This window comes from Mitsuokella apri, assembly GCF_047974105.1.
Classification (GTDB): Bacteria; Bacillota; Negativicutes; order Selenomonadales; family Selenomonadaceae; genus Mitsuokella.
Window position 1 is genome coordinate 135,471 of sequence record NZ_JBHYRS010000001.1, and the last position, 113,682, is coordinate 249,152.

At 55.1% G+C, this 113,682-nt stretch carries 124 protein-coding genes, 3 tRNA genes and 1 pseudogene (2 of these 128 running past the window's edge); 13 read left to right on the forward strand and 115 right to left on the reverse strand.

Annotation, left to right across the window (positions count from 1 at the left end; translation table 11 throughout):
* From ACE419_RS00615 to ACE419_RS00650, 8 genes are all read right to left on the reverse strand, one after another.
* Positions 1–682, reverse strand: partial view of a beta-1,6-N-acetylglucosaminyltransferase gene (locus ACE419_RS00615; protein WP_435720682.1) — the 5' portion only. It extends 227 nt beyond the left edge of the window; 682 of the gene's 909 nt are visible here — the first part of the coding sequence; the start codon lies at positions 680–682; the stop codon falls past the left edge of the window.
* Between the two features lie 24 nt (positions 683–706).
* Positions 707–1,477, reverse strand: a complete 771-nt coding sequence (locus tag ACE419_RS00620) for a glycosyltransferase family 2 protein (protein ID WP_435720683.1) — start codon at positions 1,475–1,477, stop codon at positions 707–709.
* Between the two features lie 50 nt (positions 1,478–1,527).
* Complete coding sequence (locus ACE419_RS00625) at positions 1,528–2,376, reverse strand: glycosyltransferase (RefSeq protein ID WP_435720684.1); 849 nt, start codon at positions 2,374–2,376, stop codon at positions 1,528–1,530.
* Positions 2,373–3,779: a sugar transferase gene (locus ACE419_RS00630; protein ID WP_435720685.1), complete on the reverse strand. Its 1,407-nt coding sequence runs from the start codon at positions 3,777–3,779 to the stop codon at positions 2,373–2,375. The genes ACE419_RS00625 and ACE419_RS00630 overlap by 4 nt, the downstream gene beginning before the upstream one ends.
* A gap of 15 nt (positions 3,780–3,794) precedes the next feature.
* Entirely contained in the window at positions 3,795–4,493 is a 699-nt protein-coding gene (locus ACE419_RS00635; RefSeq protein WP_435720686.1) for a CpsD/CapB family tyrosine-protein kinase, read from the reverse strand.
* Positions 4,493–5,947 (reverse strand): GumC family protein, encoded by a 1,455-nt coding sequence (locus ACE419_RS00640; protein WP_435720687.1) that lies wholly within the window; start codon positions 5,945–5,947, stop codon positions 4,493–4,495. The genes ACE419_RS00635 and ACE419_RS00640 overlap by 1 nt, the downstream gene beginning before the upstream one ends.
* 54 nt (positions 5,948–6,001) lie before the next feature.
* Complete coding sequence (locus ACE419_RS00645) at positions 6,002–6,892, reverse strand: polysaccharide biosynthesis/export family protein (protein WP_435720688.1); 891 nt, start codon at positions 6,890–6,892, stop codon at positions 6,002–6,004.
* A gap of 68 nt (positions 6,893–6,960) precedes the next feature.
* Positions 6,961–7,752, reverse strand: a complete 792-nt coding sequence (locus tag ACE419_RS00650; protein ID WP_435720689.1) for a tyrosine-protein phosphatase — start codon at positions 7,750–7,752, stop codon at positions 6,961–6,963.
* A gap of 338 nt (positions 7,753–8,090) precedes the next feature.
* Between ACE419_RS00650 and ACE419_RS00655 the strand changes: the two genes are divergently transcribed.
* Both ACE419_RS00655 and ACE419_RS00660 read left to right on the forward strand, forming a co-directional pair.
* Positions 8,091–10,052: a peptidase U32 family protein gene (locus ACE419_RS00655; RefSeq protein ID WP_432647273.1), complete on the forward strand. Its 1,962-nt coding sequence runs from the start codon at positions 8,091–8,093 to the stop codon at positions 10,050–10,052.
* A gap of 146 nt (positions 10,053–10,198) precedes the next feature.
* On the forward strand, positions 10,199–11,437 hold the full coding sequence (locus ACE419_RS00660) for an aspartate aminotransferase family protein (RefSeq protein ID WP_435720964.1): 1,239 nt from the start codon (positions 10,199–10,201) through the stop codon (positions 11,435–11,437).
* Between the two features lie 584 nt (positions 11,438–12,021).
* Here ACE419_RS00660 and ACE419_RS00665 read toward each other — a convergent pair.
* Positions 12,022–12,294: a hypothetical protein gene (locus tag ACE419_RS00665; protein WP_435720690.1), complete on the reverse strand. Its 273-nt coding sequence runs from the start codon at positions 12,292–12,294 to the stop codon at positions 12,022–12,024.
* 109 nt (positions 12,295–12,403) lie between these two features.
* On the opposite strand from ACE419_RS00665, the gene ACE419_RS00670 reads away from it, so the two are divergent.
* A complete protein-coding gene (locus ACE419_RS00670; RefSeq protein ID WP_435720691.1) occupies positions 12,404–12,955 on the forward strand; it encodes a phosphoribosyltransferase family protein in 552 nt (183 codons plus the stop codon).
* Between the two features lie 92 nt (positions 12,956–13,047).
* On the opposite strand, the gene ACE419_RS00675 is transcribed toward ACE419_RS00670, so the two are convergent.
* From ACE419_RS00675 to fucO, 3 genes are all read right to left on the reverse strand, one after another.
* On the reverse strand, positions 13,048–13,548 hold the full coding sequence (locus tag ACE419_RS00675; protein WP_432647270.1) for a hypothetical protein: 501 nt from the start codon (positions 13,546–13,548) through the stop codon (positions 13,048–13,050).
* Positions 13,549–13,847: 299 nt separating this feature from the next.
* Positions 13,848–14,483 carry a Flp family type IVb pilin gene (locus ACE419_RS00680; protein ID WP_435720692.1) on the reverse strand — a complete coding sequence of 212 codons (636 nt, stop codon included), beginning with the start codon at positions 14,481–14,483 and terminating at the stop codon, positions 13,848–13,850.
* 180 nt (positions 14,484–14,663) lie between these two features.
* Positions 14,664–15,812 carry a lactaldehyde reductase gene (fucO, locus tag ACE419_RS00685; RefSeq protein ID WP_432647266.1) on the reverse strand — a complete coding sequence of 383 codons (1,149 nt, stop codon included), beginning with the start codon at positions 15,810–15,812 and terminating at the stop codon, positions 14,664–14,666.
* 239 nt (positions 15,813–16,051) lie between these two features.
* Here fucO and ACE419_RS00690 point away from each other — a divergent pair, with 239 nt between their 5' ends.
* Positions 16,052–17,104 (forward strand): AI-2E family transporter, encoded by a 1,053-nt coding sequence (locus ACE419_RS00690; protein WP_435720693.1) that lies wholly within the window; start codon positions 16,052–16,054, stop codon positions 17,102–17,104.
* Between the two features lie 45 nt (positions 17,105–17,149).
* Here the strand turns inward: ACE419_RS00690 and ACE419_RS00695 are convergent, their stop codons facing one another.
* Together ACE419_RS00695 and ACE419_RS00700 are read right to left on the reverse strand one after the other, a co-directional pair.
* Positions 17,150–17,500, reverse strand: a complete 351-nt coding sequence (locus ACE419_RS00695) for a DUF2292 domain-containing protein (protein WP_435720694.1) — start codon at positions 17,498–17,500, stop codon at positions 17,150–17,152.
* Between the two features lie 201 nt (positions 17,501–17,701).
* Positions 17,702–18,082 (reverse strand): universal stress protein, encoded by a 381-nt coding sequence (locus ACE419_RS00700; RefSeq protein WP_432647263.1) that lies wholly within the window; start codon positions 18,080–18,082, stop codon positions 17,702–17,704.
* A gap of 180 nt (positions 18,083–18,262) precedes the next feature.
* Here ACE419_RS00700 and ACE419_RS00705 point away from each other — a divergent pair.
* Together ACE419_RS00705 and ACE419_RS00710 are read left to right on the forward strand one after the other, a co-directional pair.
* A tRNA-Pro gene (locus ACE419_RS00705) sits at positions 18,263–18,339 on the forward strand.
* A 102-nt stretch (positions 18,340–18,441) separates the two neighbouring features.
* Positions 18,442–18,518: transfer RNA gene (locus ACE419_RS00710), tRNA-Pro, on the forward strand.
* 359 nt (positions 18,519–18,877) lie between these two features.
* On the opposite strand, the gene purD is transcribed toward ACE419_RS00710, so the two are convergent.
* The 54 genes from purD to ACE419_RS00980 form a co-directional block, all read right to left on the reverse strand.
* The gene (purD, locus tag ACE419_RS00715; RefSeq protein ID WP_435720695.1) at positions 18,878–20,158 is read right to left on the reverse strand and encodes a phosphoribosylamine--glycine ligase; all 1,281 of its coding nucleotides are present in this window, start codon (positions 20,156–20,158) and stop codon (positions 18,878–18,880) included.
* 83 nt (positions 20,159–20,241) lie between these two features.
* Positions 20,242–20,835: an IMP cyclohydrolase gene (locus ACE419_RS00720; RefSeq protein ID WP_435720696.1), complete on the reverse strand. Its 594-nt coding sequence runs from the start codon at positions 20,833–20,835 to the stop codon at positions 20,242–20,244.
* A 41-nt stretch (positions 20,836–20,876) separates the two neighbouring features.
* Positions 20,877–21,488 (reverse strand): phosphoribosylglycinamide formyltransferase, encoded by a 612-nt coding sequence (gene purN, locus ACE419_RS00725; protein WP_435720697.1) that lies wholly within the window; start codon positions 21,486–21,488, stop codon positions 20,877–20,879.
* Positions 21,481–22,533 carry a phosphoribosylformylglycinamidine cyclo-ligase gene (gene purM / locus ACE419_RS00730; RefSeq protein WP_435720698.1) on the reverse strand — a complete coding sequence of 351 codons (1,053 nt, stop codon included), beginning with the start codon at positions 22,531–22,533 and terminating at the stop codon, positions 21,481–21,483. The genes purN and purM overlap by 8 nt, the downstream gene beginning before the upstream one ends.
* Positions 22,534–22,581: 48 nt before the next feature.
* Positions 22,582–24,024 (reverse strand): amidophosphoribosyltransferase, encoded by a 1,443-nt coding sequence (gene purF, locus ACE419_RS00735; protein ID WP_435720700.1) that lies wholly within the window; start codon positions 24,022–24,024, stop codon positions 22,582–22,584.
* Positions 24,025–24,099: 75 nt separating this feature from the next.
* A complete protein-coding gene (gene purE, locus ACE419_RS00740) occupies positions 24,100–24,585 on the reverse strand; it encodes a 5-(carboxyamino)imidazole ribonucleotide mutase (RefSeq protein ID WP_432647171.1) in 486 nt (161 codons plus the stop codon).
* A gap of 50 nt (positions 24,586–24,635) precedes the next feature.
* Positions 24,636–25,508 (reverse strand): phosphoribosylaminoimidazolesuccinocarboxamide synthase, encoded by an 873-nt coding sequence (locus tag ACE419_RS00745; protein WP_435720701.1) that lies wholly within the window; start codon positions 25,506–25,508, stop codon positions 24,636–24,638.
* Positions 25,509–25,731: 223 nt separating this feature from the next.
* Positions 25,732–25,860: a hypothetical protein gene (locus ACE419_RS00750; protein WP_435720702.1), complete on the reverse strand. Its 129-nt coding sequence runs from the start codon at positions 25,858–25,860 to the stop codon at positions 25,732–25,734.
* Between the two features lie 393 nt (positions 25,861–26,253).
* Positions 26,254–30,513, reverse strand: a complete 4,260-nt coding sequence (locus ACE419_RS00755; protein ID WP_435720703.1) for an acyl-CoA dehydratase activase-related protein — start codon at positions 30,511–30,513, stop codon at positions 26,254–26,256.
* A 245-nt stretch (positions 30,514–30,758) separates the two neighbouring features.
* Entirely contained in the window at positions 30,759–31,553 is a 795-nt protein-coding gene (truA, locus tag ACE419_RS00760; RefSeq protein WP_435720704.1) for a tRNA pseudouridine(38-40) synthase TruA, read from the reverse strand.
* Between the two features lie 33 nt (positions 31,554–31,586).
* Positions 31,587–32,378 carry an energy-coupling factor transporter transmembrane component T family protein gene (locus ACE419_RS00765; protein ID WP_435720705.1) on the reverse strand — a complete coding sequence of 264 codons (792 nt, stop codon included), beginning with the start codon at positions 32,376–32,378 and terminating at the stop codon, positions 31,587–31,589.
* 1 nt (position 32,379) lies between these two features.
* Positions 32,380–33,330 carry an energy-coupling factor transporter ATPase gene (locus ACE419_RS00770; protein WP_435720706.1) on the reverse strand — a complete coding sequence of 317 codons (951 nt, stop codon included), beginning with the start codon at positions 33,328–33,330 and terminating at the stop codon, positions 32,380–32,382.
* A 2-nt stretch (positions 33,331–33,332) separates the two neighbouring features.
* Entirely contained in the window at positions 33,333–34,265 is a 933-nt protein-coding gene (locus ACE419_RS00775) for an energy-coupling factor transporter ATPase (protein ID WP_435720707.1), read from the reverse strand.
* A gap of 184 nt (positions 34,266–34,449) precedes the next feature.
* Positions 34,450–34,788 carry a 50S ribosomal protein L17 gene (gene rplQ, locus ACE419_RS00780; RefSeq protein WP_432647164.1) on the reverse strand — a complete coding sequence of 113 codons (339 nt, stop codon included), beginning with the start codon at positions 34,786–34,788 and terminating at the stop codon, positions 34,450–34,452.
* Positions 34,789–34,806: 18 nt separating this feature from the next.
* Entirely contained in the window at positions 34,807–35,766 is a 960-nt protein-coding gene (locus tag ACE419_RS00785) for a DNA-directed RNA polymerase subunit alpha (RefSeq protein ID WP_435720708.1), read from the reverse strand.
* Positions 35,767–35,815: 49 nt separating this feature from the next.
* Positions 35,816–36,409 carry a 30S ribosomal protein S4 gene (gene rpsD, locus ACE419_RS00790; RefSeq protein ID WP_295632142.1) on the reverse strand — a complete coding sequence of 198 codons (594 nt, stop codon included), beginning with the start codon at positions 36,407–36,409 and terminating at the stop codon, positions 35,816–35,818.
* Positions 36,410–36,428: 19 nt separating this feature from the next.
* Positions 36,429–36,821, reverse strand: a complete 393-nt coding sequence (gene rpsK, locus ACE419_RS00795; RefSeq protein ID WP_005842142.1) for a 30S ribosomal protein S11 — start codon at positions 36,819–36,821, stop codon at positions 36,429–36,431.
* Positions 36,822–36,838: 17 nt separating this feature from the next.
* On the reverse strand, positions 36,839–37,210 hold the full coding sequence (rpsM, locus tag ACE419_RS00800) for a 30S ribosomal protein S13 (RefSeq protein ID WP_432648508.1): 372 nt from the start codon (positions 37,208–37,210) through the stop codon (positions 36,839–36,841).
* A 26-nt stretch (positions 37,211–37,236) separates the two neighbouring features.
* Complete coding sequence (gene rpmJ / locus ACE419_RS00805) at positions 37,237–37,350, reverse strand: 50S ribosomal protein L36 (protein WP_005842139.1); 114 nt, start codon at positions 37,348–37,350, stop codon at positions 37,237–37,239.
* Between the two features lie 133 nt (positions 37,351–37,483).
* On the reverse strand, positions 37,484–37,702 hold the full coding sequence (gene infA, locus ACE419_RS00810; RefSeq protein ID WP_009645081.1) for a translation initiation factor IF-1: 219 nt from the start codon (positions 37,700–37,702) through the stop codon (positions 37,484–37,486).
* Positions 37,703–37,879: 177 nt separating this feature from the next.
* Positions 37,880–38,527 carry an adenylate kinase gene (locus ACE419_RS00815; protein ID WP_432648232.1) on the reverse strand — a complete coding sequence of 216 codons (648 nt, stop codon included), beginning with the start codon at positions 38,525–38,527 and terminating at the stop codon, positions 37,880–37,882.
* A 16-nt stretch (positions 38,528–38,543) separates the two neighbouring features.
* Positions 38,544–39,800 (reverse strand): preprotein translocase subunit SecY, encoded by a 1,257-nt coding sequence (gene secY, locus ACE419_RS00820; RefSeq protein ID WP_432648231.1) that lies wholly within the window; start codon positions 39,798–39,800, stop codon positions 38,544–38,546.
* A gap of 1 nt (position 39,801) precedes the next feature.
* Positions 39,802–40,242 (reverse strand): 50S ribosomal protein L15, encoded by a 441-nt coding sequence (rplO, locus tag ACE419_RS00825; RefSeq protein WP_295632128.1) that lies wholly within the window; start codon positions 40,240–40,242, stop codon positions 39,802–39,804.
* Positions 40,243–40,264: 22 nt separating this feature from the next.
* Entirely contained in the window at positions 40,265–40,450 is a 186-nt protein-coding gene (gene rpmD / locus ACE419_RS00830; protein ID WP_005842127.1) for a 50S ribosomal protein L30, read from the reverse strand.
* Between the two features lie 15 nt (positions 40,451–40,465).
* The gene (gene rpsE, locus ACE419_RS00835; RefSeq protein ID WP_036377748.1) at positions 40,466–40,972 is read right to left on the reverse strand and encodes a 30S ribosomal protein S5; all 507 of its coding nucleotides are present in this window, start codon (positions 40,970–40,972) and stop codon (positions 40,466–40,468) included.
* Positions 40,973–40,997: 25 nt separating this feature from the next.
* Positions 40,998–41,357: a 50S ribosomal protein L18 gene (rplR, locus tag ACE419_RS00840; RefSeq protein WP_005842124.1), complete on the reverse strand. Its 360-nt coding sequence runs from the start codon at positions 41,355–41,357 to the stop codon at positions 40,998–41,000.
* Between the two features lie 30 nt (positions 41,358–41,387).
* Positions 41,388–41,939: a 50S ribosomal protein L6 gene (rplF, locus tag ACE419_RS00845; RefSeq protein ID WP_435720709.1), complete on the reverse strand. Its 552-nt coding sequence runs from the start codon at positions 41,937–41,939 to the stop codon at positions 41,388–41,390.
* Positions 41,940–41,961: 22 nt separating this feature from the next.
* Entirely contained in the window at positions 41,962–42,360 is a 399-nt protein-coding gene (gene rpsH / locus ACE419_RS00850) for a 30S ribosomal protein S8 (RefSeq protein ID WP_036377737.1), read from the reverse strand.
* Positions 42,361–42,393: 33 nt separating this feature from the next.
* The gene (locus tag ACE419_RS00855) at positions 42,394–42,579 is read right to left on the reverse strand and encodes a type Z 30S ribosomal protein S14 (protein ID WP_147369891.1); all 186 of its coding nucleotides are present in this window, start codon (positions 42,577–42,579) and stop codon (positions 42,394–42,396) included.
* A 14-nt stretch (positions 42,580–42,593) separates the two neighbouring features.
* A complete protein-coding gene (rplE, locus tag ACE419_RS00860; RefSeq protein ID WP_005842117.1) occupies positions 42,594–43,133 on the reverse strand; it encodes a 50S ribosomal protein L5 in 540 nt (179 codons plus the stop codon).
* Positions 43,134–43,154: 21 nt separating this feature from the next.
* Positions 43,155–43,487 (reverse strand): 50S ribosomal protein L24, encoded by a 333-nt coding sequence (gene rplX / locus ACE419_RS00865; RefSeq protein WP_432647893.1) that lies wholly within the window; start codon positions 43,485–43,487, stop codon positions 43,155–43,157.
* Positions 43,488–43,505: 18 nt separating this feature from the next.
* Complete coding sequence (rplN, locus tag ACE419_RS00870) at positions 43,506–43,874, reverse strand: 50S ribosomal protein L14 (protein WP_295632106.1); 369 nt, start codon at positions 43,872–43,874, stop codon at positions 43,506–43,508.
* Positions 43,875–43,904: 30 nt separating this feature from the next.
* The gene (gene rpsQ, locus ACE419_RS00875; protein ID WP_432647892.1) at positions 43,905–44,162 is read right to left on the reverse strand and encodes a 30S ribosomal protein S17; all 258 of its coding nucleotides are present in this window, start codon (positions 44,160–44,162) and stop codon (positions 43,905–43,907) included.
* A 38-nt stretch (positions 44,163–44,200) separates the two neighbouring features.
* Entirely contained in the window at positions 44,201–44,395 is a 195-nt protein-coding gene (gene rpmC, locus ACE419_RS00880) for a 50S ribosomal protein L29 (protein ID WP_005842110.1), read from the reverse strand.
* A complete protein-coding gene (rplP, locus tag ACE419_RS00885) occupies positions 44,385–44,828 on the reverse strand; it encodes a 50S ribosomal protein L16 (RefSeq protein WP_432647890.1) in 444 nt (147 codons plus the stop codon). The genes rpmC and rplP overlap by 11 nt, the downstream gene beginning before the upstream one ends.
* Complete coding sequence (gene rpsC, locus ACE419_RS00890) at positions 44,828–45,496, reverse strand: 30S ribosomal protein S3 (protein ID WP_432647889.1); 669 nt, start codon at positions 45,494–45,496, stop codon at positions 44,828–44,830. Before rpsC ends, rplP begins: the two co-directional genes overlap by 1 nt.
* A 17-nt stretch (positions 45,497–45,513) precedes the next feature.
* Positions 45,514–45,849: a 50S ribosomal protein L22 gene (gene rplV, locus ACE419_RS00895; protein ID WP_040636162.1), complete on the reverse strand. Its 336-nt coding sequence runs from the start codon at positions 45,847–45,849 to the stop codon at positions 45,514–45,516.
* Between the two features lie 21 nt (positions 45,850–45,870).
* Positions 45,871–46,152, reverse strand: a complete 282-nt coding sequence (rpsS, locus tag ACE419_RS00900; protein ID WP_040636161.1) for a 30S ribosomal protein S19 — start codon at positions 46,150–46,152, stop codon at positions 45,871–45,873.
* Between the two features lie 49 nt (positions 46,153–46,201).
* Positions 46,202–47,029 carry a 50S ribosomal protein L2 gene (gene rplB, locus ACE419_RS00905; protein WP_071599949.1) on the reverse strand — a complete coding sequence of 276 codons (828 nt, stop codon included), beginning with the start codon at positions 47,027–47,029 and terminating at the stop codon, positions 46,202–46,204.
* A gap of 23 nt (positions 47,030–47,052) precedes the next feature.
* Positions 47,053–47,334: a 50S ribosomal protein L23 gene (gene rplW / locus ACE419_RS00910; RefSeq protein WP_432647888.1), complete on the reverse strand. Its 282-nt coding sequence runs from the start codon at positions 47,332–47,334 to the stop codon at positions 47,053–47,055.
* On the reverse strand, positions 47,334–47,957 hold the full coding sequence (gene rplD, locus ACE419_RS00915) for a 50S ribosomal protein L4 (protein ID WP_432648469.1): 624 nt from the start codon (positions 47,955–47,957) through the stop codon (positions 47,334–47,336). The genes rplW and rplD overlap by 1 nt, the downstream gene beginning before the upstream one ends.
* A 23-nt stretch (positions 47,958–47,980) precedes the next feature.
* The gene (gene rplC, locus ACE419_RS00920; RefSeq protein WP_435720710.1) at positions 47,981–48,625 is read right to left on the reverse strand and encodes a 50S ribosomal protein L3; all 645 of its coding nucleotides are present in this window, start codon (positions 48,623–48,625) and stop codon (positions 47,981–47,983) included.
* 18 nt (positions 48,626–48,643) lie between these two features.
* Entirely contained in the window at positions 48,644–48,955 is a 312-nt protein-coding gene (gene rpsJ / locus ACE419_RS00925; protein WP_014423834.1) for a 30S ribosomal protein S10, read from the reverse strand.
* A gap of 174 nt (positions 48,956–49,129) precedes the next feature.
* Complete coding sequence (gene tuf / locus ACE419_RS00930) at positions 49,130–50,323, reverse strand: elongation factor Tu (protein WP_435720711.1); 1,194 nt, start codon at positions 50,321–50,323, stop codon at positions 49,130–49,132.
* A gap of 17 nt (positions 50,324–50,340) precedes the next feature.
* Positions 50,341–52,419 (reverse strand): elongation factor G, encoded by a 2,079-nt coding sequence (gene fusA, locus ACE419_RS00935; RefSeq protein ID WP_435720712.1) that lies wholly within the window; start codon positions 52,417–52,419, stop codon positions 50,341–50,343.
* A 57-nt stretch (positions 52,420–52,476) separates the two neighbouring features.
* Positions 52,477–52,947, reverse strand: a complete 471-nt coding sequence (gene rpsG / locus ACE419_RS00940; RefSeq protein WP_005842089.1) for a 30S ribosomal protein S7 — start codon at positions 52,945–52,947, stop codon at positions 52,477–52,479.
* Positions 52,948–53,001: 54 nt separating this feature from the next.
* Positions 53,002–53,385, reverse strand: a complete 384-nt coding sequence (gene rpsL / locus ACE419_RS00945) for a 30S ribosomal protein S12 (protein WP_005842087.1) — start codon at positions 53,383–53,385, stop codon at positions 53,002–53,004.
* A gap of 70 nt (positions 53,386–53,455) precedes the next feature.
* Positions 53,456–53,713, reverse strand: coding sequence for a ribosomal L7Ae/L30e/S12e/Gadd45 family protein (locus tag ACE419_RS00950; RefSeq protein ID WP_435720713.1), 258 nt, complete (start codon positions 53,711–53,713; stop codon positions 53,456–53,458).
* A 260-nt stretch (positions 53,714–53,973) separates the two neighbouring features.
* Entirely contained in the window at positions 53,974–55,980 is a 2,007-nt protein-coding gene (gene tkt / locus ACE419_RS00955; protein WP_435720714.1) for a transketolase, read from the reverse strand.
* A 134-nt stretch (positions 55,981–56,114) separates the two neighbouring features.
* Positions 56,115–56,471, reverse strand: coding sequence for a chorismate mutase (aroH, locus tag ACE419_RS00960; protein WP_435720965.1), 357 nt, complete (start codon positions 56,469–56,471; stop codon positions 56,115–56,117).
* A 183-nt stretch (positions 56,472–56,654) separates the two neighbouring features.
* Positions 56,655–58,256: an ABC1 kinase family protein gene (locus ACE419_RS00965; protein ID WP_435720715.1), complete on the reverse strand. Its 1,602-nt coding sequence runs from the start codon at positions 58,254–58,256 to the stop codon at positions 56,655–56,657.
* Between the two features lie 12 nt (positions 58,257–58,268).
* Positions 58,269–59,888 (reverse strand): ABC-F family ATP-binding cassette domain-containing protein, encoded by a 1,620-nt coding sequence (locus ACE419_RS00970; RefSeq protein ID WP_435720716.1) that lies wholly within the window; start codon positions 59,886–59,888, stop codon positions 58,269–58,271.
* A gap of 102 nt (positions 59,889–59,990) precedes the next feature.
* Positions 59,991–60,869, reverse strand: coding sequence for a glucosaminidase domain-containing protein (locus ACE419_RS00975; protein WP_439784182.1), 879 nt, complete (start codon positions 60,867–60,869; stop codon positions 59,991–59,993).
* A 74-nt stretch (positions 60,870–60,943) separates the two neighbouring features.
* Complete coding sequence (locus ACE419_RS00980) at positions 60,944–62,221, reverse strand: hypothetical protein (protein ID WP_435720717.1); 1,278 nt, start codon at positions 62,219–62,221, stop codon at positions 60,944–60,946.
* Between the two features lie 247 nt (positions 62,222–62,468).
* Between ACE419_RS00980 and ACE419_RS00985 the strand changes: the two genes are divergently transcribed.
* Positions 62,469–63,149 (forward strand): TVP38/TMEM64 family protein, encoded by a 681-nt coding sequence (locus ACE419_RS00985; protein ID WP_432647038.1) that lies wholly within the window; start codon positions 62,469–62,471, stop codon positions 63,147–63,149.
* 10 nt (positions 63,150–63,159) lie between these two features.
* Here ACE419_RS00985 and amrS read toward each other — a convergent pair whose 3' ends face one another.
* Together amrS and amrA are read right to left on the reverse strand one after the other, a co-directional pair.
* Complete coding sequence (gene amrS / locus ACE419_RS00990; protein ID WP_435720718.1) at positions 63,160–64,032, reverse strand: AmmeMemoRadiSam system radical SAM enzyme; 873 nt, start codon at positions 64,030–64,032, stop codon at positions 63,160–63,162.
* Positions 64,025–65,413 carry an AmmeMemoRadiSam system protein A gene (gene amrA / locus ACE419_RS00995; RefSeq protein WP_435720719.1) on the reverse strand — a complete coding sequence of 463 codons (1,389 nt, stop codon included), beginning with the start codon at positions 65,411–65,413 and terminating at the stop codon, positions 64,025–64,027. The genes amrS and amrA overlap by 8 nt, the downstream gene beginning before the upstream one ends.
* A 172-nt stretch (positions 65,414–65,585) precedes the next feature.
* On the opposite strand from amrA, the gene ACE419_RS01000 reads away from it, so the two are divergent.
* A complete protein-coding gene (locus tag ACE419_RS01000) occupies positions 65,586–66,836 on the forward strand; it encodes a purple acid phosphatase family protein (RefSeq protein WP_435720720.1) in 1,251 nt (416 codons plus the stop codon).
* Positions 66,837–66,928: 92 nt separating this feature from the next.
* On the opposite strand, the gene ACE419_RS01005 is transcribed toward ACE419_RS01000, so the two are convergent.
* Complete coding sequence (locus ACE419_RS01005; protein WP_435720721.1) at positions 66,929–67,156, reverse strand: hypothetical protein; 228 nt, start codon at positions 67,154–67,156, stop codon at positions 66,929–66,931.
* A 9-nt stretch (positions 67,157–67,165) separates the two neighbouring features.
* Complete coding sequence (locus tag ACE419_RS01010; RefSeq protein ID WP_295631452.1) at positions 67,166–68,119, reverse strand: magnesium transporter CorA family protein; 954 nt, start codon at positions 68,117–68,119, stop codon at positions 67,166–67,168.
* A 311-nt stretch (positions 68,120–68,430) separates the two neighbouring features.
* Here ACE419_RS01010 and ACE419_RS01015 point away from each other — a divergent pair, with 311 nt between their 5' ends.
* Positions 68,431–68,853: a PPC domain-containing DNA-binding protein gene (locus tag ACE419_RS01015; protein ID WP_435720722.1), complete on the forward strand. Its 423-nt coding sequence runs from the start codon at positions 68,431–68,433 to the stop codon at positions 68,851–68,853.
* 17 nt (positions 68,854–68,870) lie between these two features.
* Positions 68,871–69,797, forward strand: a complete 927-nt coding sequence (locus ACE419_RS01020) for a ketopantoate reductase family protein (RefSeq protein WP_435720723.1) — start codon at positions 68,871–68,873, stop codon at positions 69,795–69,797.
* A gap of 86 nt (positions 69,798–69,883) precedes the next feature.
* Here the strand turns inward: ACE419_RS01020 and ACE419_RS01025 are convergent, their stop codons facing one another.
* The 8 genes from ACE419_RS01025 to ACE419_RS01060 form a co-directional block, all read right to left on the reverse strand.
* Complete coding sequence (locus ACE419_RS01025) at positions 69,884–70,546, reverse strand: DUF4405 domain-containing protein (protein ID WP_435720724.1); 663 nt, start codon at positions 70,544–70,546, stop codon at positions 69,884–69,886.
* Entirely contained in the window at positions 70,543–70,770 is a 228-nt protein-coding gene (locus tag ACE419_RS01030) for a hypothetical protein (protein WP_435720725.1), read from the reverse strand. Before ACE419_RS01030 ends, ACE419_RS01025 begins: the two co-directional genes overlap by 4 nt.
* Positions 70,771–70,982: 212 nt before the next feature.
* Positions 70,983–71,636: a flavodoxin gene (locus ACE419_RS01035; RefSeq protein WP_435720726.1), complete on the reverse strand. Its 654-nt coding sequence runs from the start codon at positions 71,634–71,636 to the stop codon at positions 70,983–70,985.
* A 17-nt stretch (positions 71,637–71,653) separates the two neighbouring features.
* Complete coding sequence (locus ACE419_RS01040; protein WP_435720727.1) at positions 71,654–72,124, reverse strand: flavodoxin; 471 nt, start codon at positions 72,122–72,124, stop codon at positions 71,654–71,656.
* A 30-nt stretch (positions 72,125–72,154) separates the two neighbouring features.
* Entirely contained in the window at positions 72,155–72,841 is a 687-nt protein-coding gene (locus ACE419_RS01045) for an NAD(P)H-dependent oxidoreductase (protein ID WP_435720728.1), read from the reverse strand.
* Positions 72,842–72,880: 39 nt separating this feature from the next.
* Positions 72,881–73,342, reverse strand: coding sequence for a carboxymuconolactone decarboxylase family protein (locus ACE419_RS01050; protein ID WP_435720729.1), 462 nt, complete (start codon positions 73,340–73,342; stop codon positions 72,881–72,883).
* A 34-nt stretch (positions 73,343–73,376) separates the two neighbouring features.
* On the reverse strand, positions 73,377–73,796 hold the full coding sequence (locus ACE419_RS01055; protein ID WP_435720730.1) for a cupin domain-containing protein: 420 nt from the start codon (positions 73,794–73,796) through the stop codon (positions 73,377–73,379).
* The gene (locus tag ACE419_RS01060) at positions 73,793–74,002 is read right to left on the reverse strand and encodes a hypothetical protein (RefSeq protein ID WP_435720731.1); all 210 of its coding nucleotides are present in this window, start codon (positions 74,000–74,002) and stop codon (positions 73,793–73,795) included. The genes ACE419_RS01055 and ACE419_RS01060 overlap by 4 nt, the downstream gene beginning before the upstream one ends.
* A 195-nt stretch (positions 74,003–74,197) precedes the next feature.
* Here ACE419_RS01060 and ACE419_RS01065 point away from each other — a divergent pair, with 195 nt between their 5' ends.
* Positions 74,198–75,091, forward strand: coding sequence for a LysR family transcriptional regulator (locus tag ACE419_RS01065; protein ID WP_435720732.1), 894 nt, complete (start codon positions 74,198–74,200; stop codon positions 75,089–75,091).
* A 31-nt stretch (positions 75,092–75,122) separates the two neighbouring features.
* On the opposite strand, the gene ACE419_RS01070 is transcribed toward ACE419_RS01065, so the two are convergent.
* Together ACE419_RS01070 and ACE419_RS01075 are read right to left on the reverse strand one after the other, a co-directional pair.
* A complete protein-coding gene (locus tag ACE419_RS01070; RefSeq protein WP_435720733.1) occupies positions 75,123–76,247 on the reverse strand; it encodes an MBL fold metallo-hydrolase in 1,125 nt (374 codons plus the stop codon).
* A gap of 141 nt (positions 76,248–76,388) precedes the next feature.
* Complete coding sequence (locus ACE419_RS01075; protein WP_435720734.1) at positions 76,389–77,558, reverse strand: iron-containing alcohol dehydrogenase; 1,170 nt, start codon at positions 77,556–77,558, stop codon at positions 76,389–76,391.
* Positions 77,559–77,783: 225 nt separating this feature from the next.
* On the opposite strand from ACE419_RS01075, the gene ACE419_RS01080 reads away from it, so the two are divergent.
* Complete coding sequence (locus tag ACE419_RS01080) at positions 77,784–78,671, forward strand: phosphatase domain-containing putative toxin (RefSeq protein ID WP_435720735.1); 888 nt, start codon at positions 77,784–77,786, stop codon at positions 78,669–78,671.
* Between the two features lie 17 nt (positions 78,672–78,688).
* Here the strand turns inward: ACE419_RS01080 and ACE419_RS01085 are convergent, their stop codons facing one another.
* From ACE419_RS01085 to uvrC, 10 genes and pseudogenes are all read right to left on the reverse strand, one after another.
* Positions 78,689–79,807, reverse strand: a complete 1,119-nt coding sequence (locus ACE419_RS01085; RefSeq protein ID WP_435720736.1) for an alpha/beta hydrolase — start codon at positions 79,805–79,807, stop codon at positions 78,689–78,691.
* Positions 79,808–79,967: 160 nt separating this feature from the next.
* The gene (locus ACE419_RS01090) at positions 79,968–80,204 is read right to left on the reverse strand and encodes a hypothetical protein (RefSeq protein WP_435720737.1); all 237 of its coding nucleotides are present in this window, start codon (positions 80,202–80,204) and stop codon (positions 79,968–79,970) included.
* Between the two features lies 1 nt (position 80,205).
* Complete coding sequence (locus ACE419_RS01095) at positions 80,206–81,408, reverse strand: RNA-guided endonuclease InsQ/TnpB family protein (protein ID WP_435720738.1); 1,203 nt, start codon at positions 81,406–81,408, stop codon at positions 80,206–80,208.
* A gap of 22 nt (positions 81,409–81,430) precedes the next feature.
* Positions 81,431–81,553, reverse strand: a pseudogene (locus ACE419_RS01100) (IS607 family transposase); the annotation flags it as partial.
* 83 nt (positions 81,554–81,636) lie between these two features.
* The gene (locus ACE419_RS01105) at positions 81,637–83,001 is read right to left on the reverse strand and encodes an MATE family efflux transporter (RefSeq protein WP_435720739.1); all 1,365 of its coding nucleotides are present in this window, start codon (positions 82,999–83,001) and stop codon (positions 81,637–81,639) included.
* Entirely contained in the window at positions 82,970–83,500 is a 531-nt protein-coding gene (gene tadA / locus ACE419_RS01110) for a tRNA adenosine(34) deaminase TadA (RefSeq protein ID WP_295630710.1), read from the reverse strand. Before tadA ends, ACE419_RS01105 begins: the two co-directional genes overlap by 32 nt.
* A 123-nt stretch (positions 83,501–83,623) precedes the next feature.
* Positions 83,624–84,592: a malate dehydrogenase gene (locus ACE419_RS01115; protein WP_295630712.1), complete on the reverse strand. Its 969-nt coding sequence runs from the start codon at positions 84,590–84,592 to the stop codon at positions 83,624–83,626.
* Between the two features lie 303 nt (positions 84,593–84,895).
* Positions 84,896–85,060: a rubredoxin gene (locus tag ACE419_RS01120; RefSeq protein ID WP_288807824.1), complete on the reverse strand. Its 165-nt coding sequence runs from the start codon at positions 85,058–85,060 to the stop codon at positions 84,896–84,898.
* A 127-nt stretch (positions 85,061–85,187) separates the two neighbouring features.
* A complete protein-coding gene (locus tag ACE419_RS01125) occupies positions 85,188–86,057 on the reverse strand; it encodes a PHP domain-containing protein (RefSeq protein WP_435720740.1) in 870 nt (289 codons plus the stop codon).
* 1 nt (position 86,058) lies between these two features.
* A complete protein-coding gene (gene uvrC / locus ACE419_RS01130; RefSeq protein WP_295712370.1) occupies positions 86,059–87,900 on the reverse strand; it encodes an excinuclease ABC subunit UvrC in 1,842 nt (613 codons plus the stop codon).
* Between the two features lie 246 nt (positions 87,901–88,146).
* Between uvrC and ACE419_RS01135 the strand changes: the two genes are divergently transcribed.
* Positions 88,147–89,511 (forward strand): acetyl-CoA carboxylase biotin carboxylase subunit, encoded by a 1,365-nt coding sequence (locus ACE419_RS01135; RefSeq protein ID WP_435720741.1) that lies wholly within the window; start codon positions 88,147–88,149, stop codon positions 89,509–89,511.
* Between the two features lie 97 nt (positions 89,512–89,608).
* Here ACE419_RS01135 and ACE419_RS01140 read toward each other — a convergent pair whose 3' ends face one another.
* From ACE419_RS01140 to ACE419_RS01250, 23 genes are all read right to left on the reverse strand, one after another.
* Positions 89,609–90,820, reverse strand: a complete 1,212-nt coding sequence (locus ACE419_RS01140) for an alanyl-tRNA editing protein (RefSeq protein WP_435720742.1) — start codon at positions 90,818–90,820, stop codon at positions 89,609–89,611.
* A 41-nt stretch (positions 90,821–90,861) separates the two neighbouring features.
* Positions 90,862–91,509, reverse strand: coding sequence for a potassium channel family protein (locus ACE419_RS01145; RefSeq protein ID WP_435720743.1), 648 nt, complete (start codon positions 91,507–91,509; stop codon positions 90,862–90,864).
* Between the two features lie 21 nt (positions 91,510–91,530).
* Positions 91,531–92,862, reverse strand: coding sequence for a TrkH family potassium uptake protein (locus ACE419_RS01150; RefSeq protein WP_435720744.1), 1,332 nt, complete (start codon positions 92,860–92,862; stop codon positions 91,531–91,533).
* Between the two features lie 56 nt (positions 92,863–92,918).
* Positions 92,919–93,003, reverse strand: a tRNA-Leu gene (locus tag ACE419_RS01155).
* Positions 93,004–93,061: 58 nt separating this feature from the next.
* Entirely contained in the window at positions 93,062–94,252 is a 1,191-nt protein-coding gene (locus ACE419_RS01160; RefSeq protein ID WP_435720745.1) for a D-alanyl-D-alanine carboxypeptidase family protein, read from the reverse strand.
* A 101-nt stretch (positions 94,253–94,353) separates the two neighbouring features.
* Positions 94,354–95,736, reverse strand: coding sequence for a DNA repair protein RadA (gene radA, locus ACE419_RS01165; protein ID WP_435720746.1), 1,383 nt, complete (start codon positions 95,734–95,736; stop codon positions 94,354–94,356).
* A gap of 166 nt (positions 95,737–95,902) precedes the next feature.
* Positions 95,903–98,431 (reverse strand): ATP-dependent Clp protease ATP-binding subunit, encoded by a 2,529-nt coding sequence (locus ACE419_RS01170; protein ID WP_435720747.1) that lies wholly within the window; start codon positions 98,429–98,431, stop codon positions 95,903–95,905.
* Complete coding sequence (locus ACE419_RS01175; RefSeq protein ID WP_435720748.1) at positions 98,428–99,516, reverse strand: protein arginine kinase; 1,089 nt, start codon at positions 99,514–99,516, stop codon at positions 98,428–98,430. Before ACE419_RS01175 ends, ACE419_RS01170 begins: the two co-directional genes overlap by 4 nt.
* Positions 99,503–100,057, reverse strand: coding sequence for a UvrB/UvrC motif-containing protein (locus ACE419_RS01180; RefSeq protein ID WP_435720749.1), 555 nt, complete (start codon positions 100,055–100,057; stop codon positions 99,503–99,505). The genes ACE419_RS01175 and ACE419_RS01180 overlap by 14 nt, the downstream gene beginning before the upstream one ends.
* Before the next feature lie 72 nt (positions 100,058–100,129).
* Positions 100,130–100,582: a CtsR family transcriptional regulator gene (locus tag ACE419_RS01185; RefSeq protein ID WP_432646023.1), complete on the reverse strand. Its 453-nt coding sequence runs from the start codon at positions 100,580–100,582 to the stop codon at positions 100,130–100,132.
* Positions 100,583–100,735: 153 nt separating this feature from the next.
* Positions 100,736–102,028: a hypothetical protein gene (locus tag ACE419_RS01190; protein ID WP_435720750.1), complete on the reverse strand. Its 1,293-nt coding sequence runs from the start codon at positions 102,026–102,028 to the stop codon at positions 100,736–100,738.
* 25 nt (positions 102,029–102,053) lie between these two features.
* On the reverse strand, positions 102,054–102,725 hold the full coding sequence (locus ACE419_RS01195) for a hypothetical protein (RefSeq protein ID WP_435720751.1): 672 nt from the start codon (positions 102,723–102,725) through the stop codon (positions 102,054–102,056).
* A complete protein-coding gene (locus tag ACE419_RS01200) occupies positions 102,700–103,575 on the reverse strand; it encodes a hypothetical protein (protein WP_435720752.1) in 876 nt (291 codons plus the stop codon). The genes ACE419_RS01195 and ACE419_RS01200 overlap by 26 nt, the downstream gene beginning before the upstream one ends.
* A 17-nt stretch (positions 103,576–103,592) precedes the next feature.
* Positions 103,593–104,267 (reverse strand): CsgG/HfaB family protein, encoded by a 675-nt coding sequence (locus ACE419_RS01205; RefSeq protein ID WP_435720753.1) that lies wholly within the window; start codon positions 104,265–104,267, stop codon positions 103,593–103,595.
* Between the two features lie 69 nt (positions 104,268–104,336).
* Entirely contained in the window at positions 104,337–105,197 is an 861-nt protein-coding gene (locus tag ACE419_RS01210; protein WP_435720754.1) for a hypothetical protein, read from the reverse strand.
* Positions 105,198–105,378: 181 nt separating this feature from the next.
* The gene (locus ACE419_RS01215; RefSeq protein WP_435720967.1) at positions 105,379–106,251 is read right to left on the reverse strand and encodes a metal ABC transporter substrate-binding protein; all 873 of its coding nucleotides are present in this window, start codon (positions 106,249–106,251) and stop codon (positions 105,379–105,381) included.
* Positions 106,252–106,404: 153 nt separating this feature from the next.
* The gene (locus tag ACE419_RS01220; protein ID WP_435720755.1) at positions 106,405–106,809 is read right to left on the reverse strand and encodes a biotin/lipoyl-containing protein; all 405 of its coding nucleotides are present in this window, start codon (positions 106,807–106,809) and stop codon (positions 106,405–106,407) included.
* Between the two features lie 84 nt (positions 106,810–106,893).
* Positions 106,894–107,046 (reverse strand): methylmalonyl-CoA carboxyltransferase, encoded by a 153-nt coding sequence (locus tag ACE419_RS01225; protein WP_432646030.1) that lies wholly within the window; start codon positions 107,044–107,046, stop codon positions 106,894–106,896.
* Between the two features lie 21 nt (positions 107,047–107,067).
* Positions 107,068–108,597, reverse strand: coding sequence for a methylmalonyl-CoA decarboxylase subunit alpha (mmdA, locus tag ACE419_RS01230; protein WP_432646031.1), 1,530 nt, complete (start codon positions 108,595–108,597; stop codon positions 107,068–107,070).
* A 139-nt stretch (positions 108,598–108,736) separates the two neighbouring features.
* Positions 108,737–110,239 carry a succinyl-CoA:acetate CoA-transferase ScpC gene (scpC, locus tag ACE419_RS01235; protein WP_432646032.1) on the reverse strand — a complete coding sequence of 501 codons (1,503 nt, stop codon included), beginning with the start codon at positions 110,237–110,239 and terminating at the stop codon, positions 108,737–108,739.
* Between the two features lie 559 nt (positions 110,240–110,798).
* Positions 110,799–111,428 carry a redox-sensing transcriptional repressor Rex gene (locus ACE419_RS01240; RefSeq protein WP_432646033.1) on the reverse strand — a complete coding sequence of 210 codons (630 nt, stop codon included), beginning with the start codon at positions 111,426–111,428 and terminating at the stop codon, positions 110,799–110,801.
* Positions 111,391–113,478 (reverse strand): O-antigen ligase family protein, encoded by a 2,088-nt coding sequence (locus tag ACE419_RS01245; RefSeq protein WP_435720756.1) that lies wholly within the window; start codon positions 113,476–113,478, stop codon positions 111,391–111,393. Before ACE419_RS01245 ends, ACE419_RS01240 begins: the two co-directional genes overlap by 38 nt.
* Before the next feature lie 4 nt (positions 113,479–113,482).
* A protein-coding gene (locus ACE419_RS01250; protein WP_435720757.1) for a bifunctional folylpolyglutamate synthase/dihydrofolate synthase crosses the window boundary here: on the reverse strand, positions 113,483–113,682 show its final stretch. Its footprint extends 1,105 nt past the window's final position; the window shows 200 of its 1,305 coding nt (coding positions 1,106–1,305); its start codon lies off the right edge, out of view; its stop codon occupies positions 113,483–113,485.

Here is a 113,682-nt window from a genome sequence, read left to right on the forward strand (position 1 = left end):
GAAAGAAAGATTCATCTGGCGTTAGGCTGTGCCGATATCCCTCTGCATACCAGGGGTTTCTCTTCAAATAATCAAGCAGCCAACTCACAAAATTGTTTGTAATAGCAATCCACTGTGGGCCAAAATAAAAAGGAACTGTGGAAAATTTGTCTTTTCGCCGGAACACATTGTAGGTATGTGTCCACCCCCCCGACACTTCAATATAAGCACGTTTGATCACACGCTTTAATATGCTTCTTCCCATCATAAAATGAGGAAATTTCAATATATTGCGCTTATCTTTATGAGTCTCTTTTCTCTCTGTTCCGTATTGATAAGATGGCCAGTAGCTAATAAAGTTATTTCCTTTATTTTTTTGGAAATAGTCTAAGATATATTCTGCTGATTTTATCGGAAAATCTTGCCCGCTGCAAAGCCAGTAATAATCAAATCTTTTTTCTTTATACGCTAATCGAATAAGATTGAGAGTGGCTTCAATCATAGAAAAGCCACTCCACTTAACATCAACACGAAGATGATCTGGTAAAATATGAATATCCTGTCTCATTTCTATCTGATTAACGATATCAGCCTTTTTATCCATATGGATAAAAAATTCGATATCCGGATGTTCCATTATATCCAGAAACATATTGATCTGCTCTGCATTTTTATGACAGAGTAGCAATATTGCTAATTTCATTACCAGATTTCCCTTCCATCAAATTTATTTGTAATGCTTTTTAATGCCATTTATCAGGTAAAAGGTAAAATAGTACGCAGCTTGTAAAAGAGATAATTTCTGACTCTCTCGATAAACCTTCCAAGTCCACACCAGACTTTTCTTCTTATCTCCTGAAAGCGACTCGTCAGACAGGCGATACCTCGCAAGATCTTCAGGCAAGGAATATGCCCTCTGCCCGTATTCACACAGGATATTGAGCCATGTAATATAGTCTTCATGCTTATCCGGTGGCATCTCAATATGCGGAATCTGAACACGGTCAATCATGACAGTCAGGCAGCCAATATCATTGCCCTTTAACAGCTTCCTATAGTCGACAAACTCCTTTGTACGAACCAGTCGGACCGGCTGTTCCGGCGACTTTTTAAACTGACTGTACCAAGTATAGGTAAAGGCATATTGATGTTCCTGCATAAACACCAGTTGCTTTGTCAGTTTTTCCGGCAGCCAAAGGTCATCACTATCTAGGAAAGCAATGTACCGGCCTTTCGCAAGGGCAATACCTGTGTTGCGGGCCTTAGCTACACCGCTGTTTTCCAACAGGCGCACGTAGCGGATTCTCGCATCATGAAAGGATTCCACAATGTCTGCTAAGGGTTCGCTGGAACAATCGTCAATGACCAGTAATTCCCAATCAGCAAAAGTCTGCGCTGTGACCGATTTGATACTCTCAGCCAGTGTTGCCCTGCAGTTATAAGCAGGCATAATCACGCTGACCGTAACGGCAAATTCAGGTGAGTTCTCTTTATGCATAGGCAACACCGCACGGTCTCCCTATGCGAGGAATAGCTAATCGATTATGATTAGTTATTGCCCCCCCCCGAATTCTTGCTCATGGTTCTCAATGCCTTACTGAACAGAAGGCTTCGTAAGCTGTCTGGTGCCATGGATGCTCCTAATCTGACGAATACGCCAAGTAGATATTGTCTCCCTGAGATGAAGCCGGTTCGATGCATGTACTGCAGAAGATGGCGCTGGGACAGGAAGTATTTCCATCCCCCGCGTCTCTTGTACATGTCACTTCCCGCCCGCATCCAGAGCAGCGGTTCCTGGATATTGCAGCCCTGCAGGCCCTGCTGGAGCATGCGGATCCAGAGGTAGTAGTCTTCGAGCAGGAAAAAGTCCTGGTAGCCGCCCGCTGCTTCGACGTGGCTTTTTTTGTACATGATGCAGGGATGGTTGAAGGGATTCCGCTTTTTCGCAAAGGCGAGGATTTCTCTTTGGTGCTCCGGCACGATGCGTCTGGCGTAGACGTGCTCTTTGGTACCGGTGAATTCCTCGACGATGCCGCTTATGAGGCTGTACTCGGGGTGGCTTTCAAAGAGCTGCAGCTGGCGCTCGCAGCGGTCGCTGCGGCTGATGTCGTCGGAGTCCATGCGCGCGATGAGTTCATGTCTGCACATTTTCATGCCGAAGTTCAGCGCACGGCCAAGGCCCTGATTTTCAAGAAGCCGGCAGACGCGCAGCCTTTTGCCGAATTTGGCCTGCATCTCCGCGATGACTGTATCGAGCTCTTTTGTCAGCGGGCCGTCGCAGACGAGCACAAAATCGTCCGTTGGCACGGTCTGGCCGTAGATGCTCTGCATGCTTTCGCGCAGGTACTCCGGCTTTTCCTTATGGTAGACGGACATCAAAACAGAATACGGACTCATACTTCTTTCCCCTGTTTCTCCCGCTTTTTCTCTGCCGTGTAGTCCTGAAGGTTCAGGTCGAGTTTGTCGAGGTCGACGGCGCCTTCGGTGGCACTTTTGGTGACGAGGATTTTGATGGTCTGGATCATGATGACGAAGTCTTCGACGATGCTGTAGTTTTCGATGTACATGAGGTCGTAGACGAGTTTGTCGTAGGGCGTGGTGTTGTATTTGGCGAAGACCTGTGCGAGGCCTGTGATGCCGGGCTTGACGTTGTGGCGATAGGCGTACTCGGGATTTTTCGCGGTGAACTGCTCGACGAAGTACGGACGCTCGGGGCGCGGGCCGACGAGGCTCATGTCGCCGTTGAGGACGTTCCAGATCTGCGGCAGCTCGTCAAGGCGCGTCGCGCGGATGAAGGCACCGACTTTCGTGATGCGCGGGTCGTGGTCCGTCGCGAGCTGCGGGCCCGAGTATTTCTCGGCGTCGACGCGCATCGAGCGGAACTTGTAGACCTTGTAGGGTTTGCCGAAGCGGCCCGTGCGGACCTGGCTGTAGAGCGCAGGGCCGTGGTCCTCGAGCTTGATGGCGATGGCCGTGGCGAGCATGAACGGCAGCGCGATGACAAAGGCAATGCCCGCGAGCACGATGTCGACCGTGCGCTTGACGGCGCGGTCCTCGACGCTCAGGCGCAGGCTGCGCGGCCGGAAGACCGGCACATCGTCAATGCGCTGCAGCTTTGCACCGTTGCAGAAGACCTCGTAGGCACTCGGGATGACAAAGGGCTGGATTTCCTTGTCCGTGCAGTAGTTGACGATTTCCGCCTTGACGGGAATCGGGATGTCGGAGCAGATGATGATGACATCCGTGTGCAGCAGGTCCGCTTCTCTCTTCCAGTCGGCGTGCGGCCCCATGACGACCTGATGCAGCTCGAGGCCAAGCTGGGGCTGGGCGCTCATGCGGTAGTAGACGTGGCGGCACTGCTCCTCGTTGCCGATAATCAGGGTGCGGCGGTCGCGGTGCAGGCCCTGCTCGCAGCGCTGCGTGACGCGTTTCCAAAGGGCGAGCAGGACGAACTCGACGCCGGTGCTGACGACGGCCAGCACACGCGAGTACGCGAATTCATGGATGAAGAAGCTCAGGGCCATGATCATGACGAGCACGAGGAACAGGCTCACGGCGAGGCCGATGAGGACTTCGCTGAAACGCTTGTGTTCGATGGTGTAGAGACCGTTGATGGAAAACATCATGATGGTCAGCAGGATGACGACGGGCAGCATGCCGGAGTAAAGCACGGCATGAGCTTCGAAGGTACCGGTGGCCAGGATGAGCGCGGCACTGAGGCCATACGCGATGACGATGATGGCGATATCGCCGAGAAGATGTAAGATTTTACGCGATTTTGGATAAACGCGGGTCTTCATGCACTCAATCCTTTCTTATTTATTGCGCTTATGCTTGACGTGGTTTTCGTCGTAATAGTAATAGTAGTAATAATTGCCCTGATGCTGCTGCGGGACCTTGTTGAGGATGACGCCGAGGATGTTGACGTGGGCTTTCTCGAGCAGGGCTTTGGCCTGACGGCCTTCGTCGGGGCTGATGTCGCCGCTGCCGACGACGAGGATGACGCCGTCGGTCTGGCTGCCGAGCACGGCGGCATCGGTGACGACGAGAATCGGCGGCATGTCGAGGAAGACGTAGTCGTATTCGGCCTCGGCCTCTTTTAAAAGCTCCTGCATTTTCGCGGAGCCTAAAAGCTCGGCGGGGTTCGGCGGCACGGGGCCGCTCGTGACGACGTCGAGGTTCTGGGCGATGTCGTGCTGGATGACGTCTTTGAGGCTCAGATTGTCGGCGAAGCAGTTGCTGAGGCCGCGGTTTTCCAGGCCGAAGCGGCGGTGCAGCACGGGACGGCGCATATCGGCGTCGATGAGCAGCACGCGCTTGTTGTCCTGCCCCATGACGAGGGCGAGGTTGATATCGGTCGTGGACTTGCCTTCGCTCGGGACGGCTGAGGTGAAGACGACGCTCTTGATGGTCTTATCGGCACTGGCAAACTGCAGGTTCGTGCGGATGGCGCGGTAGGCCTCGGAAATCGGCGAGAGCTTGTCGCGCTCGGTGATGAATGAGATATCGGCCATTATTTGCCCACCTTTCTCTTGAGTCGTTCCCAAAGGCTCGTCTGCCCCGGGACTTTTTTCTTCGTCGTGTCCGCGTCGGGAATCATGCCGAGCACGGGCAGGCCGAGCTCTTTCTCGATGTCCTCAGCGGTGCGCAGCTTGCGGTAGAGCATGGCGTGGGCAATGACGCCGCCCATGCCGACGAGCAGGCCGAGCACACCGGCAATGGCCATGACGAGCAGTTTGCGCGGCTTGACGGGTCTTTCGGGAAGCGTCGCTTCGTCGACGACCTGGACTTCATTTGGCACCATGACTTCGGCGATTTTGGCTTCTTCAAGGCGTTTGGCGAGCATGACGTAGATTTCGTTCGTGACGTCGACGTCGCGCTTGACGCGCACGTAGCCTTCTTCTTTTTCCGGCAGCGAGGCGATCAGGGCCTCGTTTTCGGCGTCCATCTTGGCGAGGGCTTCGGCCTTGCTGTTCGCGACGGCGATGGCGGCTTCGTCCTTGAATTTATCGGCGAGCAGGCCCTGCTGCACGGGGCTTGAGGACGGTGCCTGCTGCGCGACGATTTTGCTGATTTCGTCGTTCAGAGACTGCTGGGCCTGGGCAATCTGATTGTCGACTTCCTGCATTTTCGGGTGTTCGTCGGTGAATTTGCCGGCGTAGCTGGCCTTCGTGGCTTCAAGCTGCGCGAGCTGCGTCTTGTACTGCTGGATGGCCGGGCTATCGGCGATGGAAACGCCCGCGGAGTCGAGCTGCGAGTTGACGCTCTTGAGGCCGGCCTGCGCCGTCTCGAGGTTCAGCTGGTTCTCGGCCTTGGCCTTGTCGACGATGTTGAGTTTTTCCGTGACCTGCTTCATCTGGTCGTCGGTCGAGTACATCTTGTTTTCGGCCTGATATTTCTGGAGCTTGTCCTCGGCCTTCGTGAGTTCTTCCTTGGCGTCGCCGAGACGCTGCTCTAAGAACTCGCGCGTGTCCTTCTGTTCCTCATGGCTGAGGTCCGTCAGACGCTGGATGAAGCCCTGCACGAGCAGGCTGTTGGCTTCCTGGGCCTGCTCTGGCGACTTGCCCGTCACGGATACCTGCAGGATTTCCGTGTCTTTGTAGGGCTTGGTGACGATATGGCCCTGGACGTAGGCTTCGTAGGTCGGCAGTTTGCCCTTTTTGTCGGGCTCTTCGGTCGCCTCGATGACCGGCATGACGACGTTGCGGCTCTTTAAAATCTCGGCATCGGTCATCATGCGCTGCTTGTCGTTCGCGGCGTTGCCGGACGGCAGATTTGCGAGAATCGAGTCGCCGAGTCCCTTTTGCTGCTTGATGCGCAAAAGCGAGTCGGACTGATAGACGGGATGGGCGAAAAAAAGGTAGATGCCGCCCGCGGCGAGAAAGGCTGCGGTCGTCGCCGCGACTTTCTTCTTGTTGGCCATGACGACCTGGGCGAGCTCTCTGAGGTCAATGGTGATTTCTTCCAAGCTGTTCTTCCTCTCTTATCTCAGAATGATAAGCATGCGCGTGCTTATCGCTTATTAATTGTCGTCGAGATTGTCCTTGACTTCGGTGATCATGTAGATGCTGCTGAGGATCGGCGCGATGTCGCGGGCAAAGTCGATGCGGTTGTTGCGCGTCATGTAGAGAAGGTCGCCTTCGCGCATGACGTAGTTCTCGGACATATCGCCCGTGCGCAGCATATTGTTGAGGTTGATCTTGATGAGCGACTGCGGCTCGTCCTGATGAATCAGGTAGACTTTTTTCTTGGCCGTGTCGCGCGTGAAGCCTTCGGCCGCGCCGATGGCGTCGATGACGGTGTGAGACTTCTCAAGCTCCACGGCACCGGGCTTCTTGACCTCGCCAAAGACGTAGACGCGCGTGCGGCCGAGCTTCGTGATGTTGACGGCGACGTCGGGCGAGACGATATAGCGCGAAAGGCCGTAGGTCAGGACGTTCGTGAACTCGCTGACGGTCATGCCCTCGGCGTGAATCTCACCGACGAGCGGAAAGGAAACATTCCCATCGGGACGCACGGTAAACGGCGTCTGGTTCGCCGAGGAATTGCCGAGGTCCTGCTGCTGCGTCACGACGATGTTGAGCTGGTCGCCGGCGCGCAGCAGATAATCCTTGGTGTTGAGTGCGGGCGAAGCCTCGGGGCGCGGCGTCGCGGCCTCGACCTGCTTGATGATGTCGGATTCCCTGAGCTTTTTCTGCTTTTTTGGCTTTTGGGCCTTGGCAGACTGAGCTGCGGCTGCCTGCGTTCCCTGAGCTGCCTGAACCGGCTGGACTGGCTGCGCGGACTGGGCCGCGGCCATATCGGCGGCGACGCGGCTCGGGTCCTCGTAGGAATATGAAGAAGAGGCGGCGAAAACTTCGGGCGCGCTGAGGGCCAGACAGACGGCCAGCGCGAGCATGGATTTTTTAAGCAAGATACGTTCCCTTCCTAATATATAGATAGAGATGAATGCGGATTGATAATTGATAAGTTCGGCTGCGTTCAGCCAAACAGGCGGCTGAAGAAGCCTTTTTTCTTTTTTTGCCATTTTTGCGGGACGTCGGGATAGAGCACTCTGCCCTTCAGTATGAACTGGGCATTGGCTTCGGCCTGCTGCCAGAGGCTTTCTTTTTTCTCTTTGGCCGCGAGTTTGTCGAGGACTTCATGGGCCTCGCGCAAATCCGTCGTGCGGAATTCGACGCGGTGGCCGTCGCTGCCGAGGAAGTGAATGAGGCCGTTATGATAGAGTTCTTCGACGCGCGTCTGGCATTTCGGACCGAAATAGCCCGTGAAGCTGCCCGCGTTGCACTGGTAGAGGATGCCCTTTTCGGCCCAGCTCAGCAGGCGCTCCTTGTCGGCTAAAATTTGCGGGAAACGCTCGATATGCGCGAGGACAGGCCAAAAGCCCCGCAGCTGCAGGGCAAAAAGCATATGTTCCGCGATGTCGGGCTGGGTCTGGTCCGTGAACTCAAGCAGCACATAGGGGCTGCCCGCCAGGCAGTAGTCGCGCGAGCCCTTTTCGAGAAAGCGCATGACGTCGCCGTTGAACTCGATTTCCGCGCCCGTATGGATACGGATGGGAATTTGCTGCTCCTGTGCGGCCCTCTTCAGTTCTTCGGCCTTTTCCTCAATCGTCTGCCACGCGGGAATGACGCCGTGCCGGTTGACATGCGGCGTCGCGATGATGTCCGTGACGCCCGAAGCGACGGACGTGCGCAGCATCGCTAGGGACATTTCCATATTTTCGGAGCCGTCGTCGATATTCGGCAGAATGTGGGAGTGAATGTCAATCATTTATCAAATCGTTCCTTAATGTAAAAGATGTATTGCAAAATGATTTATCTCAGTGTATAAAGCATACTGTTTTGACAGTATGAACGCTTATTATAATAGCACAGGCAACGGGCTGTGACAAGACAGTTTTTTTCCTATATATAGGAGATTTGTCACAGGCAGGCCGGATTTTGGCACGAAGGTTTCGCTAACGATTATTAAAAAATTTTTATGATGCCAGGGCCCGCCCTGCCGATATGTCTGATTGCTTGAATCATAAATACCTGATATAATTGATAATTAGATATCTGTGTTGTCTTTTCGTGATTTTTCAAAAAGTTTCCAAAGGAGTATTATATATGATTCTGAATCGCAAATCCGTCGAACTGCTCGCGCCGGCCGGCACGTGGGATGCCCTCGTCGCTGGCGTGGAGTCGGGTGCTGACGCCGTTTACCTCGGCGGCAAGCATTTCAACATGCGCATGCACGAAGGCGGTTTTAATTTTGACGATGCCACACTCAAAAAGGCCATCGACTACGCCCATGAGCACGGCGTGCGCCTTTATGTCACGCTGAACAACCTCATCAGCAACGAGGAAATCCCGGCGCTGCGCGAATACCTCGCCTATCTCAACGAAATCCGCCCCGACGCCATCCTCGTACAGGATTTTGCCGTGCTCGAGCTCGTGCATGAGATGGGGATTACCATTCCGCTGCACACGTCGGTCATGATGAACACGCACAACGAGCACGCCATCGAGAAGCTCAAGGAATACGGCATCACGCGCATCGTCGTGGGCCGCGAGATGACGCTCTCCGAGCTCAGCCTGTTCCGCGAACGCACGGGCATCGAGGTCGAGTACTTCATGCACGGCGATATGTGCATCAGCGAGTCGGGCCAGTGCATCCACTCGGGCGTGCTGTTCGGCCAGAGCGGCAACCGCGGCCGCTGCCTGAAGCCGTGCCGCTGGGCGTACAAGCTCATCGACGAAAATACGGGCGAAGTGCTCGACGAGGACAGCGAAGGCCCGTACAAGCTCGCGCTCAAGGATATGTGCATGTACAGAGCCATCCCGCAGCTCATTCAGGCCGGCGTGTTCTCGTTTAAAATCGAGGGCCGCATGCGTCCGGCGAACTTCATCCGCCGCATCGTCTCGACGTACCGCAAGGCCATTGACGCGTACATCGCGGACCCGAACGGCTACACGACGGACGAAGAAGGCTGGAAGAATCTCTACGACAACCGTGCGCGCGATTTCACGACGACGTTCGCGTTTGGCCAGCCGGGCAAAAAGGACATCGGCTTCACGGGCGAACGCGAGCCGCGTTTCTTCAGCCACGCCGTGAAGGAAGCGGGCTTCCAGGACGAAGTGCTGCGTCAGGAGCGCGACATCGAGAAGGAAAATGCCCCGCACCGCACTTTGTCGGTCCGCGTCAACACGATGGAGTCGGCCAAAGCCGCGATTGACAACGGCGCCGATACGATTTACGTCGGCGGCGAGGCCTTCCGACCGCTGCGCCCGTGGAAACTCAAGGAGTATGCCGAAATCCTCGCCTACGCGAAGACGCACGGCGGCGCCAAGGTCGTCGTCAACACGCCGCGCACGACGATGCGCCGTGAGTGCGGCGAGCTTGAGCAGTTCTTTACGGAGCTGCGTGACATCCGTCCGGATGGCCTGATGGTCAGCAACCTCGGTTCGCTGAAACTCGCGAAGAGCATCACGGACCTGCCGGTGCAGGCCGACCTTTCCTTCAACCTCTTCAACCAGCTCGCCGCGAAGTTCCTGAAGGAAAACGGCCTCACGATGGCCGCCACGTCGTACGAGCTGTCTTTCGAGCAGCTGCGCGAAATCGTCGAGACGTCCGAGCTGCCCTTGGAGACCGTCGTGCACGGTGCCTACGAGTCGATGATCTGTGACCACGACTTCCCGGCCATGAGCCTGCCGGAGTTCAACGAGCTCGACAATCCGGAAATCCTCGACCGCCACTATGCACTTCTCGACACGGCCGAAGAGAAGCACCCGATTCGCATCGACCAGTACGGCCGCAACCACATCCTCTTTGCCAAGGACCTCTGCCTCTATCCGTACCTCGCGAAGTTCAACGGCCTCGCCTCGTACCGCATTGAGGCGCAGGACTACACGCCGGAGCTCACGGGGCTCGTCACGAAGCTCTACCGCGAAGCCCTCGACAAGCTCGCAGCCGGCGAAAGCAGCGATGAAGCGCTTGATTCGCTCGCCTTTGAGGAAGTCCGGCAGCAGAGCCCGCGCGAATTCGGCCTCGGCACCTACCGTTTCCGCCAGAGCCGCAACTCGATTTAATTCACGGTGAAAACTGGGGCTTAGGGGCAGTCTTTGGGGCTGCCCCCGAGCTTTCTATCCATATAAATATTTAGGAGGGGATTTTCTTGGCTGAAAAGCATTACATTGGACCGGAAGCCATCATCGAAAAGAAGAAAAAATACATCATGCCGTGTCTCGGGCATTTTTACAAGCATCCGCGCGAAATCGTCCGCGGCGAGATGCAGTACCTCTACGACAGCGAGGGGCGCAAATACCTCGACTGCTTCGCCGGCGTGTCCGTCATGAACTGCGGCCACTGCAATCCGGAAATCACGAAGAAAGTGCAGGAGCAGGTCGGCACGCTGCAGCACGTCTGCAACATTTATCTGACGGAAAACTTCGTCAACCTCGCCGAACGCCTCGCCGAGGTCACACCGGGCGACCTGCAGAAAACGTTCTTCTGCTCGACGGGCTCCGAAGCCACGGAAGGCGCGCTGCTGCTCGCTTCGATTTACACGCATAACAGCGAGATTATCGCACTCAGGAACGGCCTGCACGGCCGCACGAAGCTCGGCATGAGCGTCACGGGCATCCAGATGTGGCGCACGGACGAAAATCCGGTCGGCGGCATCCACTTCGCCCCGAACCCCTACTGCTACCGCTGCCCGCTCGGCAAAAAACCGGACACCTGCGACCTCGCGTGTGCCAATGCCGTCGAAGATTTGATTCAGACTTCTACCGCGGGGCATCCGGGTGCCTTTATCGCCGAGACCATTCAGGGCAACGCCGGCATCGTCGTGCCGCCGAAGGGCTACTTTAAGCGCGTGAAGGAAATCCTCAAGCAGCATAATACGCTCTTTATCGCCGACGAAGTCCAGACGGGCTTTGGCCGCACGGGCAAGATGTTTGCCATCGAGAACTTCGACGTCGTGCCGGATATCATGGCCTGCGCCAAGGCCCTCGGCAACGGCGCGCCGATCTCCGCGTTCATCGCGCCGGCCAAAATCGCCGACACCTACACGCGCCCGGGTGCCTCGACGCTCGGCGGCAACCCCGTCTCGACCACGGCCGGCCTCGCCGTCCTCGACTACATCGAGTCGCACCACCTCTGCGAAAACGCCACGAAGCGCGGCGAGCAGCTGCGCGCAGGCCTTAGGGAGCTGCAGAAAAAGCACCCAATCATCGGCGACGTCCGCGGCCTCGGCCTCATGACCGGCGCCGAATTCGTCCACGCCGACAAGAGCCCGGCAGCAGCCGAACTCGACGACGTGCTCGAAACCCTCAAAGACCGCGGCTTCATCATCGGCAAAAACGGCGTCGCCCGCAACGTCATGGCCTTCCAGCCGCCTCTCGTCATCACCGAGGAGAATGTAAACGACATCCTCAACGCACTGGAGATGGTGCTGACGGAAAAGAAGCTTTGATGCATAGCAAACTCGAAGCAGAGAGCGTTCGAGGCAGAGTGCTGTGAGGTGAGTCAGGGCGCTCGCGGGGGCTTGCGGTGACGAGCGGGGCTTGGCAAGGGGTCGGGAGCATGAAAGCGGCTTATTTCTCCTTTCATGAGGAACAGCCCTAAGCGGAGCGACAGCGAACGCGCCTCGCCCCCCATCCGCTCCCATCAAAAACGCAAAAGAAAGGCGGAGCGAAGCAAACGCCGGCAATCTCCGCCGCTCCGAGCCCTGCAAGATAAAAGAAAAAGACATAGCAAAAGCGGCTGCTTCCAGTTTAGAAAAGGAAGCAGCCGCTTTTTTGCGATAGATAGCGGAAAGCAAAGTATCCCGATAACCCGCGATGTAAGCCGCGCTGAACTAAGGGCGGGGGAATATTTTCGCCTGCAGGCGCTGAGCGACCGCCCGCAGGGCTGGGCCCCGAACGAACCGCAGCGAGGTCCGCCCGATGTAAGAACGCCGCGGCAGGCGGCGAAGCCCCTAAAATCCGCTAAAGCCAGTTGGGGCCCATTCAGCAAAGCGCCGAAGCCGAAAATATTTCACCGCCCATTTGCCGCCCGTCACCTCTCGCTATCGTCCCCCTCGCCATCGCATTCATGCTCGTGTTCATGCTGATGCACTTCCGCCTGCTGCTGGCGCAGTGCCTCGATGCCAATCTTAAACTCATCCATCGTCAGCTTGAAATAAGGCAGCGTCTTCAACGCCTCGTACACTTCCTGCTGCGATTTCGCCCCGTCGAGTTTTTCGCCGATGCTTTCCTCCGTCAGCGCGTGCAGCAGAATATGCGTGATTTCCTCAATGGCCTTCTGTTCCTCACTGTAATTCTCGCTCATCTTCCTGTTCCTTTCTTTATTACAAATCTCTCGTTCTCATTTGAACGCAATTGCACCGTTTTCCCATTCATAGTATAATGAAGATATATTAAAATGAAGAGGTGCTATAATGGCAGATAGATTTTATGATTTGAAGATTGCCGGCCTCACGCGCAGGCTGCCGGTACTCAATGTCACGGACGAGCTCGCGATTGCCGGCTTCGTCATGCTCGGCGACCTCGAGCTCACGGACGCCTGTGCGCGCGAACTCGCGAAAAAAGTGCCGCCCGAGACCGACTACGTCCTGACGGCCGAGACGAAAGGCATTCCCCTCGCCGAAGAACTCGCCCGCGCTCTCGGCATGAAGCGCTACATCGTCGCGCGCAAGTCCGTCAAGGCCTACATGGAAAACGCCTTGTGGGTCGACGATGTCTCCATCACGACCAAAGGCACGCAGAAGCTCTGCCTCGACGGCACGGATATCGAGCGCATCAAAGGCAAAAACGTCCTGCTGCTCGATGACGTCATCAGCACGGGCGGTTCGATGAAAGCCCTCGTCGAGCTCACCGAAAAAGCCGGCGGCAAGGTCTGCGGTCAGGCCTGCGTGCTCGCCGAAGGCGACGCCGCCAAGCGCAAGGACATCATCTTCCTTGAGCCGCTGCCGCTTTTTGACGCCCAGTGATTGGTCCAATTTTACAATGATAAGACAAAAACCCGCGGTAAGGCGGGTTTTTCTTATGCAAAATCATGAAAAATCGGGGCAGCCTGAAACAATCAGAACTTAACCGATACGCCGACACCGACGCCGTTTTCGCGGCTGCCTTCATCGGGTTTGAAGTTGTGGTAATTGACATTGAGGTCAACGTTTAAAAGCAGGTTCTTGTTGACACCGACCTGCGTCTCGTTGAAGTCCTTGCCTGCGACATACGAAGCATAGGCGTCGAAGCCCATGACACGCGGCATGCTGACTGCAAGGCCGGCAAAGGCGTTGTTCTTGTCATTCGGCAGATTCCAGCGGTAGCCGCCGATGATTTTAAGCTCCGAACCCACGACATCGTACTGGGCATACGCATCCTTATGATCGCCCTTTTCGTCGCGGTCCGCATACTGGAAACCGACCGTGGCCTTGTCCGTGACCTTATGTTCAATATAACTTTCTTTCGTGCCAACGCCCACAGCCGTCTCATGACCAGTCATCTGGTTAATCGGCTGCGCCATGGCATAAGAAGAACTGACGAGGAGCAGGGCCGCCGTCAGCAGTGCTGATTTTTTCATATTCTGTCCCTCCAAAACAAATCATACTCTTACAGAATAAGACTACATGATTTTGCGGGAAGTGTCAAATTAAATTTGCGCTAAGTATACTACGATGCTTTCATCGAAATACTCGGTTTCGCGATTGCGTGCTTCTCTTTGGGATACACGCTCGGCAAAGACCATAGCAATAAAAAATGACCGCCAGGCTCTCAAACTTTGCGGTCATTTTGACTAAAAGATAGAGGACAACCGTCTACGGTGGCCTTTTTTGTACATTTAAATTATATCATTTCCACGGACGTATTGCAAGAATCGGCTTATTTCGTCCACGTAACACTGTTCTGCAAAAGACTCTTGCCGTCGGTCCGTGTTGCCGTATCCATAGAGCCCGTATCCTTGTAGTTAATATTCGGCTGATTTTTGACTGTTGTCGCGTCGCCGCTGTAATAATGCGTCGTATAGGTGCCATTGCCATTCGACACGATACGCACGCCGGTCCAGCCGCTTTCCTCGCCCATATTCATCTCATACATTTTTAGCTCAGTGGCATTCCACAAATTCTGGAAAGACGTATATGCATTCCCATTAATGGAAAGCAGCGCCTTATTCTTATAAGCACTTGGACTTGCGCCACCATCTACATTGTAGCCATTGCCTGACTGTTTATTCGGATCCTGCTGCACATCAATCTCAATCCATTGATTATCGCCCAATTGGATGACTCCGCCTCTGATGGCATTTTCCAGCGCATCGGCCAAACGATTCTGCACGCGTTCCTGTTTCGTCGAATTACTGGCAGCCTCCTGAATGGCCTCCGACACATTAAAGAATGCCTCTCCTATCGCGTTGGCCAGCCCGTTGCTGTTAAACAGGGCCACGGCCACGCCGACTATGAATGCGAGAATTAGCGCATATTCGACAATGCCCTGTGCTTTTTGCTTTTGATATGTCATTTCATGTCACCTGCATTTAGAACAAAATGATATATTTCCTCATCTTCATTATAGTATGCAGGCAGAAGAAATGCCAGCAAAAAAATACTAACGCAAAAAGTCATGTTACGAGATTACAAAAACCAAAAAGGGACTGTCACAGTGGGCAGTCCCTTTCTCCATCCTGATTTAAATTTTGTTTCAGGCCATAATCTTGCGGAAGAGGTCTTTGACCTGTTCCTTCGTGGCTTCGCGCGGGTTGCCTGGGTAGCAGGCGTCCTTCAGGGCGTCTTCGGCGAGCTGGTCGAGGTCTTCTTCCTTGATCTTGTCGAGGGTCTTCGGGATGCCGACGTCTTCGGAGAGCTGCTCGACGGCCTTGATCGCGGCCGTGCGGTATTCTTCCTGACTCATCTCGTCGACGCCCTCGACGCCCATGGCGCGGGCGACTTCACGCAGGCGTTCGCCCGTGTATTCCTTGTTGAATTCCATGGAAATCGGCAGCAGCATGGCGCAGGCAACACCGTGCGGCGTGTCGTAATGGGCCGAAAGCGTGTGGGCCATGGCATGGTCGATGCCGAGGCCGACGTTCGAGAAGCCCATGCCAGCGATGTACTGGCCGAGAGCCATGCCCTCGCGGCCCTTCGGGTCGTTCGCGACGGCGAGGCGCAGGTATTTCGCAATCAGGTGAATAGCCTCATAGTGCATCATGTCGGTCATTTCCCAGGCGCCCTTTGTCGTGTAGCCTTCGATGGCGTGCGTCAGGGCGTCCATGCCGGTCGAAGCCGTCAGGCCCTTCGGCATCGAGGACATCATGTCGGGGTCGACGACGGCGTAGGCCGGGATGTCGTGCTCATCGCAGCAGACGAATTTGCGGACCTTCTCGGGATCCGTGATGACGTAGTTGATGGTGACTTCGGCAGCCGTGCCGGCCGTCGTCGGCACCGCGATGGTTTTGACGGCGTGATGCTTCGTCGGCGAAGCGCCTTCGAGCGAGCGCACATCGGCAAATTCCGGATTGGCGATGATGATGCCGACGGCCTTGGCCGTATCCATCGAAGAACCGCCGCCGATGGCGATAATCGAGTCCGCGCCGGCTTCTTTGAACGCCTTGACACCGGTCTGGACGTTTTCAATCGTTGGATTTGGTTTGATGTTGGAATAGAGCGTATACTCAATCTTATTTTTTTCGAGCAGGTCCGTGACCTTGGCCGTGACGCCGAATTTCACGAGCGACGGGTCGGAGCAGACGAAGATTTTCTTGAAGCCTTCGCGCTCGGCAATGCCTGGAATCTCTTCAATTGCGCCTTTGCCGTGATACGATACCGTGTTGAGTACAATGCGGTTTGCCATAATAAACATCCTCCAATCTCACATTTTCCGCTGTGATTCTTTTTAAGAATCTTTTCACAATGTCTATTATAGACCATCAGTACGGTAAAATCAATGATATTTATGTTGTTTTATAGGAAACATTTTCGTTGTTTTTCTTTTATCTTTCATGCCTAGCCAAAATCCACCCTGCTTTGCTTCATCCGGCCTTTATGATATAATCGGTTTGTACTTATCTTCTATATATATTGGAGAATATTATGCGTCTAAAACATTACCGTACTTCCATTATCCTCGCGGTGACGTTCACGATTCTCTTGTCGACGTTCTGGTTTCTGCCGCAGCTCGCGTTCATCATTTTCATCTCGCTCCTGCTGCAGCTTTTGCTGACGCCGTTTGTCGACCGTCTCGAACGCCGCCTGAACCGCGGGCTCGCGGCGGCCATCGTGCTGTTCTGCTTTATCGCCATCTGCGCAGGGCTCGTCGTCCTCGTCTCGAGCACGTTCATCCCGACGTTCACGAACTTCGTCACAGATTTCCCGCAGATTACGGAGAAACTGCAGCAGTCGCCGCTGCTGGAGAACAATGAATACCTGACCGACGAATTCGAGCAGTTCTGGCTCGAGCTCAAGGCCGCGAGCGTCGACGCGCTGAAATCGTCGCTGACTCTTTTGCTCTCGATTTTCAGCAAATTCATCGACATGGTCATCATCCTCTTTGTCACGTTTTATCTCCTCAAAGACGGCGATGACATCAAGGTGTATCTCGCGAGCCTGTTCCCGACCAATGATTACAGACGCGTGCTCGCGCTCTTCAACCGCATTCTCTCGGCCCTGCGCACCTACATCTGCAGCCAGCTCGTCATCTGCTGCCTGACAGCTACGGTCGTCTTCCTCTACTTCACGGTGCGCAGCCTGCCCTACGCCTCGGTCTTCGCGATGGTCTCGGGCATCAGCGAGTTCGTGCCCGTGCTCGGGCCGACCGTCGCTTCAATCTTCGGCATTCTGCTGACGGCCACGGTCGACCCGTGGATTGCCGTGCAGACGGCCGGTTTTTACCTCATTTTGACACAGGTCAACCACAACATCGTCTATCCGACACTGATCGGCAAATCGCTGAACCTGCACCCCGTCGCGATCATCCTCGGCATCATCCTCGGCGGCGAAGTTCTCGGCCCTGCGGGCATGTTTCTCGCCGTGCCGTTCATCGTCATCTGCAAGCTCGTCATCGAGGATATTTACAGGGACCGCATCGAGACCATAAAAAATCTTCATGAGTCAAGGTGGCTGGCCAAGAATCATGAAGACAAGTGATTTGCTATAAAATTGCAGCAGCGCTTTGCGAAGACTTGGCGGGGCTTAAATGCCCTCGCCGTCGAGTCCCGTAAAGCGCTGTTTTTCGGTGCGCTCAATCTGCATGAGCCGGCCCTTGCGGATGACGAGCACGAGTTTTCCGTACTGCAAAAGGCGAAATTCCTTGCGGATGCGCGCGGCGAGCTCCAAAAGCGCCTTTTCCGAATAAGCGCTCTCGGTGTCAGCCGTATCGTGCCAGCAGTCAAGACGCCTTTTTTCGTTCCACTCGACCTGCATGAGCACGCCGTCCTGCGCGACGAGCACCATCTCGCCAAAACCAATCGTGCAGAGTCCGTGCAGGACGTATTTCATCGCCTTCGGCGGGATCTCCCCTGCCTGTAATCTGAGTCCGGCCATCTCGAATCGCTCCCCTTGCTGTCTATATCATATCTAATATATATGTTTTCTATTAGTTAATAAAAGGATACTATAGCGCAGGGGAAAAGTCAAGGCAAAAAGAACTGCCCGCCTGTATCTTCAAGGCTCCGCAAAGGGAATCCTCGAAGTTAGGACGGACAGTTCTTCATTTCCGGTAAAGATACCGGTGATATGCAGCATTTATTTGATGACCATGACCGGAATCGGCGATTCCTCAACGACTTTCTGGCTGACGCTGCCGATCAGGGCGCCCTTAAAGAGGCCGAGGCCGCGGCTGCCCATGATGATGAGGTCGCTGTGTTCCTCCGCAGCTACGCGCATGATGGCCTTCGGGATGTTGCCGGTCTCGACATGTTTCGATGCCTTAATGTCTTCCGGCAGCTTCTCCCAGATGCGGTCAAAGACGATATGACTCGGGATATCTTTGTTGATATTGCTGGCAACATAGACAAAGTCAAGATCGGCATGGCATTTCTGAGCAAAGAAGATTGCCTCATCGACTGCTTTGCAGCCATTGACGGAACCATCGACTGGTACCAAGATTTTCTGGATTCTGCCCATAAATAAAACCTCCTAACCGAAGTAGATTTCTGATTATAATGTGTATTTCGTGCTCAGGGCGGGAAAATCCTTCTTTTATCTTGTTTTTTTGTGAGGATGCGAACATATTTTTTGGAGAGGGTTCTGCAAAAAAAGTGTTGACAAAAGAGATTTTAGCCAGTATAATATCATTTGTGACTACGGGATGTGGCACAGTTTGGTAGCGCGCTTCGTTCGGGACGAAGAGGCCGCAGGTTCGAATCCTGTCATCCCGACCATTTGAAATTTGAGTCGTCAGCTTAGGCTGGCGGCTTTTTTCATATTCGTAAAAAATATGTTGACAAAGGATGCTGTGGCTAGTATAATATCACTTGTGACTACGGGATGTGGCACAGTTTGGTAGCGCGCTTCGTTCGGGACGAAGAGGCCGCAGGTTCGAATCCTGTCATCCCGACCATTTGAATGTTTAGGTCGTCAGCTGAAGCTGGCGGCCTTTTTGTATGGAAAGATTATGCGTACTAAGCAAAAAGCTGCCCCAAAAGGGGCAGCTTTTCTGCTAAAAGAAACGTCTGTAACTAGGGCCGGGGGAATGTTTTTCGCCTGCAGGAGCGCAGTGACTGCCCGAAGGGCTTGGCTCCGAGGCAAATCCTGCTAAGTCCGGCGATGTCAAAGCGCCGCGGCAGGCGGCGAAATGGTTAAGTAAGAACAGCCCCAATTGGAGCCAATTTAACGGAGCGACGAAGCCGAAAAACATTTCCCCGGCCCCCTGCGAATGCCCCGCTCGTCTGCACTCTCCCCTGCCCCGCGTACTAAAACTTATTTTGCCAGTCTCTCAAGTGCGCGGTGTGCAATATCGTTGCGGTGGAACGCACCTTCGAACGAAATCGCGTTGACGCCTTTGTAGGCTTTATCGACTGCACTGCGCACGTCGTCGGCCTTAGCGACTACACCGAGTACGCGGCCGCCGTTGGTGACGATTTTGCCGTCTTTTTCGGCCGTGCCGGCATGGAAGACGAGTGTGCCTGCGGCTTTTGCCTTTTCCAGGCCGTCGATGACGAAGCCCTTTTTGTAGGACTTTGGATAGCCGCCCGAGGCGATGACAACGCAGACGGCAGCGCCGTTGCTCCATTTGATATCCTCATCCGCGAGCGTGCCGTCGGCGCAGGCAAGCATGATGTCGACGAGGTCGCTTTCAAGGAGAGGCAGGACGACCTGCGTCTCCGGGTCGCCGAAGCGTGCGTTGAATTCGACGACTTTCGGGCCCTCTTTCGTGATCATGAGGCCGGCGTAGAGACAGCCCTTGTACGGACGGCCCTCTTTGGCCATGGCAGCGATCGTCGGTTTCAGGATGCGCTCGGTCGCGGTCTTGACCATGTCCGGCGTCATCACCGGTGCCGGTGCGTACGTGCCCATGCCGCCCGTGTTCGGGCCCTTGTCGCCGTCATAGGCGCGCTTGTGGTCCTGCGAGCTGACCATCGGATAGATGGTCTTGCCATCGGTGAAAGCGAGCAGCGAGGCTTCCTCGCCGTCCATGAATTCCTCGATGACGACGCGGCTGCCGGCCGTGCCGAAGGCGGCGTCGTCCATGATCTCGTGGATGGCATCGAGGGCTTCGTCCATCGTCATGGCGACGATGACGCCCTTGCCGGCCGCGAGGCCGTCGGCTTTGATGACGATCGGAGCGCCTTCTTTTTTAACGTACTCACGCGCTTCGTCAGCATCCGTGAAGACTTCGTATTTGGCCGTCGGGATGCCGTATTGTTTCATGAGGTTCTTCGAGAAGGATTTCGAGCCCTCGATTTCAGCCGCGAGCTTCGTCGGGCCAAAAGCCTTGATGCCGGCCGCGTTCATCGCATCGACGACACCGTTCGTGAGTGGCACCTCAGGACCGACGACGACAAGGTCAATGGCTTTGTCTTGCGCAAGCTTTACGAGAGCGTCGTTGTCCGTGATGGAGACGCCTTCGATGCACTCGGCGATGTCCTTCATGCCCGGATTGCCCGGTACGGCGTAGAGTTTCGTGGCCTTCGGCGACTGTGCGAGCTTCCATGCGAGCGTGTGCTCACGTCCGCCCGAACCGATTACTAAAATATTCATACTAGTCCCTCCACAAAAACAGCCCTCTCCCAAAGGCAGACCGTACTTAGACTGTACCTTTGGGGGAAGGCTCTTATTTTTTTTTATTTCTTGAGCTGCTCGGCGAGATAATCCTTGATCATCGTGTCGTAAGCGGCCGTGTGCGCAAAGGCTTCCTGGGCAAGTTCCATGCGCGTGCGGTCGTCAACGCAGCCGTTCTTCTTGACCTGCTCGGCGATTTCGTCGTAGCGGGCCGGATTCGTGATGACCGTGACGAACTTGAAGTTCTTCGCAGCGGCGCGGACCATGGCCGGACCGCCGATGTCGATGTTCTCGATGGCCTCAGCGAGCGTGACGTTCGGCTTGGCAATCGTCTCTTTGAACGGATAGAGGTTGACCGCCACGAGGTCGATGCCCGTGATGTGGTGCTCTTCCATCTCTTTGACGTGTTCCGGATTGTCGCGGACGGCGAGGATGCCGCCGTGGATGTACGGGTTCAGCGTCTTGACGCGGCCGTCCATGATTTCCGGGAAGCCCGTGACGTCGCTGACATACGTAACAGGGATACCGGCTTCCTTGATGGCCTTCATCGTGCCGCCCGTCGAAACGATCTCGACGCCGGCTTCGTGGAGTTTCTTGGCGAATTCGACAACACCCGTTTTATTCGATACGCTGATAAGCGCGCGTTTGATCTGCATGATTGTTCCTCTCTGTTTCTCTAAAATGAGCGGCAAAGCCGTTATTTGCGGATGCGGACATGGCGTCCGTCTACCTCGAGCCTGCCTTCGCAGTAAAGCTGAATGGCCTTCGGGTAGATGATGTGCTCTTTTTCGAGCACGCGGGCACCGAGCGTTTCTTCCGTGTCGTCATCGAGCACGGGCACGGCTGCCTGCAGGATAATCGGGCCGCTGTCCGTGCCTTCGTCGACGAAGTGAACCGTGCAGCCGCTGACTTTGACGCCATAGGCGAGCACGTCGCGGTGTGCATGGGCACCGGGGAAGCTCGGCAGCAGGGCCGGATGAATGTTCATGATGCGGCCTGCGAAGTGGCGCACGAAGTACGGCGTCAGGATGCGCATAAAGCCTGCGAGCACGACGAGCGTGACACCGGCTTCGTCGAGGGCCTTGACGAGGGCTTCCTCAAACGGCTGACGGCCGTCGAACTTCTTGCGGTCGATGCAGACGGCCTTGATGCCGGCTTTTTCGGCGCGCGTGAGTGCGTAGGCATCGGGCTTGTCCGCGAGCACGATGGCGATTTCGGCCGAGACTTCGCCGCGGCCGATGGCATCGATGATGGACTGCAGGTCCGTGCCGCGTCCCGAACAGAGGACGCCGAGAATTTCCTTATGCATTGAACACGCCGCCTTTGATCGTTACATCGTGGTTGCCGCGGACGACACGGCCGATCTCGTAGACCGTCTCGTTTTCGCTCTTAAGATACTGCTTGATTTTCTCCGCTTCTTCCGGGCTGGCCATGATGACCATGCCGATGCCCATGTTGAACGTGCGGTACATCTCGTGCCAGTCGACATTGCCCCACTGCTGCAGGAGCTTGAAGATCGCCGGCATCTGCCAGACGGAGCTGTCAATCTCGACGGCCATATCCTCAGGCAGAGCGCGCGGAATATTGTCGTAGAAGCCGCCGCCCGTGATGTGGACCATGCCGTGGATGTCGAATTTCTCGATGAGCGGCAGGCAAGTCTTCGGATAGAGGCGCGTCGGCGTCAGGAGCTCCTCGCCAATCGTTTTGCCGAGTTCGTCGATGTACTCATCGCCCTTGAAGCCCTTGTGCTCAAAGACGATTTTGCGCACGAGCGAATAGCCGTTGGAGTGAACGCCCGAAGACGGCAGGCCTAAGAGCACATCGCCTTCCTTGACGCGCTCGCTCGTGATGACCTTCGACTTCTCGACGACACCGACGGCAAAGCCCGCGATATCGTACTCGCCGACCGGGTAGAAACCGCTCATTTCAGCCGTTTCGCCGCCGATCAGCGCACAGCCCGACTCCTTGCAGGCACCCGCAACCCCCTTGACGACGGAAGCAACCTGCTCCGGGTCGAGTTTGCCGACTGCGAGGTAGTCGAGGAAAAAGAGCGGCTCGGCACCCTGTACGAGGATGTCGTTGACGCACATGGCGACGGCGTCCTGGCCGATGGTGTCGTGCTTGTTGAGCATGAACGCCAGGCGCAGCTTCGTGCCGACGCCGTCCGTGCCCGAAACGAGGACCGGTTCCTTGTATTTGCCGGAATTCAGCGCAAAGAGACCGCCGAAGCCGCCGAGGTCGCCGAGGACCTCCGGACGATACGTCGCCTTGACGCTGTCCTTGATGAGTTTGACGGAGTAGTTGCCAGCGTCGATATCGACACCGGAATCTTTATAGGTAAGTCGTTCTGCCATTTTTTGTTTCTGGTTCCTTTCCTATTTACATGTACAACGGCCAAAATTTCAGCACTTCTTGCGCTGCTCGAAAACGTACTTGCTGTCGCCGGCCGGTTTTGCTCCGTCCTTGATTGGGTAGGAGCTGTTGAAGCAGGCGTAGCACATATCATCGGCATTGAGGTGCGGCACGCTCTTCTTGAGGCCTTCGATGCTCAGGAAGTGCAGGGAGTCCGCGCCGATGAACTGACGAATCTCCTCGACGGACTTCGTCGCGGCGATGAGTTCCTTGCGGACGCTCGTGTCGATGCCGTAGAAGCACGGATAGCCGATTGGGGGGCTGCTGATGCAGACGTGGACGGCCTTTGCGCCGGCATTTCTAAGCATGCGGACAATCTTGCCGCTCGTCGTGCCGCGCACGATGGAATCGTCGACCATGATGACCGACTTGCCCTCTACAGCGGAGCGAATCGCGTTGAGTTTGAGCTTGACGGCCGTGTCGCGCTTTTTCTGCGTCGGCTGGATGAACGTACGGCCGATGTAGCGGTTTTTAATCAGGCCTTCGACGAACGGAATGCCGGCTTCATAGGCAAAGCCCGTGGCTGCCGTCGTGCCGGAGTCCGGTACCGAAATGACGATATCGCCCTTAAAGCCCGACTCGCGCGCGAGCTCGCGGCCCATGAGGAAGCGTGCTTCGTGGACGCTCTGGCCGTCGATGACAGAATCCGGACGCGCAAAGTAGATGTACTCGAAGATGCAGCCGGCCTTTTTCTCTTCCGTGGCGAACGGATACGACTTCAGGCCGTTCTCGTCGATGACGACCATTTCACCCGGTTTTACGTCGCGCACGAATTCCGCGCCGACGACGTCGAGGCCGCAGGTCTCGGACGAGAGAATCCAGCTGCCCTCCTCTGTCTTGCCGATGCAGAGCGGACGGAAGCCCTGAGGGTCGCGCGCACCGATGAGCTTGTCCTCGGTCATGATGGTCAGGCAGTAGCAGCCCTTGACCTGCTTGAGGCTCTCGATGATGCGGTCCTCGATGGTCTCCTTGTGGGAGCGCGCAATGAGGTTCACGATGACCTCCGAGTCGATGGACGTCTGGAAAATCGTGCCCTGCTGCTCGAGGTGGTGGCGGATTTCCGCGGCGTTCGTCAGATTGCCGTTATGTGCGAGCGCAATCTTGCCGCCCGCGTAGTTGACGAGCAGAGGCTGCGTGTTCGCGAGCAGGCTCGAGCCCGTCGTCGAATAGCGCACATGGCCGACGGCGATGCACTGGTTCTCCATATGCGGAACCTGATGGCGGAACACCTCATTGACGAGGCCCATGCCGCGCGTCACATCCATCCAGGCGCCGTCCGTGATGGCGATGCCCGTGCTTTCCTGCCCGCGGTGCTGCAGGGCATAAAGGCCAAGATACGTCAGTCCAGAAACATCCTCCGTGTGCGAGTATACGCCGTAAACGCCGCATTCCTCTTTCCACTTCGGTTCTGGGTTGTAGCCATTATCATACATGGTATTTCTGTTTCTTCCTTTTCTCTTTCAAACATTCATTGCGGGACAGACATTCAGGAAACGCGAAGCCTGTGCTCAGAGCTGAGCGGCAACGCGTGCTGCCTTCTTGTCGACTTCCTGTACCATCTTGGCACGGTAGTCCGCAAGTTTCTTCTTGAGGTCGTCATCGGCAATGGAGAACATCTCGACGGCAAAAATCGCGGCGTTCTTCGCACCGTTGATGGCCATCGTGCCAACCGGAATGCCAGACGGCATCTGCACCGTCGACAAAAGGGCATCCATGCCGTTTAAGGACGTGCCGTTGATGGGGATACCGATGACCGGCAGCGTCGTGTAGCTTGCGACGACACCGGCGAGGTGTGCGGCAGCACCTGCACCGACGATGAAGACGCCCACGCCTTTTTCCGGAGCGGACAGAACAAATTCACGAACTTTGGCCGGCGTGCGGTGTGCCGAGGCCACCGTGACTTCCGACTCAATACCAAACTGTTTCAAGAGCTCGACGGCCGGCTTCATAATGGGCCAGTCGGAGTCGCTTCCCATGATAACAGCTGCTTTCATGGATGATCATCTCCTATATCAATACAAACAGTGATTCTATGTTATGCTGATCAGTCGAGGTCTTTGCCCGTGATCATCTTGTAAGCTTCTTCGTACTTCGCAATCGTCTTGTCGATGACATCCTGCGGCAGCTTGTAGTCGCTGTCCGGATTTGCCTTGAGCCAGTCGCGGACGAACTGCTTGTCATACGACGGCTGCGGTTTGCCGGCTTCGTAGCCTTCAAGCGGCCAGAAGCGGGAGCTGTCCGGCGTCAGGACCTCGTCGCCGAGGACGATCTGGCCGTTCTCGTCGAGACCGAACTCGAACTTCGTGTCGGCGATGATGATGCCGCGCGAAAGAGCGTATTCTGCGCATTTCTTGTAAATGGCAATCGTGTAGTCGCGGAGTTTCTCTGCGTACTCCATGCCATGGCCGGGGAATTCCTTCTCAAAGACGGCTGCGCCCTGCTCGAGCGAGACGTTCTCGTCGTGGTCACCGAGCTCTGCCTTCGTGCTCGGCGTGAAAATCGGCTCCGGCAGTTTCTGGGATTCCTTGAGGCCTTCCGGCAGTTTGATACCGCAGACCGTACCGTTCTCCTGGTAGCTTGCCCAGCCGCTGCCCGTGATGTAACCGCGGACGATGCACTCCATCGGCAGCATCGTGAGTTTTTTGCACTTCATGCTGTTGCCGAGGAACTGCGGCTGACGGAAGAACTCCGGCATGTCGTTGTTGTCGACCGAGATCATGTGATTCGGGATGATATCCTTCGTGAAGTCGAACCAGAACTTCGACATCTGCGTCAGGACTTTGCCCTTCTTCGTGATCTTGTTTTTGAGGATATGGTCAAAGGCCGAGATACGGTCCGTGGCAACCATGATGATGCTGTCGCCTGCATCGTAAACCTCGCGAACTTTTCCGGATTTGAACGGCTTATACTCTTTCATTACTTATCATCCTCCGTCACATACGAATAGATAGGATTTTTCTATCTCCATCATAACGGCAGATGAAAAAAAAGTCAAGAAACAGGGTCATATGTCCTTGCGTTGGGGAACGCGCGCCGGGGAATGGTTAACATCTCACAAGGGGCGGGGGCCTGTATTTCGGCTTCTTTTTTGTTTACATCTCATAAGGGCGGGAGGGCACCATTCCGGTTTCGTCACTCCGTTAAATGGGCCGCAGGATACGGCTGCAGCGCTTTTGCTGCTTCGCCGTCTGCCACGGCGTTCCTACATCCTGAACAAAGAACGTACGCTGTGCGGCCCAGCCCTGCGGGCAATCACTCCGTTCCTGCAAGCGCAATGGTGCCCTCCCGCCTAGTTACGTCGTACATTTAAGCTCGATGAGAAAGATACTCTGCAGCTAGGGCGGGGAGACCTGTTTCGCCTGCAGGCGTGCAGCGACCGCCCGCAGGGCTGAACCTCAAGAAGCACTCAGCAAAAAGATACGATGTGAGAACGCCGCGGCAGGCGGCGAAGCGTCTTAGAAAAACTCTATGCCATGAGGTTCATTTTAGCGGAACGCCGAAGCCGAAACAGGTCTCCCCGCCCCTTTGCCAAACGTAACTTCTTTCCCCGAACTCCGAATCCTGCAAACTACGCAAACTAAAAAAGAAGGGAACTATCCGAATCTGCTGGACAGTTCCCTTCTTTATCGAAGTATCTTTAGAAGTATCTTTAATTGTGCGTTTCAACGCTGCTCTGCCTCGCGGCTTTCTTCTTCGGCGATTTCTTCGCCCTTTGGCCCGCGCTCTTTTGCTACGGCGAGCATGAGTTTGAGGCGGTTGAGCTGGTTGACTTCGGAGGAGCCTGCATCGCAGTCGATGGCGGTGAGGTTTGCTCCTTTATAGCTCTCGCGCAGTTCGTGCATGACGCCTTTGCCCGTGATGTGGTTCGGCAGGCAGCCGAACGGCTGGAGGCAGACGACGTTGGGCACGCCTTCGTCGATGAGTTTGACCATTTCGCCTGTCAGGAACCAGCCTTCGCCGGCCATGTTGCCGAGGCTGACGTGGCGCGAGGCGAGTCTTGCCGTATCGTCAATCTTATGCGGCGCGCGGAAGTGGCGGCTGTTCTTTAAAGCCTTGCGCATCGGCGCGCGGTAGAAGTTGATGATGTTGATGAACATGCGGCCAAAGAAGCTGCTCTTTTTCTGGCCGTCGAGCAGTTTGTGCTTGACAATTGGGTCGTAGGCCGAATAGAGGAAGAAGTCCACGAAATCCGGCATGACGACTTCGGCGCCCTCTTCCATCAGGACCTTCTCGATGTGGTTGTTGGCCACCGGATGGTACTTCGCGAGGATTTCACCGACGATGCCGACTTTCGGCTTCCAGAGGTCTTCGTCAATCGGGATGTTGTCGAATTCCTTGACGATCTGCTTGACCGTGCGCTGGAATTTGAAGTAGCCGCAGTCACGCAGCACTTCCTTGCATTTTGCCATCCACTTGTCGTAAAGGCGCTGGGTTTCGCCCTTCTGCAGTTCGTACGGCATCATGCGGTTTTTGACATTCTGCAGGAGGTCGCCGAAGATCGCGGCCTTGATGGCGGCGACGAGCATCGGGCGCGTGAGGCGGAACGAATCCGTCTCTTCGGGCAGGCCGTGCACGGCGAAGACCGGCACCTGCGGGAAGCCCGCGTATTTGAGGGCCTGACGCAACACGCTCATGTAGTTCGTCGCGCGGCAGGCACCGCAGGTCTGGAACATTGCGATGCTCGTGTGGTCGGGGTCGTATTTGCCCGACTTCAGGGCCGCGAGCAGCTGGCCGATGACGACGATGGACGGATAGCACATGTCGTTGTTGACGTAGCGCAGGCCGAGGTCGATGGCCGCCTTGTCCGGCATTTTCGGCACGACGAGGTTGTAGCCGAAGTCACGCATGACGGATTTGATGAGCTCGAAGTGAATCGGAGCCATCTGCGGCGCGAGGATCGTGTGCGTCTTTTTGCATTCCGCCGTAAAGTGCGGGCGCTCGATGGGCTTAATTTCCTGATACGGCACGGGTTTGCGGCGTGCAAGCGCGGCCATGAGAGAACGCAGACGGATGCGCGCGGCGCCGAGGTTCGAGACTTCGTCGAGCTTGATCATCGTGTAGATGCGGCTGTGCGACTCGAGGATGTCGCGGACCTGTCCCGTCGTCAGCGCGTCGAGGCCGCAGCCGAACGAGCTGAACTGAATCAGCGTGAAATTCGGATGCTCCGCGACGAACTGCGCGGCGTGGTAAAGGCGCGCATGATAGCTCCACTGGTTGACGATCTTGAGGCGCGCAGCCTTGACCGGCATATGGTAGACCGCGTCTTCCGAAATGATCGGCAGATGATAGCTCTGGATCATCTCCGGAATGCCGTGGTTGATCTCGGGGTCGATGTGGTACGGACGGCCGACGAGCATGATGACCTGCTCGCCCGTCTTTTCGGCGCGTTCAAGGATTTTTTTGCCGTAGTCGCGCACATCCTGACGGTACTGCGCGAGCTCCCTGTAGGCCTCGTCGACGGCTTCGGCAATTTCCTTTTTGCCGAGGCCTTCCCGCTCGCCGAGTTCTTCATAAAGGCGCTCAGCCATGCGCTTTTCATCGTTGATTGGCAGGAACGGCTCGATGAAGTCGATGTTCTTCTCGCGCAGGATGTCCATGTTGCCGCGGATGTTCTCGGCGTACGAAGCGACGATTGGGCAGTTGTAATGGTTCTCGGACGGATGCTTGTCATCGACCATGTTGTAAGGCTCGCACGGATAGAAAATCTTCGTGACGCCCTTTTCGATGAGGTCCATGATGTGGCCGTGCGCGAGCTTCGCCGGATAGCACAGCGAGTCGGACGGCACCGTCGCCATGCCCTTGAAGTACATCTTCGCGCTCGATTTGCCCGAAATGACGACCTTGTAGCCGAGTTTCGTGAAGAACGTGAACCAGAACGGATAGTCCTCGTACATGTTCAGGACGCGCGGGATGCCGATCGTGCCGCGTGACGGATGCTCAAGCGGCTCGTAGAATTTGAACATGCGGTCGTATTTATATTGGTAGATATTCGGCGTGTCCGATTCTTTTTTCTGGCCGCCGATGCCGCGCTCGCAGCGGTTGCCCGTGAAGTACTTGCCGCCGTCGGGGAACTTCTGCATCGTGATCAGGCACTTGTTGCCGCAGCCGCGGCAGCGGTACGAGCTCGTCGCCACTTCGAAATGGTCGAGTTCGTCTGCTGAAAGCAGGCTCGATTTTTCCGTACCCGCTTCGAGAGCCAGGATGGCCGCGCCGTACGCACCCATGAGGCCCGCAATATCGGGGCGGATGACATCACGGTCGAGGAGTTTTTCCATGCAGCGCAGCACGGCGTCGTTGTAGAACGTGCCGCCCTGTACGACGATGTGGTCGCCGAGTTCGCGGACATCCTTGAGCTGCATGACCTTAAAGAGCGCGTTCTTGATGACGGAGAAGGCAATGCCGGCCGAGATGTCGGCGACATCGGCGCCCTCTTTCTGTGCCTGCTTGACCTTCGAGTTCATGAAGACCGTGCAGCGCGTGCCGAGGTCGACAGGAGCTTTTGAGTCGATGGCCTTGGCCGCAAACTCGGCCGGCGTCATGTGCAGACCTTCGGCGAAGTTCTGGATGAACGAACCGCAGCCGGCCGAGCACGCCTCATTCAGCGTGATGTTGCCGATGCTGCCGTCCTTGACGAAGAAGCACTTCATGTCCTGACCGCCGATATCGATGACAAACGTGACATCGGGGCAGAATTCCTGTGCCGCCCGCAGGTGCGCGAACGTCTCGACCTCGCCGCCGTCAGCGTGCAGCGCAGCTTTGACAATGGCCTCGCCGTAGCCCGTGGTCATGGCACCGGCGATATGCGTGCCCTCAGGCAGGGCCGCATAAAGTCCCTTCATCTCTTTGACGACCGTCTTTAAAGGCGAGCCCTGATTGCTGCCGTACGAGGTGTAGAGGATTTCCTTGTCCCTGCCGATGGCCGTGATTTTCGTCGTCGTCGAGCCCGCGTCGATGCCGACGTAGACCGGGCCGCGGTACGATTTGAGGTCGCCGCGCTTTACCTTGTCCTTGTCGTGGCGGGCCTTGAAAGCCTCGTAGTCCGCACGGTTCTCAAACAGCGTGAAGTCGGCCTTGCGCGTCTCGCGGGCCGCGGCCTGTTTGGCCTTCTCGATGCTTTCTTCGAGGCGTTTGACGTCGATGACCTCGGCCTCATCGGAAAGCGCCGCGCCCATCGCGACGAAGTAGTTGCCGTAGTCGACCTTGACGACGTGCTCATCGTCGAGCTTCAGCGTCTCAATGAAGCGTTTGCGCAGCTCCGGCAGGAAGTGCAGCGGGCCGCCGAGGAAGGCGACGTGACCGCTTATGGGACGGCCCTGTGCGAGGTTGCCGATGGTCTGATTGACCACGGCCTGGAAAATGGAGAGCGCAATGTCTGCCTTTTCCGCACCATCATTCATGAGCGCCTGAATATCGGTCTTGGCAAAGACGCCGCAGCGCGAAGCGATCGTGTAGATCTGCTTGCCCTTGGCCGCAAGGTCGTCAAGCCCCTTGGCATCCGTTGATAAAAGCGATGCCATATGGTCGATGAAGGAGCCCGTGCCGCCCGCGCAGACGCCGTTCATGCGCTGCTCCGGTGCATCGCCGAAGTACGTGATTTTCGCGTCCTCGCCGCCAAGCTCCACGACCGTATCCGTCTGCGGAATCAGCTCTTTGACGGCCGCCGCGCAGGCGATGACTTCCTGCACGAAAGGCAGGCCGATGCGCTGTGCGATACCCATGCCGGCTGAGCCCGTCAGGGCGAAAGAGAATTTCCTTTCACCAACGATGGATTTCAGATGCGTCAGATTCTCCTGCAGGGCGTTGCCGATCTCCGAAAAATGGCGGGCATAATTCTTGTAGAGAATTTTCTTCTCATGGTCGAGCACAACGAGCTTGATGGTCGTCGAGCCGACATCAATCCCTACGTTCAATACTGATTTCATTTTTACACCACCTAGTGTCCTGGATTTATTCTGAAAAATATATGAAGACCCCCCTTTTCAGGGTCACATTATATTCTAACCTATATAAAGGGACCGTGCAAGTCCGGAAGTTACTGACAAATTCAAAAGCCCCGCTTCTTTTTGAGGAAACGAGGCTGAAAATGAGATATCTTATCAAATTTTAGCGGCAAAGACGCCAAAAATAAGCATAAATGCTGTATTTTGACTTTTCGACATTTTACTTTTCAAAAGTGAAAGGACTCGCCATAATCGACTTCGGCGAGAAAAAGGCCGCAGGCAGGGGCCGTGGCCGAAGCTTTCTGACGGTCCTTCGCTTCGAGAATCTCCTTGAAACCTTCCGGCGTGATATAGCCGAGACCGACATTCGCGAGCGTCCCGATGATGTTGCGCACCATGTGGTAGAGAAAACCGCTGCCGTGGATGCGGCATTCGAGCTGCCCGCCCGCAATTTCCGTGAGTGAGACGTCGTACATCGTGCGCACGGGACTCATCGGCGCGCCGCCGCTCGCGCGAAACGACGTAAAATCATGTGTGCCGAGAATCATATTGAGAGCTTCGCGCATGGCCGCGAGGTCGAGAGGACGCCGGATGTACCACGCGTAGCGCGCCGTCATGGGATTCGGCACCCCGCCCTGCTGAAGGCGGTAAATGTACGTCTTGCTCTTGGCGCTGTGACGCGCGCTGAAGTCAAAATCCGCCTCGCCGGCAGCCTGAATGGCGATATCACTTGGCAAAAGGCTGTTGACGGCGCGCACGATGCGGTCTGTCGGAATGCGTCCGTTCGTAAAGAAATTGACAACCTGCCCGTAGGCATGAACACCGGCATCCGTGCGGCCCGCAGCCGCGAGCTCGATGCTGTCGCCAAAGACGACGGCGAGTTTTTCTTCCAATATATTCTGCACGGCCACAATCGGCGGCGTCTGACGCTGAAAGCCGTGATAGGCCGTGCCGTCATACGCGACCTTTAAGACAACATTGCGCGCGCGGGCCTTCATCTCGGCCTTGTGTTCCCGTTTCATAAAATGGCAAAATTCCCTTCTATTTATATAGTATCAGCGCACGGCGATGACGGCGGCAATCAGCAGGACCGTAAAGCCCCAGGCCACATAGTCAATGCTCGTGACTTTCAGGGCCTTCATCTGCGTCCGCCCCTCGCCGCCGCGGTAGCAGCGCGCCTCCATGGCCATCGCGAGGTCATCGGCACGTCGGAAGGCTGAAAGGAACAAGGGCACCAGCACCGGCACAAAGGCTTTAAGGCGTTTGGCGATGCTGCCGTCCTGAAAATCCGCACCGCGCGACTGCTGCGCTTTCATGATGCGGTCCGTCTCCTGTATCAGCGTCGGCACAAAGCGCAGCGCAATCGTCATCATCATTGCGAGTTCATGGGCCGGCACGCCGAAACGCTTAAAAGGAGACAGCAAGTCTTCCATGGCATCCGTCAGCTTAATCGGGCTGGTCGTAAAGGTCAAAAGCGACGACAGCAGAATCAAGAGCACCAGTCTCAGCGAAATATAGAAGCCCTCGACAATGCCCTCCCAGGTCAGGCTGAAAATCCAGACCTGCGCGAGCTCCTCGCCCGGCGTGCTGAACAGGTGGATGACAAAGGTGAAAAGGATAATCCACCAAAGCGGCTTTAACGAACGCAGCATCGTGCCCATTGGCACTTTTGATAAGAGCATGAGCACAAACGTCAGAGCCGTCAGCATGGCGTACGAAATCGCACTGCGGCAGACGAAAATCAGCACGAGGTAGAAGAACAGCAGCACGACCTTCGTGCGCGGGTCGAGCCTGTGCAGGATGGAACTCCCAGGAAAATACTGGCCAATCGTGATATCGGATAACATCTCAGCACGCCCCCTTCCCGTTCTTGTCTTCCTTATCTTTTATATCTTTTCTGTCTTTACTGCCGTTTTTCTCTCTATGGTCCTGCAGCAGCCTGCGGCAGACGTCTTTAAGGCATTTATGAGCCTCCTCGAAATTCAGGCAGTCCGTGCGCACGGGCAGGCCCGCCTCTTTCATGCGCGCTAAAAGCTCCATGACATGAGGCGGCCTGAGGCCTGCCTGCGCAAGCATCGCGTTATCCTGAAACACTTCTTTTGGCGAGGCATCCGCGATTTTTTCCGCCTGACTCATGATGATGACATGGTCAGCAAGGCGCGCGATGTCGTCCATGTTGTGCGAGACGAAGATGATCGTGACGTTCTTCTTTTCGTGCAGATAGCGGATGGTCCTGGTGAGTTCCTCGCGGCCGCGCGGGTCGAGCCCCGCCGTCGGCTCATCGAGCACGAGGTACTCCGGCTTCAGCGCGAGCACGCCCGCAATGGCCACGCGGCGCTGCTGGCCGCCGCTGAGTTCAAACGGCGAACGCTCTTTGTATGTCTCGTAGTCGAGGTGCACGAGCTGCATGGCTTCCCTGACGCGCGCTTCAACTTCTTCTTCGGCAAGGCCGAGATTGCGCGGGCCAAAGGCGATATCCGCAGCAATCGTCTCCTCAAAGAGCTGCTGCTCCGCATACTGGAAGACCATGCCGACCTTCAGGCGCATGCGCTTGGCAGATGCGCGCTCCTTTTTATTTTTCGGGTTGATGTCGACGCCATCGACAAGCACGCGGCCGCTTGTCGGCTGCAGCAGGCCGTTGAACTGCTGCAGCAGCGTGGACTTGCCCGAGCCCGTATGGCCCGCAATGGCCGTGAACGAACCTTCCTCGATGGTCAGCGAGACATCCTTGAGCGCCTGATGCGCAAACGGCGTCTTCGGCATATAAATGTAGTCGACATGCTCCAATGTAATGGCCAAGGTCAGCAGCCCCCTTTCGGACTCGGAACATCCCGCACCGCTTGCTTCGCCTGAACAGGCTGAACGGGCGTATCTTTACCCTTTTTTGCTGTCTGCCCCGTTTGCAATGCCAAAACAGCCTGCACGAGTTCTTCGTCGGTCAAAATGTCTTTGGGCAGAGGCAGGCCGTCATGGCGCAGCGCGAGCCCCAGCTCCGCCGCGAGCGGCACATCGAGGCCGAGTTTTTTGAGCATGTCCGCTTCGGCAAAAACCTCGCGCGGCGTGCCGTCCCTGACGACATGGCCTTTGTCCATGACGATGACGCGGTCCGCAAAACTCGCCTCTTCCATGAAATGCGTGATGTGCACGATCGTGATGCCCTGCTCCCTGTGCAGGCGGCGGATGGTCTCCATGACCTCGCCGCGCCCCTGCGGGTCGAGCATGGCCGTGGGTTCATCGAGCACGAGGCACTTTGTCTTCATCGCGAGGGCCCCGGCAATCGCCACGCGCTGTTTCTGACCGCCGGACAGCAGATGCGGCGCGAATTTGCGGTAATGCGTCATATGGACGCTTTCGAGCGCCTGCAGCACGGACTCGCGAATCTCATCGGGCTTCATGCCGAGGTTCTCGGGGCCAAAGGCCACGTCGTCCTCGACAATCGCCGCGATGAGCTGGTTGTCGGGATTCTGAAAGACCATGCCGACCTGCTGCCGGATTTTCCAAAGGTCTTCCTCGGACGCCGTATCCATGCCCGCCACGCGGCAGCTGCCCGAAGACGGAATCAAGAGGGCGTTGAGGTGCTTCGCCAGCGTCGACTTGCCCGAACCATTCGCGCCGAGTATCACCACGAATTCGCCCGCCTCAATCTGCAGCGTGATATCATCGAGAGCCCTGTGCTCCTGCTCTGTCCCCGCATGGTAATCATGCGAGAGATGCTCGAGCTCGATAAAAGCCATGGCGTCTCCTCCTTAACTCAAAATCTTATCCATAAAATACAACGCTCTCATTATACCGCAGATTCTAAGTCAACACAAACAAAAACCTCGGTTTACAATCCACGCAGCCGGTGAATTTCCCTGCAAAAGGGCAGAAAAAAAGACCGTCTGCAAATGCAGACAGCCTCTTGAAATCCGTATCAGATTACACCAATTCGATGATGACCATCGGAGCAGCATCGCCGCGGCGAACGCCGAGCTTCAGGATACGCGTGTAACCGCCCTGGCGGTCAGCGTACTTGCCTGCGATCTCATCGAAAAGCTTTCTTACTACATCTTCATCAGCCAGCTCAGCGATTGCCTGGCGACGAGCGCTGAGGTCACCGCGCTTTGCGAGCGTGATGAGATTTTCAGCGAACTTGCGAAGCTCTTTAGCCTTAGCTTCCGTCGTCTCAATGCGGCCATATCTGAAGAAGGAAGTGAGAATGCTCTTAAGCAGCGCCTTGCGGGCTGCAGAGTTACGTCCTAATTTTCTGTAGCTCATTGATTTCCCTCTTTCCTGTCAGTCGTTGTTTTGTTTGAGCGTTAAACCGAGTTCCTCGAGCTTCTTCTTGACTTCCTCAAGAGATTTGCGTCCGAGGTTGCGGACCTTCATCATGTCGTCTTCCGTCTTCTCAGCAAGGTCAGCGACCGTGTTGATGTTGGCGCGTTTGAGACAGTTGAAGGAACGTACGGAGAGGTCGAGGTCTTCAATGGTCATATCGAGGACCTTCGAAGAATCGTCCTCTTCCTCTTCCGGGAAGGATGCTTCCTCTTCCTCCTCTTCCTCCGGCAGACCGTCCATGTTCTGGAACAGCTTCAGGTGCATGACGAGAATGCCAGCAGCCTTGCTGACTGCCTCTTCCGGACGAAGCGAACCATCGGTCCAGACTTCGAGGATCAGGCGGTCATAGTCCGTGACATTGCCTACACGCGTATCCTGTACCGTGTAGTTCACGCGTTTGACCGGAGAGAAGATGGAGTCGATTGGAATGACACCAATCGTATCGTCCGGCTTCTTGTTCTTGTCAGCCGGAACGTAGCCGCGGCCGCGCTCGACGGTCATCTCAATCTTGAGTTTGCCGTCTTCGTTGACCGTAGCAATGTGGAGGTCCGGGTTAAGGATCTCGATGTCGGCATCACAGATGATGTCGGCAGCCGTTACCTCTTTTTCTCCCTCAACATCGATGCGGATGATTCGCGGCTCGTTGCCTGACATCTTGAGGCAGAGCTCTTTGAGGTTGAGGACGATGTTCGTCACATCATCCCGGACGCCCGGAATCGTGGAGAACTCATGGAGTACGCCATCGATTCGGATGGAGGTAATCGCAGCACCTTCGAGAGAAGACAGCAGCATGCGGCGCAGGCTGTTGCCAAACGTCGTGCCGTAACCGCGCTCGAGCGGTTCGCAGATAAACTTGCCGTAGCGGTTGTCTTCACTGATTTCCGCAATTTCAATTTTCGGTTTCTCGATGTCTATCATCTTGAATGAACCTCCTCAATAACACTATGCACAAAGGCACAAATATTCATTATTTGGAGTACAACTCGACGATAGCCTGCTCGTTGACAGGAACATCGATCTCGTCACGGTTCGGGAAACGCGTTACCGTGCCCGTGAGGTTGGCCTGATCGGCCTGGAGCCATGCCGGAGCAGACAGTGCGTTGCTCGACTCTTTGAGCTCTTTGAAGAAGGCATTGCTCTGGCTCTTCTCAGCTACAGCAATGACATCGCCTGCGTTAACGAGTGCGGACGGGATATCAACGCGTTTGCCGTTGACCGTGAAGTGGCCGTGACGAACGAGCTGACGAGCCTGACGGCGCGTGTTAGCGAGGCCAAGGCGGTAAACGACATTGTCGAGACGGCGCTCGAGAAGGCCGAGGAGGTTTTCACCCGTAACGCCCTGCATCTTCTTTGCTTTATCGTAGTATCCACGGAACTGCTTCTCAAGCACACCGTAGATGAACTTTGCTTTCTGTTTTTCTTTCAGCTGCGTGCCATACTCGGAAACCTTGCGGTTCGTGCGGCGGAGCTGACGTTTCGATTCTTTGGAACGACCAATAACAGCCGGCTCGATGCCAAGTGCACGGCATCTCTTCAGGGCTGGTACTCTATCAATTGCCATCGGTTAAATGCACCTCCTATTATACTCTTCTACGCTTCGGCGGACGGCATCCGTTGTGCGGAATCGGGGTAACATCTTTGATCATGTTGACCTCGAGGCCCGTTGCCTGCAGGGAACGGATTGCGGCTTCACGGCCGGCACCAGGACCCTTGACGTAAACTTCGACCTGCTTCAGGCCGTGTTCCATAGCTGCCTTTGCAGCCGTCTCAGCTGCCATCTGTGCAGCGAACGGCGTGCTCTTACGGGAGCCGCGGAAACCAAGGCCGCCTGCGCTGGCCCAGGAAAGTGCATTACCGCTCTTATCAGTGAGCGTAACGATTGTGTTGTTGAACGTAGAGCTGATATGTGCTACGCCATATTCAATGTTCTTACGAACTTTTTTCTTCGTGCGAACTGCTTTCTTAACTGCCACCAGTTAACCCTCCTTTATTAGTCCTTTTTCTTGCCTGCTACAGCCTTTTTCGGGCCTTTACGCGTGCGGGCGTTGTTCTTTGTGTTCTGTCCACGGACAGGAAGACCAAGACGGTGGCGACGACCACGGTAGCAGCCGATATCAACGAGTCTCTTGATGTTCATCTGGCGCTCGCGGCGAAGGTCACCTTCGACCACGACGTTCTTATCGATGACATCACGAAGTTTTACAACTTCGTCCTCCGTGAGGTCTCGCGTACGAGTATCCGGATTGATGCCAGTAGCTTTCAGGAGATCCTGAGAAGTCTTGAGACCAATACCAAAAATGTACGTCAAAGCAATTTCAATTCTCTTGTCACGGGGTAAATCTACACCGGCAATACGTGCCATTAATAAAGCACCTCCTTATTCATTCATTAACCTTGTCTCTGTTTGTGTTTCGGATTTTCGCAGATGACCATTACACGGCCTTTGCGCTTGATGATTTTGCATTTCTCGCAAATCCGTTTTACTGACGGTTTTACCTTCATCGTTATATGCCCCCTTTTCGAGATTGTCAGTCTTGTCATTTTGCTAGTATACCATGTTTCCACGGTTCTGCCTAGTGGCAGAGACGAAAAAAGTCAAAAATTTTTTCGCAAAGGGCAAGATGAACAATATGACTTATTTGAATCGGTAGGTTATACGGCCACGCGTTAAGTCATAAGGCGTGAGTTCAATCGTGACTTTGTCACCGGGAAGGATGCGGATGAAATTCATGCGGATCTTACCGGATACATGCGCCAGTACAACATGACCATTCTCCAGCTCCACCTGGAACATCGCATTCGGCAGTGCTTCCAGGACTTTGCCTTCTACTTCAATAACATCTTGCTTCGACATGTCATTCTCCCTTTATCAAATTGAAATTGGTTGGGCCAAACGCCATGCCCAACAACAGGTTATCTTCTAAAAATACATATATCATTGTAATGGGCGGCCTAAGTGGCCGCCCTTACAATAACATCTATCATTCGGTCTGCAGCGGCGGGAAAATCCCCGCCGCCGGCAGTTCACCTTTTAAGCCTTCTTCAGGACATCGATGAGGTCCTGCGTGACTTTCTCGATGGACTGTCTGCCATCGACTTCCGTATAGAGACCGGCTTTTTCGTAGTAGTCGATCAGAGGCTTCGTCGAAGCTTCGTATACGGAAAGGCGATTTTTCATCGTCTCAGCGTTGTCATCCGCACGCTGGAAGAGCTCGCTGCCGCATTCATCGCAGATGCCCTCTTTTTTCGGAGGGTTGAACTTCGTATGATACGTGGCACCGCACTTCTTGCAGATGCGGCGTCCGACTGCGCGCTCGATGAGGTCTTCAGCCGGAACGTTGATGTTCAGGACACGCGTGAGCTTGAGGCCGAGGTCCTTCAGGATGCCCGTCAGGGCGTCTGCCTGCTCGACCGTGCGCGGGAAGCCGTCAAGGATGAATCCCTTCTTGCAGTCGTCTTTGGCGAGACGCTCGCGCACAATGCCGATCGTGACAGAATCCGGAACAAGCTTGCCTGCGTCCATGCACGCTTTTGCCTGCTTGCCGAGCTCCGTTCCCTCTTTTACCGCTGCACGGAACATATCGCCCGTGGAGATATGGGGAATGTCAAATGCTTTGACAAGCTCAGCCGCCTGCGTGCCTTTGCCAGCACCCGGGGGGCCCATTAACAAGATATGCATAATATGCTTCCTCCTCTTATTTCATGAACCCTTCGTAATGACGCATGACGACCATGGACTCAATCTGCTTCATCGTCTGCAGGGCAACGCCTACGACAATGAGCAGGGCCGTACCGCCGAAATAAACGCCCTCAATATGCGTTGCCGCAGCAATCATATTCGGGAGAACGGCGATGAAGGCCAGGAACACGGAACCGGCAAGCGTGATACGAGTCATGACATGATCCAAATAATCTGCCGTTGGCTGACCTGGGCGGATGCCCGGGATGAAGCCGCCGTATTTTTTCAGATTGTCTGCCATATCCGGAATCTTTATCGTTACGGCCGTGTAGAAGTAAGTGAAGAAGATGATCAGGCCGACATAAAGTGTCGTCTGAAGCGGCTTGCCCCACTCCAAGTAGCTTGCAACCGTCTTGACCCAGGGCACATCGATGAACTGGGCCACGGTCACCGGGAACATCAGCACGGATGACGCAAAGATGATAGGAATGACGCCCGCCTGATTGACTTTCAGCGGGATATGGCTGGAATGGCCGCCGTACGCTCTCTGACCAACCACGCGCTTCGCGTAGGAAATCGGAATGCGGCGGAAGCCCGTCTCAATGTGGACAACGAAGACGACCATCGCGAGCGCGATGACGCCAAACATGAACACACTGAAATAGCTGATGGTACCAGCCTGTACATAGTGATAAATCGTTCCGATATTTTTCGGCAGGGCCGCGACGATACCGGCAAAGATGATCAAAGAGATACCATTGCCGACACCCTGAGCCGTGATCTGCTCACCAACCCACATGAGGAACACCGTACCGGCCGTCAGCGTGATCGCGATGATCAGAATATTGACGGGGTTCGGGTTCAAAATGGCAGCCTTCAGGCCGATGGACATGCCAAGAGCCTGGAGGAATGCCAGAACCACTGTGAGATAGCGCGTGACCTGCGTCGTCTTCTTGTGCCCCTCTTCGCCTTCCTTCGACCACTGTTCGAGCGTCGGGATGACGACATTGAGGAGCTGGATGATGATGGCCGCATTGATGTACGGCGTGATGCTCATCGCGAAGATGGAAAACTTACTGAACGCACCACCGGAAAAAAGGTCTAAGAGACCGAACAGATTACCATTTGCAAAGAGTTTCTCTATTGCAGTCGGGTCAACTCCCGGAACAGGGATGTGCGTCCCCAAACGGAAGATGGCAAACATGATCAACGTGAAGATGATCTTCTGCCGAAGTTCGGGTATCTTAAAGATGTTGCTAAGGGCGGAAAGCACCTCAGATCACCTCGACTTTGCCACCTGCTGCCGTAATCTTCTCTTCTGCGGATTTCGTGAAGCCGTTTGCACGGACCGTCAGCTTCTTCGTCAGTTCGCCGTTGCCGAGGATGCGGATGCCGTCCTGAACGTTCTTCAGGATGCCGGATTCTACGAGCACAACCGGATCAACCGTCGTGCCATCCTCAAAGCGATTGAGCGTCTCAACGTTGACTTCTGCGAACGTCTTAGCCCAGACATTCTTGAAGCCGCGTTTCGGGAGACGGCGGTAAATCGGCATCTGGCCGCCTTCAAAACCCGTGCGTACGCCGCCGCCGCTGCGGGAGTTCTGGCCCTTCATGCCGCGGCCAGCCGTCTTGCCATTGCCGGAACCGAGGCCGCGGCCTACGCGGTTGCGGACCTTGCGGGAACCAGCTGCTGGCTGTAATTCATTTAACTTCATCTAGTGCACCTCCTGTCTCGTCTTAGTCTGCGATTTCTTCTACCTGAATCAGATGCTCGACCTTGTGGAGCTGGCCACGGATGGCCGGATTGTCCGGAAGCTCAACAACGGAGTTGATCTTGCGCAGTCCAAGAGCACGAACGGTCTTGCGCTGCGTTTCCGGGCGGCCGATCAAGCTTCTTTTCAGCGTGACTTTAACTTTTGCCATTTTGTGAGCCTCCTATTAACCTAAGATTTCCTGAACCGTCTTGCCACGGAGCTCAGCGACTGCCTCAGCACGCTTGAGTGCCTTGAGGCCTTCCATCGTTGCACGAACCATGTTGTTCGGGTTTGCAGAGCCGAGGGACTTCGTCAGGATATCGCGGATACCTGCGAGCTCGAGAACGGCACGAGCCGGGCCGCCGGCGATAACACCAGTACCTTTTGCAGCCGGCTTCATCATGACTTTGCCGGCACCGAAGATGCCGATCATCTCATGAGGAATCGTGCGGTTGTCATAGAGAGCAACTTCGACGAGGTTCTTCTTTGCATCCTCGACGCCCTTGCGGATTGCCTCTGGAACCTCAGCAGCCTTGCCGAGGCCAACGCCTACTTTGCCTTTCTTGTTGCCAACGACAACAAGGGCACTGAACGAGAAACGACGGCCGCCTTTGACGACTTTTGCTACTCGATTGATATATACAACTTTCTCCTCGAATTCAGGAGTCTCGTTGTCCATATTTCTAGCCATTCATTTACCTCCTTTGGACTTTGTCTTAGAATTTCAGCCCAGCTTCACGGGCTGCTTCAGCGAGTGCGGCAACGCGGCCATGGTAAACATAGCCGCCACGGTCGAATACGACTTCCGTGATGCCCTTTTCAAGAGCGCGTTTGGCAATTTCCGTACCGATAGCTTTTGCAGCTTCGATGTTGCCACCGTAGTTCTCGAAACCCTTGTCCTGGGAGCTAGCGGAGACGAGCGTTACGCCCTTCTCATCATCGATGACCTGCGCATAGATGTTTGCGAGGCTGCGATATACGTTGAGGCGCGGACGAGCTGCCGTGCCTGCGATATGGTTGCGGACACGCAGATGACGTTTCTGACGTGCCTTGTTCTTATCTGCTTTAAGAAGCACAGAGATTCACTCCTTTCCCAAATCTGGTCCTTATTTCTTACCTTTGGCGCCGGCTTTACCTTCCTTGCGGCGGATGTGCTCACCAGCGTATTTGATACCTTTGCCTTTGTACGGCTCCGGCTCACGGAAGCTGCGGATTTCAGCAGCGATCTGGCCGACAACTTCCTTGTCGATACCTTTGACCGTGATGGCGTTGGCCGACGGAACATCGAATTCGATGCCCTGCGGCGGCTCAACAACAACCGGATGGGAGAAACCAAGGGAGAGGTTCAGGTTCTTGCCCTGCTTCTGGGCACGATAACCAACACCATTGATTTCAAGGCTCTTGGAGAAGCCCTCCGTTACGCCGAGAACCATGTTGTGGATCAGCGAACGAGTGAGACCATGGAGAGATCTGTGCGTTTTATCGTCGGAAGGACGCGTTACCGTGATAACGTTGCCTTCGACGGTTACTTTCATATCCGGATGAATGTGGCGGGAAAGTTCACCTTTCGGGCCCTTTACTTTCACCAGATTGTCCTCGCCGAGCGTAACCGTTACGCCAGCCGGGATTTCAATCGGTGCTCTACCAATTCTTGACATCTGTACACCTCCTGACTACTAATTACCAAACGTAAGCGATGACTTCGCCGCCGAGACCAGCCTTGCGGGCCTGCTTGTCGCTCATGATGCCCTTCGACGTGGAAATGATGGCGATGCCAAGGCCGCCCAGAACACGCGGAAGCTCATCGTGCTTTGCGTACTGGCGAAGGCCCGGTTTCGAAATGCGTTTGATACCGGAGATGACTTTCTCACGCTGCGGACCGTATTTGAGGTCGATCGTGAGGACGCCCTGTTTGTTGTCCTCCGTGAACGTGTAGTCTTTGATGAAGCCCTCTTCCTTCAGGACCTCTGCGATAGCAGTCTTGATTTTGGAAGCCGGGATTTCCACCTTCTCGTGGAATACAGAGTTTGCATTGCGCAAACGGGTCAGCATATCTGCAATAGGATCAGTCATTACCATGTGAACCGATATCCTCCTTTCAAATGTTAAGAATTACCAGCTGGCTTTCGTTACGCCAGGAATTGCACCTTTGTAGCTCTGCTCGCGGAAGCAGATACGGCACATATCGAATTTACGCATATAACCATGCGGACGGCCGCAAATCTTGCAGCGGTTGTACTTACGAGTGGAGAACTTCGGTTCCTTGCTCCACTTTTCAACCATAGACTTCTTAGCCAAGTTTCCTTACCTCCTTATGCTTTGAACGGCATACCCATGAGTTTCAGGAGCTCTCTGGCTTCTTCATCCGTCTGTGCCGTCGTAACAATTACAATGTTCATGCCACGGATCTTATCGATCTTATCGTATTCGATTTCCGGGAAGATGAGCTGCTCTTTAAGACCAACAGCGTAGTTGCCGCGGCCGTCAAAAGCCTTGTCAGAAACACCACGGAAGTCACGGACGCGCGGGAGTGCAACGTTCATGAACTTATCGAGGAACTGATACATACGCGTGCCGCGCAGCGTTACTTTGCAGCCAATTGGCATGCCTTCACGCAGTTTCCAGGCAGCGAGGGATTTCTTTGCGCGAGTCAGAAGCGGCTTCTGGCCCGAGATGATCGTCAGATCATTTACTGCAGCATCGAGGGCTTTCGGGTTGCCAACGGCTTCACCGACACCCATGTTGATGATGACTTTCTCGATTTTCGGAAGCTGCATGACGTTCTTGTAGCCGAACTTCTCCGTCATAGCCTTGCAGACTTCGTTCTGGTATTTTTCCTGTAATCTATCCACTTATGCTCCTCCTTTCTTCAATTATTTCGTCTGATCGATGACTTCGCCGCACTTCTTGCAGGCACGAACCATCTTGCCATTGACCTCTTTGTGAGCAACGCGCGTTGCTTTCTTGCAGGCCGGGCAGACGAGCATGACTTTGCATGCATGCATCGGAGCTTCTTTGACGAGGATACCGCCCTGCGGAGCCTTCTGGTTCGGCTTCGTGTGACGTTTTACTTTGTTGACGCCTTCGACGACAACCTTACCCTTCTTCGGCATAGCTGCGATGACTTTGCCCTGCTTGCCTTTATCTTTACCGGACAGCACGACGACCGTGTCGCCCTTCTTAACGTTCAGTTTTACGAGTGACAAAATAGCACCTCCTCACAATTAAAGTACTTCAGGAGCCAGGGAAACGATCTTCATGAAGTCTTTTTCGCGGAGCTCTCTGGCTACCGGTCCAAAAATACGCGTGCCTCTCGGCGTCTTGTCGTCTTTGATGAGGACAGCTGCATTCTCATCGAAGCGGATGTAAGAGCCATCTGCACGGCGCAGGCCCTTTACGCTGCGGACTACGACTGCCTTTACGACATCGCCCTTCTTGACCGTGCCGCCAGGAGCAGCAGACTTAACTGCAGCTACGATAATATCACCAATGTTGGCGTATTTGCGGTAGGAACCGCCGAGAACACGGATGCACATGATTTCTTTTGCACCAGTGTTGTCACCAACATTCAGGATGGTTTGCTGTTGGATCATTGTTTGACCTCCTTCTTCGATAATTTGGGATTATTTCGCGCGTTCTACGACTTCAACGACTCTCCAGCGCTTCGTCTTCGACAGCGGGCGCGTTTCCATGATAGCAACTTTGTCGCCTACATGTGCGTCGTTCTTCTCGTCATGTGCGTGGAATTTAACCGTTCTCTTGACCGGCTTCTTGTAAAGCTTGTGCTGCTCGAGTTCCTCGACTGCAACAACAACGGTCTTGTCCATCTTATCGGAGATGACTTTACCAATCTTAGTCTTACGTACGTTTCTTTCGCTCATCAGGGAGCCTCCTTCCTTTTGCATATCAGTGTCCGTGATTAAGCCTTGAGCTCGTTCTCACGCTGGATCGTCTTGATGCGGGCGATCGTCTTCTTTACTTCTTTGATACGCATCGGGTTTTCAAGCTGGCCGGTGGCGAGCTGGAAACGGAGGTTGAAAAGTTCCTCTTTGAGCGAAGCAAGCTTCTGGTTGAGTTCCTCAGCGTTCATCTCGCGAATCTCATTAACCTTCATTTACTTCACCGCCCTCTGCTTTATTGTCTTCCTTCATAACGAATTTCGTCTTGATCGGGAGCTTATGGCCTGCGAGACGCATTGCTTCCATAGCGATCTCTTTCGTAACGCCATCCATCTCGAAGAGCACACGGCCCGGTTTTACAACGGCTACCCAGTACTCCGGCGAACCTTTACCAGAACCCATGCGCGTCTCAGCCGGTTTAGCCGTTACCGGCTTATCCGGGAAAATCTTGATCCAGACCTGGCCGCCACGTTTGATGTAACGCGTCATGGCGATACGAGCTGCCTCGATCTGACGGTTCGTGATCCATGCCGGCTCGAGTGCTACGAGACCAAAATGGCCATGGCTCAGCGTATTGCCGCGATGAGCCTTGCCCTTCATACGGCCACGGAACTGTTTACGGTATTTGACTCTCTTTGGTAATAACATTAAGCTTCGCTCCCTTCAGCTGCAGCCTTCTGCTGCTTTCTTTCCGGAAGGACTTCGCCCTTGAAGATCCATACCTTTACGCCGATGCGGCCGTAAGTCGTATGAGCTTCTGCCGTACCATAATCGATATCAGCGCGGAGCGTATGAAGTGGAATGCTTCCTTCACGATAGGATTCCTTACGTGCGATTTCAGCGCCGCCAAGACGACCGCTGCAGGCGATCTTGATGCCCTTGGCGCCGAGACGCATCGTGCGGCCGACGGCCTGCTTCATAGCACGGCGGAAAGCGATGCGGCGTTCGAGCTGCTGAGCGATGTTCTCAGCAACGAGCGTTGCGTCCATATCCGGCTGCTTGATTTCAGCAATGTTGATGTCCACGCGCTTCGTCGTGTACTTCTTCAGACCCTCTTTGATCTGCTCGATGCCCGAACCGCCACGGCCGATTACCATGCCCGGCTTAGCCGTATGGATCGTGATTTTCAGACGGTTCTTGCTGCGCTCCGTCTCGATTCTGGACACACCGGCTGCCTGAAGGCTGTTCTTCAGATAGTCACGGATTTTGATATCTTCATGCAGGTTATCTGCAAAATCTTTGTCTGCATACCACTTAGCATCCCAAGTCTTAACGATGCCAAGACGAATGCCATGCGGATTTACTTTCTGACCCAAACCGTTTCCCTCCTTACTCAGTTCTTCTCGTCAACGACGATGGTTACATGGGACGTACGCTTCAAAATCTTGAAGGCCTGTCCACGGGAACGCGGATGGATACGCTTGAGCGTCGGGCCCTGATCAGCGAATGCCGTCTTGACGTAGAGCTTATCGACGTCCATATCAAAGTTGTTCTCAGCGTTTGCAACAGCAGAACGCAGAACCTTCTCAACTACCTCGGCACCAGCCTTCGGCGTGAATTTCAGAATCGCGAACGCTTCAGCGACGTTCTTGCCACGGATGAGATCCATGACGACACGAACTTTGCGCGGAGCGATGCGAACATATTTAGCTACTGCTTTAGATTCCACAAGGATTCTCCTTTCGCAAAATTATTTCAGAGAGGTCTTTCTCTCTTCGCCGGCATGGCCCTTGAAAGTACGCGTCGGAGCGAACTCACCGAGCTTATGGCCTACCATGTCTTCCGTGATGTAAACCGGTACGTGTTTGCGGCCATCGTGAACGGCAATCGTGTGACCAACGAAATCCGGGAAAATCGTGGAACTTCTCGACCAGGTCTTAACAACTTTCTTATCGTTAGCCTCGTTCAGGGCCGTGATTTTCTTCATCAGGCTCTCTGCAACGTAAGGTCCTTTTTTAATAGATCTTGACAAAGTGTCTCCTCCTTTCGTCAGGCGGCACTAGGCTGCCTGTCGATTTCTATTATTTCGTACGTCCTTTGACGATGAGCTTGTCGGAAGCCTTCTTGCGGCGGGTCTTGGCACCCATAGCGCATTTGCCCCATTTCGTAACAGGGTGTTTGCGGCCAACAGGGGAACGGCCCTCGCCGCCGCCATGTGGATGGTCGTTCGGGTTCATGGCAACGCCGCGGTTCTCCGGGCGAACACCGAGCCAGCGGTTGCGGCCAGCCTTACCAAGCGTGATGTTCTCATGCTCGAGGTTGCCAACTTCACCGATCGTAGCACGGCAGTTGATGTGAACTTTGCGAAGCTCACCAGACGGCATGCGGAGGAGTGCATAATCGCCTTCCTTAGCCATGAGCTGTGCGGACGTACCAGCGCTGCGGACGAGCTGTGCGCCCTTGCCGATCTTGAGCTCGACGTTGTGTACCGTAGTACCAACCGGGATGTTCTTGAGCGGGAGTGCGTTGCCGACCTTGATATCAGCATCCGGACCGGAAACGACCTGGTCGCCGACCTTGAGGCCATTCGGTGCGAGGATGTAGCGCTTCTCACCATCAACGTAGTTGAGGAGAGCGATGCGGGCGCTGCGGTTCGGATCGTACTCAATCGTAGCGACGCGAGCCGGGATACCGTCCTTCGTGCGCTTGAAGTCGATTACGCGGTAGAGGCGCTTATGGCCGCCGCCCTGATGACGGACGGTCAGACGGCCCTGCTGGTTGCGGCCGCCGTTTTTCTTGAGGCGTTCCGTCAGGGACTTCTCAGGCTTGCTTGCCGTGATCTCATCGAACGATGCGACCGTCATGAAGCGTCTGCCTGCAGAATATGGTTTAAAACTCTTTACTGCCACTTAAATTTACCTCCTTTTCTCGATTATGCTTCGAAGAACTCGATGCTTTCGCCAGCAGCGAGCTTTACGATAGCTTTTTTATAGTCAGGGCGCTTGCCAGACGTGCGGCCCATGCGTTTCGTTTTGCCAAGTACGTTAACCGTATTGACTTTTTCAACTTTTACTTTGAAGACGTCAGCGACTGCTTTGGCAATCTCGATCTTGTTGGCTGCTTTCGCAACAACGAAGACGTATTTGCCTTCAGCCATGAGCTGAGTCGTTCTCTCTGTGATCAGCGGACGGATCAGGATATCACGTGCTTCCATTATGCGAATACCTCCTCGATACGGGTGATGGCATCCTTCGTGATGAACAGCTTGTTATGATTCAGGATATCATAAACATTCAGTCCAAGCGCGTCGATGGCTTTTACACCCGAGATGTTGCGTGCGGATTTCTCAACGTTCTCAGCTTCATCAGCCGTGATGAAGAGAGCTTTGGAATCTACGCCGAAGTCGCCGAGCATCTTGACAACCTGTTTCGTCTTCGGAGCATCGAAATTGAGGCTCTCGAGAACGATGAGGTCGCCGCTCTTGACTTTATCGGAAAGTGCGCACTTCAGTGCGAGGCGACGCTGCTTGCGCGGCATGCTGAACGCATACTTGCGCGGATGCGGTCCGAAGACCGTACCGCCGCCAACCCACAGCGGGCTGCGCGTCGAGCCAGCACGTGCACGGCCCGTGCCCTTCTGTTTCCAAGGCTTGCGGCCACCGCCGCGGACAAAGCCGCGCGTTTTCGTGGCATGCGTGCCAAGGCGCTGAGCTGCGAGCTGCATTACAACGGCCTGATGCAGGAGGCCTGCATTCATCTCTACGCCGAAGATGCTGTCATTCAATTCGATATCGCCAACCTGATTGTTGGTGATGTCATAAACTGCTACTGTAGCCATAATTGTTGGTGTCCTCCTTCCAATCAGTTTTTGCCCGGTTTAACGGTGTTCTTGATCACAACAAAGCTCTTCTTCGGGCCCGGAATAGCACCCTTGATGAGGATGAGGTTGCGGTCTGCATCCACACGGACAACCGTGAGGCGCTGAACCGTAACGCGCTCGCCACCCATGCGGCCTGGGAGTTTCTTGCCCTTGAGGACACGACCACCAGGACCAGAAATCATGGCACCAGTGGAACCCGGCTCACGATGGGATTTGGAACCATGTCCCATAGGACCGCGAGCGAAGTTGTGACGTTTGATACCGCCGGCAAAACCCTTGCCCTTGGAAGTACCCGTAACATCAACAAGTTCTCCAGCACTAAATATGTCAACGCCGATGCTGTCACCGACTTTATATTCAGAAGCATCTGCAAGACGCATCTCGCGAATGAATTTAACCGGTTTTACGCCAGCTTTCTCGAAATGGCCTTTCAGGGGTTTGTTTACCTTATTATCTTTAACTTCACCGAAGCCGAGCTGTACTGCGTTATAGCCGTCGGACTCAACCGTCTTGTTCTGGATTACAACGTTGTTGCCAGACTCTACGACCGTAACCGGGACAACCTTGCCTTCTTCCGTGAAGATCTGAGTCATACCAAGTTTTCTACCTAAGATAGCTTTAGACATTCATTCCACCTCCTCGGATTAAAGTTTGATTTCGATGTCTACGCCTGCCGGCAGGTCAAGACGCATCAGTGCATCAACCGTTTTGTTGGTCGGCTGCAGGATGTCGATCAGACGTTTGTGCGTGCGCATTTCAAACTGCTCACGGCTGTCTTTGTTGACATGCGGGGAACGCAGGATCGTGTAAATGTTCTTTTCCGTCGGAAGAGGAATCGGACCGGATACCATTGCACCAGTCTTCTTTGCCGTATCGACAATCTTTACGGCACTCTGATCGAGGGCTTTATGATCATAAGCCTTCAAACGGATTCTGATTTTCTGATTCTTAGACAATTTGTTTTCCTCCTTATCGTCCAGGCTCTTGGCCCAAACATTTCTCCGTAACAGTTCCCTCGGGTACACCCGAGCCATCTGCCACGTCATCGCATTGGGGGGTACCATATTTATTTTAACCTTTAAATAAGAGCGACGCGAGCGCCGCTCTTATGAAAAGATTAAGTTTGAAGATTAGCCTTCGATTTCCGTTACGCGGCCAGCACCAACCGTGTGACCACCTTCGCGGATAGCGAAGCGCAGGCCCTTCTCGATAGCGATCGGGGTGATGAGTTCAACTTCCATCTCGACGTTATCGCCAGGCATAACCATCTCCGTGCCTTCCGGCAGTTTGACAACGCCCGTAACATCCGTCGTGCGGAAGTAGAACTGCGGACGATAGTTCGTGAAGAACGGAGTATGACGGCCGCCTTCTTCTTTCGTCAGAACATAGACCTGACCTTTGAACTTCGTGTGCGGATGAATCGTGCCCGGCTTTGCGAGAACCTGGCCACGCTCGATCTCTTTGCGGTCGATACCACGGAGCAGAGCACCGATGTTGTCGCCAGCTTCAGCGAAATCAAGCATCTTACGGAACATCTCGATGCCCGTAACAACCGTCTGTTTCGGCTCATCCTGCAGACCAACGATCTCAACCGTATCGTTCATCTTGAGCTCACCACGCTCAACACGGCCCGTAGCAACCGTGCCGCGGCCAGTGATCGTGAAGACGTCCTCGACCGGCATCAGGAACGGTTTTGCGTTATCGCGTTCCGGCGTCGGGATGTATTCATCAACAGCTTCCATGAGCTTGAGGATGTTCTTCTTCTGCTCTTCGTCGCCTTCGAGGGCCTTCAGAGCGGAACCAGCGATAACAGGAACATCATCGCCCGGGAAATCGTAGCTGGAGAGCAGCTCACGAACTTCCATCTCAACGAGCTCGAGGAGTTCCGGATCGTCAACCTGGTCAACCTTGTTCAGGAAGACAACGATTGCCGGTACACCGACCTGACGAGCGAGCAGGATGTGCTCACGAGTCTGCGGCATCGGGCCATCAGCTGCGGAAACAACCAGGATAGCACCATCCATCTGAGCAGCACCAGTGATCATGTTCTTGACATAGTCAGCATGGCCCGGGCAGTCAACGTGTGCATAATGACGTTTCGGCGTCTCATACTCAACGTGTGCCGTGTTGATCGTGATACCGCGTTCACGCTCCTCAGGAGCCTTATCGATATCAGCGTAATCTTCGAAAGAAGCTTTGCAGCCCGGAGTCTCGGAGAGAACCTTCGTGATTGCAGCCGTCAGCGTCGTCTTGCCATGGTCAACGTGACCGATGGTACCGATGTTAACATGCGGTTTCGTTCTTTCAAACTTTTCTTTAGCCATTGTGATTTTTTCCTCCCTTATTCACCTTTGTTTTTTGCGACAATCTTGTCAGCAATATTTTTCGGAACTTCATCATAGTAAGCAACTTCCATGCTGTAGTTCCCTCGGCCCTGAGTCTTGGAACGCAGGTCAGTCGAGTAACCGAACATCTCGGAGAGCGGAACGTAGCCAGTGATGACCTGAGAACCGTTGCGCGCTTCCATACCATCGATACGGCCGCGGCGGGAGTTCAGATCGCCGATGACATCGCCCATGTACTCTTCCGGTACGGTGACTTCGACTTTAACATACGGCTCAAGCAGAACCGGATTTGCTTTTTCAGCACCATTGCGGAATGCCATGGAGCCGGCAACTTTGAATGCTGCCTCAGAGGAGTCGACTTCGTGGAAGGAACCATCGAAGACCGTTGCTTTGATGTCGACCATCGGATAACCAGCAACAACGCCGGCTTCCATAGCCTGCTTAACACCATCTTCAATCGGCTTGATGAATTCTTTCGGGATAGCGCCGCCGACAACCTTGTTCTCGAATGCGAAACCTTCGCCCGGTTCCTGCGGCTCGAGTTTGAGCCAGCAGTGACCATACTGGCCATGACCGCCGGACTGACGTACGAACTTACCTTCGGACTCAACGGATTTGCGGATCGTTTCACGATAAGCAACCTGCGGCTCGCCGACTTTGCATTCAACCTTGAATTCGCGTTTCATGCGGTCAACGATGATCTGGAGGTGAAGCTCGCCCATGCCGGAGATGATCGTCTGACCCGTTTCCTGGTCCGTGCGGACGCGGAACGTCGGATCTTCTTCAGCGAGTTTCTGAAGAGCAACGCCCATCTTCTCCTGGTCGTTCTTCGTCGACGGCTCAACCGCAACGGAGATAACCGGATCCGGGAATACCATGGACTCGAGGATGATCGGATGTTCTTCATCGCAGAGCGTATCACCAGTCGTCGTGTCTTTGAGGCCGACAGCTGCAGCGATATCACCGCTGTATACGCGCTCGATTTCTTTACGATGGTTGGCATGCATCTGCAGGATACGGCCGATACGCTCTTTCTTGCCCTTCGTGGAGTTGTACACATAAGAGCCGCCATCGAGGATACCGGAGTAAACGCGGAAGAATGCGAGTTTACCAACGAACGGATCCGTCATGATCTTGAATGCGAGTGCCGAGAACGGAGCCTCGTCACTTGCCGGACGATGATCTTCCTCGCCCGTTTCCGGGTTGACACCAGCGATCGGCGGGATATCCGTCGGAGCCGGCATGTAATCAACGATTGCATCGAGGAGCGGCTGAACGCCTTTATTGCGATAGGAAGTACCGCAGGTAACCGGGCAGAGTTTGCATGCGACCGTACCCTTGCGGATTACTGCCTTGATTTCATCTTCCGTGATGTCTTCGCCGCCGAGGTATTTTTCCATGAAGTCATCATCGAGCTCGGAAAGAGCCTCGAGGAGGATTTCGCGGTATTCCTCAGCCTGGTCTTTCATGTCATCCGGAATGGCAACTTCGTCTTCGACTTTGCCGAGGTCGTCTTCATAGACGATGGCTTCCATCTTGACGAGGTCGATGATGCCTTTGAACGTATCTTCAGCGCCGATCGGCAGCTGGATTGCAACTGCGTTTGCGTTGAGGCGTTCTTTCATCATCTTGATGACATTGTAGAAGTCCGCGCCCGTGATGTCCATTTTGTTGACATATGCCATACGCGGAACATTATAATTCTCAGCCTGACGCCAAACGGTCTCAGTCTGAGGCTCAACACCGCCGCGGGCAGTCAGAACTGCTACAGCGCCATCGAGTACACGCAGGGAACGCTCAACCTCTACCGTGAAGTCCACGTGACCCGGCGTATCAATGATGTTGATGCGATGACCTTTCCAATGGCAGGTCGTTGCAGCGGACGTGATCGTGATACCACGCTCCTGCTCCTGAACCATCCAGTCCATCGTTGCAGCACCATCATGTACTTCACCGATCTTGTGGTTGACACCCGTGTAGAAGAGGATACGTTCCGTGGTCGTCGTCTTACCGGCATCGATGTGAGCCATGATACCGATGTTGCGAGTCTTTTCAAGGGAATACTCTCTTGCCACTTTCTTTGTTCTCCTTCTCTATCTGTCCCTTCTATTATAATAGAAGAAACATGCGTATTACCAACGATAGTGAGCGAAAGCCTTGTTGGCTTCTGCCATCTTATGCGTATCTTCCTTCTTCTTGATAGCTGCGCCAGTGTTGTTGGCTGCATCCATCAGCTCACCGGAAAGACGCTCATCCATCGTCTTCTCACCGCGGAGACGAGCATAATTGACGATCCAGCGGATGCCGAGAGTCATACGGCGGTCCGGACGGACCTCAACCGGAACCTGGTAGTTAGCACCACCGACGCGGCGTGCGCGAACCTCGAGGACCGGCATAACATTTTTGAGAGCAGTCTCAAAAACTTCGAGAGGATCCTTGCCCGTCTTGGCACGGATCGTCTCAAACGCATCATAAACGACGCGCTCAGCAACGCTCTTCTTACCGGAAAGCATTACTTTATTGATGAATTTCGTAACCGTCTTGCTGTGGTACACCGGATCCGGCAGTACGTCACGCTTTGGTACGGAACCTTTTCTTGGCATTGTTTTACCTCCTTCTTCATTAGCATTTTTCCTGCCTAAGCAGGAACCGTTTCATTATTTCTTCTTCGCTTTTGCTTTCTTCGCACCGTACTTGGAACGGCCCTGGCCGCGATCCTGCACACCGGCAGTATCGAGCGAGCCGCGGATGATGTGGTAACGAACACCTGGCAGGTCCTTAACACGACCGCCGCGAATCAGAACAACGCTATGCTCCTGAAGATTATGACCAATGCCTGGGATGTATGCGGTAACCTCGATGCTGTTCGTCAAACGAACACGGGCAACCTTACGCAGAGCCGAGTTCGGCTTTTTCGGCGTAGACGTGTAAACACGCGTGCAAACACCACGTTTCTGCGGGCAATTCTTGAGTGCTGGTGCTTTGGACTTCTCCTGCATGCTCTTTCTGCTCTTACGAACTAACTGATTGATAGTAGGCATACATGCACCTCCTTCCTTCATATTGAGAATTTATTATTTATTAAAACCCCGAAGCAAAGCTCCTGAGTTTTTAACAAATAGGCTGTTTGAGGACTGCCGCGGCTGCCGCGCCGACTTCGATGCCACAAGCGTGGCCGAGGTCTGCCATCGTCACTGCATGTTCTACGGGAACGCTGTGTTCCTCGCAGAGCTTCATGAGCGGCTCCGTGACCCGCACATCGGCGTCATCCGCAAGGAAGACGTTTTCTGCATCGCCACGTTTCACAGCTTTGGAAACCTGCTTGATACCCATCACCCGATTGGCACTTTTCAGTGCATCCAGTGTCATTGCTTTCACTCTCCTGTATCACTAAATCGTGCGCTTAAATCAGGCACTCCTATAATATAACACCCTCCAAAACCCTTGTCAACACTTATTTTATAAAGATTTGTGTGTACACGTTGTCTAGCGTGTCTTTTTTATATTATAACACAAAAACAGGTCTTTTTGTCTATTTTACAAGGACAGCTTATAAAAAAGATTACAAAAAACAGGAGCCTGTTCTAGCGCAGGCTCCTGCAGTATACAAGTTCCCTCACGGGAATTTTTTATTCGTTGTTGGCAGCGATGACCTTCATCGCAACTTCTGCAACATGCTCTTTCGTGAAGCCGAACTTCTTAAAGAGCTGAGCAGCCGGTGCCGAAGCGCCGAAGCTTTCCATGCAGACCGTCGCACCGTCGAGGCCGACATAGCGGCCCCAGCCAAAGCTCGAAAGCGCTTCGACAGCGACGCGGGCGCGGACTTTCTTCGGCAGGACGCTCTCTTTATAAGCAGCATCCTGTTTCTCAAAGAGGTCCATGCACGGCATCGAGACAACGCGGACATCGAGGCCGCTCTTGCCGAGTTCCTTCTGGGCTTCGATCGCCAGCGAGACCTCAGAGCCCGTAGCAATGAGGATGCCGTCCATGTTCTCAGCATCGTGTGCTTCCGAAACGACATACGCCCCCTTGAGGGCTTCCTTCGAGGAACCCGGCAGCTGCGGCAGGGCTTGGCGCGTGAGTACGAGGGCCGTCGGAGTCTTCGTGGCCGTAGCGGCGAGGTACCAGCCGGCAGCCGTCTCCGTGGCATCAGCCGGACGGAAGACGTTGATATTCGGCAGCGAACGCAGCATGGCGAGCTGCTCAATCGGCTCATGCGTCGGGCCGTCTTCGCCAACGCCGATGCTGTCATGCGTGAAGACATACGTCACAGGAATGCCCATGAGTGCTGCGAGGCGGACCATCGGCTTCGTGTAATCACTGAAGACGAAGAAGGTCGCGACATAAGCGCGCAGGCCGCCGTGCAGCGTCAGGCCGTTGGCGATGGCTGCCATGGCGAGCTCGCGGACGCCGAAGTGCAGGTTGCGGCCCGCATAGTTCGTCTTGCTGAAGTCGCCCTCGCCTTCCATATGCGTCTTATTGGACGGCGCGAGGTCGGCGCTGCCGCCGATGAGGTTCGGCATGATGTCTTTGAGACGGTTGATCATCTTGCCGGACAGATTGCGCGTAGCGACGGCCTTGTCCTCATAAGCCCAGAATTCGTCGTTGTTGTAGAGGGCCTCGGCGTTGACGGCCGTGTGGTATTTCTCCCAGCGTGCCTTGTCTTCCGGGAACTTCTCGCAGTACTCGGCAAACATCTTGTTCCAGGCTTCTTCAGCAGCCTCGCCCTTCTTGGCGAGCTCTGCATAGTGGTCGTAAACATCCTGCGGGATGTTGAAGGACTTATCCGGCTCCGGCCAGCCGAGGTTCTCCTTCATGGCCTTGACGTTCTCTTCGCCGAGCGGCTCGCCGTGAGCACTGGCCTTGCCCTGCTTTGCCGGGCAGCCGTAGCCAATCAGCGTCTTGACCGTGATGAAGGACGGATGTTCTTTATCGGCCTTGGCTTCTTCAATGGCCTTGCCGATGGCCTCGAGGTCGTTGCCGTCCTCAACCGTGATGGTCTGGAAGCCGAACGCACGCATGCGGGCCTGAACATTTTCCGTGAAGGCGATATTCGTGCTGCCCTCGATGGAAATCTTATTGGAATCGTAGAGAATGATAAGCTTCGACAGGCCGAGTGTGCCAGCGAGCGAGAACGCCTCGGAGGAAATGCCCTCCATCATGCAGCCGTCGCCGCCGAGTGCGAACGTGTAGTGGTCGACGACCGGATAGCCCGGACGGTTGAACATCGAAGCGAGATGTGCCTCAGCCATGGCCATGCCGACAGCCATGCCCATGCCGGCGCCGAGCGGGCCCGTCGTGGCTTCAACACCGACCGTGTGGCCGTACTCCGGATGGCCCGGCGTCAGCGAGCCGTCCTGACGGAACTGTTTCATGTCGTCCATCGTCAGGCCGTAGCCATAGAAATGGAGCAGCGAGTAAAGAAGCGTCGAACCATGGCCGCCGGACAGGATGAAACGGTCGCGGTTGGCCCATTTCGGGTCCTTCGCATTATGGTTCATGTGGTTGGCCCAGAGCTCATAAGCCATCGGTGCGCTGCCAAGGGGCAGGCCCGGATGACCGGATTTTGCTTTCTGGATGGCATCCGCTGCAAGAACACGGATGGCGTTTACGCATTTGGTGTCGATGTTACTCAAAGTGTATCTCTCCTTACCACTTGATTCTGAAAATTCCTAATGAATCCTCTCACAAGGTATATTCTACAAGATTTTCTAGGAAAAGTACAGGGGCCATTTCAAAAATTTATGACCTGATATCAATTCCATATCGTTCAGGCGATGTCAGGACGCAGGGAAACCGCGCGTCCCATATAGACGTGATGGATATCCGCCTGCTTTTTCTCCGTATCTGCGAGCACAAGCACGCGGATGCACATCGGCAGACTGCCTTCGATGGCACACTGGCGCGCATCGAAGAGCGGCACAAGGTCAAAGCCCGGCAGTTTCCGTACACCGGCCGTCGGAAATGCCGCCGTGAGGTCCTCCGTCATGCTGAAGATCACCGCGCCGATCTCCTCCGTATGCAGTTCATTTTTGGCCAGCAGCTCTTTCATCATCGCCGCTGCTGCCTGCCAGATTTCTTCCTTTTCATTGTGCTCCACAGTCGTCGCACCGCGTATGCCTCTCATGCTCATGCTCGTTCTTCCTTCCCAGATACTGTACTTCCAGATACCATATTGTCAATGCCTGAACCAAAACAAAAATTTCTTATGTTCATTGTCATTCTATCATGTCCTCTCAAAACGCGCCACTCAAAATAAAAAGACCTGCCGCAAAAGCAGCAGGTCTTCATTGACCATTTTATATTTTTGTCAGACGCCCTTGTGAATTTCCCAGATGATGCGGATGCTCAGGAAAAAGGCAATGAGGTAGCCCACAAAGCCGAGCAGCGGGATTTCCATGATTTTCGGGGTCATATTCGTCGTGCAGATGGTGCTTGAACCTAAAAGCAGGGCTGCACAGAGCACGGCCAAAATGATTTTGTTGATCATCTTGTCGAGTCGGTTTAAGGGCTCTTCCGAGCCCGTCAGGTCGAGATTGACCTTGGTCTGGCCGCTCATCGTCATCTTCAGGATGTCCGAGATCTGTTCGGGCAGCTGGGCCGACTTGCGCATGAGCACGAGGCCTTCGCGCTTGACCTTGTCCATTTCGTCGCGCCAGCTGAAATTCTTCTTGAAGTCAAGGGACAGGCTCTTGGCGAAAATCTCCACAAAGCTGACCTTCGGGCAGCAGAGGCGCATGACGCCCTCGATGGTCAGCACGCCGCGCGCGAACATCGAGAGCCCCTGCGGGCAGGCGATGTGATGGACGCGCAGGATGTTCATGATCTGGCGCGTCAAAACGCCCATCTGCAGCGAATTGAAGTCAAGCGAGCTGTACTGCGCCATCATGGCATCGATGTCCTGATACAGGGCCGTGTGATTGATGCGGCCGCGCACGACACCGAGTGACAGCACGGCTGCCTTCATTTCAAACGTATCGTGATTCGCGAGGGCCAGTACCGCCTTGCGGATGGAAAGGCGGTCACGGCTCGAGAGCCTGCCGACCATGCCGAGGTCGAGCCAGATGATGCGGCCGTTGCGAATCCAGATATTGCCGGGATGCGGGTCCGCGTGGAAAAAACCGTCCTCGATGATCTGCTTGACGTAATTTTCGCCGAGATGGCGGCCGAGCTGATTGATATCGTAGCCATTGGCGCGCAGGGCATCGAAATCATCGATGCGGATGCCGTCGATGAATTCAAGCACGAGGATGTGCTGGGTCGAGAGCTGACGGTAGACCTTTGGGCAGCCGACGTAGTCGACATCGCGGTTCAGGTGCTCGAATTCTTCGATATGGTCCGCCTCCATGAGAAAGTCCATCTCCTGCTTGGCAATGGTCCACATCTCATCGAGCACCATGTTGAAATCGAGGACATCCTGCGAATGACTGATGATCTTGAGGAGGGTCGCCGCACGCTTTAACAGCACGATATCCTTGCTCATGATTTCGTAAATGCCGGGGCGCTGGACCTTGACGACGACTTTCTCGCCCGTGGTCAGCACGGCGCGGTGTACCTGCGCAATGCTAGCCGATCCTAGAGCCTCTTCGTCGATGAACTCAAAAATCTGATTCCAGCGGCGGCTGTATTCGCGTTCAATCACCTCGAGGATGACGTGGAACGGCAGCGGCTTGGCGCCGGTCTGCAGCTTCATGAGCTCATCGCAGTACTCCGGCGGCAGAAAGTCGGGGCGCATGCTCATGATCTGTCCGAGCTTGACAAAGGTCGGGCCGAGGTCCTCAAGGACCTGACGCAGTTTGACAGGCGTCATGCCGCGCACGACCTCGCGCTTTCTAAGAACCGCAATCATTTCCCGCAGGCGCGCCGTGGCACCTGCATCCTCTATCGCATTCTGCAAGAATTTATCGAGCATAGGACCTTATCCTTACTTCTTATACTTCTCCTGAAGCTGCTGTTTGACCGTTTCATTCGCTAAGAAATCATCGTACGTCGAGAGCCGGTCGACGACGCCGTCCGGCGTGATGTCGATGATGCGATTCGCAATCGTCTGCACGAACTGATGGTCGTGCGAGGCGAAAAGAGCCGTGCCCTTGAAGGCAATCAGGCCGTTGTTGAGTGCCGTGATGGACTCGAGGTCGAGGTGGTTCGTCGGCTCGTCGAGAATCAGCACGTTGGCACCCGAGAGCATCATGCGCGAGAGCATGCAGCGCACGCGCTCACCGCCCGAGAGGACCGAAGCCTTTTTCTGGCTTTCCTCGCCCGAGAACAGCATGCGGCCGAGGAAGCCGCGCACGAACGTCTCGTCCGGATCCTTCGAATACTGGCGCAGCCAGTCGACGAGGTTCAGGTCCACGCCGTCAAAATACGCGGAGTTGTCGGATGGCAGATATGCCTGTGTCGTCGTCACGCCCCATTTGAACGTGCCCTCGTCCGGCTGCTCCTCGCCCATGAGAATCTTGAAGAGCATCGTCTTGCCGAGCGTGTTCGGGCCGACAAAGGCGACTTTATCGCCGCGCTTCAGCGTGAAGCTGACGTTTTTGAGCACCTGCTCGCCGTCGACGGACTTTGAGATGCCGTCGACCTGCAGCAGCTGGTCGCCGGCCTCGCGGTCCGGCGTGAAGGCGATGTACGGATAACGGCGCGAAGACGGCTTGATATCCTCGACCTTGATTTTGTCGAGCAGCTTCTTGCGGCTCGTCGCCTGCTTGGATTTGGCGGCATTGGCGGCGAAACGCGCGATGAAGTTCTGCAGTTCCTTGATTTTCTCCTCGGCCTTCTTGTTCTGCTCCTTCTGCAGCTGCAGCGCGAGCTGGCTCGACTGGTACCAGAAATCGTAGTTGCCGGCGTAGAGCTTGATTTCGCCGTAGTCGACATCGCAGATGTACGTGCAGACCTGATTGAGGAAATGGCGGTCGTGCGAAACGACGATGACCGTGTTCGGGAAGTTCGCGAGGAAATCCTCGAGCCAGTTGATGGACTCGACATCGAGATGGTTCGTCGGCTCGTCGAGCAGCAGGATGTCCGGGCTGCCGAACAGGGCCTGAGCGAGCAGCACGCGGACTTTTTCCTTCGCCGTGAGGTCTGCCATCTTCATCGTGTGCTCATTTTCCGGGATGCCGAGGCCATTCAAGAGGCGCGCAGCCTCGGATTCCGCGTCCCAGCCGTTGAGCTCGGCAAACTCCGCTTCAAGCTCCGAAGCACGCATGCCGTCCTCTTCCGAGAAATCCGGCTTGGCGTAAAGCGCGTCCTTCTCGTCCATGATTTCCACGAGGCGTTTGTGGCCCATGATGACCGTGCGCAGGACCTCGTAATCATCGTAGGCGTAATGGTCCTGCTGCAGTACGGCGAGGCGTTCGCCCGGCGTGATTTCAATCGTGCCGCCCGTCGGCTCAATGTCGCCTGCCAGCAGCTTCAAAAATGTCGACTTGCCGGCGCCATTGGCACCGATGATGCCGTAGCAGTTGCCCGGCGTGAATTTGAGGTTGACATCCTTGTAAAGGACACGTTTGCCAAACTGGAGGCTGACATTATTGACTGTAATCATCTAGTGATTTCATCCCTTTCTAATAAAACAAACACGACAAAGATATGTATGAATTCTTCTAATATAGTATGGCTGCCCGAAGGCAGCCTCATATTTCACTCGTTATTCGGTCAGCATGGCGCGGAACATCGAGAGAATGCTCTGGCCGTACGTATAGCCAGGTACGGCCCAGCGGCCGTTGAGGTCTTCCCATTTGCCGAGCGTGCGCGTGCCGTAGGAATCGCGCACGAGCTGATAGCGCGGGTCCACGACCGGCTCACTCGGTTCGCGCGTCGAGGAATAGGCCAAAAGGTGCTGGATGTGGGCGCGTACGCCGAGCTGTGCCGTCGGGAAGAACGCGCCCTTGACGCCGCCGCCCGTCGTGCCAAGACCGCAGTAGTTGTTCTGCTGCGGGATAACATCGCCGCCATAGCGGAAGAAGCCCGTTTCCTTCAGGGCCTGAGCAAAGGCAACATCCGGACGGATGCCCTCGCGCGCGCCTTCTTCATAATAGTAGGCAACGAGCTGCTGCGGCGAGACCGTGATGTCAGGATACGGATTGTTGCTTAAGAGATAGCGCACGCACTGTTCCTGACTGGCAAGCGGCGTACCGATGATGGAATCATCGTAGGCAGAGACCGTGGCCGGCACGGCAAGCGGCGTCATGGATGAAGCCGCCCCATCCGACGGATACAGGATATTGTGAATGCGCGACTGGAAATCGCTGCCGCCCGAAAGTTCTTTCTCGGACGTCGCATGCAGCTGGTCTTCCCCGCGCAGGTCCTGATGGATATCGAGTTTCGGCTCCGTCTGATGCGCACGCACGCGCGTCTTCTGTGCCCTCTCAGCCACATCCGGTACCGCTACCGTGACTTCCGCGCTGCTCTGCGGTGCCTTATGGACACGCTTTGCCTCTGTGACGGTTGGTGCATAAAACAGGAACGAACCAAGAACAACGCCCGTTAACAAATATTTTCCATAAGAATTCCAATGCTTTGACACGAATACGAACACTCCTTATCAAACTACAAACTCAAACGCACTTTAAAACTTCAATACTGCAAACTACTTTAAACCTATACGATGGACCAAAAGCCAAAGAAAAAATACAGGATGAAGAGAACGGCCAGCAGCCGCTGGAATACGCTGACTTCCCTGCTTTCGCCGGCCAGGATTTTGAGGCTGACATAGGCGATACAGGCAGCGCCTATTCCCGCTGCAATGTTCTGCGTGAGCGGCAGCAGCAAAAAGAGCAGCCCTGCCGCCGTCTTCTCGGGCAGTCCGCCCGCAAAGGCGCGCGCAAAATCCTGCAGCAGCACGAGCCCCGCACCGAACAGGGCCGGCGCGAGAATGGCCGTGAACGAAGCCATGGACCGGAGCGTCGGCTCGGCAAAGAGCAGCAGCAGCAAAAATGCCGCCGTAAAGTAAGCCATGCGTCCGGAGCGTCCGCCCAGGGACTGCCCCACGGCCGACTCCGGTGCGGGCGCAAGGGGCATCGAGCCCAAAAGGCACGAGACGAAACTCAGGCCGCTGAGCGTCAGCACGGACTTTGCCATCCGGCCCTCTTCCTGCCGTTTTTCCTGCGGCATCAAGGCCGAAAGCCCGCCCCAGCTCGTAAAGCAAAGGTACAGCAGCAGGAAAAGCGTGAGATTGACATAATCACACGCTCTTATATTATCCCACCCGTTCATGAATATGAGCTGAAGACCCGTCTTATCGAGGCCTTCGGGCAGGAAAAAAGGCGCGTCCGGCAGGACCCAGAAGCCGCCGATAAAAGCCAGCAGCGCCGTGACAAAGACGCCGCCGAGCACGGCATAGCGGTTTTTGACGGCCATGAGCGCGAGCATCGCGATGATGCCCGCAAGACTAAGATACGCCACGGGGTCCGAAAGATTGCCGAGCTGCAGAAGCCCGGTCGGGCTCCCCAGCAGCAGATGCCCCTGATAGAATCCCTGAAAGACCAGCATGAGCCCGAGGGCCCCGCGCAGGCCGTCCGCAATGCACGCAGGAAAGAGACTGCCCAGTCTTTTAAGCCGGCCCGACTTTATGAGAATCCCCAAAAGCAAAGTCAGCACGAGCGAAACGGCTGCGCCCATGAAGAGCACCATCTGCCAGCTCACGCCGTGCGCAAGGATGATGACGGAAACCAGCCACGCCGAAAGCGCTGCGGAAGGAGCTGCCGCCACGGGCAGGCCGAGCCTGCCAAAAATCAGGCAGCCCGCTATGGCCATAAACATGGACGCCGTGTAAACGCCCATAAAATCCGCTCCCGCCTGCACAAAAAGGGTCGGCAGCAGCAAAAGAGAAACGGCAAGTGATACAGCTGTCAGGAAGCCCGGCAGCATTTCCCGCATATTGACTCCTCCTCGCTAAAAGACTATACCCTCTATTTTATCATAGAATCGGACGAATCTCCATCAATCCGGCAAATGATCCGGCAAAACTCGTCAAAACTCTGCGGAAAATCGTGCCATCTCCATACAATCTCCATAGAAGAAATGATATAATGACACTGTGTCTTATTGAAACTGCTGAGCCTCTAGAGAAAGCCCGCAGCAGTTTGAGGAGGGTCTGCTTTTGCGTATCAAAAAATCCATGAACATGGTCAAGGTGGCTGCAGCTCTGGCCATCGTCCTGCTCATCATCATCATTCATCTGGCTAATCCGGCATTTTTTCCGCACCTTGTGGGACTTTTGTCGCGCGGCGATATCAAGGAAACAGCGGTCTACATCGCTTCATTTGGTCCCTGGGCCGTGCTCTTCAGCTTTCTGCTGACCCTTTTTGTCAACGCGCTCGGCTTCCCGCCGGCCATCATTTTTTCTACGGCCAACACGCTGATTTTCGGCATTTTCTGGGGCATTTTCCTGTCCGTCGTCGCTGAGACCGTCGGCGTGACGCTGAGCTTCGTGCTGCTGCGCTTCTTCTTCCGCGATGCGGCCGAAAGAATCATCAGCAAGCACAGGACGCTGGCGAACCTCGATAAATACAGCGGCAAGCGCGGCTTTGTCGTCATGCTGATCGCGCGCATGGTCCCGTACTTCCCTTCCATCCTTCTGAACGCACTCGGCGCCATCTCCGCCATGTCGATGCGCGATTACGTCATCTCCTCATTTGTCGGCAAATTCCCCTCAACGGGCATCGAGGCCATCATCGGCCACGATACAATCACGCATCAGGAGGATCCGACACGCCTCATCGTCGTCTGCATCTTTGCCGTTCTGCTGATTGTCGGGGCCTGGATTTACGAAAAGCGCGCGGCCAAGAAAGCCTCGGAAGCATAAAAAGCATAAGTCAGACATTGCCGAGATGGACAAAACGCAGATGGCGCCCCGCGATCGCCGCTAAGTTTTTCAGCGTAGGATACGGCGTCATGGGGATCTTTACATGATAGCGCGGAAAATACCGCGAGAGATGCAGCGGGATTTCAGGGGAAATCCCGGCGAGCCACTCTGCCTCCGCTGCCATTTCCGCAGGGCTGTCATTTTTCCCCGGAATCACGAGCGTCGTGACCTCCACATGTACGTGATTTGCTGCCGCCATGGAAATGGCGGCTTTTGTTGTCTCAAGACTGCCCCCAAGCCAGCTGTAAAAATCCTGCGTAAAACCCTTGAGGTCGATGTTCACGGCATCGACGTAAGGAAGGAGTTTTCCCCAGGGCTCTTTCTCGATTTGGCCATTCGTCACAAGCACGACGGCAAGATTTTTCTCCTTGAGCAGTTTCGCCGTATCATAGACGAATTCATAGCCGACTAAAGGCTCGTTGTACGTGAAGGCCACGCCGATATTTCCAGAAGTTTCTTCAAGGCGCTGCGCGGCAGCCGCGATTTCTTTTGGCGTCACCTGCTCCGTGGGCAGCCTTTCCCCCTCGAAGCCATCAGCCCCGGCCTGCGAAATCGTGTAATTCTGGCAAAACGGGCAGCGCAGATTGCAGCCAAAGCTGCCGACTGACAGGATGAAACTGCCCGGATGAAAGTGGTAAAGCGGCTTTTTCTCAATCGGGTCAAGGGCCGCCGATGTCAGTTTGCCATAATTCAGCGATACGACTCTGCCATGTTCATTTCTGCGGGCACGGCAGAAGCCGACGGCCCCTTCCTTTAAATGGCAGTGATGCGGGCAGAGCGTACAGATGGCATAGGCGGCTGTTTTTTCTGCAGGGTCAGACATGGCGCGTTACCTCAAAGCGCCAGAGCGTGTATTTTTCTTTGGCGCCGATGTTGCCCTTGCGCCGTGCGATGTCAATCTGCTGCGCGGCGGTGTCGACGCCGGCGAGGTCCGGCAGCAGCACGCCGCGGCGTTCGCCGCACTGCACGATGACGCCGTAGCGCTTGACATCGAGCTGTTTCGGCGAGTCGATGGGCTCAGGCTCCGAGAGCACATCGACATCGTAGACGAGCCGAGGAAGTTCCTCGGGCGTGACCTGCGGGAAGCGCGGGTCGTGCATGCCGGCTGAAACGGCGTTACAGATGATTTCTTCGGCGAGATTGCGCCTGCCGGGGGCCAGCGTGCCGATGCAGCCGCGCAGGCGTCCTTCCTTCTTGATGGAGACAAAGCAGCCGGCCTGCCTGTCCTGCAGGTCTTCGGGCAAATCCTTCGGCACGGGCAGAAAGACATGGCTCCTGACATACGTCTCGAGGCTCAGGCGCGCGAGGTGTACATAGCCGTCTTCCTTCGCGCGCAGGGCTTCGATGTCCTTCTTTTCCTTCTGCAGCAGCTGCCTGCCGATATCGCGCGAATCATCTTCGCTTAAAGGCTTTAAATACGCCACGCCGTAGCCGACGCCAAAGGTCCCCTCATACGACAGAAGCTCGCCTGCGACTTTCTGCCGGTCCAAAGCGCCCGTCATAATCCAGAACGAACGCAGTCCGCACTCGGCCGCGCCCTCGGCGAGGTCGTGGCTGATGGTCAAAAGCGAGAGGAAATCCGCGCGGTCCAGAGCTTCCGTGACATCATGGTCAAAGACAGGCCCTTCCTTGGCAAAACCGTAAGGGCCGTCGGCCTTAAGCTTATGCGAGAGGTCGCCGCTCGCGATAAAGACTACACGGCGGCCGAGTTCTTCGGCTGTCTCGCGGATGAGCTCGCCAAAGCGGTAATGCACGTCGGCAGAAAGCCCCGAAAGGCCGATGCGCACGACTTTCACGGGCTTTTTGAGCTCCGGCTGCAGAAAATAGAGCGGTATCATCGTGCCGTGGTCGAGAGAAGGTTCGCGCTCGCCGAGGAAACCTGCGGGCAGGTCCTCCTGCATGCATTTAGCCGCGAGCGTCTTCGCAAAAGCCTCATCATAATCGACTTCAATCTGCACTTCCGGTGCGCGGAAGGCCGCAAAATCCCCCGTAGCCTTTTTGCCCGGTGAAATATGAAAATAATCGCTGTACATCGTCGCATGCGGGCTCGTGATGACGACCGTATCCGGCTCAAGTGCCGCGACGCGCTGCATGACCTCGTGATACGCCGCACTCGTCTTCGCAATCTTTTTTTCCTCGCCCTGACCGACTTCCGGCAGAATAATCGGCGGATGCGGCACAGCCACAGCTGCAAGAATTGACATGGAAATCCCTCCTCTATCCTGTAATCCATGTTTTTTCCATGGTGTTTCTTTACATTACTAAGTTAATATTACGAGAAAATTTGTGAAAATCCTGCCATATCACAGCAAAATCATAAGAAGTACGGCTCATTCTGTATTATAATAGAAGAAAAACGGAGGCATTATGTCCCATATGACCAGAAGAAATTTCCTAAAGCTCTGCACGAGCGCCCTGATTGCCTTAGGTCTTGGCCGCTTCGTGCCGGCCGCCGCCATGGACCTCAAAATAAAATTCCCACGCCAAATCATCACGAAGGACGCTTCGCGCAGCCGCACCATTATGTGGCAGACAGACGGAGCGCGTGAGAATGCTTCTTTCGTGCTCAAAAATCCCGACGGCACGGAGGCGTCTTTTACACCCGAGGCCAATACCCTGCTGCAGGATGATACGACCACGACGTTTTACACCGTACATCTTGAAAATCTTCAGCCCGCTTCGACGTACCACGGCACGATTATGATGGCCGATGAAGCCCTTTCTCTCGCCATCGTGACGCCTGCGGCAGAGCTCACGGCCTTTACGGCTTTGTTCATCGATGATTCCCAATGCGGCGAGACGTACGAGCCCTTTGCCAATCTCCTGACGAAAGCCCTCGCCCGCCAAAAAGATGCCGCTTTTCTCGCGGACCTTGGCGACCTCACGGACAACGGCCAGTCTTCGTGGCACTGGGATTCGTTTTTTTCCGTGCTCGACGAATGCAGGGCCAAAACGCTGCCCTTTGTGCCGGTCATGGGCAACCACGAATGCTACGGACTCGACTGGCAGTTTGCCCTGCCGCGCCGCTATCTCGCCGCCTTTTCCGTGCCGCCTAACGGCAGCCGGAACTTTGACGGCTATTACTATTCCTTTGACTACGGCCCCGTGCATTTTCTCGTGCTCAACACGCAGTTTGAAGAGCTCGACGAGTTAAAGCCCGGACTCTTGCAGGAAGAACTGCTCTGGCTCAAACACGATGCCCAGAGCTCACAGAAACCGTGGAAAGTCGTGCTCATGCACAAGGACATCATTGCCTACGACGAATATCAGCCCGTTGCGGGCCACGCCGGCGGCATCAGTGATGTCGGCCACGATTTCATGAAGGCCTTTGACGCGCTCGGCATCGACCTCGTGCTCACGGGCCACATGCACACCTACCGCAACCGCGGCCATATTTATGACGAAAAGCCCGCGGACCACGGCCCCGTCTATCTGATGTTCGGCCCTGCCGGCAACGAGCGCTACTTCGTGCCGCCCGACACGACCTTCGACAAAGTCAGCCTCGACCAGTCCGACCCGAAGACTTACCGCAACTACCTGACGCTGACCGCCTCGCCGCAAAAACTCAGCACGGCCTGCTATCTCGAGGACGGCACGCTCATCGACCGCGTCGTGCTGACAAAATAAAAGTATAAAAGAAAAAGACGATAGAAGAGACACTCACGACAAGGCATCGTGGCATATTTCTTCTATCGTCTTTTTTTGCGGTCAAGCCCTTTTCAGCAGGAACTCTCGCCCCAAATCGGGTGCTTCGCCGGCTTCAGGCTGCGCACGCGGATAAGGCGCAGGGCTTCGTGCATATCAACATCGAAGCGCCCTGCCCCGTCTTCATAAACGCAGACGGGGTCCTTGACGCCGAGTTCGCTGCCCGGCATGTAGACGTATTCGTGATTCTCAGGGTCGCCGTAAATGACGCCGACCCGAAGTTTTGCTTCGGCAAGTATCATCGTTTTTCCTCAAAACATATCGCGGTGCCAGAGCACATAGGCACTGACGATGCTGATGCCGAACGCGATGCACATGACGTAAAGGAAGCCATGGCTGTTGTCGGCAAACGGCACGGGCACGTTCATGCCAAAGAAACTCGAGACAACCGTCGGGATGGCGAGGATGATCGTCATGGCCGCCAAGAATTTCATGACGAGGTTCTGGTTGTTCGAGATAATCGACGAGAACGTATCGGCGAGGCGCGCGAGGATTTTGCTGTACATCTCGACCATTTCCTTCGCCTGCTTGTTCTCGATGATGACATCCTCGAGAAGGTCCTCGTCCTCTTCGTACGCCTTGAGAATTGGCGTCAGGCTCGTGTTGTTGCGCATGCGCAGCAGCTTGTCGAGCACGGCGCCGTTCGAGCGTATGGCCGCGTTAAAATACGTCAGGCCCTTCTGCAGCTCCAAAAGGCGCAGGATTTCACTGTTCTTCATATCGTGGCGCAGCTGATCCTCGATTTCATCGGAGAGCTTCGAAATCTGGCGCAGATAGCGCAGAAAGTACGTCGCCGATTTATAAAGAATCTGGAACAGAAAGCGCGTTTTTTTATAGGTACGGAACAGGCGCGATGTGCGCTCATTGAATTCCGTGATGACGGGCGTTTCTTCGAGGCAGACGGTGATGATGTACTCATCCGTCACGATGATGGCCAGAGGCAGGGCATCGTAGCTGTCCTCGCCGCGGAACACCGGCACATTCGTCAGGACCATGACCGAGTTCTCTTCAACATCGGTGTGCGAGCGTTCCTCATCATCGAGTGCGGAGCGCAGGAAGTCCGGGTCAACCTCGGTGAGATTGCTGACGACCTTGAGCTCGTACGGCGTCGGGTCGACGATGTTGATCCAGGCCCCCTTCTCGAGTGTTTTGAGCGTCAGCTCCTGCAGCGGGCCGCTCTCAAGGGATTTATAGATTTGCAGCATGGATAGAATCTCCTTTCAGCGGGAAGACTCCACCAGCTGTCAAAGGCAGGAGATGGACGTCATTTCCCTGTTCGTATCTGTTCTTCGCTTGGGATCTATCGTACTAGGGTGATCGTCCATGTTCCCACCTTCCTTTCTCATTGCATACTGCCAACTTTTCCGCATTTCATTATATTACCAACGCCGCGATTTTGTCCAGCTCCCGCATGTAAAAAATATGTTAAGCGGCAGATGCCTGCAGGCTGCTGACCAGCCTCATAAAAGCAGGATTCCCGCCGAAAAAAGCGAATAACATACAAGAGGTGATTCCCATGGAATATACGAAAATTGATAAGAAACATCTGCTCGTGCGGCTCGACCCCAATGACGAAATCGTCGCATCCCTCATGAAGGTCGCGGCCATGGAAAAAATCGAGCTCGCCATGGTACAGGGACTCGGTGCGGTCAAGAAGGCCGTCATCGGCGTCTACAATGTGCCGGAACAGAAATACTACGCCAATACGCTTGAAGGTGCCTTCGAGATGCTCTCGCTGACCGGCACGATTGACACGATGAACGGCAAGCCCTACAGCCATTTCCACATCGCGCTCGGCGACGAACAGGGTCTCGCGCACGGCGGCCACCTGAACGAAGCCTACATCAGCGCGACGGCGGAAATCGTCATCACGAAGCTCAATGGCACGGTCGACCGCGTCAAGAGCCCCGAAACCGGCCTGAACATTTGGAAATTCTAAAGGAGCTTTCTTTCATTATGAAATTTGCCATCTTCGGCGTCGGCGGCACGGGCGGCGTCATCGGCGGCTATCTCGCCAATGCCGGCAATGACGTGACGTTCCTCGCGCGCGGCGCACATCTAAAGGCCATGCAGGAAAAGGGCCTGACCATCCACACGAACCATCGCGGGGATATCCATATCGAGCCCTGCAAAGCCGTATCTGCCGATGATTACCACGAGACCCCCGATGTGCTCTTCATCTGCGTCAAGTACTACAGCCTTGAGGCGGCCATCGAGCTCACGCGCCGCATCGCGGGCCCCGACACCCTCGTCATCCCGATTCTCAATGTCTTCGGTACAGGTGCCGTCATGCAGGAAAAACTGCCTGATAAGACCGTGCTCGACGGCTGCATCTACGTCTTTGCCAAGCGCAGCGGCCCCGGCGTCATCGAGCAGCCGCAGGAAATCTTGCGCGTCTTCTACGGCTTCCGCCCGGGTCAGGACAGCCGCCTCGCAGAAAAGGCTGCAGAGCTTGAAAAAATCATGCGCGCGGCCGACATCCACGCCCATTTCACCGATGACATTCAGCGCGATGCCCTGACGAAGTTTTCCTTCGTCTCCCCAATGGGCGCAGCCTGTCTCTACTTCGGCGTCACGAGCGAAGCGTTTCAGGAGAATAAGGAAGTCCGCGAGACCTTTATCGGCCTCGTCAAAGAAGTCGAAGCCCTCGGCCATGCCATGGGCGTCACGTTCGACCGCGACCTCGTCGCGACGGACCTCAGGCTCATGGATGCCTTTGCACCGGGCCTCACGACCTCGATGCAGCGCGACGTCGCCGCGGGCGGTCCGTCGGAATTCTCTGGCCTCGTCTCGCGCATTGTCACGCTCGGAAAAAAATACCACGTGCCCACACCGCTTTACAAAAAAATTGACGACTGGTGCAAAGCTCACGGCCTTGCCTGAAGCTGCCTGAACGCGACGACAAATAAAAAAGCCTTGTTCCTTCCATTATATAAGGAGCAAGGCTTTTCTTTTGTCCGGTCCGTATATCAAGGCCTGCGCTGAAGGGCCAACTGCCAGAGCAGCCAGCCCGCTTCGGCAAAGAGCAGGAACATACCAAGCTGCGTCAGGATATAGCCAGCCGTGTCGTACTGCAGAGCCGGCGTCATAAAGACATGTGCGCCTTCCAGCCTCTGTAAAAGCTTATCCTGCAGGGCCGCATAGATGCCGCCCGCAGCAAGCAGCAGTCCCATCACGCCCATCAGGGCCTTCGCAGGAAAAGGACGGCTCGTGATGCCCGCCGTGCGTTGGAGCTTTTGCCACCAAACACTTGCATGCAGGCCAAAGTGCAGACCGGCAAAAACAAGGAACCACCTTGCCGAGGCGCTGTGCAGCGAAAACAGCACAGGATTGCTGCGCAGCGACAAAGGCATGATATCGGCAAACAAAATATTTGAGATCAGACAGCCGCTGATCATCGACGTCAGGCACGCTGCAGCGAGGAGCAGATTGACAGCTGCCCCGAGCACGCGCGGCAGAGACCATCTGCCCTTTGTCAAAGCTTTGAAGAAAAAACGGTTTTGATAGAGGTGCACGAAAATCGGGATGAGCAGAGCAGCCCCTACGACTTCATGGAAAAACGGCGGCAGATAGAGAAAACTCATCTCAAAGACGAGCAGCAGCAGCAAAAGTACATCGAGTAAATATCTCATGGCCGTACCTCATTCAAATTCTTCTCATAGTCCCAAGCGGCCGGCATAGGCCCCTCTTTGACGCTGTCTTTCACAATCTGCTGTGTCATATGAACATAGTCATCTTCCGAAACGTGCCCCTGACGCAGGACGCAGGTAAAGCAGAGCCAGGCGTAGACAAGGCCTGCCAAAACGAGCAGACTCATCAAAAGGCCCGGCAAATCTTTTCTATATCGTTCCAGCATGTTCATCTTCCTTTCTCAATAAATCTGCCCCGATGGTCTTTTCCTTTTCTGCTTTTATCATAGCAAGATATGCCCGTAATGTGAAATGCTTATATCTTAGGCAGTGCAATACGTTTCATCTATGAAAGCTTTCTCTATAGAAAAAGCAGGAATGATGTGTTTCGATCACATCGTTCCTGCTCTTTCCGCTAAAAATCTTTTTTGTCCGCAGATTACTTCAGGGATTTGGCCCATTCTGCGACCTTGGCATCGTCAATGCGGCCCGTGAAGCAGGTACCGTCCTGCCAGTCGCCCTTACCCCCGGCCATTTCCTTCAGCAGCTGTCCGCTGCTGCCGAGCGGCGAGCTCGCGGCCGTGGCAAACGTCACGACATGTTTGCCCGTGAAGTCATTGCCCTTGACAAAGGCATTCATCGGCCAAGCGGCAATGCCCCACCAAATCGGGTAGCCGATGTAGACCGTGTCATACTCGGCCCAATTGTCCGGTGTCGTCTTCTTCAGCGTGATCTTGTCGCGCAGGGACTCGTCGTCATGCTCCTTGCTGACGCGGCTGTCGGGATTGTTGTAGTCGAGGTCCTCTTTCGTATATTCATTTGTCGGTTCAATTTTCATGATGTCGGCGTTCTTGGCTTTTGCGAGATCCTTCGCGACCTGTTCCGTGCGGCCCGTATTCGTGTAGTAAACGACCAGAGCCTTCCTGCCCAAAGCCTGCTGCGTTGAATCCGACGAAGACGAAGAATTCTCACCTACGACGGCCTTCTGCGAAGAAGAGCCCGAAGCACCGGCCGAATCACTCGAGCCGCAGCCGACCAGAGCCACGGCCATGATAACGCCCAGAACGAGCATCAGGATTTTCTTGATTTTCATAAGTTCAGCTCCGTTTCTTAATAGGATTTAGCCCAGTCTGCGAGTTTGCTATCCGAGAAACCGTTGAGTACTTTGCCCGCCTGCCAGTCGGCTTCGGGGCAGATGCGCCTGAGGTCTTCTACGGTCCTGCCCATGCCGCTGCCGCCCGAGGTTGCAAACGGCACAATTTTCTTGCCTGCGAAATGATAGCTTTCTACAAATGTGTAGATGATGCGCGGCGCGATGTACCACCAAATCGGGAATCCCAGATAAATAGTATCGTAGTCCGCCATATTCTTGACCTTGCCGACAATCTCCGGACGCGACGCATCGTCATCGCGCTCGAGGACGTTGCGGCTCTTTTTATTCGTCCAGTTTAAGTCTGCCGAAGTATACGGCTCGGCCGGCACAATCTCGAAAAGGTCCGCACCGGCGGCTTTAGCCAGGCGCTCCGCCACGCGTTTTGTCGTCCCCGTGGCGGAAAAATAAGCTACGAGCTTTTTGCTCACAACAGTCACCTTCTATAAAATATCAAAATATCACAGATTTTTACCCATCTTCTCGGCCATGTCGCCAAACTGAGAATGTTCGACAAGGGACCGTGAGCCGCAGCCGATGCCGAGCACTTTGCCGGCATCCTGCCACTCCATGTAGCGGACCAGCGTGTCGTAATGGTCGACAAGAGCCGACATCGTCCAGTCGTCGCGGTTGTAGGCCGTGGCAATCAGGATGGACTTTTTGTTATGCAGTTTGCCCGTGCGCGAATAAAAACGGTCGACGATGGTCTTGAGCTGTGCCGACATGCCGAAATAATAAAGCGGTGTCGTTAAGACGAGCAGGTCGGCTTCGAGCATCTTCGGCATCAGCGTGTTCTCGATGTCATCCTTGAAGATGCACGGACCGTCCATATGGCACTGGTCGCAGCCGCGGCACGGATGCGTCTCGCTGTTGGCAGCGTCAAATGTGAACACCTCATGTCCGGCAGCTTCCGCGCCTTTCGTAAAGCGGTCCGCGAGATAAATCGACGTGGACTCATCGTGTGGATGCGGACTGCTGGTAATCACCACTATCTTCATATTTTGCCTCCCGAAAACAGCACCGGGACTTGAAGCCGCGCCCTGTGCCTTATCCTTTTGTCCATCGAGCAGAGCCGACAGGCCGCAGCCGCTCAACAATATCGTCATCGCGCCCATGCCGGTCAATTTTAGAAATTCTCTGCGGTTCATGTCCTCATCCCGCTTTCTTTTCCGCACATTCAATCTGTGTTATTCTGCATAAACTTCCTTGGCATAACGGAATGCTGCCCAGGCCTTCGGCCAGCCGCCGTAGAAGCCAACCTGTGTGATGATTTCAGCCATCTCAGCCTTTGTCACGCCGTTTTTCTTGGCCTCGCCGATATGATACTTGAGCGAGCTGTCCGTAATGCCCTGCGCGATGAGCGCGGAAACCGTCACAATGCTGCGGTCGTGCAGCGAAAGCACGTCGTTCTTGCTCCAGACCTCGCCGAAGAGAATATCATCGTTGTAGCGCGCGAAATCCGGTGCAAAATCGCCGAGCTGGTCACGTCCGGCCGTCTGCACAACTTTTACGGCCTTTTTCTGCGTTTCTGTCTTAACGTTATTATTCTGTTCCATAGCACTTGCCTCTTTCATCGAAAAACCACTGCCGAAAAGCATGACACCTGCAAGCAGGGCAGCCATAATTTTTTTCCTGCCACTCTGTTTCATTCTTTTACCTCATGGATTTCAGTATTTCATAGTATCACTGCAGAGCATCGTAGGCAGCCGGGTCCACCGGCTCGCACCACTCATTGCTTGTCTCTTCGCCCGGCACCTCGATGGCCAGATGCTGAAATGCACTGTCCTTCGCCGCGCCGTGCCAGTGCTTGACTTCCGGAGGGATATTGACAACATCACCGGCCTTAAGCTCTCTTGCCGGTTTGCCCCACTCCTGATACCAGCCGCGGCCGGCCGTGACGAGAAGAATCTGGCCGCCACCCGATTTTGCATGGTGGATGTGCCAGTGATTGCGGCAGCCCGGCTCAAATGTCACATTGCCGACATAAACCTGCTGCAGCGAAAGCCCATTTAAATAGCTCTTGCCATCAAAATACTGTGCATAGTTGACATTTTCCCCGCCGATGGCAAAGGGACTTGCTTTCTTGATTTCATCGAGCGTCATACGATCTCCCGTCCTTTCGAATGCTGTTCAAGTGTAAAAATCATATAATCGAGGCAGGAAAGCATTTCCTGCTGCTGGTGCAGATTCTCAACCAGATGACGTCTATGCCGTTTCAGATAACAGAGACGCGCCTCATCGTCGGGCAGGGCATCGTACTCTGCCTGACATTCCGGCGAGCAGCCAGCGTCAAGGAGTTCATCGTGCATATCTTTCGCTCCTTTCCTCTCTTGATAGTTTTATCATAGCAGGATGGCATCGTAATGTGAAATGCTTATACATTAGGTCGTATTATGTATTTTTCGTATTATAGAGATTGTCAAAAAATCATCGGCCCTGTAAGATGAGAGCAGATACTACAGAATGAGATGATAGATCATATATGGAAAGAAAGGCTTGATAATATGGAACTTCGCACGCTTGCTTATTTTTTGGCCGTGGCCCGCGAGCAGAACATGACGGAGGCCGCCAATGTGCTGCATGTGACGCAGCCGACCTTGTCGCGGCAGATTGCCGACCTTGAGGACGAACTCGGCAAGAAACTATTCACGCGCACAAGCCGCAGCACGCTTTTAACCGAGGACGGCATGCACCTCCGGCAGCGCGCGGAAGAAATTCTCGCGCTCGTGAATCAGACCGAGGACGAAATCAAGAACGACACCATCGATCTTTCTGGCAATATCCGCATCGGTGCGGGCGAAACCTACTGCATGCATCTGCTCGCCGAGCTTTTTGCCGACCTGCACAGCCGTTATCCGAAGCTAACTGTGGACCTTTTCACGGGCAATGCCGATACGGTTGAGGAAAAACTCGTGCACGGCCTCATCGACTTTGCGCTGATGATTGAGCCGTTCTCACTTGAAGATTATCATTATATCCGCCTGCCCGAGCCCATTCACATTGGCATCGTGACGCGCAATGACAGCAAATGGGCCACCAAAAAAGGCATCACCCCCGAGGACCTCAGGGAGATGCCGCTTTTCATTTCCTCACGCCAGAACACGAGGACTTATGATTATGCCAGCTGGTCAGGCGGGAAAATCTCCCCAGGGCAGCTCCATATTGTCGGCCGCTTCGACCTCATTGGCAATGTCTCGCACTTCATCCGCGCGGGCATTGGCAACGCCATTGGCATCGATGAACTGCTGCAGCTTGAGACCGGCCATCTCAAATTCATCCCGTTCGAGCCGGCCCTCACGACCACGGCCGTCGTCGTCTGGAAAAAATACCGCCTGCTGTCAAAATCCAGCGAGGCCTTCCTCAACGAACTGAAAAAACGAGCACAGCCCCCTGCCTGAAAAAGACACAGAATGCTTTTTTAGGCGATGTTCAGGCCTTCTGCCACCAGGACGAGAACGTTTCCATCCGGTCAAAACGCACCAGAGCGCCAATTTCCGGTGTCAGCATCTGGTAGGATTTTCCTTTGCTCACTGCCTGCAGTTTTGCCATCGGCTCCTGCCACGGATGGCGCGCCAAGGCGAATTTGCTGTTGTGCGCAGGAATGACGAATTTCGCCCCGACATCTTCAGCAGCCTTGGCCGTTTCCTCGGGCAGCATATGAATCGGATGCCACGCAAGGTTGTACTGGCCGTTCTCCGCGAGCACGCAGTCAAAGCCGCCGAATTTTTTGCCGATGGCCTTGAAATGTTCGCCGTAGCCGCCATCGCCCGTATAATAGAGGCTGCGCTGCGGCGTGATGAAGGCCATGCCGCACCAGAGCGTCGGATTCTGTTTGAGAAAACGGCCGGAAAAATGCTGCGACGGCAGAATATGAACGGAGAGCGTATCCGAAAGCTTGATTTCCGTATCCCAGTCTTCCTCATGAATACGATTCACATCAAAGCCCCACTGCTCAAAATAGGCGCCGACACCGAGCGGGCAGACGACCTGATGAACCCTTGACTTCAGGGCCATGACCGTCGGATAGTCGAGGTGGTCCCAATGATCGTGGCTCATGGCCAGCACATCGATTTCGGGAAAATCCTCGGCCGTGTAGACATTGGAGCCGGGGAATGCGCGGTTGATAAACCATAAAGGCGAAGCATAGCTGCTGAATACGGGGTCAATGAGGATGCGATGGCCGCCGAGCTGCACATAAAAGCTCGAATGACCGAGCCAGACAACGGCATCCTGCTCGCGCGGCAGAGCCAGAAGATTTGTTTTTGCAGATGGCAGGGGATTATCGGGCACCAACCCTTTTTTATCACCGAACAGGAATTTCCACGTGGCCACAAGGCGGTTTTCATGCTCGCCCTCGTCTTCCGACATCACGGGCACAGGCACGAGGTTTTCAAAATGGTCCCAATGGTAATGCGGCGAGGCCTGCATGCGCCTTAAGCGTTCCCCCGATGGCAGCTCGCCAAATTTTGGCCGATGCACGTAGGAATAAACACCGCCCGCAGAAGCTGCGCCTATGAGCCCGAGGCCGGCTAAAATAAATTCACGTCTTGTCATTCATTGATTCCTCTCATGATGTGAAATTATCGAAATTATATTGAAAACAATTATAGCGCATCTTTTTTCGTCTGCCAACAAAAAAGACCCGCTGACAGACAGCAGGTCTTTTTAACTGCATGAATCGCACGTCAGGCATCTTTACATGGCCTGACGGAAAATCGTGCGGATTTCTTCTTTTGTCAATATACGATAGCCGCCTTGAAGAATCAGCGTGCCGTTCACGAGGTCGTCGAGCATGGTCTCATCCGCGCCAAGTTCCTTGAGATGAAGAACAAGGCCCAGTTCCTGCATCCAAGCTTTCATCTTTGCAAGGCCTTCTTCGGCAGTCTGCTCATCGCTCTTACCTGCAGCATCGACGTTCCATACGTTTTTCGCAAAGCGGACAAATTTCGGCAGACCATCCTTCATGATAAACTTGTAATACGGCAGCGATACAGCGGCCAGCGTCATGCCATGCGTGGTATTCGTGCAGCCGCCCACGGACTGACCCAGCATATGGACCATCCAGTCCGTCGTCTTGCCCTTGGCAATCAGGGTGTTGAGTGCCCAAGTCGCATCCCACATCAGATTCGAACGGGCCTCATAATCTTCGGGATTCACGACAGCTTTGCGGCCGGCCTCAATAACATTGCGCATCAGCCCTTCGGCGAGATAATCGCTCGTGTTGTCATCCGTGCCGGAGAAATACTGCTCGCAGATGTGATTGAAGATATCGTAAATGCCGGCTGTCATCTGATATTTCGGCAGCGTCATCGTGTAAACAGGATTCAGGATAGAAAAACGCGGCATGATTTTTTCATCAGCAAACACATGGCCAATCTTGAGTTTCTTCTCTGGATAGGTAATGACCGAGCCAGCGTTCATTTCCGAGCCCGTGCCGACCATCGTGAGGACCGTGCCGACGGGAAGCGTCGCGCAGTCCGGTTCTTCAAATTTGACGAAATACTTCTCCCAAGGGTCCTCGTCACAGTGGACCGAAACCGACAGAGCCTTGGCATAATCGATGACGGAGCCGCCGCCCACGGCCAAAATGAACTCCGTGCCCTGCTTTCTGGCAGTCTCCACGCCTTCGCGCAGCTTATGGATGGTCGGATTCGACATGACGCCGGCGATTTCGACGACATCTTTGCCTTCTTCCTGAAGAATCTTCGTCACAGCATCATAAATGCCGTTTTTCTTGATGGAGCCGCCGCCATAGACCAGCGCGACTTTCTGGCCATATTTTTTCAATTCGCCATGCAGATTTTCCAAAGCTTCTTTACCGAAGTAGAGTTTCGTCGGATTGCAGTATGTAAAATTGCCTAACATCTTGATATTCTTCCTTTCCTTCTTATATACTTCTTATATAACTTATATAACCTGAAAGCCTGTCGGGCTCAAGCAAAAAACTTTTCTCGATTCCCTGTTTGCCTTTATTTTAGCAGGATTTCCCTGTCCGTTGAAATGCTTATCATGAAGACGGTATTATGCATTTTATCTATAGAAGTTTCACCTTCATACATCGATTTCCGTAAACAGAAAGGATGCTGCCCCTTGCCTTTTCCCACGATACGTCTTATACATCAAAAAACAGTCCTCTCGTTCCTTTGCCTGAGCTGGCTGATTTTACTGCTCGTCTCGCCGCTGATTTCAGCGGCAGTTCCGGCAGAACCAGCCTGGCGCCTTGACGCGGCCGTCAGCAGCGGCGAACCGATTCATTTTCGGCGTGACGAAAGTCTTAAAATCGCGGGCGGCGGGCAGCCGACACCGGCAGTCCTTCTCCATCTGCCCAAGCTCCTTGAAATTTCTCCCGATACCCCCATTTGGGATATTGACCTGCGGCAGGAGTCCCACGGCTTTTTAAATGATGCAGCCGTGAGCTGGCACGGTCCCCAGAATGCGGCGAACCGCGGCCTTGCAGCCAAAGCAGTCGAACAAGACGAAACGGCCCGTCTGCAGGGAACGCTTGGGCAGCATGTCCAAGCCCTGCCGATGGGCCGCTACGATGAAGAACATATCAAAACATCTTTTGCTGAACCAGTAGAGAGCTGGTCAACGGAACGCGGACTTGCGCATAAGTCAGGTCTTGGCTATAAGCGCTTGGCCGCGACCGATATGGAATGGCCGGGGCCTGCGGTCATCGATGACTTCGTCGATTTTTACCGCAGTCTGCCGAAAAATCACGGCTGGCTCTTCTTCCACTGCCAGGCCGGACAGGGCCGTACGACGACGTTTATGGTACTCTATGAGCTGCTGGAACATCCATCCGTCACCGCAGATGAGGCAATTGCGCATCAGCGCGGCCTAGGCGGCGCCGACCTTTCAAGCGGGCCGCGTTATCATGGCCTGCAGCTTTTCGCCCATTATGTCAAAGAAAACTGTGCGTCAAATTTTCAGCAAACATGGAGCCAGTGGCTGGCTGCCCGACAAAATTCTTACTAACAAATTTTCTCATCTCATCATTTCAGATACTTCTGGAAGAATGACGTGATTTTGTCAAACGGGATTTTTTCCATATTGTCGTAAAGATCCGTATGGTTGGCACCGGGGATAATCATCAGCTCTTTGTTATCGCCTTTGAGCTTCTTGAAGGCATCCTCACCGAAGTAGCGCGAATGCGCTTTTTCCCCGTGGATGACCAGTACGGCACTTTCGATTTCATCAGCATAGGTAAGCAGCGGCATATTCATGAACGAAAGAGCAGTCGTCAGATTCCAGCCCTCGTTGGAATTCAGGGAACGCGGATGATAGCCGCGCTTCGTCTTGTAATAAGCGTAGTAATCCTTGACGAACTGCGGGGCATCGGCCGGCAGCGGGTCGACGACACCGCCCGCCCGCTTGTACGTGCCCGTGCGGTAGTCCTCGGTGCGCTGAGCATTGAGTGCCCTGCGGTTTGCCATGCGCTCTTTCTTGATGGTCGCTGCGTCCTTATCGTAATCGAAGTAGCCATTGGCCATGACACGGCTCATATCGTACATGGTCGAAACCACCGTAGCCTTGATGCGCGTATCCATGGCCGCCGCATTGAGAGCCATGCCGCCCCAGCCGCAGATGCCGAGAATGCCGATGCGGTCCGGGTCGACATCTTTTTCATTGGACAGGAAATCGACGGCTGCCGAAAAATCCTCGGTGTTGATATCAGGAGATGCCACATTGCGCACACCGTTCACGCCGCCGCTCTCGCCCGTAAACGAAGGATCAAAGGCAATCGTCAGGAAACCGCGTTTCGCCAGTTCCTGTGCATAAAGCCCTGAAGACTGTTCCTTAACCGCGCCGAAAGGTCCGCTGACCGCAACGGCCGCGAGTTTGCCTGTAATTTTTTTCGGCTCATAGAGGTCGGCGGCAAGTTCCATGCCGTAACGGTTGTGAAATGTCACTTTGCGATGGTTGACATCCCTGCTTTCCGGAAAAACTTTATCCCATTCTGTTGTCAGTTTCAAATTGCTCTCCCCCTGTACTTTCGTGTCTGCGGCAGCCTGCTGTGTCTGCATGTTCGTCTGTGCCTTATCCGTCTGGGCGGCGGCTTCTGCCGTCATGCCCACTGTGCCTAAAGCCATGGTCACGCCTAACGTGGCCATAACCAACATCCTTTTCATGTATTTTTTCTTTTGCATCAAAAACACCTCTCATCGTGTAAGCAAATCGTCATTTTGTTCCTTGAACTGATTTAATTATACAATGAGAGGTGTTTTATTACCAATACTTATTATTAATTCCTTTCCATGCTCAGTAAGCATATTATTCGCGAGTGCCGAAAATTTCGTCCAAACGGGCACGCACGACGCCGGCAGCCCGCGAAAAGGTCTGCCCTTCCTTCCAAATCAAGTAATTATGAGAGTACAAGGCCGGCTGCAGCGGACGAAACGTCAGCTCCGGATGATGCGCTTCGTCGGTGGCAACTACGTTATATTTATTATAAATACCAAATAATGATATTTGTATTTTTAATAAATTTCGCTGTTCACTCTTTCTCACATCAGGCGCAGCCTGAGCTGCGACGAGCGCTCATCGAAAGAGTTACTACAGCTGGGCGCAACGCTACGCCCTCTATCCCGTCTGCGTTCACATTCGGGAATACTTTTCGCATGATCTGGTAGGCACCATTGACATCGGCATTGATTTTCCGGCCATCACTTGTCTTGAACAGGCCGCGATGAACCCGGCGTGATTTGTCATAGCAGGCCTTGACCGGGGCCTCTCCATCCAAGAAGGAAGTGCCACTTGTGTAGCTCTCCTCAGTCAGCACGACCTTCATGCCGATTGACTCGGCCTTGTACTGCAGCATCTGGATGAAGCGGGCGAAAGGCAGCTGCACAAAGCTCTGGTTGACTTTGCGCCCAAGATTCGCTTCCTGTTTCCAGCCCTTATTCTTGCCGATGACCAGTACCGACACGTCCTGCCCCGCGCACAAGTCGATGACCTTGCGACTCGCTTTGTGCAGGTAATCCTCGACCTTGCGGTTCCGCTTCACTGTGAGCCGCGCGATTCGCTTCGATGAATGGCGTCCATTCATCCGCTCACAGATGCTTCTGCGCTTGGCCATCTGCTTGTTATAGTACTGGTTGACCGACTTGAGCGGCGTCCCCTTGAGCAGGACAGGTCGCTCGCCTGTATTCCATGCCAGCGCCGCGAGATTGTCGATGCCGATGTCGATAGCGGCATATTTTCCATTGTCCGCTTTCTCTTCGACCTCGGGAATCTCATAGACGAGTTCTATGCAAATCTCTCCGCCATGCGGGATGATACGCGCCTGCTTGAATACAGCATCAGGCTGGCCGACAAAGATGGCCTTTACCGTGAAGCCTTGGAAGGTCCTGGGAAAACAGATGATTCCGTCTTTGAGCTTGCAGTTCTGGTTCGTCAGCACCAGCGGGAAATAGCCTTCCTTCGGCTTGTACTTCGGCAGTTTAGGACGTCCCTTGTACTTCTCGGGATGGGCCTTCCAGTCCTTGATGGCCGCGAAGAACGATGTCCAGTTCTTATCTAAAATGCGGAGTGTCTGCTGCGCCGTCTGCGCAGTCGGCATCTCCCGATAGTCGGGGTAGTCTGCATCCGCCTTCAGCAAACGGTCGACTTCGCCATAGCGCAGCCATTTGCTATCCTTGATGAACGCCTGACGGATCAGGAAGTTTCCATGATTGTAGAGGTTCTTGGAACGATGACAGAATTCACGCAACATGGCATAGAACGGTGAAGAAGGGTTAAGCCGGTGGTGTTCCACTCGTTTCATCATCCTCTATCGCCTCCTTGATCTTCTGCAGCCTATTGCGATTGGAATACAGCTTCATAGAGTAGCAATGCAACAGGCTCACGATATCCTCGAAACTTCTTGATTTTGCGCTTCACATCTTTTTTGAGGAACTTGATGTCGTTAATTTTATATTTTTACTATATCTGCTTTCTGCTCTCAAAGACGCAGCACTAACGGCTTGATGTGTTTGCGGTAGAAGGCGTAAATGCCGATGAGCAGTACAGCTGTGATGACCCAGCTCAGAGGATATGAAATCATGATGTTCGTGAACGTCGGTTTGGCGGCAAACGCCGTATAAATCCACGCGATGCGCACGCCGCAGATGGTCACGAGCATTAAAAGAGCCGGCGGCAGCGAGTAGCCGTAGCCGCGCAAGGCCCCCGAGAGAATCTCGATAAAGACACAGAGAAAATAAAAACCGATGATGTAGAAAATGCGGATACGGCCAATCTCGATGACAGCGGGGTTATCATTGAACAAGGCCAGAAGCTCGTTCGCAAACAGGCAGGCCAGCGCGGAAAGCACGACGGTCACGAGCATCGTCACGCTGAAGCCCGTTTTTGTGGCTTTGCGGCAGCGCGCAAGATTGCCCGCGCCGTAGTTCTGACTCACGAACGTCGTCACGGCCTGGCCGAAGGCGATGAGCAGCACGTAAATGTTGATTTCGATGGTGAACGCCGCCGTCGAAGCTGCCATGACGACCGCACCAAGGCTGTTGATGGCCGCCTGAATGACGAGATTCGACAGGGCAAACACCATGCCCTGAATGCCTGCAGGCAGGCCGATGCGCAGGATTTCCTTCGCGTACGACTTTTCCATGCGGATGGCGCCGGGTTCGAGCCGGATGATGCCGTGTTCATGGCAGAGCGCATGATAAAGCATCCAGGCACTCAGATAATTAGACAGAGCCGTCGCCGCAGCCACGCCGCCCACGCCCCAGTCGAAAACGAGCACGGTCACGAGGTTCAGCACGATGTTGAGGCCGCTCGCTGCGGCCAAGGCCTTGAGCGGTGTCCACGTATTGCCGCGGCTTCGATAGATGGCCGACTCGAAGTTATAGAGCCCGATGGCCGGCATGCCGAGGAAGTAGATGCGCAGATAGAGCTCTGCAGCCGGCATGACGGAATCCGGCACGGCCAGAAGCTCGAGCATGGGTCTTGCGATGAGCTCACCGAGGACGGCCACGAAAATGCCTAGGATCAGTGCCAAAAGAAAAGACGTATGGACAGCCCGTATCGTCTCTTTTAAGTCATGCGCACCGATGAAGCGTGCGATGACGACGTTGGCACCGAGCGAGATGCCGATAAAGAGATTGACGAGCAGGCTGATAATCGGCGCGTTGTTGCCGACGGCCGCGAGGGCATCCGTGCCGACGCATTGACCGAGCACCAGCGTATCCGCCGTATTGAAGAGCTGCTGCAGCACGCCCGTGAGCGCGAGCGGCAGGGCAAAGATAACCATCGGCCCCGCCATCGAACCGTGCAGCATATCAACCGTCATCTTCTTCTGAACATCCATCATCTGCCGCCTCCTTCTGCTTTTTCAGCTTCTTGAGTGCCTTTTGCTGCTCGCGCCGCATCTTGAAGAAGCGTTTCATGATGCCCGCGCATTCTGCCTGCAGCACGCCGGCCGTGATGACAGGGCGATGATTGAGCGTCGGATTGCCTGGAATATTGAACACCGACTCGCAGGCACCGGCCCTTGCGTCCGTGCTGCCGTAAACGACGCGGTCGACACGGCTCATGACAATGGCCCCCGCACACATCGGGCACGGTTCAATCGTCACATAGAGCGTCAGGCCCGAAAGACGCCAGCGGTCAAGACTTTTGCAGGCCTCGCGTATCGCAATCATCTCGGCATGTGCCGTCGCGTCGTGCCAGATTTCACGCATATTATGCCCGCGCGCAACGATATTTCCCCCGGTATCAACGAGCACGGCGCCAATCGGCACCTCACCGAGGTCATAGGCTTTCTGCGCTTCATCCAGCGCTATCTTCATATAGAATGCATCTTCCTGCATACCATCCCTCCATGAAATTATTTCTCTTTTCATCATAGCGCAGATGTATCCGGCTGGTCAAATGAGACACAAAAAAGCTCCTGCCAAAGCAGGAGCTTTTGTTATGCGGCTTGTAAGAGGCAATTATTTGAGTGCGTCGCCGAGTTTTGCGTTCGTGTTGCGGGCAGCCTGAACGCTTTCCTCAAACTTAGCTTTCTCGTCGCCGTCGAGTTTGATTTCGACAATCTTCTCGAGGCCGTTCTTGCCGAGGATGCACGGTACGCCGATGCAGAGGTCTTTCTCACCATACTCGCCTTCGAGGTAGACGCAGCACGGGATGAGCTTCTTAGCATCGAGAGCGATAGCTTCAACCATCGTTGCAGCTGCAGCGCCCGGAGCAATCCAAGCGGACGTGCCGAGGAGCTTCGTCAGCGTAGCGCCACCGACCTTCGTCTGAGCAACAACATCGTCAAGAGCTTCCTTGCTGAGGAGCTGCGTTACAGGAATGCCGCGCAGCGTTGCATAGCTGACGAGCGGAACCATCGTCTTGTCGCTGTGGCCGCCGATGACCATGCCATCAACGTCAGCCGGCGTAGCCGGATAGCCAGCCTTCGTCAAAGCCTGTGCGAGGAAATAACGGAAACGGCTGCTGTCGAGCATACCGCCCTGGCCGAGGATGCGGTTGCGCGGAAGCTTCGTGTCTTTGAGCGTCAGGAACGTCATAGCGTCCATCGGGTTGGAGATGATGATGAAGTAAGCATTTGGGGAATACTTAAGGGCCTGGTCAACAACGCTCTTAACGATCTTAGCGTTGACACCGATGAGGTCTTCACGGCTCATACCCGGTTTACGCGGCATGCCGGACGTAACAACGACAACATCAGAACCAGCCGTCGGAGCGTAGCCTTCCGGATCGCCAGGTTTTGCCGTGACACCCGTTACCGTCGTGTCAAAGTTCAGCATATGAGCCGTCTGCATGATATCCATGGCTTTGCCCTGCGGGACACCCTCTTTGATATCGACGAGAACGACCTCGCTGCAGAACTTCTTCGTAGCAAGAACGTTTGCGACCGTAGCACCAACATTACCTGCACCAACAACTGTTACCTTCATAATAAATTGCCTCCTTATAATTTGAAAGCGTCTTTCTGCGCATCTTGTCAGAAACCGCTTTTCGGAATGCCAACAAAGTATGCATCAGATTTATGATTCATTACGTGTAAATTATAGCAAAGTATCGTCAAAAAATCAATGCATCATGTATACTTTTTATTTTAGTATTAGCATACATTTATGCCTATAGCATGATTCCGATCTGTCATGATAGTATGTATGCGAGTACCGCAAAGGAAAAGAGGAACCCCGTGGCTCCTCTTCGATTGTCAGCTTTTAGCAGCTGGATTCCCTATGAAACTCTCAGGACTGCTGCTCCTCGAACATGTCCTTGCCAACGCCGCAGAGCGGGCAGACGAAATCATCCGGCAGGTCCTCGAACGGAACGCCCGGTGCGAGATCGTAGTCAGGATCACCCTTTGCCTCATCATAAATCCAGCCACAAACCGTGCAAACCCAAACTTTCATTGAAAAAGCCTCCTTTAAATATGTCTTCTCTATAACATTTTGATTATCAGGCAGATGCCTGCTGCTCCTCAATCTGTTACGCTCTTAAAATTCGCGGTACCCCTGCCGTTTTCCTGCCTTGATTTCATTATTTATGAAATTTTTTGCAGGAAAGAATGACTTTCTCATAAACGTCGTAGGGAATCGCGAGATTGTTGTCAATGCCATGGCCCATCTCAATCTGCGGACGGTTTGTACCGTGAAAATCCGTGCCGCCCGTCATGAGCAGATGGTATTTGTCAATCATGTAGGCAGCAAAATCGCTGTCTTCCTGCGTGTAGTTTGGATACCAGCGCTCCATGCCGTCAAGGCCGAGTTCATGCAGGCGCGCGATGGCCTGTTCCTGCTCTGCGCGCGAAATCCCCTTGAGGCCGATGTTCTTATGGAAATGCGCGAGCGACGTGACGCCGCCGGCTTCATGGATGGCAGGCAAAGCTTCCTCTGCAGGGATATTCTGGTCAAGACCAAGCTGTGCTACGGCCGGGTCGAGATAATGATCCCAGAGTGGCTGCGCGCGGTCGTAAAGGTGCAGCGAGACGAGATAGCGCATGACGGCGTAGCGGTCGAGCGTTTTGCCATAGGCATACGGCAGGACCTTGTCCATCGAGATGTCGATTCCCTTAGCGCGCACATAGTCGACAATTTCAGGAATCCGGCCCTCCTTGACGCGGCGGACTTCCTTGTAAAGCTTCTGGAACGCGGGATGCTCCGGGTCAAAACCGAGGCAGACGATATGGAGCTTGCGGCCCTCAAAATCCGTCGTGAGCTCCATGCCATTGATGAAGTCAAGTCCCTGCTCTTTGGCCGCGGCGGCTGCCTCCGCGTTGCCGGCCATATTGTCGTGGTCGGTCAGGGCAAAGGCCGAAAGCCCGACTTCTTTGGCATGGACAGCGAGGTCATGCGGCGTGTAGCTGCCATCGGAGACGAGTGAGTGGACATGCAGATCTATGATTTTCATATTATTCCTTTCCTTTCGTTTCAGACCGCAGCGCGCGCTGTGCCTGGAAAAAGTGGTAGACGGCCTCAGCCGCGGGGCGGTTCATGCCCGGCGCCTGCAGCAGTTCATCGACATCGGCCTCGCGGATGCGGGCGATGGTGCCGAAGTGCGTGCGCAGGGCCTGACGGCGCTTCGGGCCGATGCCGACGATATGGTCGAGTACCGAGACGAGATTGCGTTTGCCGCGCAGTTTGCGGTGATACGTGATGGCGAAGCGGTGCGCCTCGTCGCGGATGCGTTCAATGAGATAAAGAGCCTGGCTGTGGCGCGGCAGGACCACAGGTTCGCTCTCCCCTTCCCTGAAGACGAGCTCGAACTGCTTGGCTAGCCCCACGACCGGCACATCCTTATGGCCGCCCGCCTGCCGGATGATTTCGAGAGCCGACGAGAGCTGGCCCTTGCCGCCGTCGATGACGATGAGGTCCGGCAGTTCCTCCTCGGGCAGTCCAACATAGCGCCGCGCCGTAACCTCGCGCATCGAGAGAAAGTCATCGGGCTTGCCCTCCGTACTGTGAATCTTGAAGCGGCGGTAGTCCGACTTCTTCGGCAGGCCGCCCTCGAAGACGACCATCGAAGCGACGGTCTCCGAGCCCTGAATATGTGAGATATCGAAACATTCCATGCGGTACGGCGGCTTTTTGAGCCCGAGATATTTGCCGAGCTCGCGCACGGCCCCCATTGTCTGGTCATTGGCCTGTTTCATGCGGGCGGCCTCATCCGAAAGATATTTCTCCGCGTTGCCCTCGGCCATGGCGACGATATCGCGCTTCGTGCCGCGCTGCGGGACGAGCAGCTGCACCTTGATGCCCTTCTTTTTTTCCGTCAGCCAATTTTCAAGCAGCTTTTTTTCATCTGCGGCAATGTCCAGGGGCAGCAGGATTTCGCGCGGCACAAAAGCGGCGCGGTGATAGTACTGCGAGAGGAACGCTTCGAGGATATCGGCATCGCTGTCTTCCTCACTGCCCTGCAGCAGAAAATGCTCGCGGCCAATCATCTTGCCGGCGCGGATAAAGAAAATCTGCACGCAGACGCCGATTTCCGAACGCGCGAGGCCGATGGCATCCTGGTCGCCGGCGCCCGTCACGATATTCTGCTTCTCCGCGATTTTCTGCACGGCGCGCAGCTGGTCGCGCAGACGTGCGGCCGTCTCAAAGTGAAAGAGCTCCGCGGCTTTTTCCATGCGCAGCTTGAGTTCACGCTCGACATCTTCCGTGCGCCCCTCCAAAAAAAGCAGCACGGCGCGAATCATCACGTCGTAATCTTCCTTCGTGACCTTGCCGACGCACGGTGCGAGGCAGCGCTTGATATGGTATTCGAGGCACGGCCGGTCCTGCAGATGGCGGCACGTGCGCAGCGGAAAGAGCTTCCGGAGGAGTTTTAAACTCTGGTGCACGGCCGTGACATCGGTATAGGGGCCAAAATAGCGCGCGCCGTCTTTCAAGACGCGGTGCGTGAGAAAAACGCGCGGATATTCTTCATTGACCGTGACCTTGACATAAGGATAGCTCTTGTCATCCTTGAGGCTGATATTGTAATGCGGCCGGTGCTTCTTGATGAGATTGCACTCGAGAATCAGCGCTTCGACCTCGGAATGCGTCATGATAATCTCAAAATCGGCAATATGCGAGACCATCGCCTTCACTTTGGGCGAATGGTTCTTGTTCTGCTGGAAGTACTGCCGCACACGGTTCTTCAAGACCACGGCCTTGCCGACGTAGATAATCTGCCCGCGGTCATTCTTCATGATGTAGACCCCGGGGCTGTCCGGCAACAGCTTGAGTTTTTCGGCAACGATCTCTGTCAAATGCTCACGGCCTTTCTGTCTTTTTCTCGATTGCTTCTATATAATACATCACGTTCCTGAAAAATCACTTCCCATTATACTCCAAATTACACCGTCATGCTATTATTGCAATTCACGCATGCATGTGATAAAATCAAAGCAGATTAAAAATTAGCATCAGGTTATAATATCTGCTAATTTATTTTGACAAGACACAGCCTATTGACAGTGATTCCAGACTCTTTTTGATTCAGGAGGAATATTTCTATGTTTAAACGCGTTTTGATCGCCAACCGCGGCGAGATTGCTGTACGCATCATCCGCGCCTGCGAGGAACTCGACATCGAGACCGTCGCCATCTACTCTGAGGCAGACGAGAATGCCCTACACGTGCAGCTGGCCGACCATGCCGTACTCGTCGGCGGTGCCGATGCCACGGACAGCTACCTCAATAAGGACTCCATCCTGCGCGCTGCGCTCGAGACGGGCGCCGATGCCATCCATCCAGGCTACGGCTTCCTCTCCGAGGATGCTGACTTTGCCGAGCAGGTCACGCAGCATGGCATCACGTGGATTGGACCGATGCCGGAGACCATCCGCCTCGTCGGCGACAAGGACGTGGCCCGCGCTTCGATGATGCCGTCCGGCATCCCGATGGCCAAAGGCAGCGAGCCGCTCAAGAACAACAAGGAAGCCATGAAGGTCGCTAAAGAAGTCGGCTATCCGGTCATCCTCAAGCCGGTGTCGGGCGGCGGCGGCAAGGGCATGTATGTCGCTCATAACGAAGACGACCTCAAGAACATCCTCGACAACCTCGTTGACCTCAAGAAAATCAATTATTACTTCGAGCACTACATCGAGCGTTCGCGCCACATCGAAGTACAGATTGTCGCCGATAACTACGGCGAAGTCATCCACCTCGGCGAGCGCGAGTGCTCCATCCAGCGCCGCAACCAGAAACTCCTCGAGGAATCGCCGTCGATTGCCCTGACGCACGAAATGCGCAAGCGCGTGGGCACACTGGCCGTCAAGGCAGCTAAGAGCGTCCACTACTCCAACGTTGGCACGGTCGAGTTCCTCTTAGACCTCACGGACAACCAGTTCTACTTCATGGAAATCAATCCGCGCATCCAGGTCGAACACGGTGTCACGGAAGAAGTCACGGGCATCGACATCGTGCGCACGCAGATCCGCATCGCTGCCGGCGAGCCGCTCGACATCACGCAGGCCGACGTCCACTTCCAGGGCCATGCCATCGAGTGCCGCATCAACGCCGAGGACCCGGACAACAACTTCATGCCGTCGCCGGGCCAGATCACGTTCCTGCACGAGCCGAGCGGCCCGCGTGTCCGCTTCGATTCGGGCGTCACGGCAGGTCTCTCGATTGAGCCGTACTACGATTCGATGATCGCCAAGCTCATCGTCCATGGCCGCACACGCGGCGACGCCATCAAGATCATGCAGCGCGCACTCAAGGAATTCCGCATCGACGGCGTCAAGACGACGATTTCCCTGCACCAGAAGATTCTGAGCGACAGCTACTTCCGCACGGGCAACATCGACACGCAGTTCATCAAGAAGCGCATCGCGACGTACGAGGCCCAGAAGAACGGCCAGAACTACTTCGCCTGATTAAAAACAAAAACACAGCAATAAAAAGGAGATATCCGCAGTTTTGCGGGTATCTCCTTTTTTGTGCTTTTTGCTTTTTTACGTTTTGATCTTATGCTCAGATGCCCGCCATCAAGTTCTTGGCCTTTTCCTGCCAATTTTCCTCATAAGCGCCGCTGCCCTGACACGAATTCGGGCGTCCGCCGCCGCGGCCGCCGAAAGCTTCATTGACCGTGCGGATGACCTGCTGGCAGTTCACATCGCAGCCTTCCGACAATGCGAACATGTAATTGATGCGTTCGCCGCTGCGGTAGAAAATGGCGGCAAAGGCCTCAGGAATTTCGCCGAGGCGCTTCATCAGGGCCTTGGCTTCCTTCGGCGTCATATCCGCTTCCGTAAAGACAAATTTTTTCGCGCCGCTTTGCGTCGTTTCGGGATGCTGCTGCATTTCGGCGAGACGGTAATCGAGGAGTTTGCCCGTGCACTCTGTCAGGCGTTCGCCGATTTCCTTTTTCTCCTGCTGCAGTCGCGCCACGCCTTCCGGAAGGTCCGTCTCCTTGATGGAGAGCAGATTCGAGGCTTCAAGGGCTGCCAGCATATAGCTTTCAACGCGCTCAAGGGCTTCGCGGCCGCAGAGGAAGCTGATGCGCGAACCCTCTTTGTGCTTCTCGACCTTGAAAATTTTGACGAGGCCGACCATGCCGCTCGAAGTCGGATGCGTGCCGCAGCAGGTGCACGAGTCACTGCCCTCGACCGAGACGATGCGCAGCATCCCCGTGAGTTTATCGTTGAATTTGCGCAGATGCATCGTTGCCGCTTCTTCGGCCGGCACGAGCTTCGTCGCAATTGCATGGTCCTCCTGAATCTGGCGGTTCGTGAAGCGCTCGGCCTGCAAAGCCTGCTCCCATGTCATTTCCTTGTCGAGGTCAATGCCGACCATGTCCGCCGTCATATGGAAGCCGACATTGTGCGCGCCAAAGAGTTTGAAAAACGCATACGACAGCATGTGTTCGCCGCAGTGCTGCTGCATGTGGTCAAAGCGCACGGTCCAGTCGAGCTCGGCCGTGACTTGCGCGCCGATTTCAAGCGGCTCTTTTGTCTCGTGGAAGACGCAGCCGTTCTTTTCATGAACGTGCAGGACCCTGATTTTCTTTTCCCCAACGGACAGTGTGCCCGTGTCGCTTAATTGCCCGCCGCCCTCAGGGAAAAAGACGGTCTGGTCGAGTACAATAGCATAACCGTCCTTGTACGATTCACAGTTTAAGACCTCAGCCGTGCAGCTCTTCTGCATGACATCTTCATCGAATAAGCGTTTTGTTTCCATAGCCATATCACCGTATCCTTTCTCAAAAATCTTCAGTCTCCCATGGCTCAAAGCGCGGTGAGTTTGCCCAGAGACTCTCTCGAACCGAGGATCAGGACGGAATCTTCCGTTTTCAGGGCCGTCTGCGGCGTGACGTCCACGTGCAGACGCCCAGACGAGCGTACGCCCAGAACGTTGACGTGATAGACGCGGCGGATGTCGAGCTCCCCGACCGTGTGCTCTGCCCATTTCTTAGGCATGGCAATCTCGTAAATGGCATAACTCGGGCTGAGTTCAAAGTAATCGAGCAGATGGTCGGAGCCGCAGCGTATGGCCGTCCAGAGGGCCAGCTGCTTTTCGGGGTAAACGACTTCATCGGCACCGTTGCGCAGCAGGAATTTCTCCTGGATGCTGCTCGAAGCGCGTGCGACGACGTATTTGGCCCCGAGCTCATGCAGCTGCAGCGTCGTCTCCAGGGAACTCTGGAAATCGTCGCCGATGGCCACGATGCAGACGTCAAAATCGCGCACGCCGAGGGATTCCAGAAAATGCGGGTCCGTGCTGTCCGCAATCAGGGCGCTGTTCGTATACGGCAGCACCTGATTGACGAGTTCTTCATTCTTGTCGACGGCCATGATCTCGTGGTGCATGGCGTGCAGCTTGCGCGCAACATGGCGGCCATAGCGGCCAAGGCCTATGAGCAATATGGATTTCATCTTTTCACCTCATGAGAAAAATCAGCCCACCGTGATCTTGCCGACGGGCAGCCGGCACGGCGCGGCTTTGCGGCGTCTGTGCAGCGCGTAAATCATCGTCAGGGCACCGACACGGCCGAAATACATCAAAAACATCAGCAGGCACTTCGAGAACGGGCAGAGATTTTCAGTCAGGCCAATCGAGAGGCCCACCGTGCCGAGCGCCGAGGAAACTTCGACCATCGCATCGAACATCGAAACATGGTCGAGAAAGCCGATGCAGATGCTCGTGCCGAAGAACAGGAACAAATACATCAGGAAGATGGCCAAAGCCTGACGGACCGTTTCCGTCGGAATGCGGCGCGCACTGCATTCGACATCATCGCGCATGCGCAGCACGGCCAGCATGGCCATAAAAAGCGCAAAGGCTGTCGTCGTCTTGATGCCGCCTGCCGTGGACCCCGGCGCGCCGCCCGTGAGCATCAGGATAATCATGATGCAGCGGCTGCCCTCGCTGAGGTCTTCGATATCCATGGTGTTGAACCCTGCCGTACGCGTCGTGACCGACTGAAAGAGCGACTGCCAGAAATGCATGCCCGCGCTGCTGCCCATCGTCTCCTGCGTGTAGAAAATCACGGCCGGCACGAAGATGAGCACGATGGTCATCCCCATGATGATGCGCGTCTGCAGGCTCCATTTCCGCCAATGAAAATGGTTGACCGAAAGGTCAGCCCAAGTTAAAAAGCCAAGCCCACCCGCGACGATAAGCCCCATAATTGTGAGATTCACTAAGGGGTCTGCCGCATACGCCATGAGCGAACCGCCGCCGCGCGTGCCCATGATATCAAACCCCGCATTGCAGAACGCCGAAATCGCATGGAAAAATGCCATCCAGATGCCCTGTGCCCAGCCGTAATCTTTGACAAAGACCGGCATCAGGAGCAGCGCGCCGAGAAGTTCCACGCCGGCCGTGAACTTCAGGATGAAGCGCAAAAGGCGCACGATGCCGCCCACCTGCGTGGCCGAGATGGCATCCTGCATCGTACTGCGCTGCATGAGACTCACGTGCCGCCCCGTGCCCACTGTGATGGCCACGGCCATCGTCACAACGCCGAGGCCGCCAATCTGGATGAGCAGCAGAATGACGCACTGCCCAAAAAGCGACCAGTACGACGCCGTATCGACGACCGTGAGCCCTGTCACGCAGGAAGCGGAAACCGCAGTAAAAAGGGCAGCCATCGGCGTTGCTCCCTGACCGCTCTGCGTGGCCAAAGGCGTCATCAGGAGCAGGGCCCCACAGCCAATCAGCAGGGCAAAGCTCAGCACGATAATCTGGAACGATGAGAGCCTGCCCAGCAGATGTGTGATATTCATGAAAACCTCCCCAATAGAAAACAGGCAGCATCGTGGATGCTGCCTGTCGGTATGTCTGGTGCGGATGAAGGGGCTCGAACCCATACGCCTCGCGGCACTGGATCCTAAATCCAGCGCGTCTGCCAATTCCGCCACATCCGCTCAAATGAACGTGCCTATTATATCATATCCTGATTTTCTCTGTCAATTTTCAGCTTGGTCAGAACCAGCTGAGCGGTGTCTCGAAGAGGCCGACGAGCCACGAACCGAGACCAAAGCCCTCAGGTGCGGCATCCGAGGCCATGTCAACGCTGCCGACGTCCTCACCGTCATACGAGATGACGGCATGGCCGACGACCTGACCGGCAGAGAGCGGACCGTTGAGGACTTTCGGCACCTCGTAGCGAACGCTGAATTTCTTCGCATCCTCGCCCGGCAGCACAGGGAAATCGATATCCGTCACCGGCCGCACGCGCACGCGCGAATTGACGCTGTTCTTGACCCAGACATGGCGCGAAGCATCCTTCGTCGTCGGGCCGTTCACAAGCGTGACGTTGGCAAAGCCATAGTCGAGAATTTTGCGCATATCGGGGAAGCGGTCCTCTTCGGTCGGCGCTTTCATGAGCACGGCGATGAGGTGCACGCCGCCGCGTTCGGCCGAAGCCGCGAGGCAGCCGCCAGCAGCCTTGGTCCAGCCCGTCTTGATGCCCGTGATGCCCTCGTAATTGCCGAGCAGTTCATTGGTGTTCTCGGCTAAAAGCGTCTTGCCCGACGGGGAAAGCCACGTAATCTGCAGTTCCTTCTGGCGCACAAAGTCGCGGAAGACCGGATTTTTCATGCCGTACTGCGCGAGGCGCGCCATATCGTGCGGCGTCGAGTAATGATTCGGGTCCGTCAGTCCGTTCGGATTGGCAAAATGCGTGTCGTTCATGCCGAGTTCTTTGGCTTTTTCGTTCATGCGGTCCGCAAACAGTGCGGTGCTGCCGTCAATCTGTTCGGCAACGGCCACGGCCGCGCCGTTGTCCGACATCATCATCATGCCGCGCAGGAGTTCTTCTGCGGTGATGACATCGCCTTTCGCGATGTGCAGCGGCGTATCCTCCGTGTTCGCGGCATTCTCAGAAATCGTGATTTTCGCATCGGGCGGCAGCAGGCTGATGCCAAGAAGGCACGTCATCATCTTCGTCATGCTCGCTGGATAATGGCGCTCTTCGCCGTTTTTCGACCAGAGCACGCGGCCCGTGTCCGCGTCGATGAGGATGGCGGCTTCGGCCTTGACGGCAGGTGCATCCGCGCCCGCCTCACCTTCCGCAAGGGCCGGTGCAGACTGCAAAAAAAGCAGCGGCAGGACCAGTACAGAAGCGAGCAGCAGGGCTGTTATTTTTTTATGAAGACTGTGCAGGAGTTTCACAGAATCATCCTTTCTCTTCCAGAAATTACATTCCCATTATAACATGGAACGCGCTTTCTGGCATCCATGGGATATTTCCAGGATATTTCTGTCTCAGGTTCTTAAGTGCGCGGCATCGCAAGCCGCAGCGCATCGCCGATGGTCTCGGCGCCGTAAAGCGTGATGCCCCTTGTGCTGTCATTTTCCTGCAGCTGGCGGTAATTCTTCATCGGCAGCACGACGTGCGTAAAGCCGAGGCGCTTTGCCTCGTTGACGCGCAGGTCGGCCTGACTGACGGCGCGGACCTCGCCGGAGAGTCCGACTTCGCCAAAGACGATGGTCTTTGGGCGCAGCAGGCGGTTCGCAAAACTCGAGGCCATGGCCACGCAGATGCCGAGGTCTGCTGCCGGCTCATCGATGCGGATGCCGCCGGCGACTTTAACGTAGACATCGCAGGCACCGATTGAAAGGTGCACGCGCTTTTCGAGCACGGCCAGAAGGAGCTGGATGCGCTTGATGTCGACGGAATCCGCCGTGCGCCTTGGCGGCACATAGGGCGTTGGTGCGACAAGGGCCTGCAGCTCGACGAGCAGCGGCCGCGTGCCCTCAACCGTCGGGATGATGACCGTGCCCGAATCCTGCTCGCGGTCCGACAGAAATAATTTTGAGGCGTCGGGCACGTCGACGAGGCCGACATCGCGCATCTCAAAGAGTCCGAGTTCATTCGTGCTGCCGAAGCGGTTTTTGACGGCGCGCAGCACACGGTATTCCGCATTGCGCTCCCCCTCAAAATAGAGCACGGTATCGACGATATGCTCGAGGACGCGCGGGCCGGCCAAAGTACCATCCTTCGTTACATGGCCGATGACAAACGCGGCGATGCCGTTCTGCTTCGCGATGCGCAGCAAATCAACAGCACACTCCCTGACCTGCGAGACGCTGCCGGGCGCGCTCTGTACATCGGGCTTGAAAATCGTCTGAATCGAGTCGATGACGAGAAGGTCCGGCTTGACATTGGCCACATGCGTCTCGATGGTCTCGAGATTTGTCTCGCTGACAACGAGCAGACTGTCGGCAAGGGCGTGCAGGCGGTCGGCGCGCATGCGGACCTGCCGCGTGCTCTCCTCGCCCGTCACATAAAGGACCCTGCGGCCGCCGCGTGCGACATCGGCGCAGACGCGCAATGTCAGGCTCGACTTGCCGACGCCCGGGTCACCGACAATCAGCACCATCGAGCCTGGGATAATGCCGCCGCCCAAAACGCGGTCGAGCTCGCCCGAGCCCGTCAGAAAGCGCGGCATATCTTCGATTTCAACTTCTGCGATTGGCTTTGGCTTCTGTGCATCAGAAAGGCCGAGGCGCAGACCGCCCTTATCCGCCTCCGGCGCCACCGTCTCTTCGACGAGTGTATTCCACGCGCCGCAGGACGGGCAGCGGCCCATCCACTTTGGGGTATCGTAGCCGCATTCCTGACAGACGTAGACGGTCTTTTTCTTTTTCGGCAAGACAGCCACCTCCTAAGATTTTCCTTCTATATAAATACGATATCACTCAGAACGCTGCAGAAATTTCCTGAGCAGACGTATGGTCCACCGCCCTAACCAGACGATGGACCATAGGCCATTTATGATGAAATTCTGCAGCTGTGCCCAAAATCCTTCCGGACGCAGCTTATTTTTCCGCATGACTCAAAGCCTCCGCCGGCTTTTGTTCAGTCTCAGCGGCTTCTTTCTTGACCGGGTCTTTGCGCACAAAATCGAGCTTATCGCCGTTCTTGCGCACCTGAACCGTATCGCCGGCCTTGAAATCGCGCGCGAGCAGATGCTCGGCAATCTCATCCTCGATGAGTTTCTGGATGGCACGTTTCAGAGGTCTTGCACCGTACTTGAAGTCTGTGCCCTTGTCGACGAGCATATTCTTCGCGGCAGGGCTGACCTCGAGGCGGATATTCTTTTCGGCAAGGCGCTCACGCACATCGCGCAGCAGGATGTCGATGATTTTCGAGAGCTCCGTGCGGCCGAGCGGATGGAAAACGATGAGCTCGTCGATGCGGTTGAGGAATTCGGGCTTGAAGATGTGGCGCACTTCGCCGAGCACGCGCTTCTTTGCGGACTCCTCTGCTTCTTTCTCTTCCTCGGCTTCCGTAGTATGTGCGGCAAACCCCAGCGAAGTGCTCTGTCTGCGCAGAAGATTTGCCCCCGCGTTGCTCGTCATGATGATGACGGTGTTGCGGAAATCGACCGTGCGGCCCTTGCCATCCGTCAGGCGGCCGTCGTCTAATACCTGCAGCAGCACGTTGAAGACGTCCGGATGCGCCTTTTCGATCTCGTCGAGCAGGATGATGGAGTACGGTTTGCGGCGCACGGCGTCCGTGAGCTGGCCGCCCTCTTCGTAGCCGACATAGCCCGGAGGCGCGCCGACCATGCGCGAGACGGCATATTTTTCCATGTACTCCGACATATCGAAGCGGATGATGGCATCCTCTGTGCCGAAGAGGGCTTCCGACAGGGCTTTCGCGAGCTCCGTCTTGCCGACGCCGGTCGGGCCGAGAAACAGGAACGAGCCAATCGGGCGCTTCGGGTCCTTGAGTCCGGCGCGGGCGCGGCGGATGGCCTTGCTGACGGCCTCGACGGCTTCCTGCTGGCCGACCACGCGGCGCGTGAGGATGCGTTCCATATGGAGCAGGCGGTCGGACTCTTTGGCCGCAATCTGCCGCACGGGCACGCCCGTCCAGAGAGCCACGACATCGGCGATATCGTCGGCCGTGACTGTGATGCGGCTCTTGCCGCGCTTTTCGAATCTGCGCTTGGCTTCCTCGAGCTCTTCCTTGGTCTTCTGCTCCTTGTCGCGGATGCCTGCCGCGCGCTCGTAATCCTGTGCCGAAATCGCAGCTTCCTTCTCGACGCCGAGTTTTTCGAGGCGCGAGCGGATTTCCTGCAGCTTTTCAGGCTGCGCGACCTGTTTCATGCGCACCTTCGAAGCCGCTTCATCCATGAGGTCGATGGCCTTATCGGGCAAAAAGCGGTCCGTGATGTAGCGGTGCGAGAGGCGCACGGCCGCCTCAACGGCTTCATCTGTGATATGCGCACAGTGGAAGTCCTCGTATTTCGGGCGCAGTCCAAGAAGGATTTTCTTGGCATCTTCGATACTCGGTTCCTCGACCATAATAGTTTGGAAACGGCGTGACAGGGCCGCGTCTTTTTCAAGATGCTTTTTGTACTCGTCGAGTGTCGTCGCACCGATGATCTGGATTTCGCCGCGCGAGAGTGCCGGCTTCAGGATGTTTGCGGCATCGAGCGCGCCTTCTGCGGCACCGGCCCCGACGAGCGTGTGCATCTCATCGATGAACAGGATGGTATTGCCGTCCTGGCGCACCTCGTCGATGAGGCCCTTGAGGCGTTCCTCGAACTCGCCGCGGTATTTTGCACCGGCCACAAGCGAGGCAAGAGACAGCGAAACGACCTTCTTGTCCTGCAGCATGTAAGGCACGGAGCCCTCGACAATGCGCTCTGCGAGGCCCTCGGCGATGGCCGTCTTGCCGACGCCCGGTTCGCCTAGAAGGATTGGATTGTTTTTCGTACGCCGCGAGAGAATCTGGATGACGCGCTGGATTTCTTTTTCACGCCCGATGACGGGGTCCATGCGGTCCTCCTTGGCCATCTCATTGAGGTTGCGGCCGTATTTTTTGAGGAGCTGGCCCGCCTGGCGGGCTTTCATCTTTTCCGCGCGCGAGGGCTCGGGACCGTCGTCTGCCGGATGCGGATGGTCGATGCGGTCGAGGACCTCGTTCTGCAGGGCATCGATGTCAACGCCCATGCCTTCGAGCAGTTCCGCCGCCGCGCCCTCGGATTCCTCGAGCAGGGACAGCAGGATGTGCTCCGTACCGATATAATTGTGGCCGAGGGTCTGTGCTTCTTCGACAGCCCCCTCCATGACGCGCTTCGCACGCGGTGTATAGTAAGGATTGTCGGCAGGATACTCGACTTCCCCCGAGACCATGGACTCGACGCGCTGCATGACATCGTCAAAGCGCAGTCCGACGGCCTCCATGGCCGCCTGTGCCACGCTGCCGTTTTCATGCAGCAGGCCTAAGAGGATGTGCTCCGTGCCGATATAATCCTGTTCGAGCTCGTGCGAGGCGTATTGAGCAAACTCAATGGCCTTGATGGCACGGCTCGTAAAGTGATTCCGATAGTTCATTTTGGAACCTCCTGGCTCCGGGCATAGGTCAGCAGAGCACTCCGCACATGCTGTGCCCGCAGCCTGTCTATTTCATTCTTGGATAAATTTTCATTTTCGGCGAGGTTCTGCAGATAGCTTGTGCGGCTGCCGATGAGGATTTCGGCAAAGCAGTCCGCGGATACCTCGTTGATAAGCTTGAGGTCGATGCCCAGGCGCACCTTCGAAAGAAGTTCGAGCACTTCTTTTTCCGACAGCAGCCTTGCATAGCGCAGCGTACCATAGGCACGCCAAACCTCATCTTCGAGTCTTTCCTTCATATATAAGGCGAGGGCCTTGCGCGCCTGACGCTCATGCGAGACGATTTCCATGACGGCCGTCTTGAGATTCTCGATGATCTCGGCTTCCGAGAAGCCCAGGGTCAGCTGATTCGAGATCTGGAACAAATTGCCGACGCTCTCTGTCTCGTCGCCGTAGACACTGCGGATGGCAAGGCCGAGCTGCGGCGAGATGTTCATGATGCTCTGGATGTTGCGCGTAAAGACGAGGCCCGGCAGATGCAGAAGGACCGAAGCCCTGAGGCCCGTGCCGAGATTTGTCGGACATGAGGTCAGGTAGCCCATCTTTTCATCAAAGGCAATGTCGACCTGCGATTCGACCATATCGTCGATATGCGAAGCACGCGCAAACGGCGTATCGAGGTCAAGCCCCGAGGCCATGCACTGGATGCGCAGATGGTCCTCCTCATTGACCATGATGCTCGTCGCGCGGTCCGCTGTGATAAAGGCGATGCGGTGCTGCGGATTCTGGACGAAATTGCGGCTGATGAGCTGCTTTTCGATGAGGACATCGCGCTGCAGCGGCGTGAGACGCTCGAGGTCTAAGAGGTCAAATTCCTGCCCGAGGTCTGCGGCAATGCCCGGCAGCAGTTTTTCGGCCTGCAGCCGCACCTCGGCGAGCTGGTTGAAATCCGCGCGGTTCGGGAAGGGAATCTCGCGGAAATTGCGCGCGAGGCGGATGCGGCTTGAGAGCACGACATCACTCTCTTTGCCGCCGGCGGCCAGCCACGAGAGGCGGCTGCTGCGCAAAAGTTCATTTACTGCCATACTCTGCGCCCCCTTCCTTTTCTTCCAGTTCTTTCTCTAAGAGGCGGATCTTGTCGCGCAGTTCCGCAGCTTTTTCGTATTCTTCCTGTGCCACGCATTCCTGCAGCGTCCTGCGCATCTTTTCAATCGTATGCTTGGCCGCAAGCGTGCCGCCCGTGCGGTGCGGAATCTTGCCGCTGTGCGTGCTCGAACCGTGAATGCGGCGCAAAAGCGGCTCAAGCTGACGGCGGAACGTCGCGTAGCAGACCGAGCAGCCGATTTTGCCCGTCTGCTGAAAATCGCGGTAGCTCATGCCGCAGTTCGGGCAGACGAGCTCGGTCATCTGCTCTTCCTGATGCCTTGCATCATCCTTCGTCGGCGCACTGAACACGCCCTTTAAAAAGTCATTCATCGACACATTGCGATGTTTCTGGTTCTCCATGAGGAATTCACCGTATTTCGCCGCGCATTTCTCACAGAGATTCTTCTCGATCTTGCCATCCGGCCCGATCTGGGTAATATGGACGACCGCCCGATTGCGGCCGCAGTCATCACACAACATGATAATTCTCCTTATTATATTCTACTCTTCTCTGCGTTTTCCCGTCAGCCGGCCGCATGGCAGCCGGCGGTCCTACGAGAAATTCTCCACCGTCATCAGCATGGATTTCAAGAGATGCACGCGTTCCTTCGCGGACATCCCTTCCGACTCAAAGACAGACGATACGACCTGCATCATCAGCGCCGCCTCGCGGTTCGTGATCATCGCGTGCTGCAAAAGATAATGGACCATGGACTGCACCGTCTGATACTCCGTGTCTTCATTAATCTTATCCATCATGTCCTGATAGACGAGATTTTTGAGCGGCACCTGCACGATGCGGATGTAGCCGCCAAGACCGCGGCGCGATTCCACGACAAAGCCCTTGGCAGGCGTAAAGCGCGTTGACAAAACATAACTGATCTGGGACGGCGCACACGATATCTCGTCGGCGATATCCGTACGGCGCAGCTCCACCTTGCCATCCTGTTTGGCTGCGAGCTGGCGCAGGATGTATGCTTCAATAAGATCTGCAATATTACTCAAGATAATCACCTTCGTTTAAACTAATTGACTATTTGACTATTATTGATTTTATTATATTTGTTTTTTTGACTTATTGCAAGAGGATTTTCCTTCCCGAGCTCATTTTTTGTCAAAAATAAAAAGCCTTCTCCCTGAGGAAAAGACTTTTGTTTTTTATGAATTGGCCACGCCGATGGCCTTGTCGACATCTTTGTAAAAGCTCTTGAACATCTTGCGCAGAGCGTTGGCATAGCGGTCCGGGTCTTCGGCTTCAAGATGGCGCGAGAGGACGACATTTCCCGTGCGCGAATCGATGAGCGAAAGGTCCGCAGCCGTGCGGTACCAGAAGGAATAATAGCCATAATGGTCGCTTATAAGGGTCTTGTAGTAGACACGCTGCCCCTCATGCTCATTGCCCTTGTCATCGCGCCACTTGAATTTTTCCGTATTATAGTCGGTGACGCTTGTATCAGCATACGGCGGGTTCCATGTCTCGCCGCGCGCATAGTCCGTGATGGCACCCGTTACATAGTAGCGGCCGCCATTCGGCGCATAATCAACCTTGACGCGCTTCAAATCATCGCCGGCTTCATCTTTATACGCATAATAAATCGTCTTGATGGCAAATTCATCCTGACTGGCCGCATAGGGAAGCTCGAGATTGCGGAAGCCCATAGTCGGCGCGCCTGCAGGCACATTCTGGTCATGGTCTTTCTTCAGCCTGTTCCAGTCACCGGTGAAATTCTTGGCAATCTGCTCAAAGGCATGCCACTGGTCGACCTCGTAATTGCGGTAATAGTCGATGAGCGTCATGGCCTCTTTGCCCGTCGCTGCATCGTAGAGGCGAAAATCCATGTCGAGCATCTGCAGCGTCGAATCATGCGCCGGAATCATGTGGCTTGCGTACCAGCTTTGATAATTGCATTTCGACTTGTCGCCGCTCGGGCCGTTTTCGATATTGTAATACGTTTCCATCTTCACGGTCGTCCAGGTCGCCGGCGAGTGGTCGACGCGTTCCTGCTCGTAGCGGATATGCGGCAGCAGATAGCCCTCGGCCCCCGTCGTATCGTAGACGGCTTTGGCCCTGTCTTTCTCACTGTCAAAATGGCGCAGCAGCTCGTTGTAAGCTGGATCCATACGCAGGATTTCCCGCTTTTCCCTTTTCTTGTCCGCGGCCTTTGCATCGCCAGGGTCCTCAAAATTCATGAAGTTCGTGCGCTTGATGCGCTTGTGGATGCGTTTGGCCAAAGCCGCATTATAGCCCTGAAATTCATCCACCTTGCCGTCAGGAGCCTGCAGATAGCGCAGCGGAAACAGCACGACTTTCTTGAAATCCTTGGCCTGCACCTCGGCACTTTCGTCCATCCAGATATTGCCGGCCGCTTCCGCGCCGGCCAGTGGCATCCCCAAAGACAGCAGGCAGCCAAGTGCCAGCGCCTTGATGCCCGTACTTTTTGTAAGTCTCATTTCTTCCCCTCGTCTCTCCCAAAACTCACATGGCCTTCTTGAACTGGTCGGCCAGATTGACGGCAGCGTCGCTCACCGCTGAAGCGATGGCATCTTCCTCGCCGCTGTCATGACGCTGCCAGACGGCATGATAGGAAAGCTCGGCCTTGCGCCGCGAATCCGCCTTAGTCACAAAGACGATTTTGCCCGTATGCGTGTCCATGACGCGCAGCGAAAGCTCCGCGTAGACGGTCTTATCTTTGCCTGAAAGACCGAGCGCGCCGCTCTGGGCCTTGACATTTCCGAGTGTCGTCAGATAGCCGAAGACGAGATAATCCGTCCTGCCCGAGAGCTCCGGCACGATGCGGCCTTCCCCCAAAGCATCGATGTACGCACTTTCATCATAACGGGCCTTCGTGGCTTCCTCACTGAAATCGTAGAGGTCAAATGCCTCATTATCCGCGAGCTCTGCCGTCAGCTCCACGCGGGCCGCATCGAGGATGCGATTGATTTCCTGCGGGTCCTTGAGATCCGTCAGGGTGATATCCGTTTTCTGGACGCGGCTCGCAAAGCCGACGACCGCCACGCTCGGTTTCGCGGCTTCTGCATGGGCGGGCAGCAGCCCGAAGGCAAAGGACAGCAGCGGCAAAAACAGCAGCAGCGCCCAAAACGAAATGCATTTTTTATGGAATTCAATGCGTGAACGACGCCTGTTCATTTCCCTTCACCTCAACCTCACGGAAGCCATGCTTCTTGATGTCACTGGCCACATCCCTGGCCGATGTCTCCATGACCTCGCCTAAAAGCGTATCGACGTCCATGCCCTTGCCCGTCTTGCCGAGACCAAAATTGACCATCTGTGCCGTCTTCCTGTTCTCGACATGACCTTCATACGTTTTGCCCGTCTGCGCATTGATGAGATAATAATCAAGCGAGGCACTGAGTTTCTTGCCCTTCGTCTCGCGTTCCGTATGCGTGGCAAATATGCTGTGCTTGAGGCGCACATCAAAATCCTTAAGGTTCACGAAGAGCAAATAGCCGGCCTGATATTTATGACCGATGCGTGCGGCTTCCTGCTGCTCAGCCGGTGAAAGACGGTACGGCGCCGTGCTCTTTTTCCACGCAGCAATGCGGTCCTCCTGATGAAAGTAGGCCCTGCCCATCGCCGCATCGGCGTAATGCGCGAGTTTCGCCGCCGTGTAGCCGCGGTCAAACTGATGGCCGTGCACGATGGCGTCCATGTGGATTTCCGAAAGCTTCCCGGCCTCACCGCCCGTGCCGATGGCATCATGGCGTCCGGCCTCGTTCGTGAGGTCGGCGCGGCCGCTGACCCCGAAGCCTTGTTTCTGCAGTGCTTCGGACAGCTTGTCGACAAAGGTCGCGCAGGCGTCGGCCTTGAGCTCATAATCCCCATAGCTCTGGACCTCGCCGATAAAAATCGACGGTCCTGCCTGCTTTTTCTCAAAAAGCCCCGCTGCCTGCGCGGCAGGAGAGCCCGCGAACAGCACCGTCAGGGCAAAAAAAGTCCCTGTCAGCAGCATTATATATGGTAGGAATCTTCCCTTCATCCTGCTTCCTCCTAAAATCAACGGTGCGTTTTGCTGCCGCTTGCCTTGCCGTCCATGCGGGCGATGAGGCCACGCGGTCCGTTCACAGCATCCTCAATGGCACTTTCGAGTGCGTCCAATGCCTGCTGTTTATCGACTTCATCCGTGCCGATGCGGATGAGCCCGAGCGGGGCCTTGACGAGCGTATTGTTCTTCTTGGAGCGTCCCATAGAGGCAGCTACGACGCGTCCCGTCTCGACATCGACAAGGCGCATGCTCACGGTCGCCGTGACCTGCGCGCGCTTCGTGCCGGCCCCGACAACCGTCGTTTCTGAATGACGCGTCGTCAGGCCGTTGATGCTGCCGAGCAGCAGATACTGAGCACCGAGCTGATTGCCGATGGCCGCGCAGGTATCCTCGTCGACAAGGCCCGACATGTCGAAGCTGTATTCATTGAGGATATCGCGCTGACGCGTGCGTTCCACAAGTTCAAAGCGGTCGGACTCCAACAGGGCATTATAGGCAAAATCCACGACATCCTTCATTTCCTCGCGGCTGAACTCCTTTGAGATCAAGCCGTTATCGTGAAAGGGCACGATGCCGACCACGGGATGATTGTTTAGATTCGCCGCCATGCAGGTGCTGCTGATGCAGAAGACCAGCAGCAGCACGAGCGGCAGGATTTTTTTGACCAAAAGATGATTTTGACGCATGATTGTATGCTCCCTTTTCTCATTTCAAATTTCAGCGCATTCCGCTTGCCATTTTGCCATTTTGCCATTTTACCACTCATGCAGGCCGGCTTCCGAGCCGAGATGGCGGAATTTCTCTTCCAGATGTTCTGCGGCCTTGGCCGAAGCTTTCGCCGCGGCCTTGGCTTTAGCCGTGCTCTCGCTGCTGCCCACACCTTTGGCCGTCGTCGTGAACGTGCCTACCACTTCGCCCGACGCCGCGCGGATGACTTGTACCGTGAGCGAGGCATTCCCGGTCTTCAGCAAAGTTTTTTGGTAGCTGCCGTTCTCGCCGTCCGGCAGGGAAATATCCGTGGCCGAAGTTTGGAGATTGCCGAGCACGAGATAATCCGCCCCGAGCGACTGACCCGCCGCCATGCGCCCCGCAGCATCGCAAAGGCCAAAGGGGCTGGTCCCTGCCACCTGCTCTGCGGCCGCGACATGCGAAAAACCGAGTTCCAGGAGCTTATCGTCGAGGGCAGACTCCGCCGCCTTTGCATGGCTGCCATCGGCCTGACTGACGACGACGGCAATGCGCGGGTCATTGAGCATCATGACCATGCTGAGATTGTTCATGAGCTGTGCGTTGGGATTTGTGTCGACATCCATGCGCGCACGCAGATGCACGAGGCCGTTCTCCTGTTTTTTCTCGAGAATCTCCGTACTCGTAATGAAGCCCTGTGCCTTCGTATAAATCTGGTCGAGCTTGACCGCGGCATTTTCGACCAGGGTGCGCGAATCGACAAACGTCCCCGCGACTTCCTCCACGGCCGCGCGCGAAGCATCCTTCAGCGCGCTGCGTTCATCCGTGCCATAGCCGTCGACCACCACCGACTGGGCGGCAGCCGTCGCACTCATCATGAAAACGGCGGCCAATGTCAAAAGGCTTTTCTGCCACCAGGATTTCCCCATAAAAATTCCTCCCCCGAAACTGCATTCTTTCCCCAAAATATTCTCTGCTGAAAAGAAATGTTCTAAAATCATCACTAAGTAACATTATAAACAGCCAATAATTTTTTCGCAAATAATTCGCAAATGAAAAGAGCCCTTTGCCAAATCCGCAGAGCAGAGATTGGCAAACAGCTCTTTTTCGTTATTGAAGGGCTTCTTTCAGCACTTCCATATTCTTTTTCATGGCCGTGATGTAGGCATCCATGGCGTCTTCGTTGGCTTCGCCCGTGACGACGGGGTCGAGCTCGTACATTTTCGCGCCCGTTTCGCCCGCAATTGTCTGCGCGGCAACCGGCGAATACTGCGGCTCCGTGAAGAGGACCTTCACGGGCAGGGCCCTGACCTTGGCCACCGTATCCTCGAGTTCCTTTGGCGTCGGCTCCGTGCCCGGCTCGCGCTCGATGACGCTGATGATGTTGAGTTTGAATTCCTTCGCGAGATACGGGAACGCCTCGTGGAACGTCACGATGTCCTTATGCGGCAGATTGTCGAGATTCTCATGCATCTCCTCGCGCAGGGCCGTGAGCTTCGTGACATAATCGAGGGCATTCTTGCGGTAGGCATCGGCATGCTTGGGGTCTGCCTCGCAGAGCTGCGAGGTGATGGCCTCGACCTGTGCGATATTGTACGTCACACTGAGCCAGACATGCGGGTTGATTTCATCCCCATCCTTGAGGAAGTTGATGTCATCCGACTTCGAAGCATCGATGACCTTGAGATTCTTCTGCTGCTTGATGACCTTATCGAGGAAACTCTCCATGCCCGCACCGTTGACGATGAAGGCATCGGCCTTTTCAAGCGTCTTCATGTCCTCCGTCGTCAGCTGATAGTCGTGCAGGCAGCCCGTCTGCGGTTTTGTCATATTGACGACCTCGACGCCGTCAACGCCCTTCGTGATGTTGATGGCATCGATGTACATCGGATAAAACGACGTGACAATGCGGAATTTCTTATCATGGCCGGCATTCTGCGCCCCGCCGCAGCCCGCTGCCGTAACGGCAAAAACGGCCAGCATGATGAAAAGCAGGATTTTTTTCAGATTCAAAAGGATTTCCCTCCCTGTAGACTCTCTTATCTTGATATATGTTCTCAAGTATAGGGGAAGTGCTGTTTTCTGTCAAGAAAAAACAGAGCTGTCAGAAGAGACAGCTCTGCAAAAATTTCAAAATCAGCCAATGATGACAAGGGATTCCTTGACTTTGACATTCTGACCGGCTTCGACGTTGACCGCCTTGATCGTGCCGTCGGCATCCGCCGTGATCTCGTTCTGCATCTTCATGGCCTCGAGCACGAGCAGAACATCGCCGGCCTTGACCGTCTGGCCGACTTCGGCGATGACTTTGACAATCTTGCCCGGCATCGGCGCATCGATGGAATGCTCGCCAGCACCGGCTGCGACAGTCTCTTTGGCCTTAGCTGCCTTTTTCGGTGCCTCGGCCTTCGGGGCGGCAACTTTCGGCGTTACTTTCGGTGCGGCCATCTGCGGTGCGGCAGCCTTTGGCGCATCATCCTTGACTTCTTCGACTTCTACTGCATAGGTGATGCCGTTGACCTTGATATTGAACTTCTTCATGAAAACTTCCTCCAACTGTCTGACTCTATGACTTTACGACGATGCAAATAAAAATCACATCTATATATTATAAATTTAAAAAGCTCAGCGTCTGCCGCCGCGTGCCGAGAGCGACCATTCATCGCTGCGCTTGATGCGCAGGGCAATGACCTTGTGCTCCGGCTTCGTCATCATCTCGACGGCTGCGGCGATGACGGCCACGATTTCAGGCTTCACGCCTCTTACATCCAGTCTCATACGAATTTCCTCCATTAAGGCTTAAAGCGGAATATTGCCGTGTTTCTTGGCAGGACCAACTTCGCGCTTGCTCGCCAGCGCACTGAACGCCGTGATGAGCAGAGGACGCGTTTCCTTCGGCTCGATGACCATGTCGACATAGCCGCGTTCCGCTGCAAGATACGGATTCGAGAAATCATCGATGTACTGCTGCGTCTTGGCCTCTTTGTCGGGGTCGCGGCGGAAGATGATATTCGCTGCGCCCGAAGGTCCCATGACGGCAATCTCTGCCGACGGCCAGGCCATGACCTGGTCCGAGCCGAGCTCGTGGCAGCACATGGCGATATAAGCACCGCCGTAGGCCTTGCGCGTAATGACCGTGACTTTTGGCACCGTGGCCTCGCTGTAAGCATAGAGCATTTTCGCGCCGTGGCGGATAATGCCCGTGTGCTCCTGATTGACGCCCGGCAGGAAGCCCGGCACATCAACGAGCGTCAACAGAGGGATGTTGAACGCATCGCAGAAACGCACGAAGCGCGCGGCCTTGTCCGAAGCATCGACATCGAGGCAGCCGGCCATGACCTTCGGCTGATTGGCCACAATGCCGACGACCTTGCCGTCGAGGCGTCCGTAACCGATGATGATATTCGTCGCAAAGAGCTTCTGGATTTCGAAGAATTCGCCGTTGTCGACGAGGGTGCGGATGACTTCTTTCATATCATACGGCATGTTCGGATTGTCCGGAATGATGGAGTTCAGGCTCTCATCCTGACGGTTCGGGTCATCCGTCGGCTCGATGGCCGGTGCATCCTCGAGGTTGTTGCTCGGCAAATACGAGAGCAGCTCGCGGATTTTGGCGAGGCAGTCGTCCTCGTTCTCGCAGGCAAAGTGCGCCACACCCGAGCGCGTGTTGTGCGTGACGGCGCCGCCGAGTGCCTCCGGCGTGACTTCTTCCGCCGTGACCGACTTGATGACGGCCGGGCCCGTGATGAACATCTGGCTCGTATTCTTGACCATGAAGATGAAGTCCGTGATGGCCGGGCTGTAAACAGCGCCGCCGGCACACGGTCCCATGATGACCGAAATCTGCGGAATGACGCCCGAAGCCGCCGTATTGCGGAAGAAGATGCCGCCAAAGCCCGACAGGGCATCGACGCCTTCCTGAATGCGGGCGCCGCCCGAATCATTGATGCCGATGCACGGTGCACCCATCTTGAGCGCAAGGTCCTGCACCTTCCAAATCTTATGTGCGTGCTTCTCGCCGAGGCTGCCGCCCGAGACCGTGAAGTCCTGTGCATACGCATAAATCAGGCGGCCGTCAATCGTGCCGTAGCCCGTGACGATGCCGTCACCCGGCATATCCTTCTTGTCCATGCCGAAGTTTGAGCAGCGGTGTTTGACGAACATATCGAGTTCGACAAACGAATTCTCGTCAAAAAGTCTTTCGAGGCGTTCGCGCGCCGTATATTTTCCCTGTGCATGCTGTTTTTCTACGCGAGCCGGACCACCACCCTGACGGATGTGCTCCTTCTTCGCGTTCATCTGATCGATTTTTTCCTGAACGCTTGCCATTCTATTCCTCCTACAAGAGATTAAGCATAGTTCTGTATTTTATTTTGCACTATTTCCCCATAAATTGCAAGCTGATACTAAATTTTCTTAGCACCTGCCCATAAAAAATCGTGCTGAGCAGCCCCAGCACGATTTTTCTTTACGCCTTCATCGAGCCCGTCTCGAGATAGCGCTGATGGAACGAGAACGCCTCGTTCAGGAGATGCGGCGTATGCGCATGGCCCGTCGCCTCATCCGCACGCTTGAAGTAATCCATGAGCAGCGGGCGGTAGTCGGGGTGCGCGCAGTTGTTGATGATTTCGAGCGCACGCTGGCGCGGGGATTTGCCGCGCAGGTCGGCAACGCCCTGCTCCGTGATGATGATATCGACATCGTGCTCGGGCTGGTCGACATGCGAGCAGAACGGCACAACGGCAGAAACGTCGCCGCCTTTGGCCACGGACGGCGTATAGAAAATCGTCAGATAGGCATTGCGCGCAAAATCGCCGCTGCCGCCGATGCCGTTCATCATATGCGTGCCGGCGATATGCGTCGAATTGACATTGCCGTAAATATCAACTTCAATAGCCGTATTCATGGCAATGACGCCGAGACGGCGGATGACCTCCGCAGCGTTCGATATCTCCTGCGGACGCAGAATCATGTACTTCTTGTATTTATCGATGTCCTTGAAGAAGCGGGCCATGCCCTCAGGCGAAGGCGAAAACGCCGTGCCCGAAGCGAAATTGAGCTTGCCTGCATCGATGAGGTCGAGCATGCCGTCCTGAATGACTTCAGTGAAAACCGTGAGGTCGTGGAAATCCGAATGGACCAAACCGGCCGTCACGGCATTGGCGACATTGCCCACGCCCGACTGGAACGGCAGCAGATTCTTCGGCATGCGGTCCTGCTTGATTTCCTGCTTGAGAAATTCAAACGTCAAATCCGACATTCTCTGCGACGTCTCGTCGACCGGTGACAAAGAGCGCGTATGGTCGATGATATCACAGGGCACAATGTATTTGATCTTGTCGATGGGACAGGGAATATACGGCGTGCCGATGCGGTCATCGACGTGGATGATCGGAATGGGCAGGCGGTTGGGCGGGTCGAGCGGCAGATACACATCATGCATGCCCTCAAACTCCAGCGGCTGGGCATTGTTGACCTCGACAATGACCGTATCCGCCGACTGCACAAAAGAAGCCGAGTTGCCGACGGCCGTTGTCGGGATGATATTGCCCTCTTCCGTGATGGCACACGCCTCGATGATGGCCACATCAACGTGTCCGAGATACCCGCAGCGCGAAAGCTGCGCGACTTCCGAAAGATGAATATCGATATAATCGACCGTACCATCATTGATCTGTCCGCGCAGCGTCTTATCCGTCTGAAACGGCAGACGCTTCTTGATGCCATGGACCGAAGCCAGCGCCTCATCAAACTCAGGCCCCGTCGAAGCACCTGTCATGATGTTGACCGTAAAGGGCTCCTTCTTCATGCGGTCCGCCAGGGCCATCGGCATGGCCTTCGGATACGCCGAAGACGTAAAACCGCTCGTCGCCAATGTCATGCCCGGCTTAATGAACTCCGCAGCCTCCTCCGGCGTGACAATTCTGGACTGCAATGTTTTATTGCGTACGCGATCGAGGATATCAACCATCAAAAAACCTCCCTGCAAAGCAATGCCATAAAGATTGCTTATCATCTATTGTTTTATCGATTCGTGCGATTCATTCTTCTTCTAAATATTCTCCCTCACTCCGAAAAATCCTGCCTGCATTATAAGTTTATAACTTTGTTTACATCGTAGAACGAAGCGCAAGCCTAGACATTTTCTCCCCAAAAGTAACTCCGGGAGCTGACGGGCATAGCCAACGCTCCGCGCAGCAGGCTGAAGCTTCGCTTATGGCTATGCCCGCCATCTCCCTCCCTGCTGCAAAGCAAAAGTGCAGGCATTGAAGCGGGGACATATATTTCGCCTGCAGACGGCGCAGCGTTTACCCGAAGGGTGGGCCCCAAAAAGTATTGTCTAAGTTTATTGATGTCAGAACGCCGCGGCAGGCGGCGAATAAGCAAAGAGCCGGCATAGCAGCATAGGGTCCATTCAGCGGAGCCGACGAAGCCGAAATATATGCCCCCGCGCTTCGTTCCTCGATGTAAGAGAATCAGAAAAAAAGACCACCGCAATATATCATGCGATGGCCTTCCATATCTTAATTTTACATGCGTGTAATATGGTAGGAAAGTGTGCTGAGTCCGATGGAAAGGTCCTCATTGACAATGTGCATCGTATCGGGAACCTGCATCTTGATCGGCGCAAAATTCCAAATGCCCTTGACGCCTGCATCGACGAGCTGGTCGGCCACGCCTTGTGCAAAGGCGGCCGGCACGGCGATGATGCCAATCTGGATATTGCGCTCCTTGACGATGCGCTTGAGATTGCGGACATCCTCGACCTTGACGTGATTGACGGTCCGGCCGATGACATTCTGGTCCTGGTCAAAGAGGGCCACGAGGTTGAAGCCGAGCGTCACGAAATTCTGGTAGTTCGCCAGGGCCACACCGAGATGACCGATGCCGACGATGGCGATGTTCCAGTGATTGTCGAGTCCCAGTATGCTACCGACGTTGCGCTTGAGCTCATTGACATAGTAGCCCACGCCCTTTTTGCCGAACTGGCCGAATGAAGCGAGGTCCTTGCGGATCTGCTCCGGCGTGATGCCGAGACGGCGGCCGAGTTCATCCGAAGAGATGATGTCGCGGCCTTCATCCTGCAGCAAACGCAGGGTGCGGAAATAAAGCGGCAGACGGTCAATCGTCGCCTTTGATATCGTGCTTGTCTTCTTCATGGCCATCAGCCTCCTTTACAGCTTTTACAGTTTTTACAGGTTTCGTAGTTTCTGCAGCATGTTCTTCTTTTTGCTCTGCCTGCGCTTCGCCGTCCGGCTGCTTCGCTTCTGCCTGAGTTTCTTTTTTCTCCGGCTCAGAGCCTGCCTCTGCTTTCTCTGCTTCTCCTGTTTGTTCTGCTGTCTTTACTTCTTTTACTTCTGCTTCTTTTGTCTCTTTTATTTCTTTGTTTTCTTTTCCTGCTTTTTCTTCAGCGGCTTTATTTTCTCCATTTGCTTTTGCAGACATTTCGGAGCTGACGGCTGCTTTCTCTTTGGCAGCAGCTTCTTCTTCCGCTTTGCGCTGCAGGAGTGCCTTGCGGACTTCTTCGGCGAGCTCATCCATGGGGTCCATGGGCTTCTGCTCTTCTTTTTTATCCGCAGCTGCTGTTTGGTCTTCCGCGGAAGGTTCCTCTGCAGGGGCAGTTGCTGCTGCATCCTTTGCATCTGCAGCCGTCTTGCCGTCTTTCTCTGCTGCAGTGCTCTTGTCCTGTTCCTCAGCAGGCACTTCGACCTCGCGGGTCAGGACGGACTGCATTTTCTCATGCGTCTTTTCGTTGACCTTGCCCCCGACTTCTTTAGCATGATGCCACAGCGACGATGTCAGGCCTGCGAGTCTGCCCGATGCGGCAGAAGCATCTGCCTCTTTAGCTGCCTTTGGCGGGCTCATCAGGGAGAGGACGCCGGCCAGCGCGGCCATCATCCAGAGGACCATGGACGAAGGAATGTTGAAGAGCAGGTCGTCGGTGATGCCGTTTAAGGCAATTGAGAGCACGGCCAGGCCGATGCCCTTCGTGAAGCCTTCGAGCAGAGCGCCTTCATCCCAGTCCTGCCACAGGCGCTGCCAGTTGAATGCTTTTCTCGCGGCAAAAACTTTTCTGCCGGCTTCCGCAGCATCCGTCTTCTTTATCTCGAAGTTCGTGCGCAGGGCCATGACCATCGTGCCGAAGAAGAACCAGAAAAATGCCACGGCTCCCGGGATGCCGATTTCTGCCATATAGTTGAGGTAGATATTGTGCGCATGCACGATGAGCACATTGGCTCCCTGCAGGTAAAAATCGTACTCGGGATAGACCATCCAGTAAGCACCCCAGCCGATGCCGAGGAACGGATGGTCCTGAATCATGGCAATCGTGCTCTCCCAGAAGGCAAGCCTCATTTCGGTCGAAGTATCGACTTTCGTGAAGACCGAGGTGATGCGTTCGTAAAGCACGGGGTCTGCGGCAAACAGGACGGCCACGACGACAATGCAGGCGATAAGGACCCTGCGGTCTTTCAAGGCACCGTAGACCGCGAGAATCACGGCGATGACGAGACAGGCTCCGCGCGCATACGTCATGGCGAGGCACGCAGCTGCTGCGAGCATAAACGCGCCCAGCAGGATGCGTCTTTCCCGGTCTTTGCAGTACATGAACAGACCAAAGGCCAGGCAGATGACGATGTCGAGGTAGCCCGCGAGGATATTCGGATTCTCCCAGGTCGAAAAGACGCGCTTCCTGAGTTCCGGGAAGGCGTCGCCGTCGACCCATTTCATCGAGCTGATATCAATGCCAAACAGGAACTGGTAATAGCCGTAAATGATGACGATGACGGCTGACGCCGCTGCCATCTTGAGGATGGACTTCATCTGTTCCGGACGCCTTACATTCTGCCCAACAAGCAGATACGTCAGCACGTAAACGCCGACGAGGTTGTAATAATTGTAGAAACTGAAGCCACGGTCCGGCGATGCCAGGATGGAAAGGGCACTGATGAGCACGAACAGGACGGCCGGCACATCAAAGTGCAGATGACGGAAGTGAAAGTCCTTGTCGATATAGAACCGCCAGGCCGTGCCCACGGCACCCAGAAGCAGGGCAGCCGTCGCGAGCCCCGGTGAAAGCGGCAAGAAAAAGACCTCTGCGAGCAGGCCGTACCAGGCAAGAGCCTTGGCGCGGTTGTTCCAGCGCTCATGATGAAACGCTTTGCGCTTGGCACGGATGTGCTCCGTCGTCGGATTGTTTTTTTCCTTCATGCCTTCACCCCTTCCGCGCCAGCAGCATCTGGCGCACGCCGCCCACAAGGTACAGGGACCCCGCTATGACGAGCAGCTTTTCGCTGTTGGCAAGCTCCAAGGCACGGTCAAGTGCCTCTTGATTATCGGCAAAGGCCTCGACATGCTGGACAGCCGGCGCCACGCGGCGCAAAAGGTCATCTGCAGAGTCAGCCCGCTCCGACT

Coding starts and splice junctions, on each gene's coding strand:
- purM (WP_435720698.1), bottom strand. CDS start 22,533: ATGGCAGAACGACTTACCTATAAAGATTCCGGTGTCGATATCGACGCT.
- ACE419_RS00980 (WP_435720717.1), bottom strand. CDS start 62,221: ATGCGGGAAATGCTGCCGGGCTTCCTGACAGCTGTATCACTTGCCGTT.
- ACE419_RS00660 (WP_435720964.1), top strand. CDS start 10,199: ATGCCGTGTCTCGGGCATTTTTACAAGCATCCGCGCGAAATCGTCCGC.
- ACE419_RS00970 (WP_435720716.1), bottom strand. CDS start 59,888: ATGATTACAGTCAATAATGTCAGCCTCCAGTTTGGCAAACGTGTCCTT.
- ACE419_RS01210 (WP_435720754.1), bottom strand. CDS start 105,197: ATGGGGAAATCCTGGTGGCAGAAAAGCCTTTTGACATTGGCCGCCGTT.
- ACE419_RS01125 (WP_435720740.1), bottom strand. CDS start 86,057: ATGAAAATCATAGATCTGCATGTCCACTCACTCGTCTCCGATGGCAGC.
- ACE419_RS01055 (WP_435720730.1), bottom strand. CDS start 73,796: ATGACGCTCGATGAAATCAAGAAAGCAAGTCCCTTTGCCATCGGCGGG.
- purN (WP_435720697.1), bottom strand. CDS start 21,488: ATGCATAAGGAAATTCTCGGCGTCCTCTGTTCGGGACGCGGCACGGAC.
- ACE419_RS00965 (WP_435720715.1), bottom strand. CDS start 58,256: ATGCTCGATAAATTCTTGCAGAATGCGATAGAGGATGCAGGTGCCACG.
- ACE419_RS00665 (WP_435720690.1), bottom strand. CDS start 12,294: ATGAGCGAGAATTACAGTGAGGAACAGAAGGCCATTGAGGAAATCACG.
- ACE419_RS00695 (WP_435720694.1), bottom strand. CDS start 17,500: ATGGCCGGACTCAGATTACAGGCAGGGGAGATCCCGCCGAAGGCGATG.
- rpsD (WP_295632142.1), bottom strand. CDS start 36,409: ATGGCAATTGATAGAGTACCAGCCCTGAAGAGATGCCGTGCACTTGGC.
- ACE419_RS00625 (WP_435720684.1), bottom strand. CDS start 2,376: ATGAGTCCGTATTCTGTTTTGATGTCCGTCTACCATAAGGAAAAGCCG.
- rpsH (WP_036377737.1), bottom strand. CDS start 42,360: ATGGTAATGACTGATCCTATTGCAGATATGCTGACCCGTTTGCGCAAT.
- ACE419_RS00690 (WP_435720693.1), top strand. CDS start 16,052: ATGCGTCTAAAACATTACCGTACTTCCATTATCCTCGCGGTGACGTTC.
- ACE419_RS00635 (WP_435720686.1), bottom strand. CDS start 4,493: ATGGCCGATATCTCATTCATCACCGAGCGCGACAAGCTCTCGCCGATT.
- ACE419_RS00755 (WP_435720703.1), bottom strand. CDS start 30,513: ATGAAATCAGTATTGAACGTAGGGATTGATGTCGGCTCGACGACCATC.
- ACE419_RS00720 (WP_435720696.1), bottom strand. CDS start 20,835: ATGCAGATCAAACGCGCGCTTATCAGCGTATCGAATAAAACGGGTGTT.
- scpC (WP_432646032.1), bottom strand. CDS start 110,239: ATGGTTGATATCCTCGATCGCGTACGCAATAAAACATTGCAGTCCAGA.
- rplP (WP_432647890.1), bottom strand. CDS start 44,828: ATGTTATTACCAAAGAGAGTCAAATACCGTAAACAGTTCCGTGGCCGT.
- ACE419_RS00680 (WP_435720692.1), bottom strand. CDS start 14,483: ATGACATATCAAAAGCAAAAAGCACAGGGCATTGTCGAATATGCGCTA.
- ACE419_RS01070 (WP_435720733.1), bottom strand. CDS start 76,247: ATGACAAGACGTGAATTTATTTTAGCCGGCCTCGGGCTCATAGGCGCA.
- ACE419_RS00675 (WP_432647270.1), bottom strand. CDS start 13,548: ATGAAAAAATCAGCACTGCTGACGGCGGCCCTGCTCCTCGTCAGTTCT.
- ACE419_RS01195 (WP_435720751.1), bottom strand. CDS start 102,725: ATGAACAGGCGTCGTTCACGCATTGAATTCCATAAAAAATGCATTTCG.
- tadA (WP_295630710.1), bottom strand. CDS start 83,500: ATGCAGGAAGATGCATTCTATATGAAGATAGCGCTGGATGAAGCGCAG.
- ACE419_RS01170 (WP_435720747.1), bottom strand. CDS start 98,431: ATGAACTATCGGAATCACTTTACGAGCCGTGCCATCAAGGCCATTGAG.
- purE (WP_432647171.1), bottom strand. CDS start 24,585: ATGAAAGCAGCTGTTATCATGGGAAGCGACTCCGACTGGCCCATTATG.
- ACE419_RS00775 (WP_435720707.1), bottom strand. CDS start 34,265: ATGGCTTTTATCGAGCTCGAGCATCTCTCGCATGATTACCATGCGGGG.
- ACE419_RS01020 (WP_435720723.1), top strand. CDS start 68,871: ATGAAATTTGCCATCTTCGGCGTCGGCGGCACGGGCGGCGTCATCGGC.
- ACE419_RS01075 (WP_435720734.1), bottom strand. CDS start 77,558: ATGTTAGGCAATTTTACATACTGCAATCCGACGAAACTCTACTTCGGT.
- rpsL (WP_005842087.1), bottom strand. CDS start 53,385: ATGCCTACTATCAATCAGTTAGTTCGTAAGAGCAGAAAGAGCATGCAG.
- ACE419_RS01150 (WP_435720744.1), bottom strand. CDS start 92,862: ATGAATATCACACATCTGCTGGGCAGGCTCTCATCGTTCCAGATTATC.
- ACE419_RS01220 (WP_435720755.1), bottom strand. CDS start 106,809: ATGAAGAAGTTCAATATCAAGGTCAACGGCATCACCTATGCAGTAGAA.
- ACE419_RS01015 (WP_435720722.1), top strand. CDS start 68,431: ATGGAATATACGAAAATTGATAAGAAACATCTGCTCGTGCGGCTCGAC.
- rpmD (WP_005842127.1), bottom strand. CDS start 40,450: ATGGCAAAAGTTAAAGTCACGCTGAAAAGAAGCTTGATCGGCCGCCCG.
- ACE419_RS01200 (WP_435720752.1), bottom strand. CDS start 103,575: ATGAAGGGAAGATTCCTACCATATATAATGCTGCTGACAGGGACTTTT.
- rplD (WP_432648469.1), bottom strand. CDS start 47,957: ATGGCTACAGTAGCAGTTTATGACATCACCAACAATCAGGTTGGCGAT.
- purD (WP_435720695.1), bottom strand. CDS start 20,158: ATGAATATTTTAGTAATCGGTTCGGGCGGACGTGAGCACACGCTCGCA.
- tuf (WP_435720711.1), bottom strand. CDS start 50,323: ATGGCTAAAGAAAAGTTTGAAAGAACGAAACCGCATGTTAACATCGGT.
- fucO (WP_432647266.1), bottom strand. CDS start 15,812: ATGGCAAACCGCATTGTACTCAACACGGTATCGTATCACGGCAAAGGC.
- ACE419_RS01180 (WP_435720749.1), bottom strand. CDS start 100,057: ATGTTGTGTGATGACTGCGGCCGCAATCGGGCGGTCGTCCATATTACC.
- ACE419_RS00985 (WP_432647038.1), top strand. CDS start 62,469: ATGGTCAAGGTGGCTGCAGCTCTGGCCATCGTCCTGCTCATCATCATC.
- ACE419_RS01115 (WP_295630712.1), bottom strand. CDS start 84,592: ATGAAGGTAACAGTTGTTGGTGCAGGTAATGTTGGTGCTACGGTCGCA.
- ACE419_RS01120 (WP_288807824.1), bottom strand. CDS start 85,060: ATGAAAGTTTGGGTTTGCACGGTTTGTGGCTGGATTTATGATGAGGCA.
- ACE419_RS00815 (WP_432648232.1), bottom strand. CDS start 38,527: ATGCATATCTTGTTAATGGGCCCCCCGGGTGCTGGCAAAGGCACGCAG.
- ACE419_RS01005 (WP_435720721.1), bottom strand. CDS start 67,156: ATGATACTTGCCGAAGCAAAACTTCGGGTCGGCGTCATTTACGGCGAC.
- rplO (WP_295632128.1), bottom strand. CDS start 40,242: ATGAAGTTAAATGAATTACAGCCAGCAGCTGGTTCCCGCAAGGTCCGC.
- ACE419_RS00700 (WP_432647263.1), bottom strand. CDS start 18,082: ATGGGCAGAATCCAGAAAATCTTGGTACCAGTCGATGGTTCCGTCAAT.
- ACE419_RS00630 (WP_435720685.1), bottom strand. CDS start 3,779: ATGAAGACCCGCGTTTATCCAAAATCGCGTAAAATCTTACATCTTCTC.
- ACE419_RS00950 (WP_435720713.1), bottom strand. CDS start 53,713: ATGACACTGGATGCACTGAAAAGTGCCAATCGGGTGATGGGTATCAAG.
- rplN (WP_295632106.1), bottom strand. CDS start 43,874: ATGATCCAACAGCAAACCATCCTGAATGTTGGTGACAACACTGGTGCA.
- ACE419_RS01215 (WP_435720967.1), bottom strand. CDS start 106,251: ATGCTGGCCGTTTTTGCCGTTACGGCAGCGGGCTGCGGCGGGGCGCAG.
- ACE419_RS01140 (WP_435720742.1), bottom strand. CDS start 90,820: ATGGCTATGGAAACAAAACGCTTATTCGATGAAGATGTCATGCAGAAG.
- purF (WP_435720700.1), bottom strand. CDS start 24,024: ATGTATGATAATGGCTACAACCCAGAACCGAAGTGGAAAGAGGAATGC.
- ACE419_RS01085 (WP_435720736.1), bottom strand. CDS start 79,807: ATGGCCACGTTAGGCGTGACCATGGCTTTAGGCACAGTGGGCATGACG.
- ACE419_RS01030 (WP_435720725.1), bottom strand. CDS start 70,770: ATGCTGGAACGATATAGAAAAGATTTGCCGGGCCTTTTGATGAGTCTG.
- ACE419_RS00785 (WP_435720708.1), bottom strand. CDS start 35,766: ATGATAGACATCGAGAAACCGAAAATTGAAATTGCGGAAATCAGTGAA.
- ACE419_RS01105 (WP_435720739.1), bottom strand. CDS start 83,001: ATGATGGATGTTCAGAAGAAGATGACGGTTGATATGCTGCACGGTTCG.
- rpsQ (WP_432647892.1), bottom strand. CDS start 44,162: ATGAGCGAAAGAAACGTACGTAAGACTAAGATTGGTAAAGTCATCTCC.
- ACE419_RS01225 (WP_432646030.1), bottom strand. CDS start 107,046: ATGAGACTGGATGTAAGAGGCGTGAAGCCTGAAATCGTGGCCGTCATC.
- ACE419_RS01000 (WP_435720720.1), top strand. CDS start 65,586: ATGACCAGAAGAAATTTCCTAAAGCTCTGCACGAGCGCCCTGATTGCC.
- ACE419_RS01045 (WP_435720728.1), bottom strand. CDS start 72,841: ATGAACCGCAGAGAATTTCTAAAATTGACCGGCATGGGCGCGATGACG.
- ACE419_RS00620 (WP_435720683.1), bottom strand. CDS start 1,477: ATGCATAAAGAGAACTCACCTGAATTTGCCGTTACGGTCAGCGTGATT.
- ACE419_RS00655 (WP_432647273.1), top strand. CDS start 8,091: ATGATTCTGAATCGCAAATCCGTCGAACTGCTCGCGCCGGCCGGCACG.
- ACE419_RS00670 (WP_435720691.1), top strand. CDS start 12,404: ATGGCAGATAGATTTTATGATTTGAAGATTGCCGGCCTCACGCGCAGG.
- ACE419_RS01190 (WP_435720750.1), bottom strand. CDS start 102,028: ATGAGACTTACAAAAAGTACGGGCATCAAGGCGCTGGCACTTGGCTGC.
- ACE419_RS01245 (WP_435720756.1), bottom strand. CDS start 113,478: ATGAAGGAAAAAAACAATCCGACGACGGAGCACATCCGTGCCAAGCGC.
- truA (WP_435720704.1), bottom strand. CDS start 31,553: ATGAAACGGGAACACAAGGCCGAGATGAAGGCCCGCGCGCGCAATGTT.
- ACE419_RS00650 (WP_435720689.1), bottom strand. CDS start 7,752: ATGATTGACATTCACTCCCACATTCTGCCGAATATCGACGACGGCTCC.
- rplC (WP_435720710.1), bottom strand. CDS start 48,625: ATGTCTAAAGCTATCTTAGGTAGAAAACTTGGTATGACTCAGATCTTC.
- rplW (WP_432647888.1), bottom strand. CDS start 47,334: ATGGAAGCACGTGATATCCTGATCCGTCCGCTGATCACAGAGAGAACG.
- ACE419_RS01175 (WP_435720748.1), bottom strand. CDS start 99,516: ATGGCAGTAAATGAACTTTTGCGCAGCAGCCGCCTCTCGTGGCTGGCC.
- ACE419_RS01205 (WP_435720753.1), bottom strand. CDS start 104,267: ATGCGTCAAAATCATCTTTTGGTCAAAAAAATCCTGCCGCTCGTGCTG.
- infA (WP_009645081.1), bottom strand. CDS start 37,702: ATGTCGAAGCAAGATGTTATTGAAGTAGAAGGCAAAGTCCTGGAAGCA.
- ACE419_RS01010 (WP_295631452.1), bottom strand. CDS start 68,119: ATGCTGCAAATCTATAAATCCCTTGAGAGCGGCCCGCTGCAGGAGCTG.
- rpmJ (WP_005842139.1), bottom strand. CDS start 37,350: ATGAAGGTAAAACCGTCAGTAAAACGGATTTGCGAGAAATGCAAAATC.
- ACE419_RS01060 (WP_435720731.1), bottom strand. CDS start 74,002: ATGCACGATGAACTCCTTGACGCTGGCTGCTCGCCGGAATGTCAGGCA.
- rplQ (WP_432647164.1), bottom strand. CDS start 34,788: ATGAGCTACAGAAAATTAGGACGTAACTCTGCAGCCCGCAAGGCGCTG.
- ACE419_RS00765 (WP_435720705.1), bottom strand. CDS start 32,378: ATGTTATCCGATATCACGATTGGCCAGTATTTTCCTGGGAGTTCCATC.
- ACE419_RS01240 (WP_432646033.1), bottom strand. CDS start 111,428: ATGAAGAAGACAAGCACGATATCAAAGGCGACGATTGACCGTCTGCCG.
- ACE419_RS01095 (WP_435720738.1), bottom strand. CDS start 81,408: ATGTTGCGTGAATTCTGTCATCGTTCCAAGAACCTCTACAATCATGGA.
- ACE419_RS01025 (WP_435720724.1), bottom strand. CDS start 70,546: ATGAGATATTTACTCGATGTACTTTTGCTGCTGCTGCTCGTCTTTGAG.
- amrS (WP_435720718.1), bottom strand. CDS start 64,032: ATGTCTGACCCTGCAGAAAAAACAGCCGCCTATGCCATCTGTACGCTC.
- mmdA (WP_432646031.1), bottom strand. CDS start 108,597: ATGGCAAGCGTTCAGGAAAAAATCGATCAGATGAACGCGAAGAAGGAG.
- ACE419_RS01035 (WP_435720726.1), bottom strand. CDS start 71,636: ATGAAAATCAAGAAAATCCTGATGCTCGTTCTGGGCGTTATCATGGCC.
- ACE419_RS00745 (WP_435720701.1), bottom strand. CDS start 25,508: ATGAAAGAGTATAAGCCGTTCAAATCCGGAAAAGTTCGCGAGGTTTAC.
- ACE419_RS01065 (WP_435720732.1), top strand. CDS start 74,198: ATGGAACTTCGCACGCTTGCTTATTTTTTGGCCGTGGCCCGCGAGCAG.
- ACE419_RS01050 (WP_435720729.1), bottom strand. CDS start 73,342: ATGAAACAGAGTGGCAGGAAAAAAATTATGGCTGCCCTGCTTGCAGGT.
- ACE419_RS01145 (WP_435720743.1), bottom strand. CDS start 91,509: ATGAAATCCATATTGCTCATAGGCCTTGGCCGCTATGGCCGCCATGTT.
- rpmC (WP_005842110.1), bottom strand. CDS start 44,395: ATGAAGGTTAATGAGATTCGCGAGATGAACGCTGAGGAACTCAACCAG.
- aroH (WP_435720965.1), bottom strand. CDS start 56,471: ATGAGAGGCATACGCGGTGCGACGACTGTGGAGCACAATGAAAAGGAA.
- rpsG (WP_005842089.1), bottom strand. CDS start 52,947: ATGCCAAGAAAAGGTTCCGTACCAAAGCGTGACGTACTGCCGGATCCG.
- ACE419_RS01135 (WP_435720741.1), top strand. CDS start 88,147: ATGTTTAAACGCGTTTTGATCGCCAACCGCGGCGAGATTGCTGTACGC.
- rplF (WP_435720709.1), bottom strand. CDS start 41,939: ATGTCAAGAATTGGTAGAGCACCGATTGAAATCCCGGCTGGCGTAACG.
- rpsE (WP_036377748.1), bottom strand. CDS start 40,972: ATGGCTAGAAATATGGACAACGAGACTCCTGAATTCGAGGAGAAAGTT.
- amrA (WP_435720719.1), bottom strand. CDS start 65,413: ATGTCAATTCTTGCAGCTGTGGCTGTGCCGCATCCGCCGATTATTCTG.
- rpsM (WP_432648508.1), bottom strand. CDS start 37,210: ATGGCACGTATTGCCGGTGTAGATTTACCCCGTGACAAGAGAATTGAA.